Origin of the sequence: Thalassovita mangrovi (genome assembly GCF_009857745.1) — a bacterium.
GTDB classification, from domain to species: Bacteria; Pseudomonadota; Alphaproteobacteria; order Rhodobacterales; family Rhodobacteraceae; genus Thalassobius; species Thalassobius mangrovi.
In genome coordinates, this window is sequence record NZ_WWEN01000002.1 from 283193 (window position 1) to 396734 (window position 113542).

General features: G+C 64.7%; 106 protein-coding genes and 2 tRNA genes (2 of these 108 cut by a window edge). 46 read left to right on the forward strand and 62 right to left on the reverse strand.

Annotated features, from left to right (window positions below; translation table 11 throughout):
- Positions 1-905, reverse strand: partial view of an ABC transporter substrate-binding protein gene (locus GR167_RS03135; RefSeq protein ID WP_160971993.1) — the 5' portion only. 70 nt of this gene lie to the left of the window's left edge; only the first 905 of its 975 coding nucleotides appear in the window; its start codon is at positions 903-905; its stop codon lies off the left edge, out of view.
- 42 nt (positions 906-947) lie between these two features.
- The gene (locus GR167_RS03140) at positions 948-1685 is read right to left on the reverse strand and encodes a 5-formyltetrahydrofolate cyclo-ligase (RefSeq protein WP_160971994.1); all 738 of its coding nucleotides are present in this window, start codon (positions 1683-1685) and stop codon (positions 948-950) included.
- 75 nt (positions 1686-1760) lie between these two features.
- Between GR167_RS03140 and GR167_RS03145 the strand changes: the two genes are divergently transcribed.
- Positions 1761-2609, forward strand: coding sequence for a MurR/RpiR family transcriptional regulator (locus tag GR167_RS03145; protein WP_160971995.1), 849 nt, complete (start codon positions 1761-1763; stop codon positions 2607-2609).
- A gap of 81 nt (positions 2610-2690) precedes the next feature.
- On the opposite strand, the gene GR167_RS03150 is transcribed toward GR167_RS03145, so the two are convergent.
- The 6 genes from GR167_RS03150 to GR167_RS03175 form a co-directional block, all read right to left on the reverse strand.
- Positions 2691-3998, reverse strand: a complete 1308-nt coding sequence (locus GR167_RS03150) for a TRAP transporter large permease (protein ID WP_160971996.1) — start codon at positions 3996-3998, stop codon at positions 2691-2693.
- Positions 3998-4504, reverse strand: coding sequence for a TRAP transporter small permease (locus GR167_RS03155; RefSeq protein ID WP_160971997.1), 507 nt, complete (start codon positions 4502-4504; stop codon positions 3998-4000). The genes GR167_RS03150 and GR167_RS03155 overlap by 1 nt, the downstream gene beginning before the upstream one ends.
- A gap of 52 nt (positions 4505-4556) precedes the next feature.
- On the reverse strand, positions 4557-5570 hold the full coding sequence (dctP, locus tag GR167_RS03160; protein WP_160971998.1) for a TRAP transporter substrate-binding protein DctP: 1014 nt from the start codon (positions 5568-5570) through the stop codon (positions 4557-4559).
- Between the two features lie 102 nt (positions 5571-5672).
- On the reverse strand, positions 5673-6275 hold the full coding sequence (gene leuD, locus GR167_RS03165) for a 3-isopropylmalate dehydratase small subunit (RefSeq protein WP_160971999.1): 603 nt from the start codon (positions 6273-6275) through the stop codon (positions 5673-5675).
- Positions 6275-7678 carry a 3-isopropylmalate dehydratase large subunit gene (leuC, locus tag GR167_RS03170; protein WP_160972000.1) on the reverse strand — a complete coding sequence of 468 codons (1404 nt, stop codon included), beginning with the start codon at positions 7676-7678 and terminating at the stop codon, positions 6275-6277. Before leuC ends, leuD begins: the two co-directional genes overlap by 1 nt.
- Positions 7675-8433, reverse strand: a complete 759-nt coding sequence (locus GR167_RS03175; RefSeq protein WP_370741237.1) for a GntR family transcriptional regulator — start codon at positions 8431-8433, stop codon at positions 7675-7677. Before GR167_RS03175 ends, leuC begins: the two co-directional genes overlap by 4 nt.
- A 207-nt stretch (positions 8434-8640) precedes the next feature.
- On the opposite strand from GR167_RS03175, the gene GR167_RS03180 reads away from it, so the two are divergent.
- From GR167_RS03180 to GR167_RS03205, 6 genes are read left to right on the forward strand one after another with little or no spacing between them, the layout of a single operon-like run.
- Entirely contained in the window at positions 8641-9204 is a 564-nt protein-coding gene (locus GR167_RS03180; RefSeq protein ID WP_160972002.1) for a tautomerase family protein, read from the forward strand.
- Positions 9201-10895, forward strand: coding sequence for a hydantoinase B/oxoprolinase family protein (locus GR167_RS03185; RefSeq protein ID WP_160972003.1), 1695 nt, complete (start codon positions 9201-9203; stop codon positions 10893-10895). Before GR167_RS03180 ends, GR167_RS03185 begins: the two co-directional genes overlap by 4 nt.
- Entirely contained in the window at positions 10892-12955 is a 2064-nt protein-coding gene (locus GR167_RS03190) for a hydantoinase/oxoprolinase family protein (protein WP_160972004.1), read from the forward strand. Before GR167_RS03185 ends, GR167_RS03190 begins: the two co-directional genes overlap by 4 nt.
- A gap of 1 nt (position 12956) precedes the next feature.
- Complete coding sequence (locus tag GR167_RS03195) at positions 12957-13577, forward strand: cysteine hydrolase family protein (protein WP_212769816.1); 621 nt, start codon at positions 12957-12959, stop codon at positions 13575-13577.
- The gene (locus GR167_RS03200; RefSeq protein WP_160972005.1) at positions 13574-14440 is read left to right on the forward strand and encodes an isocitrate lyase/PEP mutase family protein; all 867 of its coding nucleotides are present in this window, start codon (positions 13574-13576) and stop codon (positions 14438-14440) included. The genes GR167_RS03195 and GR167_RS03200 overlap by 4 nt, the downstream gene beginning before the upstream one ends.
- Complete coding sequence (locus tag GR167_RS03205) at positions 14437-15813, forward strand: FAD-dependent oxidoreductase (RefSeq protein WP_160972006.1); 1377 nt, start codon at positions 14437-14439, stop codon at positions 15811-15813. Before GR167_RS03200 ends, GR167_RS03205 begins: the two co-directional genes overlap by 4 nt.
- Before the next feature lie 20 nt (positions 15814-15833).
- Here GR167_RS03205 and ftsH read toward each other — a convergent pair whose 3' ends face one another.
- The 4 genes from ftsH to GR167_RS03225 form a co-directional block, all read right to left on the reverse strand.
- Positions 15834-17711, reverse strand: a complete 1878-nt coding sequence (gene ftsH, locus GR167_RS03210; RefSeq protein WP_235915829.1) for an ATP-dependent zinc metalloprotease FtsH — start codon at positions 17709-17711, stop codon at positions 15834-15836.
- A gap of 83 nt (positions 17712-17794) precedes the next feature.
- Positions 17795-18190: a DUF3775 domain-containing protein gene (locus tag GR167_RS03215; RefSeq protein ID WP_212769817.1), complete on the reverse strand. Its 396-nt coding sequence runs from the start codon at positions 18188-18190 to the stop codon at positions 17795-17797.
- 201 nt (positions 18191-18391) lie between these two features.
- A complete protein-coding gene (locus GR167_RS03220) occupies positions 18392-19726 on the reverse strand; it encodes an MmgE/PrpD family protein (protein ID WP_160972008.1) in 1335 nt (444 codons plus the stop codon).
- Between the two features lie 244 nt (positions 19727-19970).
- A complete protein-coding gene (locus tag GR167_RS03225; protein WP_160972009.1) occupies positions 19971-21944 on the reverse strand; it encodes an acetoacetate--CoA ligase in 1974 nt (657 codons plus the stop codon).
- A gap of 317 nt (positions 21945-22261) precedes the next feature.
- On the opposite strand from GR167_RS03225, the gene GR167_RS03230 reads away from it, so the two are divergent.
- Entirely contained in the window at positions 22262-23062 is an 801-nt protein-coding gene (locus GR167_RS03230) for a substrate-binding domain-containing protein (RefSeq protein ID WP_160972010.1), read from the forward strand.
- A gap of 87 nt (positions 23063-23149) precedes the next feature.
- On the opposite strand, the gene GR167_RS03235 is transcribed toward GR167_RS03230, so the two are convergent.
- Entirely contained in the window at positions 23150-25003 is a 1854-nt protein-coding gene (locus GR167_RS03235) for a calcium-binding protein (protein WP_370741238.1), read from the reverse strand.
- 321 nt (positions 25004-25324) lie between these two features.
- Between GR167_RS03235 and GR167_RS03240 the strand changes: the two genes are divergently transcribed.
- The 9 genes from GR167_RS03240 (at position 25325) to GR167_RS03280 (ending at position 33764) form a co-directional block, all read left to right on the forward strand.
- On the forward strand, positions 25325-27007 hold the full coding sequence (locus GR167_RS03240; RefSeq protein ID WP_160972011.1) for a sulfatase-like hydrolase/transferase: 1683 nt from the start codon (positions 25325-25327) through the stop codon (positions 27005-27007).
- Positions 27008-27252: 245 nt separating this feature from the next.
- Positions 27253-28455, forward strand: a complete 1203-nt coding sequence (gene pcaF / locus GR167_RS03245) for a 3-oxoadipyl-CoA thiolase (RefSeq protein ID WP_160972012.1) — start codon at positions 27253-27255, stop codon at positions 28453-28455.
- A gap of 19 nt (positions 28456-28474) precedes the next feature.
- Positions 28475-29467: a 1,2-phenylacetyl-CoA epoxidase subunit PaaA gene (gene paaA / locus GR167_RS03250; protein ID WP_160972013.1), complete on the forward strand. Its 993-nt coding sequence runs from the start codon at positions 28475-28477 to the stop codon at positions 29465-29467.
- 16 nt (positions 29468-29483) lie between these two features.
- Positions 29484-29768, forward strand: coding sequence for a 1,2-phenylacetyl-CoA epoxidase subunit PaaB (gene paaB / locus GR167_RS03255; RefSeq protein WP_160972014.1), 285 nt, complete (start codon positions 29484-29486; stop codon positions 29766-29768).
- On the forward strand, positions 29768-30535 hold the full coding sequence (paaC, locus tag GR167_RS03260) for a 1,2-phenylacetyl-CoA epoxidase subunit PaaC (protein ID WP_160972015.1): 768 nt from the start codon (positions 29768-29770) through the stop codon (positions 30533-30535). The genes paaB and paaC overlap by 1 nt, the downstream gene beginning before the upstream one ends.
- 65 nt (positions 30536-30600) lie before the next feature.
- Positions 30601-31062 (forward strand): 1,2-phenylacetyl-CoA epoxidase subunit PaaD, encoded by a 462-nt coding sequence (gene paaD, locus GR167_RS03265; RefSeq protein WP_160972016.1) that lies wholly within the window; start codon positions 30601-30603, stop codon positions 31060-31062.
- A gap of 11 nt (positions 31063-31073) precedes the next feature.
- Positions 31074-32150 carry a 2Fe-2S iron-sulfur cluster-binding protein gene (locus tag GR167_RS03270; RefSeq protein WP_160972017.1) on the forward strand — a complete coding sequence of 359 codons (1077 nt, stop codon included), beginning with the start codon at positions 31074-31076 and terminating at the stop codon, positions 32148-32150.
- 18 nt (positions 32151-32168) lie between these two features.
- Entirely contained in the window at positions 32169-32930 is a 762-nt protein-coding gene (locus GR167_RS03275) for a Phenylacetic acid catabolic protein (protein WP_160972018.1), read from the forward strand.
- 33 nt (positions 32931-32963) lie between these two features.
- Positions 32964-33764, forward strand: coding sequence for a PaaX family transcriptional regulator C-terminal domain-containing protein (locus GR167_RS03280; protein WP_160972019.1), 801 nt, complete (start codon positions 32964-32966; stop codon positions 33762-33764).
- A 252-nt stretch (positions 33765-34016) separates the two neighbouring features.
- Here GR167_RS03280 and GR167_RS03285 read toward each other — a convergent pair whose 3' ends face one another.
- The 3 genes from GR167_RS03285 to GR167_RS03295 all read right to left on the reverse strand — a co-directional run bounded on the left by GR167_RS03285 (position 34017) and on the right by GR167_RS03295 (position 40074).
- Positions 34017-36239: an NADP-dependent isocitrate dehydrogenase gene (locus GR167_RS03285; protein ID WP_160972020.1), complete on the reverse strand. Its 2223-nt coding sequence runs from the start codon at positions 36237-36239 to the stop codon at positions 34017-34019.
- 248 nt (positions 36240-36487) lie between these two features.
- The gene (locus tag GR167_RS03290; RefSeq protein ID WP_160972021.1) at positions 36488-38446 is read right to left on the reverse strand and encodes an acetyl/propionyl/methylcrotonyl-CoA carboxylase subunit alpha; all 1959 of its coding nucleotides are present in this window, start codon (positions 38444-38446) and stop codon (positions 36488-36490) included.
- A gap of 14 nt (positions 38447-38460) precedes the next feature.
- Complete coding sequence (locus GR167_RS03295) at positions 38461-40074, reverse strand: acyl-CoA carboxylase subunit beta (RefSeq protein WP_160972022.1); 1614 nt, start codon at positions 40072-40074, stop codon at positions 38461-38463.
- Between the two features lie 147 nt (positions 40075-40221).
- On the opposite strand from GR167_RS03295, the gene GR167_RS03300 reads away from it, so the two are divergent.
- The 4 genes from GR167_RS03300 to GR167_RS03315 all read left to right on the forward strand — a co-directional run bounded on the left by GR167_RS03300 (position 40222) and on the right by GR167_RS03315 (position 45624).
- A complete protein-coding gene (locus tag GR167_RS03300; RefSeq protein WP_160972023.1) occupies positions 40222-40878 on the forward strand; it encodes a glutathione S-transferase family protein in 657 nt (218 codons plus the stop codon).
- A gap of 10 nt (positions 40879-40888) precedes the next feature.
- A complete protein-coding gene (locus tag GR167_RS03305; RefSeq protein ID WP_160972024.1) occupies positions 40889-41746 on the forward strand; it encodes a beta-keto acid cleavage family enzyme in 858 nt (285 codons plus the stop codon).
- A 317-nt stretch (positions 41747-42063) separates the two neighbouring features.
- Entirely contained in the window at positions 42064-43692 is a 1629-nt protein-coding gene (locus GR167_RS03310) for a methyl-accepting chemotaxis protein (RefSeq protein WP_160972025.1), read from the forward strand.
- A 333-nt stretch (positions 43693-44025) separates the two neighbouring features.
- Positions 44026-45624 (forward strand): methyl-accepting chemotaxis protein, encoded by a 1599-nt coding sequence (locus GR167_RS03315; RefSeq protein ID WP_235915830.1) that lies wholly within the window; start codon positions 44026-44028, stop codon positions 45622-45624.
- A gap of 88 nt (positions 45625-45712) precedes the next feature.
- Here the strand turns inward: GR167_RS03315 and GR167_RS03320 are convergent.
- Positions 45713-45788 (reverse strand) — tRNA-Ile (locus GR167_RS03320).
- Positions 45789-46054: 266 nt separating this feature from the next.
- On the opposite strand from GR167_RS03320, the gene GR167_RS20345 reads away from it, so the two are divergent.
- Both GR167_RS20345 and GR167_RS03325 read left to right on the forward strand, forming a co-directional pair.
- Positions 46055-46177 carry a hypothetical protein gene (locus tag GR167_RS20345; RefSeq protein ID WP_268894211.1) on the forward strand — a complete coding sequence of 41 codons (123 nt, stop codon included), beginning with the start codon at positions 46055-46057 and terminating at the stop codon, positions 46175-46177.
- A 35-nt stretch (positions 46178-46212) separates the two neighbouring features.
- Positions 46213-46548, forward strand: coding sequence for a TfoX/Sxy family DNA transformation protein (locus tag GR167_RS03325; RefSeq protein ID WP_160972026.1), 336 nt, complete (start codon positions 46213-46215; stop codon positions 46546-46548).
- Positions 46549-46551: 3 nt separating this feature from the next.
- Here GR167_RS03325 and GR167_RS03330 read toward each other — a convergent pair whose 3' ends face one another.
- The 4 genes from GR167_RS03330 to GR167_RS03345 all read right to left on the reverse strand — a co-directional run bounded on the left by GR167_RS03330 (position 46552) and on the right by GR167_RS03345 (position 50472).
- Entirely contained in the window at positions 46552-47304 is a 753-nt protein-coding gene (locus GR167_RS03330) for an SDR family NAD(P)-dependent oxidoreductase (protein ID WP_212769819.1), read from the reverse strand.
- A gap of 108 nt (positions 47305-47412) precedes the next feature.
- Complete coding sequence (locus GR167_RS03335; RefSeq protein WP_160972027.1) at positions 47413-48537, reverse strand: leishmanolysin-related zinc metalloendopeptidase; 1125 nt, start codon at positions 48535-48537, stop codon at positions 47413-47415.
- A 221-nt stretch (positions 48538-48758) separates the two neighbouring features.
- On the reverse strand, positions 48759-49181 hold the full coding sequence (gene ndk, locus GR167_RS03340) for a nucleoside-diphosphate kinase (RefSeq protein ID WP_160972028.1): 423 nt from the start codon (positions 49179-49181) through the stop codon (positions 48759-48761).
- A 97-nt stretch (positions 49182-49278) separates the two neighbouring features.
- Positions 49279-50472, reverse strand: a complete 1194-nt coding sequence (locus tag GR167_RS03345) for a multidrug effflux MFS transporter (RefSeq protein ID WP_160972029.1) — start codon at positions 50470-50472, stop codon at positions 49279-49281.
- 140 nt (positions 50473-50612) lie between these two features.
- Here GR167_RS03345 and GR167_RS03350 point away from each other — a divergent pair, with 140 nt between their 5' ends.
- Positions 50613-52463, forward strand: a complete 1851-nt coding sequence (locus GR167_RS03350; protein WP_160972030.1) for an ABC-F family ATP-binding cassette domain-containing protein — start codon at positions 50613-50615, stop codon at positions 52461-52463.
- A gap of 234 nt (positions 52464-52697) precedes the next feature.
- Positions 52698-53129, forward strand: coding sequence for a DUF302 domain-containing protein (locus GR167_RS03355; protein ID WP_160972031.1), 432 nt, complete (start codon positions 52698-52700; stop codon positions 53127-53129).
- 34 nt (positions 53130-53163) lie between these two features.
- Here the strand turns inward: GR167_RS03355 and GR167_RS03360 are convergent, their stop codons facing one another.
- Complete coding sequence (locus GR167_RS03360) at positions 53164-54522, reverse strand: MFS transporter (RefSeq protein WP_160972032.1); 1359 nt, start codon at positions 54520-54522, stop codon at positions 53164-53166.
- Between the two features lie 138 nt (positions 54523-54660).
- Here GR167_RS03360 and GR167_RS03365 point away from each other — a divergent pair, with 138 nt between their 5' ends.
- Positions 54661-55119 (forward strand): DUF2267 domain-containing protein, encoded by a 459-nt coding sequence (locus GR167_RS03365; RefSeq protein ID WP_160972033.1) that lies wholly within the window; start codon positions 54661-54663, stop codon positions 55117-55119.
- 40 nt (positions 55120-55159) lie between these two features.
- Complete coding sequence (locus tag GR167_RS03370; RefSeq protein WP_212769820.1) at positions 55160-55780, forward strand: MarC family protein; 621 nt, start codon at positions 55160-55162, stop codon at positions 55778-55780.
- A gap of 41 nt (positions 55781-55821) precedes the next feature.
- Here GR167_RS03370 and GR167_RS03375 read toward each other — a convergent pair whose 3' ends face one another.
- Positions 55822-56091: an usg protein gene (locus GR167_RS03375; protein ID WP_160972034.1), complete on the reverse strand. Its 270-nt coding sequence runs from the start codon at positions 56089-56091 to the stop codon at positions 55822-55824.
- Positions 56092-56283: 192 nt separating this feature from the next.
- Here GR167_RS03375 and gyrA point away from each other — a divergent pair, with 192 nt between their 5' ends.
- Both gyrA and GR167_RS03385 read left to right on the forward strand, forming a co-directional pair.
- Positions 56284-59016 (forward strand): DNA gyrase subunit A, encoded by a 2733-nt coding sequence (gene gyrA, locus GR167_RS03380; protein ID WP_160972035.1) that lies wholly within the window; start codon positions 56284-56286, stop codon positions 59014-59016.
- A gap of 3 nt (positions 59017-59019) precedes the next feature.
- Complete coding sequence (locus tag GR167_RS03385; RefSeq protein ID WP_160972036.1) at positions 59020-59424, forward strand: DoxX family protein; 405 nt, start codon at positions 59020-59022, stop codon at positions 59422-59424.
- Positions 59425-59432: 8 nt separating this feature from the next.
- Here the strand turns inward: GR167_RS03385 and GR167_RS03390 are convergent, their stop codons facing one another.
- The 4 genes from GR167_RS03390 to GR167_RS03405 all read right to left on the reverse strand — a co-directional run bounded on the left by GR167_RS03390 (position 59433) and on the right by GR167_RS03405 (position 63401).
- Positions 59433-59900 (reverse strand): MAPEG family protein, encoded by a 468-nt coding sequence (locus GR167_RS03390; protein WP_160972037.1) that lies wholly within the window; start codon positions 59898-59900, stop codon positions 59433-59435.
- Between the two features lie 58 nt (positions 59901-59958).
- Positions 59959-61434, reverse strand: a complete 1476-nt coding sequence (locus GR167_RS03395; RefSeq protein ID WP_160972038.1) for a carboxypeptidase M32 — start codon at positions 61432-61434, stop codon at positions 59959-59961.
- Between the two features lies 1 nt (position 61435).
- Positions 61436-62578, reverse strand: coding sequence for a heme A synthase (gene ctaA / locus GR167_RS03400; RefSeq protein WP_160972039.1), 1143 nt, complete (start codon positions 62576-62578; stop codon positions 61436-61438).
- 76 nt (positions 62579-62654) lie between these two features.
- Positions 62655-63401: an RNA methyltransferase gene (locus GR167_RS03405; protein ID WP_160972629.1), complete on the reverse strand. Its 747-nt coding sequence runs from the start codon at positions 63399-63401 to the stop codon at positions 62655-62657.
- A gap of 191 nt (positions 63402-63592) precedes the next feature.
- Here GR167_RS03405 and GR167_RS03410 point away from each other — a divergent pair, with 191 nt between their 5' ends.
- The gene (locus GR167_RS03410) at positions 63593-64213 is read left to right on the forward strand and encodes a thiamine phosphate synthase (RefSeq protein ID WP_160972040.1); all 621 of its coding nucleotides are present in this window, start codon (positions 63593-63595) and stop codon (positions 64211-64213) included.
- A 37-nt stretch (positions 64214-64250) separates the two neighbouring features.
- On the opposite strand, the gene lpxB is transcribed toward GR167_RS03410, so the two are convergent.
- The 13 genes from lpxB to pyrH all read right to left on the reverse strand — a co-directional run bounded on the left by lpxB (position 64251) and on the right by pyrH (position 76337).
- Complete coding sequence (gene lpxB, locus GR167_RS03415; RefSeq protein ID WP_160972630.1) at positions 64251-65405, reverse strand: lipid-A-disaccharide synthase; 1155 nt, start codon at positions 65403-65405, stop codon at positions 64251-64253.
- The gene (locus GR167_RS20235) at positions 65405-66211 is read right to left on the reverse strand and encodes an LpxI family protein (protein WP_160972041.1); all 807 of its coding nucleotides are present in this window, start codon (positions 66209-66211) and stop codon (positions 65405-65407) included. Before GR167_RS20235 ends, lpxB begins: the two co-directional genes overlap by 1 nt.
- 3 nt (positions 66212-66214) lie before the next feature.
- On the reverse strand, positions 66215-67000 hold the full coding sequence (gene lpxA / locus GR167_RS03425; RefSeq protein WP_160972042.1) for an acyl-ACP--UDP-N-acetylglucosamine O-acyltransferase: 786 nt from the start codon (positions 66998-67000) through the stop codon (positions 66215-66217).
- 4 nt (positions 67001-67004) lie between these two features.
- A complete protein-coding gene (gene fabZ / locus GR167_RS03430; RefSeq protein ID WP_160972043.1) occupies positions 67005-67475 on the reverse strand; it encodes a 3-hydroxyacyl-ACP dehydratase FabZ in 471 nt (156 codons plus the stop codon).
- Between the two features lie 77 nt (positions 67476-67552).
- The gene (locus tag GR167_RS03435) at positions 67553-68125 is read right to left on the reverse strand and encodes an OmpH/Skp family outer membrane protein (RefSeq protein ID WP_160972044.1); all 573 of its coding nucleotides are present in this window, start codon (positions 68123-68125) and stop codon (positions 67553-67555) included.
- A complete protein-coding gene (gene bamA, locus GR167_RS03440; protein ID WP_235915831.1) occupies positions 68125-70431 on the reverse strand; it encodes an outer membrane protein assembly factor BamA in 2307 nt (768 codons plus the stop codon). Before bamA ends, GR167_RS03435 begins: the two co-directional genes overlap by 1 nt.
- A gap of 186 nt (positions 70432-70617) precedes the next feature.
- Positions 70618-70743, reverse strand: coding sequence for a hypothetical protein (locus GR167_RS20350; RefSeq protein ID WP_268894212.1), 126 nt, complete (start codon positions 70741-70743; stop codon positions 70618-70620).
- A 144-nt stretch (positions 70744-70887) separates the two neighbouring features.
- Positions 70888-72237, reverse strand: a complete 1350-nt coding sequence (gene rseP / locus GR167_RS03445) for an RIP metalloprotease RseP (RefSeq protein ID WP_160972046.1) — start codon at positions 72235-72237, stop codon at positions 70888-70890.
- A 20-nt stretch (positions 72238-72257) separates the two neighbouring features.
- Positions 72258-73427: a 1-deoxy-D-xylulose-5-phosphate reductoisomerase gene (gene dxr / locus GR167_RS03450; protein ID WP_160972047.1), complete on the reverse strand. Its 1170-nt coding sequence runs from the start codon at positions 73425-73427 to the stop codon at positions 72258-72260.
- The gene (locus tag GR167_RS03455; RefSeq protein WP_160972048.1) at positions 73424-74212 is read right to left on the reverse strand and encodes a phosphatidate cytidylyltransferase; all 789 of its coding nucleotides are present in this window, start codon (positions 74210-74212) and stop codon (positions 73424-73426) included. The genes dxr and GR167_RS03455 overlap by 4 nt, the downstream gene beginning before the upstream one ends.
- Entirely contained in the window at positions 74209-74946 is a 738-nt protein-coding gene (uppS, locus tag GR167_RS03460; protein WP_160972049.1) for an undecaprenyl pyrophosphate synthase, read from the reverse strand. The genes GR167_RS03455 and uppS overlap by 4 nt, the downstream gene beginning before the upstream one ends.
- A 14-nt stretch (positions 74947-74960) precedes the next feature.
- Positions 74961-75524 carry a ribosome recycling factor gene (gene frr / locus GR167_RS03465; RefSeq protein ID WP_160972050.1) on the reverse strand — a complete coding sequence of 188 codons (564 nt, stop codon included), beginning with the start codon at positions 75522-75524 and terminating at the stop codon, positions 74961-74963.
- 63 nt (positions 75525-75587) lie between these two features.
- Positions 75588-76337: a UMP kinase gene (gene pyrH, locus GR167_RS03470; RefSeq protein WP_160972051.1), complete on the reverse strand. Its 750-nt coding sequence runs from the start codon at positions 76335-76337 to the stop codon at positions 75588-75590.
- 206 nt (positions 76338-76543) lie between these two features.
- Between pyrH and miaA the strand changes: the two genes are divergently transcribed.
- Both miaA and GR167_RS03480 read left to right on the forward strand, forming a co-directional pair.
- Complete coding sequence (miaA, locus tag GR167_RS03475; protein ID WP_160972052.1) at positions 76544-77425, forward strand: tRNA (adenosine(37)-N6)-dimethylallyltransferase MiaA; 882 nt, start codon at positions 76544-76546, stop codon at positions 77423-77425.
- Between the two features lie 82 nt (positions 77426-77507).
- Positions 77508-78332, forward strand: a complete 825-nt coding sequence (locus GR167_RS03480) for a helix-turn-helix domain-containing protein (RefSeq protein ID WP_160972053.1) — start codon at positions 77508-77510, stop codon at positions 78330-78332.
- A gap of 185 nt (positions 78333-78517) precedes the next feature.
- On the opposite strand, the gene GR167_RS03485 is transcribed toward GR167_RS03480, so the two are convergent.
- From GR167_RS03485 to GR167_RS03505, 5 genes are all read right to left on the reverse strand, one after another.
- A complete protein-coding gene (locus GR167_RS03485) occupies positions 78518-79612 on the reverse strand; it encodes a cytochrome-c peroxidase (protein WP_212769855.1) in 1095 nt (364 codons plus the stop codon).
- 199 nt (positions 79613-79811) lie between these two features.
- Positions 79812-80396: a lytic transglycosylase domain-containing protein gene (locus tag GR167_RS03490; RefSeq protein WP_160972055.1), complete on the reverse strand. Its 585-nt coding sequence runs from the start codon at positions 80394-80396 to the stop codon at positions 79812-79814.
- Between the two features lie 31 nt (positions 80397-80427).
- Complete coding sequence (locus GR167_RS03495; RefSeq protein ID WP_235915832.1) at positions 80428-81009, reverse strand: helix-turn-helix transcriptional regulator; 582 nt, start codon at positions 81007-81009, stop codon at positions 80428-80430.
- Positions 81006-81545, reverse strand: coding sequence for a cytochrome b/b6 domain-containing protein (locus tag GR167_RS03500; protein ID WP_160972056.1), 540 nt, complete (start codon positions 81543-81545; stop codon positions 81006-81008). Before GR167_RS03500 ends, GR167_RS03495 begins: the two co-directional genes overlap by 4 nt.
- Before the next feature lie 62 nt (positions 81546-81607).
- Positions 81608-81871 (reverse strand): PepSY domain-containing protein, encoded by a 264-nt coding sequence (locus tag GR167_RS03505; protein WP_160972057.1) that lies wholly within the window; start codon positions 81869-81871, stop codon positions 81608-81610.
- 207 nt (positions 81872-82078) lie between these two features.
- Here GR167_RS03505 and ssb point away from each other — a divergent pair, with 207 nt between their 5' ends.
- From ssb to GR167_RS03525, 4 genes are all read left to right on the forward strand, one after another.
- Positions 82079-82591 (forward strand): single-stranded DNA-binding protein, encoded by a 513-nt coding sequence (gene ssb / locus GR167_RS03510; protein ID WP_160972058.1) that lies wholly within the window; start codon positions 82079-82081, stop codon positions 82589-82591.
- A gap of 190 nt (positions 82592-82781) precedes the next feature.
- A complete protein-coding gene (gene typA, locus GR167_RS03515; RefSeq protein ID WP_160972059.1) occupies positions 82782-84602 on the forward strand; it encodes a translational GTPase TypA in 1821 nt (606 codons plus the stop codon).
- Between the two features lie 52 nt (positions 84603-84654).
- A complete protein-coding gene (locus GR167_RS03520) occupies positions 84655-85350 on the forward strand; it encodes a DUF6639 family protein (protein ID WP_160972060.1) in 696 nt (231 codons plus the stop codon).
- A gap of 85 nt (positions 85351-85435) precedes the next feature.
- Positions 85436-85996: a VOC family protein gene (locus tag GR167_RS03525; protein WP_160972061.1), complete on the forward strand. Its 561-nt coding sequence runs from the start codon at positions 85436-85438 to the stop codon at positions 85994-85996.
- Positions 85997-86128: 132 nt separating this feature from the next.
- Here GR167_RS03525 and GR167_RS03530 read toward each other — a convergent pair whose 3' ends face one another.
- The 3 genes from GR167_RS03530 to recA all read right to left on the reverse strand — a co-directional run bounded on the left by GR167_RS03530 (position 86129) and on the right by recA (position 90562).
- A complete protein-coding gene (locus GR167_RS03530; RefSeq protein WP_160972062.1) occupies positions 86129-86416 on the reverse strand; it encodes a DUF1330 domain-containing protein in 288 nt (95 codons plus the stop codon).
- A gap of 91 nt (positions 86417-86507) precedes the next feature.
- Positions 86508-89159 carry an alanine--tRNA ligase gene (alaS, locus tag GR167_RS03535; protein ID WP_160972063.1) on the reverse strand — a complete coding sequence of 884 codons (2652 nt, stop codon included), beginning with the start codon at positions 89157-89159 and terminating at the stop codon, positions 86508-86510.
- 332 nt (positions 89160-89491) lie between these two features.
- The gene (recA, locus tag GR167_RS03540; RefSeq protein ID WP_160972064.1) at positions 89492-90562 is read right to left on the reverse strand and encodes a recombinase RecA; all 1071 of its coding nucleotides are present in this window, start codon (positions 90560-90562) and stop codon (positions 89492-89494) included.
- Positions 90563-90781: 219 nt separating this feature from the next.
- Here recA and GR167_RS03545 point away from each other — a divergent pair, with 219 nt between their 5' ends.
- On the forward strand, positions 90782-91378 hold the full coding sequence (locus tag GR167_RS03545; protein WP_160972065.1) for a gamma-glutamyl kinase: 597 nt from the start codon (positions 90782-90784) through the stop codon (positions 91376-91378).
- A 38-nt stretch (positions 91379-91416) separates the two neighbouring features.
- Here the strand turns inward: GR167_RS03545 and GR167_RS03550 are convergent, their stop codons facing one another.
- Positions 91417-91998: a hypothetical protein gene (locus GR167_RS03550; protein ID WP_160972066.1), complete on the reverse strand. Its 582-nt coding sequence runs from the start codon at positions 91996-91998 to the stop codon at positions 91417-91419.
- Between the two features lie 170 nt (positions 91999-92168).
- Between GR167_RS03550 and GR167_RS03555 the strand changes: the two genes are divergently transcribed.
- On the forward strand, positions 92169-92384 hold the full coding sequence (locus tag GR167_RS03555) for a hypothetical protein (RefSeq protein ID WP_160972067.1): 216 nt from the start codon (positions 92169-92171) through the stop codon (positions 92382-92384).
- A gap of 11 nt (positions 92385-92395) precedes the next feature.
- Here the strand turns inward: GR167_RS03555 and GR167_RS03560 are convergent, their stop codons facing one another.
- From GR167_RS03560 to guaB, 4 genes are all read right to left on the reverse strand, one after another.
- On the reverse strand, positions 92396-94696 hold the full coding sequence (locus tag GR167_RS03560) for a hybrid sensor histidine kinase/response regulator (protein ID WP_160972068.1): 2301 nt from the start codon (positions 94694-94696) through the stop codon (positions 92396-92398).
- Between the two features lie 96 nt (positions 94697-94792).
- Positions 94793-95950: an RsmB/NOP family class I SAM-dependent RNA methyltransferase gene (locus GR167_RS03565; protein WP_160972069.1), complete on the reverse strand. Its 1158-nt coding sequence runs from the start codon at positions 95948-95950 to the stop codon at positions 94793-94795.
- Positions 95947-96732 (reverse strand): MBL fold metallo-hydrolase, encoded by a 786-nt coding sequence (locus GR167_RS03570; protein WP_160972070.1) that lies wholly within the window; start codon positions 96730-96732, stop codon positions 95947-95949. Before GR167_RS03570 ends, GR167_RS03565 begins: the two co-directional genes overlap by 4 nt.
- Positions 96732-98180 (reverse strand): IMP dehydrogenase, encoded by a 1449-nt coding sequence (gene guaB / locus GR167_RS03575; RefSeq protein ID WP_160972071.1) that lies wholly within the window; start codon positions 98178-98180, stop codon positions 96732-96734. Before guaB ends, GR167_RS03570 begins: the two co-directional genes overlap by 1 nt.
- Positions 98181-98347: 167 nt before the next feature.
- On the opposite strand from guaB, the gene GR167_RS03580 reads away from it, so the two are divergent.
- The 7 genes from GR167_RS03580 (at position 98348) to GR167_RS03610 (ending at position 105103) form a co-directional block, all read left to right on the forward strand.
- Positions 98348-99205, forward strand: coding sequence for a crotonase/enoyl-CoA hydratase family protein (locus tag GR167_RS03580; protein WP_160972072.1), 858 nt, complete (start codon positions 98348-98350; stop codon positions 99203-99205).
- Between the two features lie 81 nt (positions 99206-99286).
- A complete protein-coding gene (locus GR167_RS03585) occupies positions 99287-100243 on the forward strand; it encodes an agmatinase (RefSeq protein WP_160972073.1) in 957 nt (318 codons plus the stop codon).
- A 222-nt stretch (positions 100244-100465) separates the two neighbouring features.
- The gene (locus GR167_RS03590) at positions 100466-102505 is read left to right on the forward strand and encodes an ASKHA domain-containing protein (RefSeq protein WP_160972074.1); all 2040 of its coding nucleotides are present in this window, start codon (positions 100466-100468) and stop codon (positions 102503-102505) included.
- Between the two features lie 60 nt (positions 102506-102565).
- Positions 102566-102639, forward strand: a tRNA-Gly gene (locus GR167_RS03595).
- A gap of 129 nt (positions 102640-102768) precedes the next feature.
- A complete protein-coding gene (locus tag GR167_RS03600; protein WP_160972075.1) occupies positions 102769-103116 on the forward strand; it encodes a hypothetical protein in 348 nt (115 codons plus the stop codon).
- A gap of 108 nt (positions 103117-103224) precedes the next feature.
- Positions 103225-104286 (forward strand): AbrB family transcriptional regulator, encoded by a 1062-nt coding sequence (locus GR167_RS03605; RefSeq protein WP_160972076.1) that lies wholly within the window; start codon positions 103225-103227, stop codon positions 104284-104286.
- A gap of 61 nt (positions 104287-104347) precedes the next feature.
- Positions 104348-105103: a 3-hydroxyacyl-CoA dehydrogenase gene (locus GR167_RS03610; protein WP_160972077.1), complete on the forward strand. Its 756-nt coding sequence runs from the start codon at positions 104348-104350 to the stop codon at positions 105101-105103.
- A 455-nt stretch (positions 105104-105558) separates the two neighbouring features.
- Here the strand turns inward: GR167_RS03610 and GR167_RS03615 are convergent, their stop codons facing one another.
- Positions 105559-106173: a hypothetical protein gene (locus GR167_RS03615; protein WP_160972078.1), complete on the reverse strand. Its 615-nt coding sequence runs from the start codon at positions 106171-106173 to the stop codon at positions 105559-105561.
- 518 nt (positions 106174-106691) lie between these two features.
- Entirely contained in the window at positions 106692-107081 is a 390-nt protein-coding gene (locus tag GR167_RS03620; RefSeq protein WP_160972079.1) for a c-type cytochrome domain-containing protein, read from the reverse strand.
- 252 nt (positions 107082-107333) lie between these two features.
- On the opposite strand from GR167_RS03620, the gene GR167_RS03625 reads away from it, so the two are divergent.
- Positions 107334-107867, forward strand: coding sequence for a hypothetical protein (locus GR167_RS03625; RefSeq protein ID WP_160972080.1), 534 nt, complete (start codon positions 107334-107336; stop codon positions 107865-107867).
- A gap of 81 nt (positions 107868-107948) precedes the next feature.
- On the opposite strand, the gene GR167_RS03630 is transcribed toward GR167_RS03625, so the two are convergent.
- The 7 genes from GR167_RS03630 to GR167_RS03660 form a co-directional block, all read right to left on the reverse strand.
- On the reverse strand, positions 107949-108182 hold the full coding sequence (locus tag GR167_RS03630; protein WP_160972081.1) for a hypothetical protein: 234 nt from the start codon (positions 108180-108182) through the stop codon (positions 107949-107951).
- A gap of 208 nt (positions 108183-108390) precedes the next feature.
- The gene (locus GR167_RS03635; RefSeq protein WP_160972082.1) at positions 108391-108879 is read right to left on the reverse strand and encodes a DoxX family protein; all 489 of its coding nucleotides are present in this window, start codon (positions 108877-108879) and stop codon (positions 108391-108393) included.
- A complete protein-coding gene (locus tag GR167_RS03640; protein WP_160972083.1) occupies positions 108876-109487 on the reverse strand; it encodes a TetR/AcrR family transcriptional regulator in 612 nt (203 codons plus the stop codon). The genes GR167_RS03635 and GR167_RS03640 overlap by 4 nt, the downstream gene beginning before the upstream one ends.
- Before the next feature lie 285 nt (positions 109488-109772).
- The gene (locus GR167_RS03645) at positions 109773-110543 is read right to left on the reverse strand and encodes a TIGR01458 family HAD-type hydrolase (protein ID WP_160972084.1); all 771 of its coding nucleotides are present in this window, start codon (positions 110541-110543) and stop codon (positions 109773-109775) included.
- Between the two features lie 116 nt (positions 110544-110659).
- Positions 110660-112480: an ABC-F family ATP-binding cassette domain-containing protein gene (locus GR167_RS03650; protein WP_160972085.1), complete on the reverse strand. Its 1821-nt coding sequence runs from the start codon at positions 112478-112480 to the stop codon at positions 110660-110662.
- 109 nt (positions 112481-112589) lie between these two features.
- Positions 112590-113321, reverse strand: coding sequence for a GNAT family N-acetyltransferase (locus tag GR167_RS03655; protein WP_160972086.1), 732 nt, complete (start codon positions 113319-113321; stop codon positions 112590-112592).
- 109 nt (positions 113322-113430) lie between these two features.
- On the reverse strand, positions 113431-113542 hold the final stretch of the coding sequence (locus GR167_RS03660; protein WP_370741240.1) for an outer membrane protein assembly factor BamE. The gene runs 344 nt beyond the window's last position; the window shows 112 of its 456 coding nt (coding positions 345-456); its start codon lies off the right edge, out of view; its stop codon occupies positions 113431-113433.

A 113542-nucleotide genomic window follows, 5' to 3' on the forward strand; every position in this document is an offset into this window, starting at 1 on the left:
CTCAGGCATTTTTCGATGCCGTCGCCGGTCAGGGCGAAATAGCCTTCCGCGCTTTCCATCAGCGGTTTCTGTGCCGCATTGAAATAGAGCTCGTTCTCGATCGACCGGCCGGTGCCCGCGAAATGGGTTTCGGCGAATTTCGGCGGCCAGACGGACGGGTCGGCCAGGTTTTCCGCCCAGGCCTTGCGCGACGCGGCCAGCCAGGCCACCAGCAGATCGCGTTTTTCCGCCAGCACCTGTTCGGTCACCACGACGGTATCGTTGTAGATCGTATAGCCGAAATCATAGAGCAGGAAGGACGTCGCATCCTCGCCCGCCTGCTTGATCGTGAACGGCACGTTGGTGGTGAAGTCGAGGCTGGCGTCGATTTCGCCCTTGACCAGCGGCGTCGGGTCATAGGCGTAGGGCACGATATTGACCTGCGACGGATCGATGCCGTTCATCTTCAGCATCGCTTCGACCGAGATCACGTTGACCGGCGGCACCGCCAGGGTCTTGCCGATCAGGTCCTTGGGTTCGTTGATCGGGTTCTTCGCCAGCGATACGATGCCGATCGGGTTCTTCTGGTATTGCGCCCCGATGATCTTGAACGGCGCGCCTTGTTCGGTGATCGCCTTGATCGTGGTGTCGGGGGTGGTCAGGGCCAGATCGGCACGCCCCGCGATGATGGTGCTTTCGGGGATCACGTCGGGGCCGCCCGACAGGTATTCCAGATCAAGGCCAGCGTCAGTGAAATAGCCCCGATCCAGGCCCAGGAAATAACCGGCGAATTCCGCATCGTTGATCCAGGCGGCCTGCATGGTCAGCGGGCTGGTCGCGGCATGGGCGCGATATGGCAGGGCGGAGGCGGCAAGCCCCGCGGCGGCGGTGCTCAGGAACTGACGGCGGTTGAGCGAAGCAATCATAGGAGGTTTCCTTCGTGTTGGACTGGTTTCAGGAAAAGGGGGTCAGGCAAGGCCCTGCAGGCGCTGAAGTTCCTGCAAGGGCGGGGTGTTTTCGATCTGCTTGGGATCGAGCAGCGGCCATTTCACACCGCTGGGGCGCTTGGCGCGGCGCTCAACGACATGGGTGCCGCCGGGGGTGAAAATCTTGTCGACCAGGATATCGGTTTCCGACGGCTGCAGCTGTTCCTCGACCAGCTGCACGTCATGCACGACAGCATGGACCGGGGTGGTTTCGTCGACAAAGCCCAGATCGGTGAACATGCCCCATTCGAGATCGAAGAACCCGTGCCCTTTGCCGAAACGCACGCCGTTCATCGACACCGCCGAGGCGCCGGTGACGAGGTAATCGAACCGCCCCAGTTTCGAGATTTCCTCCAGCGTGACCGGCTGTCCGAAATATTCCATCCCGTCGAGCCAGGACGCATAAAGCGCGGCCCCTTGCGGGATCTTGGCCGGGTCGAGATAGAGAAACCCGCGATAGATGCCATAGGTCGACATCACGAAGGGTTTGCCCGCCTCGATCATCCGGCGGCGCAGGTCCTGCAAGCAGTTGTCCGGCGTGATGAACGCAAAGCTGCTGCTGAGATAGGCAGGGTCGCGCACCAACTGGTCGGTGGCCACGTCGGAGCCCTCGAAATCCGGGATAACTTCGGCGAAGTTCATGTGGAACCGGGTATCCGGTCTCGCCACATCATAAAGCTTCGTCCATATTCTTTCGCGGATCAGCTTGGAGGAAGTCATCGTGTTGCCCTTATCGTTTCAGTGTTTCATAGTTGTGAAACGCGGGTTTCATTCGTCAAGGAAAAATCGTTAAACATGGCCTCACGACTGATCCTCAGAATTCAGGAAAAATTCACGCGCCTGACCTCCAGCGAACAAAAGATCGCGAATGTTCTGATGGAAAATCAGGGACTTGTCGAAACGCACACGGCGACGGAACTGGCTTCGCTTGCTGGCGTCTCCAAGGCGACGACTGCCCGTTTTTTCCGCAGCCTGGGCTATTCCGATTTCGAAGAAGTCCGCATTCAGGCCCGCGAGGAACGCAACAGCCGGGCGCCCTACGGCCGATTCGAGCCGCGAAAGGAAACCGCGTCGCTGGGCCGGACCCTGTCGGAACACCTGGAACTGGAGCAGCGCAACCTGTCGCGCACCTTCGAGGAAATGCGCTCCGACCTGCTGCCCGAAATCACCGCCGTTCTGCAAAGCGCCCCGCGCATCTGGTTCCTGGGGTTCGGCGATGAATACGGCATCGCGCGGTTGGGGCGGACGCTGTTCACCCGGCTGCGCCACGGGGTTCACCAGATCGAAGGCTCGGGCCAGGACTGGGCGGCGGAACTGTCGATGACCGGCCCCCGCGACGTGCTGATCCTGCTCAGTTTCGAACCGCGCCCGCGCCTTCTGCCGACGCTGCTGGCCCATGCCCGCACCACGCGGATGCGGATCATCACGATCAGCGACCACGCCTATGCGGCGCAGGCGCAGCGGTTTTCGGATTTCGTGCTGCCCTGCCATATCGCCAGCTACGGCATCCTGCCGACCCATGCGACAATGATGTCGATGCTGCGACTGCTGGCGCTGTCCTACCTCGGCCAGAACCCCGAGGCGGTCAGCCAGAGGATCGCGACGCTGGACGCCATCAATGACGAATTGGACCTGTCGGAATAATCGTTTCAGGCGGACGGACCGACGACCGCCATTGCCTTCACCGGTCTAGTCAGGCAGGGGCCCCAAGGCCCCTGCCCCGCATCACAATCCCGGCAGCCACAGCGCCAGTTGCGGGAAGATCACCAGCAGGATCACCAGCAGCAGCGCGCAACCCATATAGGGGAAGGCGGCGGTGTAGATGTCGCGCATGGTGGTGCCCGGCGGGGCCACCCCCTTCATCACGAAGAGCAGCAGGCCGAAGGGCGGCGTGGTGAAGCTGATTTCCAGCGACAGCAGCATGATCAGCCCGAACCAGATCGGATCGAACCCGAGGTTGATCGCCAGCGGAAAGAACACCGGCACGGTCAGCAGCATCATGCTGATCTGTTCCATGAACATGCCCAGCAGCAGCAGCACCCCGAACATCACCATCAGCATCAGGATCGGGTCCAGGTCGAACCCGGTGGCCCAGCGGATCAGCCCGCGCGATGCCCCCGAGAAGGCCAGCAACTGGCTGAACGTGGCCGACCCGAAGACGATCAGATAGGCCATCAGGGTCACCTTCAGCGCGCCGACGATGGATTTCTTCATCGCTTCCCAGGTCAGGCAGCGGAAGATGATGGCGAGGATGATCACCCCCAACGCGCCGAAGGCCGCGGCCTCGGACGGGGTGACGATACCGCCGACCATCATCGCCACGATGATCACCATCACCGACAGCATCGGCACCACGTCGCGCAGCAGCAGCTTCATCTTCTCGCCGAATTCCATTGGCTCGACCTCATAGGCCGGGGCCGCGTCCGGATCGATCCGGGTCTGCAGCCAGATCAGCCCGATATAGAACCCCGCCAGGATCAGCCCGGGGATGATCCCCGCGATCAGCAGCGCACCGACATCGATCTGCGCCAACGTCGCCAGCAGCACTGCCAAGGCCGAAGGCGGGATGATGATCGCCAAGCCGCCGGTGCCCAGGATCGGACCGATCGACATGTGTTTCTTGTAGCCGCGGTTGATCATTTCGGGGACCATCAGGCTGCCCAGCAGCGCGGTCGATCCCATCGAACTGCCCGACAGGGTGGAAAACCCGGTGCCGCCCAGAACGGTGACATAGCTCAGCCGCCCCGGCAGCTTGCCCAGCAGCCGGTCGATGGCATTGAACATCCGCGCCCCAAGCCCGGTATAGAAGAACACCTCGCCCATCAGCAGAAACAGCGGGATCGGCACCAGGGCGAATTTCGTCAGCGATCCGAACCCGTTATTGAGCAGGGCCGACACGCCCCGTTCGCCGCCCATGAACACCCAGGCGCCGATGATATTGGCGGCGAGGAAGGCCAGGGCCACCGGCATGCCGATTGCCATGAGCACAAGAATAGAGCCCAGAAGAAGGGCCAGCGCTTCGTACCATTCCATTATTCGTGTATCCCCGCCTCGCCCGAATGCATCAATTCCTCGCCGAAGACGAAGCGTGCGAATTCAACCGCCATCAGCGTGAAGCTGATGGGAAAGCTGATCGTCAGTATCCAGCGCGGGAAATAGTAAGCCCGCACGTCGTAATCGTGCCGCTCGATATTGGTCATCACCAGCTCAAGCCCTTTCCAGGCAAGGATCAGGCTGACCAGAACGCAGCCCGCCGCCACCAGCCGGCTGACCACCACCTGCATCGCGGGCGGCAGCGCGGATGTCACCAGTTCGATGTGAACATGGCCCTTTTCCCGCACCAGCCAGGGCGCACCCAGCATGGTCATGTATAGAAGCGCGTATTCCGACGAGGTGAACAGCCAGGCGAAGGGCTGCAACCCGAGGTTCCGCATGAGCACCGAAACGACCACCGACACCATCAGCCACAGCAGCATCGCACCGGCGATGAAGGCCATGAGGTAAAGGAAGGCCGTGTAAAGACGTGAAATCTGAGCCATGTCCCGATCCGTATAAAGGGCCCCCTCGACACCGAGGGGGCCCGTTTCGCGATTACTGGTCTTTTGCCGGATCGTAGAACTTGGCGATCAGCGTGTCGTAATTGCCGTCACCCATCGGGCTTTCGGCCATCAGGCCCTTCATCCGCGCCCAGGTCTTTTCGCGCGCAGCGGCAAGGTAGTTGGCCTTGGCTTCGCCTTCGAGGCTGACAACCTTCATGCCCGCTTCTTCCAGCTTGGCGAAGTCCTCGTCACGCTTGGCGCCCAGGGCCTCGGCGCTTTCCTTTTCGTGGGCGATGGCCACGTCCTGCAGGATCTTCTGCGATTCCGGGCTCAGGCTGTTCCACTTGTCGAGGTTCACGATCACGCCCAGGTCGGTCGAGAAGAAGCAGGGTTCGATCCGGTAGTTCAGGAATTCGTTCCACTTCAGGTCGATCAGGCCGATCTGGGTCCAGCCGGTGGCGTCCACCACGCCGCGTTCCAGCGCCGAATAGACTTCGGTGGTCGGCAGGTCGATCACCTGCGCGCCCAGGTATTCGGTGAAGAAGGCGTTATAGACGGCGTTGCCGCGCAGTTTCAGACCTTCGACCTTCAGGTTGCCCTTGTCGTCGAATTCCGGTTCGTCCCGGGTCCACAGGTTGTAGCAGACGCCACTGTCCATCCAGCCGAGGTATTTCACGCCCATCTTGGCCTGGTGAATCTGGTCGATCAGTTCGATGCCGCCATTGGCGCGGGCATCGGCCGCGGTCAGGTTCGACGCCACCAGCGCATCCTTTTCAGGCAGCGCGCCGCCATAGAAGGACCCCGGGGTATAGACCATGTCGACGATGCCGTCGCGCACCGCGTCGGGCTGCTGGAACATGCCGATGGCTTCGGGGCCGCCGCGCACTTCGATCTGGACAACGCCCTTGCCCGCTTCGTTCACCTTGTCGACGAAGGACAGGAACGATTTGGTATAGATCAGAGTTTCGGGAAAGGCGTGCACGGCGGTGATGGTATCTTCGGCCTGAGCAGCGCCGGCGATCAGCGTGCAAGACGCAATCAGCCCGCCAAAAAACGTATGTTTCATTTTCGATCTCCTTTACCGGGGCCTGGGGCCCCGCCCTGTTGTTGAGGGATTTTTCCCCGCTTTGTCCCCGCACACCGGTGTGGTCGGTGCCCGGGGTGGTTCTTATCTGGGCCAGGCCCAGCCAAATTCGGCGCGCCGCGCGTCGCGGTAGGCCGAAATCTCTTCCTGACGGTCCAGCGTGAGATCGATGTCGTCCCAGCCGTTCATCAGCTTTTTCCGCCACTTGTCGGGCAATTCGAAACCACGGCATTCGCCGCCGATGCGGACCATGGAGGTTTCAAGATTGATCGTCGCCGTCACGCAGTCGTCGCGCATCCCGGCCAGGATCTCCTCGACCTCCCGGCTGTCGAGCTTCAGCGGCAGCAATCCGTTGTTCACCGCGTTGGAGGCGAAGATGTCCCCGAAACTGGGGGCGATCACCACGCGGATGCCGAAATCGACCAGCGCATAAACGGCCGCCTCGCGGCTCGACCCGCTGCCGAAATTGCGCCGCGTGACCAGGATGGAGGCCTCGCTGTGGCGGTTCAGCGGCATGTCGGCGATCGGGTCGCCATCGCTGTCGCGGCGCATGTCGTGCAGCAGGAAGCGGCCATAGCCCTCGGAACGCGGCGTCGACATGAACCGCGCCGGGATCAGCTGATCGGTGTCGATGTTTTCCAGCGGCAGCGCGACGGCCTGACCGGTATGTTTGCTCCAGCCCGCCATCAGTCGCGCCCCTCCAGCAACGGCCGCACATCGGTCAGCTTTCCGGTCACGGCGGCGGCGGCCACCATGGCCGGGCTCATCAGATGGGTGCGCGCATTGCGCCCTTGCCGGCCGCGGAAATTTCGGTTTGTCGAAGAGGCGCAGCGGTTGCCCGGCGCCACCAGATCTTCGTTCATCCCCACGCACATTGAACAACCTGAATCCACCCATTCCAAACCCGCTTCTTTGAAAATAATATCCAGGCCTTCCTGTTCGGCCTGCTGTTTCACCAGCGACGATCCGGGCGAAACCATGCCCGGCACCTGCGCCTTGCGCCCCTTCAGCACCGCGGCGGCGAGGCGCAAATCCTCGATCCGGCCATTGGTGCAGGAACCGATAAATACCTGATCTACCGGCGTGCCCGCGATCGGGCGGCCCGGCTGCAATCCCATGTAATCCAATGCATCGCGGGCGCGCGGGGCCTTGTCGGCCGGCAGGTCGTGCGGCGCCGGAATGGTGCCGGTGATCGGCAAGGCCTCTTCCGGGCTGGTGCCCCAGGTGACGGTGGGGGCGATTTCGGACCCGTCGATGGTCACTTCGCGGTCGAAAACGGCATCCTCGTCGCTGGGCAGCGTCGCCCAATAGGCCGTAGCCCGGTCCCAATCGTCCCCTTCGGGCGCGAAGGGCCGGCCCTTGACGTATGCAAATGTGGTGGCGTCCGGCGCGATCATCCCCAATCGCCCGCCGCCTTCGATCGACAGGTTGCACAGGGTCATCCGGCCTTCCATCGACAGCGCGCGGACCACCGGCCCGGCATATTCGATGGCGTACCCGCTGGCCCCGTCGGCGCCGAGCTTGGCGATCCAGTTCAGCGCCAGATCCTTGGCCGTCACCGCCGGGCCGAGTTTGCCCGTGACGGTGATCCGCATGGTCTTCGGACGCGCCTGCCAGATCGTTTGCGTGGCCAGCACATGCGCAACCTCGGTCGCGCCGATGCCAAAGGCCAAGGCGCCGAATGCCCCGTGAGTGGAGGTATGACTGTCGCCGCAATTGATGGTCAGCCCCGGCAGGGTAATGCCCTGCTCGGGGCCGATGACATGGACGATCCCCTGCCGGGGGTCGTTCAGCCCGAAGATACGCAGTCCGTGAGTGGCAGCATTGCGTTCGAGCGTTGCGATCATCCGGGCCACATCCCCATGGGCCTTGGACAGATCGCGATTGCGGGTAGGGGCATAGTGATCCACCACCGCAAAAGTCAGATCCGGTTCGGCGACCGGCAGCCCCCGCGCGGCAAGCTTGGCAAAGGCGTGGTGCGACCCCTCATGCACGAGGTGACGGTCGACCCAAAGCAGCGACGCGCCATCCTCCTCTTCGAGGATCACATGCTGCGACCAGAGCTTTTCGAACAGGGTCCGGGCCGTCATATGCCGCCCTCCCCGCCGTTCTGGCCGACGATCACCGGCTGCCAGTGGCGGCTGTCGTCTTCGCCGACGCGGGCCATCGACATTTCCAGCCGGAACAGATCGGACCGGTAGAGCGCCGACAGGTATTCAACGCCGCGCCCCTCGACATCGCGCACCACGCGGCGCAGCGACAGAAGCGGCGATCCGACCGACACGCCAAGCGCCTCGGCCACGTCGGGCGAGGCCAGCGCCGCCGACACCGATTGCTGCGCGTCGGCCACCTGCACGCCGGAGCGTTCCATCAGCTTGAACAGCGGCGTGGTGGCCAGGTCGGCCTCGGTATAATTGGCGGCGATTTCTTCGGGAACATAGGTGGTCAGGTGGGAAAACGGCTGCCCGTCGATCAGCCGGACCCGGACGGCGGTCTGCACCCGCACGCTCTCGGGCAGCTTCATCGCATCGACGACCCGTTGCGGCGCCTCGCCATAGGAAAAGGACAGCAGCCGCGCGGTGGTGCGCTGCCCCATGTCGACCAGCTGCGGCATCAGGGTGGCGAAATCCACGCTCATCCCGGCCGCGGTGCCGTTGCGTTCGCGCACGATGGTGCCCGACCCGGCGCGCCGTTCGATCAACCCGTCGGTGTTCAGCGCGTCCAGCGCCCGACGCACGGTGACCCGGCTGACCCCGAACTGTTCGGCCAGCCGCTGTTCGCCCGGCAAGGTGCTTCCGGGGCGATAGGTGCCGGAGGACATTTCGTCCTTCAGCAACAGATACACCCTGCGCGCCTTGCCGCCTTCCGGCAAACTTGTCTGTCCGTTGACCAACTTCAAAATCCCGAAAATATGCCCCAGATTCGACTAGAACGGTATCATCGGATTTTTCAAAAGCAACAAATCAATCCCATAACCGGCAACTTTTTTGTACTATGCACATCGCAAAACCTGTATTACAAAAAATACAGATAACAAAAACAGGGGGTCCTCATGCCGATTATCGAAACGCATGTGCTCAAAGGCTATTCCGACGAAGTGAAGACGCGACTCGGGCGCGCCCTGACGGATGCGGTACGGATGGTTCTGCCGGCTTCGCCCGACGCGGTGACGGTGATGTTCCACGAAATGGACAGCGCCGATTACATGCGCGGTTACGAACACAAGCAGCCCGCCACCCCCCTGCCCGATCCCTGCGACACGATCCGCGCCTATCTGGGCGCGATGGAAGCGCGCGAGCTGGACAAGGCGCAGGCGATGCTGGGCGACGGCTTCGTGATGAACTTCCCCGGCGCGCAGGGCATGACCACCCTGCAGGAACTGATCGAATGGTCGAAACCGCGCTACAAGTTCGTCAAGAAGACCTATGAGGGCTTCGAGGCGCTGCAATCGGGCGATGCCACAGTGGTCTACTCGGTCGGCACGCTGTACGGCGAATGGCCCGACGGCACCCCGTTCGAAGGCATCCGCTATATCGACCGGTTCGAACTGACCGGCGGCAAGATCACCAAGCAGGACGTCTGGAACGACATCGCCGAAGTGAGGACGCAGGGATGAGCGACATCGACCCGATCACCTTGGCGGTTCTGTCCGGCCGGATGGAACAGATCGCCGACGAAATGGACGCAACGCTGTTCCGCGCCGCCTTCAACCCGATCATCGCCGAGGCGCATGACGCCAGCCACGGGTTGTATCACGCCAGCAGCGGCGACACGCTGGTGCAGGGCAAGTCGGGCCTGCCGATCTTCGTCGGCGTGATGTCCTTTGCCGTCAAGGCGGTGATCGACAAGGCCGCGGCCGAGGGCGATCTGGCCGACGGCGATATCTTCATCTTCAACGACGCCCATATCGGCGGCACCCACCTGTCGGACATGCGGCTGGTGCGGCCCTATTTCCGCGATGGCGAATTGTTCTGTTACCTCGCCTCGGTCGGGCATTGGCACGATCTGGGCGGCGCGGTGCCGGGCAACTACAACCCGGCGGCAACCGATGCCTTTGCCGAGGCGTTCATCCTGCCCCCGGTCCGTCTGGCGCGCGCGGGCGTGGTCAACCAGGACATCATCGACATCCTGATGCGCAACACCCGCCTGCCGCAATCGGCGCAGGGCGACCTGAACGGTCAGCTGGGCGCGCTCGATCTTGGCGTCAAGCGGATGGACGAATTGCTGGACGAATACGGCGCGGACACGGTGAAGGCCGCGCTCGACGCTTTGGGCGGTCGCGCCGAAACGCTGATGCGGTCCGAACTCAGCGATCTGCCCGACGGCCGCTGGGAAGCTGTGGATTACCTCGACAATGACGGCATCACCGATGAGCCGCTGCCGATCAAGGTGTCGCTGGAAATCAAGGGCGACCGGATGGTGATGGATTTCGAAGGCACCGCGCCGCGTTGCGCCGGGCCCGTCAACATCGCCTATCCCACCGCCGTCGCCACCGCCTATGTGGCGATCAAGCATATCTTCCCCGCCCTGCCCGCCAACGCGGGCGTGATGCGCCCGATCGAGGTGAAGATCCCCGAAGGATCGCTGCTGTCGGCGGAATTCCCGGCGCCGGTGGGCGGCTATACCGAAACCATCCTGCGGATGATCGACGTGATCTTTTCGGCGATGGCGCAGGCCGCGCCCGACATGGTGGTCGGCAACGCCTATGGCACGATCAACGCCCTGTCGATCGCCGGGCGGCGCAAGAACGGCCAACCCTGGGTGATGTTTTCCTTCTACGGCGGCGGCCATGGCGGCACGCCCGAAGGCGACGGCCTGAACCACGGCAACGCGCCGATTTCCACCGCCACCATCCCGCCGATGGAAATCCTCGAAGCGGCCTATCCGGTGATGTTCCGGCAATGGGCCCTGCGCCCCGACAGCGCGGGCGCAGGCGCGCAGCGTGGCGGTCTGGGCGCGGTCTATGAAATCGAAGTGCTGGAAGAAAACGGCGCCGAGGCCTTCCTGTTCGGCGAACGCGGCCGTTTCGCGCCGCAGGGCGTGGCGGGCGGCAATCCGTCGGTCACCAACCATTTCAGTTACGAACAGGATGACGGCTGGCACGAACCGCCGATGGCATCGAAGATGCGCGGCATCAGCCTGAAACAGGGCCAGGCGGTGCGCCTGGAAACCCCGGGCGGCGGCGGCTACGGCCCCGCGGAAACCCGCGATCCGGCCAAGGTGGCGCGTGACGTCGAACTGGGCTTTCTCAGCCCCGACACCGCCACCGACCTGTATGGCGCCGCATGGAAAGAGGTGAAGGCATGAGCAATGTAATGATCGGCGTCGATGTCGGCGGCACCTTCACCGACGTTTTCGTGATGGATGAAGCGACCGGCGAGGCGCGCGTCGCCAAGGTCCCCACCTCGCGCCCCGACCAGTCGGGCGGCTTCCTCGACGGGATCGGTAAGCAGGTCAGCGACCTGTCCACCGTCGCCGTCGTGGTGCACGGCACCACCGCGGGCACCAACGCCCTGCTGGAACGCAAGGGCGCGCGGATCGGGGTGATCACCACCGAAGGGCTGCGCGACGTGCTGGAAATGCGCCGCCGCGACCGGCCGCAGACCTGGGGCCTGCGGGGCAATTTCGAACCCGTCGTGCCGCGCGACCTGCGGCTGGAAGTGCCCGAACGGACGCTGGCCGATGGCACCATCCGCACGCCGGTGGATATCGACGCGGTGAAGGCCGCGGCAAAGCAACTGCTGGATCAGGGCTGCTTGGCCGTGGCGATCCTTTTCGCCAACGCCTATGCCAACCCGGAAAACGAAACACGCGCCGTCGAAGCGGTCCGCGCCATGTGGCCCAACCCGCATGTGTCGGCCTCGTCGGAAATCCTGCCGGAAATCCGCGAATACGAACGGTTTTCAACCACCGCGCTGAACGCCTATCTGCAGCCCGAGGTGTCGGGTTACCTGAACCGGCTTGAAAACGCGCTGACCAAGGGCGGGTTCGACGGCGAATTCATGATCGTGCAATCCAATGGCGGCGTGATGGCGGTGGATACCGCCTGCCGCCTGCCGGTGCGCACCGCCCTTTCGGGCCCCGCCGCCGGGGTGATCGCCGCAGGCTACATCGCGCAGACCGCAGGCTACCCGGACGTAATCACCGGCGACATGGGCGGGACCAGCTTCGACGTGTCGCTGATCGCAGGTGGGCAATCGATCCTGTCGCCGCAGACCTCGATCGATTTCGGCATGGTCGTGCGCACGCCGATGATCGAAATCACCACCATCGGTGCCGGTGGCGGATCGATCGCCTGGGTCGACAAGGGCGGGCTCTTGAACATCGGGCCGGAAAGCGCAGGCTCCACCCCCGGGCCCGTTGCCTATGGTCAGGGCAACACCCGCCCCACCGTGACCGACGCCAACGTGGTGCTGGGCCGGATCGATCCGGACAATCCCATCGGCGGCAAGCTCGACCGGCTCGACGTCGACGCCGCCGCGCGCGCCATCGACGAACATGTGGGCGAACCCTTGGGCCTCACAACGCTGGAAGCGGCCGAGGCGATCCTGACCGTCGCCAATTCCCGCATGGCAGGCGCGATCCGTCTGGTGTCGATCGAACGCGGTTTCGATCCCAAGAAATTCGCCTTCATGCCCTTCGGCGGCGGTGGCGCGCTTCATACCGGCGCGATGCTGGACGACGTGGGGATTGGCCGTGCCATCGTGCCGCGCTACCCGGGCGTGACCAGCGCCATGGGTTGCGTCATCGCCGATATGAGGCAGGATTTCGTCCAGACCATCAACGCCTTCGTCGACCAGATCGACGAACAGGCGCTGGCCGGTTACCTGCAGGATCACGTCGACAAGGGCCACGCGATGCTGGACGCCGCGCGCAGCAGCTTCGAGGCGCGCGAGGTGATCGTCGAACTCGACATGGCCTATCTGGGTCAGACCCATACGGTCGCCGTGCCCGTCGCCGTCACCATCGAGGGCGGCAAGGTCACCCCGCCGACCCGCGACCAGATCGCGGCGGCCTTCGACGACGCCTATCGCGCCACCTATGGCCGACTCTTGGACAAGGGTGTGCGGCGGGTGATGAACCTGCGCACCGCCGTGGTCGGCCGTCGCCCCAAGTTCGACCTCGAAACGCTGGCGCCCGAAGGCGGCAGTGTCGAGGCTTCGCTCAAGGGCAGCCGCCAGGTGCATTTCGCATCCCAATGGTACGACACCGCGATCTATGATCGCCTGTCGCTGCCGGTGGGCGCGGTGATCGACGGGCCCGCGATCCTTGTGCAGCCCGACACCACCGTCCTGGTCGACCCGGGGCTGCGCGCCACGGTCGACAAGTATGGCAACACCATCATCACCCGCACGGGGGACGCATGACATGGGCAAGATCACGCATATCGACCCGAAGAAAACCGCGCTGCTGACCATCGACCTGCAGAATGATTTCCTGCACCCCAAGGGCGCCTATGGCCGCGCGGGGCAAGGGGCGGAGGCGATCACCGCCCTGCCCGACCGGATCGTGCCGCTGCGCGACGCGCTGCGGGCCAAGGGCGGCATCTATATCAGCGCCCAGTTCACCCTGGTCCCCGGACCGGGGGGCGAGCCGCTGATCGCGCCGCATCTGAAACAGTTGCGCCCGTTCCTCGGCAAGGGTGATTTCGCCCCCGGTGAATTCGGTCACCAGCTGGTCGATGAATTGCAACCGGCCGATTACACGGTGGAAAAGGTGGCCTATTCGGCCTTCTACCAGACACGGTTGGAATACATCCTCAACGCGCTCGGGATTGAGCTGCTGCTGATCGGCGGCATCGTCACCAATGGCGGCGTCGCCAGCACCCTGCGCGACGCGCATCTGCGCAATTTCGACACCGTCCTGCTGACCGACGGCTGCGCCGCCTTCAAGCAGGAGGTCCACGACGCCACGCTGGTCTCTCTCGGATCGCTTGGCGATCAGATGACCTGCAACGACACCATCGCTTTGCTGGAGGCAAATGAATGACCCTGAAGACCCGCCTGCAACAAAACGAAATCCTGGTCGCGCCCGGCGTCTATGACGGGCTGACCGCCGCGCTGGCCGAACAGGCCGGGTTCGAGGCGCTGTACCTGTCCGGCGCCGCCGTCGCCTATACCAAGCTGGGCCGCCCCGATATCGGGCTCACCTCGGTCAGCGAAATGGCCGATACGATGGCGCTGATCCGCGACCGGGTCGACCTGCCGGTGGTGATCGACGCCGATACCGGCTTCGGCAACGCACTGAACGCGCAACGCACCATGCGGCTTTACGAACGCGCCGGCGCCAACGCCCTGCAGGTCGAGGATCAGACCTATCCCAAACGCTGCGGCCACCTGTCGGACAAGACCTTGATTTCCAAGTCGGAAATGGAAGGCAAGCTGAAGGGCATGGCCGATGCGCGCGCCAGCGACGAGACGCTGATCATCGCCCGAACCGATGCCATCGCCGTCGAAGGGTTCAGTGCCGCCATCGACCGGGCCGAGGCCTATGTCGAAGCGGGCGCCGACGTGTTGTTCATCGAGGCGCCGCGCACCGGCGACGAGCTGGCCCGGGTGGCGGAGCATTTCCGCGGCCGCATCCCGCTGCTGGCCAACATGGTCGAGGGCGGCGCGACGCCGATCACATCGGCAGCCGACCTGGAAAGCCTGGGCTTCGATATCGTGATCTTCCCCGGCGGCATCGTGCGGGCGCTGGCCCGCTGCGCCACCGATTACTATGCCTCGCTGCGCGCCAACGGGTCGAACACGCCGTTCAAGGACCGGATGTTCGATTTCGACGGGCTGAACGAGGTGATCGGCACCCCCGAAATGCTGGCCATCGGCGCCGAGCTGGACGGCAAGGACAAGTGAGCACGGTTTCCGCCCCGCCCGAAAGCTTCGACCTCGAGGTCGGCACGCTGATCATCGGCGCGGGCGCCGGTGGTCTGGTCGCCGCACTTGCCGCCACCGAACGCGGCGAGGACGTTCTGGTGATCGAGGCCGACGCGGTGCCCTCGGGGTCGACCGCGCTCAGCGCCGGGTTGATCCCGGCGGCGGGCACCAGGGCGCAGGCCGAAGCGGAGATCGAGGACAGCCCGGCGATCTTCGCCCGTGACATCCAGCAAAAGGCGCATGGCGAAAACGATCCCCGGCTGGTCGGCGCGATGGCGCGGGTCTCGGGGCGGGTGATCGACTGGCTTTCCGAAACCCACCAGCTGCCCTTTTCCGTGGTCACCGATTTCGACTACCCGGGCCATGCGCGGCGGCGGATGCACGGGCTGCCCAGCCGGTCGGGCCGCGATCTGGTCGATGCGCTGCGCGGCGCGGCGGAAAATGCCGGGATCGACATCATCTGCGAACGCCGCGCGGTGGAACTTTACGCCGAGGGGAAGACGATCCGCGGCGTCCGGGTCGAACGGCCCGATGGCGGATCGGAAACGATTGCCTGCCAGCGGCTGATCCTCGCCTGCAACGGCTTCGGCGGCAATCGCGACATGGTGGCCGGCCTGATCCCCGATATCCGCGACGCGCTGTGGTTCGGCCATGACGGCAACCGCGGCGAAGCGGTGCAATGGGGCGAGGAGCTGGGCGCGCAGACCGGGCACCTGGCGTCTTACCAGGGGCACGGCAACGTGGCGCATCCGCATGGCATCCTGATCACCTGGGCGGTGATCATGGAAGGCGGCGTTCAGGTGAACCTGAAAGGCGAGCGGTTCTGGAACGAAACCCAGGGCTATTCCGAAGCCGCCCGGGTGGTTCTGGCCCAGCCCGAGGGCATGGCCTTCGCGATCTTCGACAAACGCATCGCCAACATCGCGCGCCAGTTCGAGGACTTCAAACAAGCCGAAGCGCAGGGCGCGATCCGCTGGGCCGACAGCCTGCCGGAGCTGGCCGAGGTGACGGGCCTGCCGGAAGAGGCGTTGAGCCGCAGTATCACCGACATCCCCGCAACGGGTGAGGACGCGTTCGGCCGGTCGTGGAATGGCCCGGCGCTGCAACCGCCCTATGCCGCGGTCAAGGTGACCGGGGCGCTGTTCCACACCCAGGGCGGCCTGGTCGTCGATCCCGACAACGCGCGGGTTCTGCAACGGTCCGGCGCGACGTTCGACAACCTCTTTGCCGTCGGCGGCGCCGCTTGTGGCGTGTCAGGATCGGGCGACAGCGGTTACCTGTCCGGCAACGGGTTGCTTTCGGCGGTCACGCTGGGCTGGCTGGCCGGACAGGCGGGCAATCAGCAGGATTGACCCCAGCCCCCGTCACCGGCCTATTGCACCGACGGCACCTTGCCGACCGGCGGCAGGGGCTGCGCGGGCTGTTCCACCACCCGGTCGGGGTCGAGGCTGGCCCGGATCGCGTCGAAATCCAGCGTTTCGTCGGCTTCGAGTTGGGAAACCAGCCGTTCCACCTGCCCCCTGTGCTGCACCAGCGCCTCGGTCGCCGCCGCTTCGGCGGTCTTGAGCAGCTCGATCACCGCCTGATCCACCGCAGCGGCGGTCGCGTCGGAATGGCTTCTGGGCTGCGCCATGCTACGCCCGAGGAACGGATGATCCTCGCTCTGGCGCAGGTCGACCGGGCCCAGGTCCTCGGTCATCCCCCACCGCGCGACCATCGCGCGCGCCTGTTCGGTCGCGCGGCGGATGTCGTCATCGGCGCCGGAGCTGACCGTGCCGAGGAACAGCTTTTCGGCCGCCCGCCCGGCCAGCAGGATGACAAGCTGAGCGCGCAGGTACTCTTCGTCCAGCGTGTGGCGTTCGGCTTCGGGCAAGGTATGGGTCCCGCCCAGGGCCTGGCCGCGCGGGATGATCGTGACCTTGTACAGCGGATCGGCCCCGGGGGTGAAATAGGCCACGGCGGCATGACCGGCCTCGTGCACCGCAAGCCGGTGGCGTTCCTGCGGCCGGATCGCCAGGGTGCGCACCGTGCCCATCATCACCTTGTCGCGCGCCTCGTCCAGGTCGGCGCGGGTGACCAGGCTGGCATTGCGCCGCGCGGTGCCGATCGCCGCCTCGTTGAGCAGGTTCTTCAGGTCCGCGCCGGAAAACCCCGGCGTCCCCGCCGCGATCATGTCCAGGTCCGACGTGTCCTCCAGCGGCAGCTTGCGGGCGTGAATGTCGAGGATCGCGCGCCGCGCCTGCTTGTCGGGCAAGTTCAGCGTCACGTGGCGGTCGAAACGCCCCGGGCGCAGCAGCGCCGGGTCCAACACGTCGGGACGGTTGGTGGCGGCCAGCACGACAACCGCTTCGCGGCCGCCGAAGCCGTCGAGTTCGGCCAGGATCTGGTTCAGCGTCTGTTCGCGTTCGTCATGCCCGCCGCCAAGCCCGGTGCCGCGGGTGCGCCCGATACTGTCGAGCTCGTCGATGAAGATGATCGACGGCGCCGCCTTGCGCGCCTCCTCGAACATCTTGCGCACCCGTCCGGCGCCGACGCCCACGAAAATTTCGATGAATTCCGACCCCGAGGTGGAAAAGAACGGCACGTCGGCCTCGCCCGCCAGCGCCTTGGCCAGCAGCGTCTTGCCGGTGCCCGGCGGCCCGACCAGCAGAACGCCGTGCGGCACCTCGGCGCCGACGCGCTGAAACCGTTCGGGATCGCGCAGGAATTCGACCAGTTCTGCCACTTCCCGCTTGGCCTGATCCTGCCCCGCCACGTCGTCGAAGGTGATCTTGCGCGTCGGTTTGGTCGGCTTGGTGAAGCGGCCGCCCAGGATATTCCCGGCCACCCCGCCCGGCCCGCCGCCCAATCCACCGCCCAGCCCGCCGGTGATATTGGTCATCATCCGCCGCTGCAGCCACAGATAGACACCCAGGATCAGCACCCAGGGCAGCAGATAGGAAAAGATCGAAACGTCATCGGGTTCCGTCGCGGTGATCTCGACCCCCTGCTGTTCGAGCAATGCCAGCAATTCCGGATCGCCCTGCATCGGGATGACCGCGCTGAACTCTTCCGCCTCGGCCGCGTCTACCGCCTTGGTGGTGACCACGATGTCGTGTTCGTGCAATTCGGCCGACTGGATGTCGCCGTCGCGGATCTTCTGTTTGATCTCGCTATAGGACAGCCGCGCCTCGAAGGGCGGCTGTTCGATGAAGAGACTGCCCAGCATCGTCAGCGACAGCACGACCGCCAGCACGACAAGCGCCTGCATCCCGGACCAATTCGGCCCATCAGCGGTGTTTTTTTCAGGATTTGGCGGCATATCCGGTGCTTACATCCACAATGAACGGCCCGTTAATCAAGCAGGCTGCCGTATCCCAACTTATCGAGCCCCTCGGCCCAGTAATCGGCGACCAACGGATGACCGAGAAGATAGTCGATGGTCGGCGTCTCTTCGCGATCGCCGGCAAGCTGCACCAGCTCGTCCCATTCCTCGGTCTCGGAATCGCCGCGGCCCAGCCACATAAGGGCGACCAGTTCGATCAGCTGATCCTCGTTCAGACCTTCGAGTTCCTCGACCAGTTCCTCCCGCGTCAGGTCGCCGGGCACGTCCTGCAACGCGTCGGGCCGTGGATCGTCGACGTCATTGCCGCCGACATCGGGGGTGACCTCGCCCTCTTTCACCATCACGGCGCGGGCCTTCAGGATCAGCATGTGAATATGGGCCGGGGTGATATTGAGATTGTCCATGATAACGATGACCTCTCCCTGCTGTGTCGCGATAGGGGTGGCGTGAATTTTCGCGAAATCCACGCCATTTTTCCAGTTTACCGTGAAAGCCTACGCGCAACGAAACCGTCCCACTTTGCGCTTGATCAAGTGCCGCCCGCGCGGGAGGCAAATTGCATCGCGCACCGGGATGCGCCAGGGGGGCCTTCGCCCCTGCCCCGTTCAGGGTTTGGGAAAAATCTGCGCCTGCAGCGCCTTGAACGATGCCGCGCCGCCATCCAGCCCCATCACCGCCGCCTCGATCGCCGCCAGCCGCGCATGCGGCGCGGCGTCGCCTGCAAGGTCATGGAACTTCGCGATCATCTCGGCGTCGCTATAAGGCGTCTCGGGATCGCCCTTGGCCTGGGTATCCGGCGTGGTCAGGACCTCACCACTGCTCAGCCGCACCGTCAGCCGAGCCCAGCGTTCCGCCGGGAACCGCGCGTTGAACCCATCGTCTTCGCGGAAGGACAACCGCGCGGTCAGCGCGCAAAGCTCCGGGTCGGCAAACGCCGGGGCGGAGATTTCCGCCACCCCGACCCGCCCGCGCAACAGCGCCGCCGCGACCGGGAAACCGATGGCATACTGCGCCTCTTCCGTGCTGGCGGGAACGCCCCGGAACAGCCGCGTGCCCTCGTGAAAGGTTTCGATCTCGACCGATGCGATGTCTGCCGCCCGCAGCGGGCGGTCCCGCGTCAGATCAAGCGCCGCCTGCACCGAGGGCTGGCCCCAGCGGCAGACCGGGAAGCCTTTGACATACTGGTTCATCACCTCCCAGTCGGTGCCAAGCGTCGCCCAGACACCGGCGACTTCCGGCGCCAACACGCTGATCGCCGGGGCCCCGGTGAAGCCCTCGGCGGCCAGCGCGGCGGCCGAAACCCCCGCCAGCGCGCCCCAGCCGGACCCGTCCTTGAGCATGGTCGGATGGTCGATCACCCGCATCATCTGACTGCGCGGGCCGTGATATTCGGCGATACCCAGGGCATGGCCGAACACGCCGGGCCCGAGCCCCATCAGGTGGCCGGACATGGCCGCGGCGCAGACCGCGATCCAGGCCCCGCTGGTGTGATAATCTGGCGCCGTGGCATGCAGCGCGATGCCCGCGCGGGTGCCGATTTCATAACCCGCCGCCAGCAGCGTCAGGAACGCCTCGCCGCTCGGCTCCAGGTCCCGGTCGTCCAGCGCGCTGAGCAGCGAAGGCAGAAGCCCGCAGCCGACATGGCCCTTGGTCAGCTTGTGACCGTCATGGGCATCCACGGAATCGATCGTCATGCCACCGACCAGCGCGGCCCCTTCCGGCGACAGCCGGGTGCCGCAAAACAAGGCGCGCGACCGGCCGCCGGACAGGTTGCGCGCGGCATAGCGCAACACCGCCCCGTGCAGGTCCGTCCCGGTTCCGGCAAGCGCCGTGCCCAGCAGGTCCAGCAGCAGAAGCCGGATACGGTTCTGCACCGGGGCGGGAAGGTCCTGCCAGCGTAAATCGTTCAGAAAGCCATGAAGGTCGGCGCCGGATGTCATCTGTCCACTCCATCAAACCGGGCAAATCGCGCCGTAAAAGCGGCGCCATCACCTTGCAAGATGGCGCGTGGCGTCCCTGTGCCTGTTTGAAAAAGCGACAATTGTTGCGAATTTTTTGCCAGAGCCTTGAGCGCGGGCCAAAGGTTTCACCCCTCCGTCCATGAAGCGGGCCCTCTGTTACGCTGCAGGCGGCTGGCCATGGCGTAAACACGTCACGGCCAGCGCCAGGCGCGGCATGGTCCCGTCAGGCCTTGACCTGCAGCACCTCGTGATCCCGCGCATAGGCGATGAAGACGTCGAAACTGTCCGGATTGGCCATCGAGTCGCGATTGACCACCTTGGCGGGATCGCCGCCCAGCAGCAGCTTTTTCACCGGGACTTCCAGCTTCTTGCCCGACAGGGTGCGCGGCACTTCGGCGATTTCCACGATCTCGTCGGGCAGGAACCGCGCCGAAACGCTGGCCCGGATCGAGGCGCGGATCTTGTCCTTCATCGCGTCGTCCAGCGCCACGCCCGGCGCCATGACGACGAACAGCGGCATGAAACTGTCGCGGCCCAGGAATTCCAGATCGACGATCAGGGAATCCATCACCTCGTCCAGTCCCTCGACCGCGCGGTAAATTTCGGAACTGCCCAGGCGCAGTCCGCGCCGGTTGATCGTCGCGTCGGACCGGCCATAGATCACCGATCCGCCCTCGGGGGTGATTTCGATCCAGTCGCCATGACGCCATACGCCCGGATAGGTGTCGTAATAGCTGTCGATCAGGCGTTCGTTGTTCTTGTCGCCCCAGAAGAACAGCGGCATCGAAGGCAAGGGTTCGGTACAGACCAGTTCCCCGACCTCGCCGATCAGTTCGTTGCCAGCGTCGTCGAAGGCACGCACCGCATTGCCGAGCGCGCGGGCCTGCATTTCCCCGGCCCGCACCGGCAGCATCGGGTTGCCGCAGACGAAGGCCCCGGCGATATCGGTGCCGCCGGAAATCGGCGCCAGCCAGGCGTCGGGCGCCACCTGAGTGTAGACCCAGTCGTAACCCTCGGCGGTCATCGGCGACCCGGTCGCCCCGATCGACACCAGATGCGACAGGTCCAGTTCCGCGCGCGGCTTGATCCCCGCCTTCTGGCAGGCGGTGTAATAGGCCGCGCCCGCCCCGAAATAGCTGAGCTTTTCATGGGCCACGAAGCGCCAGACCTCCATCATGTCGGGATAGTTGGCGGCGCCGTCGAACATGGCGACCGTCGCGCCCTGCGCCAGCGATCCCAGCTGCACGTTCCACATGATCCAGCCCGAGGAGGTCAGCCAGGAAAAACGGTCCTTGTCGGTCACGTTCATATGCAGGCCCTGCTTGGCCCCTTCCAGAAGCGCGCCGCCATGGCCGTGCACGATGGGTTTGGGATTGCCCGTCGTGCCGGAGGAATAGACCACCCAGATCGGATGGGAAAAGCCGACCTGCTGGGTGGACAGCGTGGCGTCGCCCTCCAGCAGGGTATTCCAATGCACGGCGCCGTCGGGCAGATCGCCCACCACCGGCAGGATGACCTGCTGGCGCAGGCTGGGCAGGCCCTCGGCGATTTCCGCGATGATGCCGCGGCGGTCCACCGTCTTGCCCATGTGCATGTAGCCGTCCTGCGCGATCAGGACCTTCGGTTCGATCTGCTTGAACCGGTCGAGGATCGCCACATGGCCCATATCCGGCGCGCAGAGCGACCAGATCGCGCCGATGCTGATCGTCGCCAGGAAGGCGATGACCGACACTTCCGTGTTGGGCAGGATCGCCACCACCCGGTCGCCCTGTTCCACCCCCATGTCACGCAGGTGCCGGGCGACATTGGCCACCGACTGGCGCAGTTCGGCCCAGGTCAGTTCCTTGCGCTCGAAGGTTTGCGACTGCACGATCAGGGCGGGCGCGTCGGGTTTCTGATCGGCCCAGCGGAACACCTGGTCGGCATAGTTCATCTCGGCCCCGACGAACCATTCCGCGCCCGGCTGCTTGCGTTCGCTCAGAACCGTGGTCCAGGGTTTGCTGAAATGCAGGTCGAAATACTCGACGATCGAGGTCCAGAACGCCTCCAGCTCGGTGATGCTCCATTCCCACAGCGCGTTGTAATCGGCAAATTCCAATCCCCGTGACGTTTTCAGCCAGCGGATATAATCCGCCATCAGGGTTGCATCGGCCCGCTCCTGCGTCGGCGTCCAAAGGATCGCGCGTTCTTCGCTCATGTCGTAATTCCTCCCGATATCAAGGCTTTGAATCCCACCCCCGAGGGGTGCGAGCTTGACGGAGATAGTTGTGCAGGCAAAACAACGCGCAAGTCCAGCACTGGATTGGCCCGGAACGCAACGACGCTGGGTCGTTTCAACCGAAAGAGACCATTTCGCCGGGATCGTCCCCCCTGACGTGCGGGGCCCGCTTCACATTCTCTTTACCCCCAATTTACCCCGGTCCGTGGATTAAAGCCCCGCGCCATTCGTCTTTTCCCACGCAACGGGCGCCACAGTGCCCCTGCGTTTCATACTGCTGAAAATGGAGATATCGAATGCGTTACCCGGCACTCATCGCCACGGCCCTTGTCGGCCTCGCCTCTGCCGCCTTCGCCGAGGGCTCGGAGCTCTACAACCCCGCAATCAAGCACATGCCCAAGGATGGCGTGGTGAAACTCTATGGCGCCGGCGGGCCGCATACCGCGTTCCAGAAGGTCGCCGACGCCTGGTCGCAGAAGACCGGCGAGATGATCGAAATCATCGCCGGGCCCGAAAGCAAATGGTCGGCAGATGCCCAGGCCGATGCCGACATCCTCTGGGGCACCTCGGAACAATCGATGACGGCTTTCCTTGAAACCTACCTGACGTTTTCGTCGCAACAGGTGGAACCGATCTATATCCGCCCGGCCGTCATCGCCGTGCAAAAGGGCAACCCCAAGAACATCGACGGGTTCGAGGACCTGCTGGCGGAGGGCATCAAAATCGTCGTCACCGAGGGCGCGGGCGTCTACAACACCTCGGGCACCGGCACCTGGGAAGACGTGGCCGGGCGGCTGGGGAAACTGGACGACGTGACCGGGTTCCGGCGCAATATCGTGGCCTTTGCCAAGGGCTCCGGCGCAAGCTTCCGCGCCTTCAAGGACATGGATGCCGACGCCTGGATCACCTGGCCCAACTGGCCGGCCACCCACGGCGATGTGCTGGAAATGGTGACGCTGCCCCCCGAACGGCAGGTCTGGCGCGATGTGAACGTCGCGCTGTCGCCCGACGCGGATGACGCCGCGCAGGATTTCCTCGATTTCCTCGTGACCGAAGAGGCGCAGGCGCTGATGCGCACCGAGGGCTGGGTGCGCTGAAGCCTCTGCCGCGGGGGCGCCGTCAGGGCGCCCCCGCATCACGATCCTGCACCCGGGCCGACAGCGCCCGCCAGCTCTGAGACCCGCTCAGGCCAGCAGATCGTATTGGGTGCCGTCGATCATCAGGTTGATACTGTCCTGCCCCGCGCCATCGACCAGCGCCCACAGGATCTGCCCCGTGGGGCGATAGATCACGAAGGCCTCCATGATCGCGGCATCGCCGGCATGTCCGGTGGTGGCGAAATTCACCTGGAACTGGTCCACGCTGCCCGTCCCGCCGAATTCCAGCACATCGCCCTCGGCGGCGCTGTAATCCTGAATCCAGTCCGATCCGTGCCCCCGATCGCCCAGGTGGAAGAACCGGTCGGCGCCATCGCCGCCGTTCAACCGGTCGAACCCGAAGCCCCCATTGAGGTAATCGTCGCCGTCGCCGCCGAACATCAGGTCGCTCAACGCGCTGCCGGTCAAAATGTCGTCGCCCTCGCCGCCGATGACCGTATCCGACCCGAAACCGCCGCGCAGCGTGTCATTGCCCGCGTCGCCGCGCAATTCGTCGTTGCCATAGCCGCCGCTCAGCCGGTCATTGCCATCGCCGCCATAGAGCCGGTCGCGCCGGTCGGTCACCGACAGGCCGCCATCGAGCACATCATCCCCGGCGCCACCGACCAGGGTGTCTTCGCCATTGCCGCCGTTGCAATAATCATTGCCGGCCAAGCCGGACATGAAGTCATTGCCCGGGTTCCCGGTGAGGATATCGTTTTCGGCGCTGCCTTCGAGATTGTCATTCCCCGCGGTGCCCTCCAGCACCCGGAAGATATTGAGATACTGCTGACCGCTATCGCGCAGCAGGAATTCATCGACATGATCCGCCTGGTCCGGATAGAGGCTGCTGTTGAGCACCGCTTGGCCGTTCAGCAGGCTGAAACCGCCGGCATGATTGGCATTGCCGAAAACGCCCAGCGCGTAATCGACCTGCGTCGGGGTGCCGTCGGCGGCAAAACTGCGCAGGTGATACACCGTCTCATCGCCCTCTTCCTGCTGCCAAAGCAGCGCGAAACCGCCCTCCGGCAGGGTGAAGACCTGGCTCAGGCTTTCCGATCCTTCGGTATCGAGCGCCACATCGGACCAGTCCCACACCACCGTGGTGCCATCCTGGCCTAGAACCCGGTAGCTCAGATCGACGTCATCGCCGCCGGTGATCTCCGCCTGCACCTCCAGTATGCGGCCCGATGTCAGTTCCGTGGTAAAGGGCTCGGTCTGCGGCGTGTCGCCCTGCAGGACATATTCGTCGTCATAGCCGACGGAATATTGCTGACTGTCCTCGATCCACGCCACCGTGAAGCCGCCATCGTCACCGGCGCTCAGAGCCAGCGAAGTCTGCACCCCTTCCCCCGGCTGCGGCACATCCGGCGCGCCCGGCACCTCGCCTTCGAACAAAAGCTGCTGCAGCGATCCGTCGAACACGGTCACCTGCACCGGGCCAAAGGGATCCGCATCGCTTCCGTCCCAGTCCGCCCACAGGATGGCGATTGATCCGTCATCCAGCACGCACGTATCGAGAAGGAACGCATAGGCACCGTCGGCGATGTTCACCTCGCCCAGCAGTGCGGTGGCGTCGCCGGTCGCCGCGCCCGAGGCGTCGAAACTGCGGCCATAGACCTGCCCGACGCTCCGGTAAGGATCGAGATCCCCCGACGCCGTCCAGATCACGGTGAAACCGCCATCCTCCGCCGCCAGCGTTTCATAGGCCCAGGTATAGTGCGATACATCCGGATCGACCGGCACGCGGCTGGACACCGGGTCCATATCGGCGTCGAACACCTGTACGTAAAGCACCATTTCCTGATCGGGCAGGTCGAACAGCTCTTCCGGGGAGAGCATATGCCAGGTCGCCACGTAACCGCCGCCGGCAAGCGGCGTCACCTCGGCAGAGGATGGCACCAGATTGCTGTGAAGGCCGGTGCCCCCGGGGGTAAGAGAAACAGACAGGCCATGGGAAGCCATCGCATTATTAGAGCGCGCTTGTGCAAACATATTGGGTCTCCGGCTCAGGGAAAATTTGATAAAAGTTTTATGCTGTGCAAATCGTTTGAGGGTTGCTTCAATGGCACCCCAAATGGGCTCATCCGGGAGCCACCTTGACGAGAACAGACAATGAACCCCAATCGTTAAAGATGGATGTACGGGGCTAAGGCCGGGCTAGAGGAGGCGCGGGGTTTCCATCCCCACGCGTGGCGCGGGACGGAACGGCGGGAGAGAGAGATGGCGAAGGCAAAGAACATACTTTTCATCATGTTCGACCAACTGCGGTGGGATTACCTCAGCTGTTACGGGCACGAACATCTGCACACGCCCCATATCGACCGGCTGGCCGCGATGGGTGTGCGGTTCACCCGCGCCTATATCCAGTCGCCGATCTGCGGCTCGTCGCGGATGTCGACCTATACAGGGCGCTATGTGCATTCGCATGGCGCGTCCTGGAACGGCATCCCTCTGAAGGTGGGCGAGATCACGATGGGCGATCACCTGCGCGCCGCCGGGATGGGGTGTCACCTGGTCGGCAAGACCCATATGCGCGCCGATGCCGAAGGCATGGCGCGGCTGGGGCTGGAACCCGACAGCCTGATCGGGGCGCGGGTGGCCGAATGCGGCTTCGACGTGTTCGAACGCGATGACGGGATGAAACCCGAGGGGCCGGACGGGTCCTACGACCCCGACGGCGCCAAGCAGTACAACAAGTACCTGCAGGCACGCGGCTATGACAGCGACAACCCCTGGCACGACTTCGCCAATTCCGGCGTGGATGCGGCGGGTAATGTGCTGTCTGGCTGGTTCCTGAAGAATTCATCTGAGGCCGCCAATATCGAGGAGGAAGACAGCGAAACCCCCTACCTGACCCGGCGCGGCATGGACTTCATCACCCAGGCCCAAGGCCCGTGGTGCTGTCACCTCAGCTACATCAAGCCTCACTGGCCCTATATCGTGCCCGAACCCTATCACGACATGTACGGCCCCGAACATGTCCCCGCCCCGATCCGCAGCCAAGACGAATACGACAACGCCCACCCGGTGCTGAAGGCCTTCATGGAGGCCCCGGTGGGCAAGGCGTTTTCCCGCGACGAGGTGCGCAATGCCGTGATCCCCGCTTACATGGGGCTGATCAAGCAATGCGACGACCAGATGGGCGTGTTGTTCAAATGGCTCGAAGAAACGGGTCGGATGGGGGACACGATGATCGTGCTGACCTCCGACCACGGCGATTTCCTCGGCGATCACTGGATGGGGGAAAAGACGTTTTTCCACGACACATCGACCAAGGTGCCGCTGATCATCTACGATCCCAGTCCCGAGGCCGACGCGACGCGCGGCACGGTTTGCGACGCGCTGGTCGAATCCATCGACCTCGCCCCCACCTTCGTCGAGGTGGCGGGCGGCAAGGTGGCCGGTCACATCCTTGAAGGCCATTCGCTGCTGCCGATCCTGCACGGTCAGGCAACCGATACCCCGCGCGATTTCGTCATTTGCGAATACGATTACTCGGGATCCCCCATCGCCAACAAACTGGGGGCCAGCGTCCGCGACGGGGTCATGTTCATGGTCGGCGACAAGGACTGGAAATTGGTCCATTGCGAAGGCGGCTACCGCCCGATCCTGTTCGACCTGCAGAATGACCCGCAGGAGCTGACCGATCTGGGCGACAGCCCGGATCATGCCGAGGTGATCGAGCGGATGTATGACAAGCTGTTCCGCTGGGCCCGGCGCCCATCGCAGCGCACCACCCGCAGCGAGGAACAGTTGCTGGCGATGCGCAACAACAGCGGGCGGCGCGGCGTGATGATCGGCATCTACGACGAAAACGACACCCCGCTGGAGCTGACCGTCAAATACCGGGGCCGCAAGGCCGCCAACCACAAGCCCAGCCACGGCAAGCGCGCGGAGGAATAGGCCCCCTTCCCCGCAGCAGCGTACCGGATCGCAAGCGGTCCGGGGACCTGCTGCGCCCTTCCCTCCCGCAACTGCTGAAATCACACCGCGCAAGGCGCCTCGGCAATTCGCCGCCCAATTTACGTTACCGAATATCAATCACACCAATTATAACGTAACATTTTCCTTGCCCCGAATCGCGCCGCGAAGTATCCCGACCACACGGTCGGCTTTGATCCGCGACCGGAGGAGGAGAAAGGAACCCCATGAACGCCTATATCTGCGATGCCACCCGGACCCCGATCGGCCGTTACGGCGGTGCTCTTTCGTCTGTCCGGACCGACGATCTGGCCGCCGCGCCCATCGCCGCGCTGATGGCCCGCAACCCGCAGGTGGACTGGGCCAGCCTTGACGACGTGATCTATGGCAGCGCCAACCAGGCGGGCGAAGACAACCGCAACGTGGCGCGCATGGCCGCCCTTCTGGCCGGGCTGCCGGTCGATGTGCCGGGCACCACGGTGAACCGTCTTTGCGCCAGCGGAATGGACGCCGTGGGCATGGCCGCGCGGGGCATCCGGGCGGGCGATTACGACATGGCAATCGCAGGCGGGGTCGAAAGCATGAGCCGCGCGCCCTTCGTGATGCCCAAGGCGGAAGCCGCCTTCACCCGCGCCAATGCCGTTTACGACACCACCATCGGCTGGCGTTTCGTGAACCCGAAGATGAAGGCGACCTACGGCATCGATTCCATGCCGCAGACCGCAGATAACGTCGCCGCCGATTACAATATCAGCCGCGAAGACCAAGATGAATTCGCCGCCCGTTCGCAGGCCCGCTGGGACGCGGCGCACAAGGCTGGGCTGTTCGACGCCGAAATCACCCCGGTTTCGGTGCCGCAGCGCAAGGGCGATCCGATCATCGTCGACACCGACGAACACCCCCGCCCCGGCACCGATGCCGCGAAACTGGCCAAGCTGCGCGGCGTCAACGGCCCCGACCTCAGCGTCACCGCAGGCAACGCCTCGGGCGTCAATGACGGCGCGGCGGCGATCCTGCTGGCCAGCGAAGCGGCGGCGGAAAAGAACGGCCTGACCCCGATGGCCCGTGTTGTGGCGATGTCGGCGGCGGGCGTCGAACCCCGCATCATGGGCATCGGCCCGGTGCCCGCCACCCGCAAGGTGCTGGCGCGCGCGGGCCTGACCATCGACCAGATGGATGTGATCGAACTGAACGAAGCCTTCGCCGCACAGGGCCTTGCCACCCTGCGCGAACTGGGCGTCGCCGACGACGCGCCCCATGTGAACCCCAATGGCGGCGCCATCGCCCTGGGGCACCCCTTGGGCATGTCGGGCGCACGTCTGGTTCTGACGGCGGCTTACCAATTGCAACGCACCGGCGGGCGCTACGCGCTTTGCACCATGTGCGTCGGCGTCGGTCAGGGCGCGGCCCTGATCATTGAGCGCGTCTGAGTTAACGGGAGGACCCAACATGTATGCACAGATGGTCAAATCCACCGGCGAAGGGGTGAAGGATCGCGACGCGATGTCCCCCGAGGAAGCCGCGTTTCAGGACAAGGTCGATGCGGATATCAAGATCGAACCGCGCGACTGGATGCCCGAGGGCTATCGCAAGACGCTGATCCGCCAGATCGGCCAGCACGCCCATTCCGAAATCGTCGGGCAATTGCCCGAAGGCAACTGGATCACCCGCGCCCCCACGCTGGAACGCAAGATGATCCTCTTGGCCAAGGTGCAGGACGAGGCGGGCCACGGGCTTTACCTCTATTCCGCCGCCGAAACGCTGGGCGTCACCCGCGACGAGCTGACCGAGGCGCTGCTGTCGGGCAAGATGAAATACAGCTCGATCTTCAACTACCCGACCCTGACCTGGGCCGATATCGGCGCGGTCGGTTGGCTGGTCGATGGCGCGGCGATCATGAACCAGGTGCCGCTGCAGCGGACCTCCTACGGCCCCTACAGCCGCGCGATGATCCGCATCTGCAAGGAAGAAAGCTTCCACCAGCGCCAGGGCTACGACATCATGATGAAGATGGCCCAGGGCAGCGAGGCGCAGAAGAAGATGGCGCAGGATGCGCTGAACCGCTTCTGGTATCCGTCGCTGATGATGTTCGGCCCCTCGGATGCCGAAAGCGTCCATTCGGCCCAGTCGATGGCGTGGAAGATCAAGATCAACACCAATGACGAGCTGCGGCAGAAATTCGTCGACCAGACCGTGCCGCAGGCCGAATATCTGGGCCTGACCGTTCCCGACGAGAACCTCAAGTGGAACGAGGAAAAGGGCGGTTACGATTTCAGCGAACCGGACTGGAGCGAATTTTTCGACGTGCTGAAGGGCAACGGCCCGTGCAACCACGACCGGCTGAACGACCGGGTCAAGGCCTGGGAAGACGGTCAATGGGTACGCGACGGGCTGCTGGCCCATGCCGAAAAGAAGGCCGCGCGCAAGGTCGCAGCGGAATAAGGGTAGGAGAAGACAGATGAAACACGAATGGCCCCTTTGGGAAATCTTCATCCGCGGTCAGCACGGCATGAGCCACCGCCATGTCGGCAGCCTGCACGCGCCGGATGCCGAAATGGCGATCAAGAACGCCCGCGACGTCTATACCCGCCGCAACGAAGGCGTATCGATCTGGGTGGTCGAGGCGCGCCACATCACCGCCACCGCTCCGGGCGAAAAGGGCCCGATGTTCGAACCGTCGGAAAGCAAGGTCTACCGCCACCCGACCTTCTTCGACATCCCCGACGAAGTGGGGCACATGTGATGGCCGGCGTGGACAAGGATATGCTGGCCCAGTTCCTGCTGCGGATGGGCGACAACACGCTGATCCTCGGCCACCGGGTGTCGGAATGGTGCGGCCATTCCCCGGTGCTGGAGGAAGACATCGCGCTGGCCAACACCGCTTTGGACCTCTTGGGCCAGACCCAGCTCTGGCTGGGCTACGCGGCGGAGGTGATGGGAGACGGCAAGACCGCCGACGATCTGGCCTTCCTGCGCGACGCCTGGGATTTCCGCAACTTGCTCTTGGTCGAACTGCCCAACGGCGATTTCGGCCAGACCCTGATGCGCCAGTTCCTGTTCGACGCCTTCCATTCGGTGCTGCTGGGCCGCCTGCTGCAGTCGAGCGACCAATCGGTGCGCGAGATCGCCGAGAAGGCCAGCAAGGAAGTCGCCTATCACGTCGAACGCTCCGCCGATACGGTTGTGGGCCTTGGCGACGGCACCGAGGAAAGCCATGCACGGATGCAGGCGGCGCTCGATCTGCTGTGGCCCTATGTGGGCGAAATGTTCGCCAGCGACGATATCGACCGCGCGATGGCGGCGGCGGGCGTGGCGCCCGACCCGGCCGGGCTTCGCGACGAATACGACGCGCTGGTGGGCAAGGTGATGGCCGAGGCGACGCTCAGCATCCCCGACAGCAGCTTCGCCCATAAGGGCGGGCGCACCGGTGCGACGCATACCGAGCATCTGGGCCATCTTCTGTGCCACATGCAATGGCTGCAACGCGCCTATCCCGGGGCAAACTGGTAAGGGGTCCGGGGGCGTTTTCCGACCCGGCAAACGCCCCCGCCCTCACCGATTGACGGTATGAACCGATGACACATCCAACCACTGAACAGGTTTGGGACTGGCTGCACCAGGTGCCCGATCCCGAGATCCCGGTGATTTCGCTCACCGATCTGGGCATCATCCGCGATGTCGCCTGGCAGGGCGACACCTGCGTCGTCACCGTCACGCCGACCTATTCCGGCTGCCCCGCCACCAGCATCATCAACCTCGATATCGAAACCGCCCTGCGCGGCCACGGCATCGACAAGATCGAGCTGCGCCGCCAGCTTTCCCCGGCCTGGACCACCGACTGGATGTCGGAACAGGGCCGCAAGAAGCTGGAAGACTATGGCATCGCCCCGCCGCAACCGGCGGGCGGCCCCACCCGCTGCCCGCATTGCGGCGGCACTCATCTGGAAAAGCTCAGCCAGTTCGGCTCGACCCCGTGCAAGGCGCAGTGGCGCTGCAAGGACTGCCTGGAGCCTTTCGAATATTTCAAGTGCATCTGAGGAGGACGCAGATGGCGCGCTTTCACGATCTGGAAGTCACCGATATCCGCAAGACCATCCGCGACGCGGTGGTCGTCACCCTGAGCCCGGTCAACGGCGCGGCGGGCGAATTCGATTTCACCCAAGGCCAGTACCTGACCTTCCGCCACGATTTCGACGGCGAGGAATTGCGCCGGTCCTATTCGATCTGCGCCGGCAAGGATGACGGCGTGCTGCAGGTCGGCATCAAGCGGGTCGACGGCGGCGCCTTTTCGACCTGGGCCAATTCCGAACTGAAGGTCGGCGACCTGCTGCAGGCGATGCCGCCGATGGGCGGGTTCCACACCCCGATCGATCCCTCTGCCGCCAAGCACTACCTGGGCTTCGCCGGCGGGTCGGGCATCACCCCGGTGCTGTCGATCATCAAGACCACGCTGGGGCGCGAACCGCAGTCCAGCTTCACCTTGGTCTATGCCAACAAGGCGGTGAACACGATCATGTTCCGCGAGGAGCTGGAGGACCTGAAGAACACCTATCTGGGCCGGTTCAACGTCATTCACGTTCTGGAAACCGACGCGCAGGACATCGACTTGTTCACCGGTCTGGTGACGGAAGAAAAATGCGCCCAGCTGTTCGATACCGGCTGGATCGATATCGAAAACGTCGACACCGCCTTCATCTGCGGTCCCGAGCCGATGATGCTGGGCATCGCCAAGGCGCTGCGCGAACACGGGCTGGACGATAGCCAGATCAAGTTCGAACTCTTCGCCTCCGCGCAGCCCGGCCGGGCCAAGCGCAAGGCCGTGGCGACGGGCGATGCCGCTTCGACGGACACCATCACTGCTGCGATCACGCTGGACGGGGCGACCCGGACCATCACCATGGGCAAGGATCAGTCGCTGCTCGACGCGGCGCTGGAAAACGACATCCAGGCCCCCTATGCTTGCAAGGCGGGGGTCTGCTCGACCTGCCGTTGCAAGGTGCTGAAGGGCGAGGTGGAAATGATGACCAACCACGCGCTGGAAGACTACGAGGTGGAAAAGGGTTATGTTCTGTCGTGTCAGTCCTACCCCGTGACCGCCACGGTGGAGGTCGATTACGACCAGTAAACCAGTAAGGGGGCGACCATGCCGTCCGAAATGAACATCGATGACTACCTTGCCCAAGGCGGTGTTCTGACCAGCCCGGACAATGTGCCGCCCCGTTACCGCGCCGAATTGCTGCGCATCCTGACCAGCTATGTCGATTCCGTGCTGGCCGGGGCGGCGGGGCTGACCGAGCTGATCAATTTCGCCCCCGGTATCCGCGAACGCGTCGCCTCGGCGCGGGTGGTGATGGAAATGAACCAGAGCGCCGAAAAGGTGCTGAAGGTCATGGGTGAATTCGGCGCCGATACCGACCGCTATGTCGGTCGCCACCCCTGGGCCAACCGGCTGGCCCGCACCGCCGAAATCGGCGGTGCGCGGATCGAGAAGGATTTCCGCCTCGCGGTCTACAACTACCCGCTGCGCGGCTGGTGCGACGGGGTGATCCACAACCTGCTGATGAGCCGCGCCGCCTTGTGCCAGGTCAGCGACCTGTGCCGCATGTCCTATCAGCCCGGCGCCGACGCCTTCCGCGACATAGCCCCGGTGATCGAGGGCCATATCGCGCTGGCCGATGCCGGGGTGCCGATCTGCCAGGCCACCGGCGACGCCGGGGCTCTGCAGGGATATGTCGATTACTGGTGGCCGCGCATCGCGCTGATCTTCGGCAGCGAGGAAACCGAGCGCGAACAGAACAGTTTCAGCATGGGCTTGAAACACACCAGGAACCTCGCGCTGCGGCAGCAATGGGCCGAGGAGTGCGAAACCGCGCTGGCCGATTTCGGCCTGACTCCGCCGCAATAACCGCCCCACTGTCCTGCCTTGAACCGAGCCTCCATGCCCCTCCCCGATTTCCAGAAAAACCTCGACCGGCTGCTTGATTGCGGCCAGCTGAAAGTGTGGTCGATGGTGGTCACCGTCCTCGGTGATTTCAGCGAAAACCGACCTGTGCGGATCAGCGGCCGGGTGCTGGACCTGCTGGTCGGGCGACTGGGCATCACCAACCAGGCGCTGCGCGTGGCGCTGCACCGGCTGCGCCGCGATGGCTGGATCGAGGCGGAAAAGGAAGGCCGGACCTCGAATTATTTCCTAACCGAACGGGGCTGGTCGATGACCAGGGCGGTGCGTCCGATCATCTATGGCGATGCGGTGGACCGCTCGGCACCGGTCTGGATGGCGATCGCGCCGCCGCAGCTGAGCGCCGCCGAGATTTCCGATGCCCTGCCCGGCGATGCCGTCACCGTGTCGAACCGCACCGCGATCCTGGCCGGATCGCCCGACCCGCTGGGGCCCGATTGGCTGATCACCGATTTCAGCGCCACCGGATTGCCCGGCTGGGTGCAGAGCCAGCTTTGCGGTGACGAGTTGCGTGCCGCCTACACGCTGCTGGCGCGCCAGGCCCGGGCGCTGACCCTGCCGCCCGAGGCCGATCTGCTGGACCGCACCGTGCTGCGGCTGCTGACGCTGCACCAGTGGCGCCGCCTGCGGCTGCGCCACGGGCCGCTGCCCGACCTGCTGCTGCCGCCCGACTGGGCGGGCGCGCAGGCGCGGCAGGCGGTGCTGGAGGTGCTGAGCGCCCTGCCCCGCCCGTCGCTGGCCGATCTGCAGGCGGCGTATGAGCGGGAAAACGGCGGCTAGCCCTTTCAGGCGAGAAGCCGGGCCAGCGCCAGTCCGCGGGGTGGCGCTGCCAACCTCTGAACATGGCAGTTTATGCCAGCCAGACCCGTGCGTCCCATCAGCGGCAGAACGAACCCCTCGTAAGCGCCAGCCCGTCCGAGCGGACTGGCGCTGGCCCGGCGGCCTGCGGCCTTGTCCCGGGCCGGGCCTTCCCAAACGAAAAAGGCGCCGGGTTTCCCCGACGCCTTTCCAAGCTCTTATAACCGATCAGCCTCAGCCGATGATCGCGTTCAGCGTCGCGCTCGGGCGCATCACCTTGGCCTTCAGCTCGGCCGACGGGTGGTAGTAGCCGCCGATATCGGCAGGCTTGCCCTGTGCGCTCGCCAGCTCGGCCAGGATCGCCTCTTCCTTCTCGGCCAGCTCTTTCGCGATGGGGGCGAAATGCGCTGCCAGGTCGGCATCGTCCGACTGCGCGGCCAATGCTTCGGCCCAGTAGCGGGCGAACCAGTAGTGGCTGTCGCGGTTGTCCGGCTCACCGACCTTGCGCGAGGGCGACCGGTCGTTGTCCAGGATGCCCTGGGTCGCCGCTTCGGCCGCCGCGCCCAGCACGCCCGCCTTGGCGTTGCCCTTCACGTCGGCCAGGAAGTTCAGCGATTCCGACAGGGCGCAGAATTCGCCCATCGAATCCCACCGCAGGTGGCTTTCCTCGATCAGCTGCTGCACGTGTTTCGGGGCCGAACCGCCAGCACCGGTTTCGAACATGCCGCCGCCGTTCATCAGCTTGACGATCGACAGCATCTTGGCCGAGGTGCCCAGTTCCAGGATCGGGAACAGGTCGGTCAGGTAATCGCGCAGCACGTTGCCGGTGATGGCGATGCTGTCCTTGCCCGCGGTGATGGTTTCCAGCGACGCGCGGGTGGCTTCGCGCGGGGCCATGATGACGAACTTGTCGGCCACGCCTGCCGCGTCCAGCGCCGGCTTGACATATTTGATCAGCTCGGCGTCATGGGCGCGGTTTTCGTCCAGCCAGAAGATCGCCTGGAACCCGGTCAGGCGCTGACGGTCGATGGCCAGCTGGATCCAGTTCTCGATCGGCGCCTTCTTGGCGGTGCAGGCGCGCCAGATGTCGCCCGCTTCCACGTCGAGGCTGTGCAGGACCTCGCCATTGGCCAGAACGATGCGGATGGCGCCGTCTGCCGGGGCCTCGAAGGTGGTCGGGTGTGAGCCGTATTCTTCCGCCTTCTGCGCCATCAAGCCGACGTTCTGCACGGTGCCTGCGGTGGCCGGGTTCAGCGCGCCGTTCTGCTTGAAGAATTCGACCGCCTCGTCATAGACCGGGGCATAGCAGTTGTCGGGGATGACGCAGTTGGTGTCGCCCTCGTTGCCGTCCGGGCCCCAGCCCTTGCCGCCTGCGCGGATCAGCGCGGGCATCGAGGCGTCGATGATCACGTCCGACGGCACGTGCAGGTTGGTGATGCCCTTGTCGGAATTCACCATGTACATCGCCGGGCGGTCTGCGTTCAGCGCGTCGATATCGGCCTGGATTTCGGCAGCGTTATCCATGCCCGCGATGCGGGCCAGGACGTCGCCCATGCCGGAATTCGGGTTCACGCCCGCAGCCGCCAGCGCATCGCCGTACTTGTCGAAGATCGGCGCCAGCCACGCCTTGACCGCGTGACCGAAGATGATCGGGTCCGACACCTTCATCATCGTGGCTTTCAGGTGGATCGAGAACAGGATGCCGTCCTTCTTGGTGGCTTCGATCTGTTCGGCCAGGAAGGCGTCCAGCGCCTTCGCGCTCAGGAAGGTGGCGTCGACCACTTCACCTTCGATCAGCGGCCACTTGTCCTTCAACACGGTGACCGCGCCGTCCTTGGCCACGAATTCGATCTTGGCGTCGCCCGCCTGTTCGGCGCTCAGGGTGGCGGCGACTTCGTTGGCATAGAAATCGTTGCCCGCCATCGACGACACGTGGGTCTTGCTGTCCGACGCCCATTTACCCATCCGGTGCGGGTTGCTCTGGGCGTAGTTCTTGACCGCTTTCGCCGCGCGGCGGTCCGAGTTGCCTTCGCGCAGGACCGGGTTCACCGCCGAGCCCTTGATCGCGTCGTAACGCGCGCGCACGGCCTTTTCTTCGTCGGTCTTGGGTTCCTCGGGGTAATCGGGAATGTCATAGCCCTTACCCTGCAGTTCCTTCACTGCGGCGACCAACTGCGGCACCGAGGCGGAAATGTTGGGCAGCTTGATCACGTTGGCGTCGGGCGTTTTCACCAGCTGGCCCAGTTCGGCCAGGTCGTCGCTCTGACGCTGGTCCGCGGTCAGGTTTTCCGGGAAGGTGGCGAGGATACGACCGGCCAGCGAAATGTCCTTGGTGCCGACGGTCACACCGGCGGCCGAGGCAAAGCTGCGGATGATCGGCAGGAACGAAGCCGAGGCCAGCTCGGGGGCTTCGTCTACAATGGTATACAATACATCGGGGTTCGAGTTTTCAGCCATTTGTTCTACCTTTCTTTTTTGTCAGGGTAGCATGATTGACGAAGGGCAGCGGCGCTGCATTTCGGAATAGCGGGTTTTGACCAGCCAACTGGGATCGCTCCGGCAGACAGGCATTGCGGTTCACGCAACCCAATAGAGGACGCGCCGCAAAAGATCAATTCGCCAGACGCGGAATCTTTGCGGTCACAATGCCACGGCCCGGAATTCGGCCTGAAATCCGGGCAAAACGCGGCACTTAGCCCTGTTCGCTATGGGGTTTCGGCCGCCCCGGCATCGGGCGCCAGTTCGATCAGCAAAGCCTGCGCCGCGACCTGCGCGCCGGGAACGGCGTGGATCGCGCGCACCGTGCCGTCGATATCGGCGATATGGGCGTGTTCCATCTTCATCGCCTCCAGCACCGCCAGCACCTGGCCCTTCACCACCCGGTCGCCCACCGCGACCGCGACGCTCAGCACCCGCGCGCCCATCGAGGCCAGGATGCGGCCGCTGCCCGCCTCCTCCACCGCGCGCTGCGGGGCGAAGCGCAGGTCGGTGAAGCCCCAGCCGCGCCCGTCATAGTGCAGCCAAAGCGTATCCTCGCCCGCCACCAGCCGCGCCGGTTCCGTCACCGCCCCGCGCGTGACCTGCACGCTGCCGCCCGCCCCGGGCGTCAGCCGCAACGCCATATGCGCTGTGCCCAGTTCCACCTCGCAGTTCCCTTCCCGCGCCACCCGGACCCGCAGGTCGAACACCGACCCGCCGCGCCCCAGCCGCACCGGCACCGCGTAGCCATGCGGCAGTTGAGTGCCCTGCCCCACCGCCAGCACGGCGGCCAGCACCATCGCCGCATCGGCTTCACCGCGCGGCGTGTCGGGCAGCAGATCGCACCGGTTCTGGTCGACAAACCCGGTGGTCGCCGCGCCTTCGGCAAATACCGGATGCGCCAGGCAATCGGCCAGGAATCCCTGATTGCTCCGCAGCCCCAGCACGGCACTGCCGCGCAGCCCCCGGATCAGCTGCCGCCGGGCGTCGTCGCGGCTGGGGCCGTGGGCGATCAGCTTGGCGATCATCGAATCGTATTGCGGCGGCACCTCGGCGCCGGGTTCCAGCGCGTGATCCACCCGCAGGCTGGAATCGGGATCCCAGCCCAGAACCTGCCCCGTTTGCGGCAGGAATTCACTTTCCGGGTCCTCGGCGCACAGCCGCACCTCGATCGCGTGCCCATCGAGCCGGATGTCCTGCTGCGCCCAGGGCAGCGCCTGCCCCATCGCGATGCGCAACTGCCATTCCACCAGATCCAGACCGGTCAGGGCCTCGGTCACCGGATGTTCGACCTGCAGCCGCGTGTTCATTTCCATGAAATAGAACCGCCCCTGCTCGTCGAGCAGATATTCGAACGTCCCCGCGCCCTCATACCCGATCGCCTGCGCCGCTTTGACCGACGCACGCCCCATCCGCGCGCGCAATTCCTCGTCCACCGCCGGACATGGGCTTTCCTCGATCAGCTTTTGATGCCGGCGCTGCACCGAACAGTCGCGTTCGCCGAGGTGCAGGACGGTGCCGTGGCGATCCGCCAGCACCTGAACCTCCACATGGCGCGGGTTCTCGATCACCTTTTCCAGCATCATCGTGTCGTCGCCGAAGGCGCTCATCGCCTCCGACCGAGCACTGCGGATCGCGTCGTCGAAATCCTCGTAGCGGGTGATCTGCCGCATGCCGCGCCCGCCGCCGCCCGCTGTGGCCTTGATCATCACCGGGAAGCCCATCTTTTCGGCCTCGCGCCGCAGCGCGATGGCCGATGTTTCCTCGCCCAGATAGCCGGGGATGCTGGGCACGCCCGCCTCGATCATCGCCGCCTTGGCCGCCGATTTGTCGCCCATCCGGCGGATCGTTTCGGGCGCGGACCCGACGAAGACCAGCCCCGCCGCCGCGCAGCTTGCGGCGAATTCCGCGTTTTCCGCCAGGAAGCCGTATCCCGGATGCACAGCATCGGCGCCGGTGTCCTTGGCCGCGCGCAGGATCGCGTCGATGTTCAGGTAACTTTCTGCCGGGGCCGCGCCGCCGATATGCACCGCCTGATCGGCGGCCCGCACATGCGACGCACCCGCGTCGGCATCGGAATAGACCGCCACCGTGGCCAGCCCCATCCGCCGCGCCGTGCGGATGACCCGCAAAGCGATTTCGCCGCGATTGGCGATCAGCAATTTATCGAACGGTGTTTCCGTCATCGTCATTCCCCCGCTCACGGCCGCGCCACGGCGAATTGCATCGTGTTGGGCCGGCGCGCGTCACCTTCGCGGGCGATGCGCATCAACTCGATCATCACCGGCCTTGTGTCGCGCGGGTCGATCACCCCGTCGTCCAAGAGCCGCGCCGAGGTGTGAAAGGCGCTCATCTGACCGTCGAAGGTCGCAACGATCTTGTCCTTCATCGCCTGCAACTGCGCCTCGTCCAGCGGCTTGCCCGACCTTTCGGCGCGGGCGCGCTGCACCTCCTCCATCGTTCCGGCGGCCTGTTCGCCGCCCATGACGGCGGTTTTCGCATTGGGCCAGGACAGGCAGAACCGGGGCGTGAAACCGCGCCCGCACATGCCGTAATTGCCCGCCCCGAAGGACGCCCCGCAATAGATGGTGAACTGCGGCACGGTGGCGTTGGTGACCGCCTGGATCATCTTCGATCCGTGCTTGATCATCCCCGCTTCTTCGTATTCGCGCCCGACCATGAAGCCGGTGGTGTTGTTGAGGTAGAGGATCGGCGTCCCGGCTTGGCAACAGGCCTGGATGAAATGGGTCGCCTTGTTGGCCCCCGCCGGATCGAGCGGCGCGTTGTTGCTGATGATCCCGATCGGCCAGCCGGCGATGCGCGCGGTGCCGCAAAGCGTGCCGGGGCCGTAGCGCCCGCCGAATTCGGTGAACTCCGACCCGTCGACGATCCGCGCGATCACCTCGCGCATGTCGACCGGCTGTCGGTAATCGGCGGGCATGATGCCCAGCAGGTCATCGGCCGCATAGGCCGGATCGTCGAAGTCCCGCGCGTCTCCGTCGCAGGGCCAGTCGATCCCCGCCATCACCTCGCGCGCCAGCCCGATGGCGTGGCGATCGTCCTCGGCCAGGTAATCGCCCAGCCCCGACACGGCGGTGTGCATCTCGGCCCCGCCCAGTTCTTCCTCGCTGGCGATCTCGCCGGTCGCGGCCTTCAACAAAGGCGGCCCGGCGAGGAACGCCCGGGTGCGCCCGCGCACCATGATGATGTAATCCGACAGCCCGGTCTGATAGGCGCCGCCCGCGGTGGAACTGCCATGCGTCACCGTCACCACCGGCAATCCGGCCGCCGACAGCCGGGCAAAATTGCGGAAGAACCCGCCGCCCTTCACGAAATCCTCAACCTTGTAGGCCATCAGGTTGGCGCCTGCGCTTTCCACCAGCTGCACATAGGGCAGCTTGTTTTCCAGCGCGATTTCCTGCGCCCGCATCTGCTTTTCCAGCCCCATCGGCTGCAACGCGCCCGCCGCGATCCCCGCATCCGACGCCGCCACCATGCAACGTATGCCCGACACGTATCCGATCCCGGCGATCACCCCGCCGCCTGCGACGGATTTGTCCAAGTCCCGGGTATCGAGCCCGTATCCCGCCAGCTTCGACAGCTCGACAAAGGGCCGCCCCGCATCCAGCAGCAGCGCCACCCGGTCGCGCGGCAGCAATTGCAGCCGCTGTTCGAACCGATCCCGCGACCGTTCCGACGCCGCCACCGTGCGGACCTCAATCGCGCGCATTTCGTCGAGCAGGCCGATCATATGCTCCCGGTTGTTCCGGAAGCCTTCGGAAACGGCGGACACCGTGCTGTTCAGTTTTGCCATCGACGCAACCTCGTGCTTGGGACAATGCCTGTCTCAGCCTATCCTAGCGAAAACCGGGCCAACTTGCGCCGGTTGGCTGAGATTTCAGCCGATCGGCGCAAGTTCGCCAACCGGAACCACCCATATTGGGCACAAGGAGGACCCTGAATGCTGACACTGTGGCATTGCGAAGACGCACGCAGCTTCCGCCCGCTTTGGGCGCTGGAAGAACTTGGGCTGGACTATGAGCTGAAAATGCTGCCCTTCCCGCCGCGCTTTTCCCGCAAGGATTATTTCGCCGAAAACCCGCTGGGCACGATCCCGCTGCTGGTCGATGGCGACACGCGGATGACCGAAAGCTGCGCCATGCTGGAATACCTGTCGCTGCGCCACGCTCAGGGCCGTCTGGCGGTTGCCCCCGATCACGCCGAATTCGGCGCCTACCTGAACTGGCTGCACCATGGCGAGGCGACGCTGACATTTCCGCAGACGATCTACCTGCGCTATTCCCGGATGGAACCCGAAGAGCGCCGCCAGCCGCAGGTGGCTGAGGATTACCGGCTGTGGTTCCTGGCCCGGCTGAAGCTGCTGGAACCCACCCTGTCGGACGGGCGCGAAACGCTGCTGCACACGGGCTTCACCATGGCCGATATCGCGGTTGGCTACGCGATCGAGCTGGCGCTGCATCTGGGGCTGCGCGACGACCTGCCGCCCGAAACCCTGCGCTGGTTCGACGGGCTGACCGCGCGGCCCGCCTACCAGCGCGCCAAGGCCCGGCAAAGCGCCGGGGCCGAGGCCGAAAACCTGCCCCCGATGCCGTTCTGAAAGGCCCGACATGTCAAAGGCGATCCTGACCTGCGCGCTCAACGGCGTGCTGACCGACCCCGCCCAGCACCATATCCCGGTCACCCCCGAAGAAATGGCGGCCGAAGCGAAACGCGCCTATGACGCCGGCGCCAGCGTCATGCATATCCACCTGCGCCAGCAGGGTGCGGGCAAGGGCCACCTGCCCAGCTGGGATATCGACCTGTCGCGCGAGGTGCAGCAAGCGATCCGCGATGCCTGCCCCGGCGTGATCATCAATCACACCACCGGCGTGGTCGGCCCCGACTACCAACCCGCCTTGGACGTGGTGACGGCCACGCGGCCGGAAATGGCCGCCTGCAATGCCGGGTCGCTGAACTATCTGAAGATCAAGGCAAACGGCGATTGGGCCTGGCCGCCGATGCTGTTCGACAACCCGGTCGAGAAGGTGCAGGATTTCATCGACGCGATCGAGGCCGCGGGCGCGATCCCCGAATTCGAATGTTTCGATACCGGCATCGTGCGCAGCGTCGGCATGTACCGCGCGGCGGGGATGTTTTCGGGCACCGCGCAGATGAATTTCGTGATGGGCGTGGCCTCGGGCCAACCAGCGCGGGCCGACCTGCTGCCGATCCTCGCCGATCTGGCCCCCGAGGACAGCCGCTGGCAGGTCACCGCCATCGGCCGCGCCGAAATCTGGCCACTGCACCGCAAGACGGCCGAACTGGGCGGCCATCTGCGCACCGGGCTGGAAGACACGTTCTACCTGCCCGACGAGGCCAAGGTGAGCTCGAACGGCGCGCTGATCGAGGCGCTGGCCGCCACCGCGCGCGACGCGGGACGCGACGTTGCCAGCCCCGACGAGGCGCGCGCGATCCTCGGGATCTGACCCGCACGCCCCCGGCCCGGGCCTAAAAATCGCGACATCATAACCAGATAGCTTGCATTCTTTGAGCAAGCCCCGCCGAAATGCGGATATTTTTTAAGCGATTTCAAAAGCCACCTGAAAAAAACACCTTTCGGTTACAACCCTAACCTTCCCCGCCGTTTTGAGAATCGTGCCACAGCGTTTGGAACGAAACATCATGACATCACGGACAAACCGCCCCCCATTCCGTGCAGCGCATTTTCGAGTGTCCAGACGCCATTTTGAGCCCGCCAAATTCATTTGAAACCCCACCCCAACCCGATCGGACGACAGACCCCATGCGTTTCACAATCAAATCCCGCCTGATCCTGACCTTCCTGTTGCTGACCGCCTTCCTGGTCGGCACCGGGGGGCTGGCGCTTTACGACATGCGCCACATGAAGCAAAGCAGCGAAACCATCGTGAACGAAAACTTCGCGACGCTGCGCGAGATCGACAACCTCGCCAAGCTGCAGGGCGCCATCCAGATGCGCATCCGCACCTATATGCAGGTGCAGGACAAGGACCAGCGCAAGGCGCTGGAACAGGAAATGAAGGACATCCAGTCCAGGCAAAGCAAGCTGGTGGTCAGCGCCTTGAAGGACGCGAGCCCGGAAAAGAAAAAGACCCTGCTGAAATATTTCGAGGTGAAGGGCGAAATCGAAGGCGTCAACAAGAAGGTGATGGAGGCGCTTTTGTTCAACAAGACCGCCGACGCCACCGCCCTGCTGATCGAAAAGGGCGCGCCGCTCGAAGCGCGGATGGATGAGATGATCGCATCGGTGCTGGACAGCGAAACCGCCAAGATGAACGCGGCGGTGGCGGCGTCGGAAAAGATGTACCAGCAGGCCCTGACCATCCTGGCGGGCAGCATCGCGGCGGCGATCCTGTTCTCGCTGATCTCGGCGGTGCTGATCCTGCGGGTCATCGGGCGCGGGCTGACCCAGGCCATCGCGCTCAGCCGCGACGTGGCGGCGGGCGATCTGACCCGCACCGCGGACCACGCCCAGAAAAACGAAATGGGCGACCTGCTGGACAACCTCAACGCCATGGTGCTGACCCTGCGCGGCACCGTGTCGGACGTGTCCACAAGCGCCGACAACGTCGCCGCTGGCGCCGGGCAGATGGCCGATACCTCGGTGGCGCTCAGCGAAGCGGCACTGAAACAGGCCGAAGCGACCGAGGAAGCATCGAGCGCCGTCGAACAGATGAGCGCCAATGTGGAACAGACCGCGCAAAACGCGCTTGAAACCAGGGACATGGCGTTGAAATCCGCCACCGGCGCGCGCGATAGCGGGGCGGCGGTGAAGGACGCGATGGCCAGCATGTCGACCATCATCGAACGTATCCAGGTGGTGCAGGAAATCGCCCGCCAGACCGACCTCTTGGCGCTGAACGCGGCGGTCGAAGCGGCCCGCGCGGGCGAACATGGCCGCGGCTTCGCCGTGGTGGCGTCCGAAGTGCGCAAACTGGCCGAACGCAGCCAGGAAGCGGCGACCGAGATCGGCCAGCTGTCCGGCGGCACGGTGAAGGCGGCCGACCGGGCGATGCAGATGCTCGACGCGCTGGTCCCCGACATCGAACGCACCGCCGAGCTGGTCACCGGCATAACCGCCGCCAATGGCGAGATTTCCATCGGCATGACCCAGATCAGCCAGTCGATCGGCCAGCTCGACGCGGTCACCCAGGAAAGCAACGCGTCCTCCGAGGAACTGTCTGCCACCGCCGAGGAACTGTCGGCCCAGGCCGGCGCGCTGAAGGACACCATCGGCACCTTCATCCTCGAGGAAGGGGCGCGACCGGCCAACACCGACGCCGATCCCGAAGCGGCGCAGGACGTGCTGGCCGATCTGGACCTGAGCGCGGGAGAAGACAGCGAAGAGGCCGATTTCACCCCGCTGAAACGCGCGGGCGCCGACGCCGCCTGATCCCTAGATCATCATCAAAATGCAGCGCGGCGGCCCCTCCGGGCCGCCGCTTTGCGTTCCGGCCGGAAGCGGGCCGGAAGCGGTTGAAGTCGGGCCGATGCAAACGGCCTGTGAAACTTTGATGAAATGACTTCCCCCGCGCTACAAAGCGCCCGGTCGGGGACGTTCAGGGGATCAGGTCACAACCCCTCGGAGCGGCCCAGCCATGCCCTCTCATCCAAACTGCCAGCCCGGCCTCCCGCTGCACGGTTCGCCCTGCGGCGCCAAACGCTGTGACCCTTCCCTCGGAACCCTGTTCCACTCCTCCCCGAGACCGACAACGCGAGAAACCCCATGCGTTTTACCATCAAATTCCGCCTGATCCTGACCTTCCTGCTGCTGACCGCCTTCCTGGTCGGCACCGGGGGCTTGGCGCTTTATGAACTGCGCTACATGAAGCAAAGCAGCGAAACCATCGTGAACGAAAACTTCGCCACCCTGCGCAGCATCGACCAGCTGTCCAAGCTGCAGGCCGGCATCCAATCGCGGGTCCGCAATTACCTGCTGATCATCGACACCGGCCAGCGCAGCGCCCTGAAGTCCGAAATCAAGGCGATGCAGGCCGAACAGGACGATCTGATCCAGCACGAACTGGAAACCGCCACCCCGGCCAAGACCGAGATCCTGAACGAATATATCGGGCTGAAGACCGAAATCGACGCGCTGAACAAGAAGGTGATGCAGATGCTGATGTTCGGCAGCACCGCGAAAGCGGCAAATCTGCTGATCGAAAAAGGCGCGCCACTGGATGCGCGGATGGAAACCCTGATCGACACCGTTCAGGGCAACGAGAGCGCCAAGATGAACGCCGCTCTTGCCGCGTCCGAAAAGATGTATCGGCAGGCCTGGAGCGTTCTGGCCGGGGTGATCGCCGCGGCGATGCTGACCGCGCTGGTGTCGGCCACCGGCATGCTGCGGCTGATCGGGCGCGGGCTGACCCAGGCCATCGCGCTCAGCCGCGACGTGGCCGCGGGCGATCTGACCCGCACGGCGGACCACGCGCAGAAAAACGAAATGGGCGACCTGCTGGACAACCTCAACGCCATGGTCGTGACCCTGCGCGGCACCGTGTCGGACGTGACAACCAGCGCCGATAACGTCGCCACCGGCGCCGGGCAGATGGCCGATACCTCCGTGGCGCTGAGCGCTGCCGCGCTGAAACAGGCCGAAGCGACCGAGGAAGCCTCAACCACCATCGAACAGATGAGCGCCAATATCGGCCAGACCGCGCAAAACGCCGAGGACACCAAGGAAGCGGCCCTGACATCCGCCGCCCGCGCCCGCGACAGCGGCGATGCGGTGCGCCAGGCGATGGACAGCATGTCCACCATCATCGAGCGCATCCAGGTGGTGCAGGAAATCGCCCGGCAAACCGACCTTCTGGCGCTGAACGCGGCGGTCGAGGCCGCCCGCGCGGGCGAACATGGCCGCGGCTTCGCGGTGGTGGCCTCCGAAGTGCGCAAGCTGGCCGAACGCAGCCAGGAAGCGGCGCGGGAGATCGGCCAGCTGTCGGGCGGCACGGTTCAGGCCGCCGAAAAGGCGCGCCACATGCTCGACGAACTGGTGCCCGAGATCGAACGTACCGCCGACCTGGTCAGCGGCATTTCCAGCGCCAATGCCGAAATTTCCGCCGGCATGGGCCAGATCAACCAGTCGATCAACGCGCTCGACGCGGTGACGCAGGAAACCAACGCCTCGTCCGAGGAACTGTCCGCCACCGCCGAGGAACTGTCGGCCCAGGCCGGGGCGCTGAAGGACACGATCGGCAGCTTCACCATCAAGGCCGAGGCGAAGGCATCGCAAGCGGCAGCGGCAGAAGACGCGGCGCCGGAATTCCCCCTGAACGCGGAAACGGAAGACGCCCCCGATTTCACCCCGGCCAGGGCCGCCTGATCAAGCACATACCGGCGCGGCGGCCCCGTCGCCGCGTCCGCCCTGCGGGCGCTGCGCTTGCGGTTCAAAAAGGATCTGGCGGAAGGATTGGTAGGCCCGGCAGGATTTGAACCCGCAACCAAAGCGTTATGAGCGCTCTGCTCTAACCGTTGAGCTACAGGCCCACCTTGCAACCTGATTAGGCGCAGCGTTCCGAACCGTCAAGCCGCTTCGCCACCGGCGCGCGGGCAAGGCCCGCCGCCCTGCCCGGAACCAAGCTGCGGGGGGCCGTTCGAAAGGCTGCCCCGCCATCCTTTCCGGCATGGAAATGCCCGAATTTGATCCCTTTTCCCCCATAGGCAGGCCGAAAATTCTTCCTAAACCGGGCGTAGGATTCTGTAAGGCCCGGGTTTTCCTTCGCCCCGGGCCAGACATCGAAAGGAGTACCAGTATGGCAAGTTCCAAACCGCCGAACCAACCCAAGGACACCCCGGCCCAGCCGCCGCAACCCGCGCCGCAGGGCGCCGCCCCCGACAAGGATCACCCGGTGTTCCCCGATTACGCCAGCATCTGAGTGACCAACGCCGCGATCCGGGCTAGGCTGGGTGCATGACGCCCGTGAGTTCGATCCGCAATCTCGGCCCCGCCGTGCAAGAGGCCTGCGCCCGCGCCGGTATCCGCTCGGCCGAGGATCTGCGCGCGCTCGGGCCCGATACCGCCTATGCCCGCCTGATCGCCGCCGGCACCCGCCCCCATTTCATCGGTTATTACGCCATGGTCATGGGGCTGCAGGGACGGCCCTGGAACGATTGCCAGGGCAAGGAAAAGGACGACCTGCGCGCCCGGTTCGACGCGATCAAGGCCGCCGCTGCGCCCGGTAAATCCCCGCAATCCGAGATCGAGAGAGTTCTCGACGAAATCGGCGTCATCGAGAAGCGGCGCTAGCCCCTAGACCCGCAGCGCGGGCAGCCCTACCCCGGTGCTGTCGAACCCGCCATCGGCGGCGATCACCTGCCCCGTCACATAGCTCGCCTTGTCCGAACACAGGAACACGATCACGTTGGCGATCTCCTCCTCGCTGCCATAGCGATTGAGCGGGATCGCGTCGTGATAGGCGTCGATGATTTCCTGGCTGTGCACCGCCATCGCCAGCTTGGTGCGCACCGGGCCAGGGCAGACGCAATTGGCGCGGATGCCGTATTCGCCCAGCTCCGCCGCCTGCTGCTTGGTCAGCTGGATCACCGCCGCCTTGGAGGTGCCGTAAGCCACCCGCAGGGTCGAGGCGCGCAGGCCGGAAATCGACCCGATATTGACGATCGCCCCCTTGGTTTGCCGCAAAGCCGGTGTCGCCGCCTGGCTGCACAGGAAGGTGCCGTCGAGATTGGTCGCCATCACCCGCCGCCACATGGCGAAGTCGCAGTCCTCGATAGGCCCGAATTCGGCCACGCCCGCGTTGTTGACCAGCGCGTCGATCCGCCCGAACGCATCCAGCGTGTCGGCGATGATCTGCGCCACCTGGTCGGGGTCGGAAATGTCATAGGGCAGCGCCTTGGCCCGGTCCCCCAGCGGGGCCATCGCCCGGTCCAGTTCTTCCCTATCACGGTCGACAAGCGCGACCTGCCAGCCCATGCCCAGAAACTGCTTTGCCGTCGCCAGCCCGATCCCCCGGGCCGCGCCGGTCACGATGGCGCATCTTTCCATGATATTCCTCCCTCTTTCCGGCGCAGGCTACTGGCTTGGTTTTCCGCAGGAAAGGAAAAAGGCCGCGCCCCGGGGCACGGCCTTCGATAAATCACCCTGCCCGCCGGATCAGGCGAACAGCGTCCCGTTGATCGCCGACAAAGGATCGCTGCCGGTCAGGTCGCCCGCCGCGAAGGGATTGTCGAGATAGGTGTCGTATCCCATGTCCTCCAGCGCGGCGACCGTCATCTCGGACAGGTAGTTCGATGCGTTGATGTACCCGGTCATGATTTCCGACCCAAAAGCCGCCTCGTCCCAATGGCCGCCCGCGGTGCCCGGGCCGCCATCCATCTCGACCGGAACGCCGCTGGCGGTGCCGCCCGAAAGCGCCACGAAATCGGTGTTGTAGACCTCGGTCGCCATCGCCCCTGTGAACGACAAATCCTGGGTCGCGATCGACCCCGAGGTCAGCCCCATCAGGTCCCACATCGTGCCGAAGCCGATCGTGTGCAGCATCTCGTGGAACACGATGTCGTCGAAAAGGCCCAGCCCATCGAAATCTTCGGCATCGGCCACGTCGAATTGCATGATCCCCGCCACCGGCAGGTAATCGGCGGTGCGGTACACCGTCGGCCCGGCCTGGCCCAGGATGCCGCCCGACCCGTCGATATCGGACAGTTCGGCGGTGATGGTGATGTCATCGGTCGCGTAAGCCCCGCCGATGATGTCGGCCACGTCGCCCAGGATGATCGAGCTGATGGCATCGGCCGCGGTGACGAAAGCGTTCTGCAGCGCGGCTGTCCAGCTGCCGTTGAACACGATCTCGATATTGTAATCCGACCCGTCGGCGCTGCTGACATAGCTGTCGAGCAATCCGGTATCGCCGCCGCCGGAATTCCCGCCGCCCTTGCCACCGCCATTGCCGCCGCCGCCCTTGCCGCCGCCATCGGACCCGCCGCCTTTGCCACCGCCGACGCCGTCGGGCTTGGCCCAGGCTTCGGTATCGATCCGGTCGATCTCGGCGGGTCTCAGGCCGGCCGAATAGCTCGGCCCCTGCCAGCCCTGCCAGTCGTCGCGCAGTGCGCGGACGACTTCGAATGCGTCGCCGCCCGGCTCTGCGGGATCGTCCAGCCATGAAAACGTATCGCTGAACAGATCGGCCAGATCGAAGGCGTCGACCGGGCTGCCGCCGTCAGGGGCGTCGTTGCGTCCAAGTTGGTATTGCGAGTGGAATAGGTCTGGTTCGAAGGCCATGCGTTGTCTCCTCTGTCATCCCCACGTCACCCAGGATGTCCGAGAATACCGCCTTTGTCGCCCCGCCCAAAGGGATGCGCGCCCGATCGAAGGTTCGGGCGGGTTTTGCGAAGGAATATGTCGCCGCAGCGCGAACAATAGCCGCCTTAACCCCTTATTAATGAAAAAGCCGCCGCAGGGTGTCCCTGCGGCGGCCTTTGGAAATCGGTTCGGAAGGTGGCTTAGCCGACCAGTTCCAGACCCGAGAAGAAGTAAGCGATTTCGACCGCTGCGGTTTCTTCTGCGTCCGAACCGTGGACCGAGTTTTCGCCGATCGACAGGGCGAATTCCTTGCGGATGGTGCCTTCGTCGGCTTCGGCCGGGTTGGTGGCGCCCATCACTTCGCGGTTCTTGGCGATGGCGTTTTCACCTTCCAGAACCTGCACGACGATCGGCTCGGATGCCATGAATTCGCACAGTTCGTCGTAGAAGGGACGCTCGGCATGGACGGCATAGAACACGCCGGCCTGCGCCTTGGTCAGGTGGATCCGCTTCTGCGCGATGATGCGCAGGCCTGCGGCTTCCAGCTTGGCGTTGATGGCGCCGGTCAGGTTGCGCTTGGTGGCGTCGGGCTTGATGATCGAGAAAGTGCGTTGAATGGCCATGGTCATGTCCTCGGTTACCTGGCGCCGGACGCGCGGGCCCGGCGGTATGAAAATCGCCGCCCCACTAACACGCGTCACACGGTTTGAAAAGAAGCAATCACGCCGTTTGCGGGCGTCTTTCCAGCCCGCGCACCGCATAGGCCGCGATCACCCCGGCCAGGCTGGAGGCCGCCATCGCGCCGAGCAGCACATAGACCCCAAGCGGCCCCACCACCAGCGCGCTGACCAGCGGCGTCAGCGCCGCCCCCACCGCCAGCGTCAGCGTGCCCGACAGGCCCGAGGCGCTGCCCGCCAGCCTTGGCGCCACCGACATCACGCCGACATTCGCCCCCGGCAGGGTCAGCCCGTTGCCAAAGCCCAGCATGACCGCGCCACCGAACAGCACCGCCGGGTGGAACAGCCCCACAGCCAGCAGCGCCATCGCTCCCACGGTGCCCGCCAGCGACGCCCAGCGGCCCGCCAGGATCATCGCCATGGTGCCCAGCCGCGGCCCCAGCCGGGTCGACACCAGGTTGCCGACCATGAACCCCACCGCCGTCGCGCCCATCATCAGGCCCAAGGCGCTCGGGCTCAGCCCGAAGGCTTTTTCGCCCACCTGCGGCGCGCCCGCCAGATAGGCGTAGAAGCCGCCGATGGAAAAGATCAGGCAGCCGCAATAGGCCCAGAACAGGCCGGAACGCAGCAGCTCCGGATAGCTGCGGAACTGGGCGCGGAAACTGTTCTGCGGTGTCAGGTTGGTTTCGCCCAGGTCGACCCAGCTCAGCACCAGCAGCGCCGCGCCGGAGACCGCGAAGACCCAGAAATTCGACCGCCAGCCGAACAGGTCGCCCAGGGCCCCGCCCAGCACCGGCGCCAGCAGCGGCGCCAGCGCCATCGCCGATCCGACCACCGCCAGAAGCCGCGTCGCCTCGGCCGGTTCGGCCACGTCGCGGATCACCGCGCGCGACAGCACCATGCCCGACACGACGCCCGCCTGCAGCATGCGAAAGCCCAGGAAGACCCAGATATCGCCCGCCAAGGCGCAGCCGACCGAGGCCAGGGTGAACACCGCCAGCCCGGCCAGGATCACCGGGCGCCGCCCCACCATATCCGACACCGGCCCCATCACCAGCTGCAGCACCGCCGACACCGCCAGGTAGCCGCCGATCGACAGCGACACGACCGAATAGGGCGCGCCGAAATCGGCCGCGATCCGGCTCAGCGAGGGCAGGAACATGTTCAGCGACATCACCGAAAGCGATGTCAGCAGGATCAGCGTCAGCAGACGCGGTTTCGACCGGGGGGCGTGCATGGGAATTCCGTTAACAGGTTAACGTAATCAGGATACGCCTCTGCGCCGCAGCATGCAAGGCGATGCGCGCAGCGACACTGCGCCATTCTAAATTGCCGCGCCCGATTGACAGCCCCCCCCCCCTCTGGCACTCCGCCATCATGTTGCGCATCCAAGACCTCTCCTATTCCATCGAAGGCCGCCCCCTGTTCGAGGGCGCCTCGGCCACGATTCCCACCGGCCACAAGGTGGGCCTGATCGGCCGCAACGGCGCCGGCAAGACGACGCTGTTCAAGCTGATCAAGGGCGACCTGCATGCCGATGGCGGATCGATCTCGATACCCGCCCGCGCCCGCATCGGCGGCGTGGCGCAGGAAGTGCCGGGCAACGAGGTGTCGCTGTTGGACACGGTGCTGGCCGCCGATACCGAACGCGCCGCGCTGATGGCGGAATCCGAAACCGCCACCGACCCGGGCCGCATCGCCGACATCCAGACCCGTCTGGCCGATATCGACGCCTGGAGCGCCGAAGGCCGCGCCTCGTCGATCCTGCGCGGGCTGGGATTTGACGCTGAGGAACAGCGGCAGCCCTGTTCGGCCTTTTCGGGCGGCTGGCGGATGCGGGTCGCGCTGGCCTCGGTGCTGTTCGCGCAGCCCGATTTCCTTCTCTTGGACGAACCGACCAACTATCTCGACCTCGAAGGGGCGCTGTGGCTGGAAAGCTACCTGGCGAAATACCCGCATACGGTGATCATCATCAGCCACGACCGCGATCTGCTGAACCGCGCGGTGGGCTCGATCCTGCATCTCGAAAACCGCCAGCTGACCTATTACACCGGCCCTTACGATCAATTCGCCCGCCAGCGCGCCGAACAGCGCGCGGTGCAAGCGGCGCAGGCCAAGAAACAAGAAGCCCGCCGCGCCCACCTGCAAAGCTTCGTCGACCGGTTCAAGGCCAAGGCGTCGAAGGCCAAGCAGGCGCAGTCGCGCGTCAAGATGCTGGAAAAGATGGACACGATCCGCGCGCCCGAGGATGCCGCGCGCACCGTCTTCACCTTCCCTGAACCCGAGGAACTGTCGCCGCCGATCATTTCCACCGAGGACGTGTCGGTCGGTTACGACGGGCACGTGGTGCTGAGCAGGCTGAACCTGCGCATCGACCAGGACGACCGGATCGCGCTTCTTGGCAAGAACGGCCAGGGCAAATCCACCCTGGCGAAACTGCTGTCGGACCGGCTGGACCCGATGCAGGGCAGGATCGCGCGCTCGTCGAAACTGCGCATCGGCTTCTTCGCCCAGCACCAGGTCGACGAACTTTATGTCGACGAAACCCCGATCCAGCACCTGCAGCGCGAATTGCCCGGCGAACATCCCAGCAAGCTGCGCGCGCGGCTGGCGGGCTTCGGGCTGATGGCGGAACAGGCGGAAACCGAGGTCGGGCGTCTTTCTGGCGGGCAGAAGGCGCGCTTGTCGCTGCTCTTGGCCACCCTGCCCGCGCCGCACCTGCTGATCCTTGATGAGCCGACCAACCACCTGGACATCGAAAGCCGCGAAGCGCTGGTCGAGGCGCTGACCGCCTATTCCGGCGCGGTGATCCTGGTCAGCCACGACATGCACCTGCTGTCGATGGTGGCCGACCGGCTGTGGCTGGTCAAAGGCGGCGCGGTGACGCCCTATGAGGACGATCTCGACGCCTATCGCAAGATGCTGCTGCAGGCCGACCAGCCGCCGAAAGTCGAAAAGCCCAAAGCCGCGCCGCCGCCCAAACGGGCCAGCCGCGACGAAATCCTCGCCCTGCGCGCCGAGGTGCGCAAATGCGAAGAGCGCATGGGCAAGCTGACCGAGATGGACAAGAAGCTGCAGACCCGGCTGGCCGACCCGACGCTGTTTTCCGAACGCAAGGGCGAAGCGGTGGTGCTGCAGAAGAAATACGCCGAGCTGCGCGAAGCGATGGACCGCGCCGAGGCGCTGTGGATGGACGCGCTGGAAAAGCTGGAAGCGGCGGAAAGCTGACCCCCTTTCCAATGCGGGGGCGGCCCGACGCGGCCCTCCCCGCCAAACACGGCAAAAGACCGTTTCGATCCGCCGTTTGCCGAAACGCAACGGCGGACTATTTCATTGGGTGAGCATCAAAACACGTGACATGCCCCGAACCGCCCGCGCTGCGGCGGTACGGGCCGAAATGGGTCATGCGGCTTGCGGGGCGTCGGTGGCGTTGAAGCTCGTTCACTTACCAGGGAGGATACGATGAAACGCTTTGCTGTAACCCTCGCCGCCCTGACGATGGCGGCGCCTGCATTCGCCGAGGGCGTAACGACCTACCCCACCGACGCCAGTTTCGAGGATGCCGCCTTCGCGGTCGAAAGCGCCATCGTCGGGCGCGGGCTGGTCGTCGACTATGTCAGCCATGTCGGCGCGATGCTGGAACGCACCGGGGCCGATGTGGGCAGCGACGTGAAGCTGTTCGATGCGGCGGATGTGTTCCTGTTCTGCTCGGCGGTCACGTCGCGCAACGTGATGGAAGCCGACCTGATGAACATCGCCTATTGCCCCTATGGCATCTTCGTGGCCGACAAGGACGGCGAAGTGATGGTGGGTTATCGCAACTACCCCGAGGGCGCCATGCAGGAGGTCCAGACCCTGCTCGACGAGATCGCCAAGGAAGCTGTCGGGAACTGAACCTGCCGCTGCGGTCGTCTGGCCGCCAACCGGTCTAGTCTTCGCGTCCGGGGACCTTTTCCCGGGGCTCCCGCTCTGCCGCGGCGTCATGATCCGCGCTTGCTTCGGCCGCCTCCGGTTCGGAGCCGGCAGGCGTTTCCCCTGCTTCGAGCGGCTGATCCTCGTCCTCGCCGCCCGCAAGTGCCGCCGTTTCCGGCGTGGCAAGGCGCCCCGGCACAGTGATCTGGAACGCGGATTTATCCGTGGCGGGCACGGCGGCGCTGCGCCCGATCCGCCAGATCGTGTAAACGATCATCAGGACATGCGCGGCAATCGTCGTCAGGAACAGCCCGCGCGGGCCGATCCCGGACATCATGACGCCTGCGATCAACGGCCCGATGATCGACCCGAAGCCGAAGATCATCAGCAGCCCGCCGGAAACCTGGATCGACGATCCGGGCGGCGCATGGTCGTTCGCATGGGCGACGATAATCGGATACATCGCGAAAATCGCGGCACCGAAAACGCCCACCAGAACGAGGTTTTCCATGCGTCCCTCGGGCGCGAGGAGGACAAAGGCCAGGTCGGCCGCAAGCGCGACGATGGCTGTCGCAACCAGCACCTTGCGCCGGTCGAGCCGGTCGCTGGCAAACCCGATCGGCATCTGCGCCAAGGCCCCGGCCAGCACCGGGATACTCGCGAAAAGCGCGATCGCCGTCAGCGTAAGCCCCACCCGGTCGGCGTACACAGCCGCGAGCGTTCCGAAGGACGCGTTTGAAATGCCAACCAGAAAGACCGCGACCACCGCCACCGGCGAATTGCGCCACAGCGCGCGCGGTTCCAGCTTGACGGAAACCAGAGGCGTCGGCGAGGCGGATGTCGACAGCGCCGTGGGCACCAGCGCCAGGCAATAGACGATCGCGGCAATGGCGAAGAACATGAACCCGGAGGTGTCGCCAAGCGAAATGGACATCTGCCCGGCGGTCACCGCCGACAGGTTGACCATGGTATAGACGCCCATGACCGTCCCGCGCGTGTTCGGCTGAACCCGGTCGTTCAGCCAGGATTCGACGATCATCGCGGCCCCGGCAAAACAGAAACCGGACACCGCGCGCACCACGATCCATGCCCAAGGTTCGACGATCAGGGCCTGCAGCAGGATGGAAACGGCGGCAAAGGCGCTCATCACGCCGAAGGTCCGGATATGCCCGACGGCGCCCACCAAACGCGGCGCGATCAGGCATCCGGCGACATAACCGATCGCCCAGCCGGTTCCGAGCAGGCCCAGAGAGCTTGCCGAAAACCCTTCGGCAGATCCGCGCACCGGCAGGATCAGACCATGAATACCACCGGCAAAGAGCAACAGCCCAGAGCCCAGTAGCAGTGCAGAAATCGGAACGAGTTGCTTCATCATGCCGGCAGGTTAGCAAGTTCGCCTGAAATGAGAAGTTCCCTAATCAGAATAATGCACTAACCAGGCACCGATGCCTCTCTCTTGCGCTCCTGGCCGCGTTGCCGCCAAATACCGGCACCGGACGCAAGGAGCCCGCCGATGCCGATGCCCTGGACCTATCGCCATGCCAGCCGCGAATGGCGCGCGTTCCTCGACGATGCGCGCGATGCGATGGGGCTGGAAACCGACAACCTGGCCTATACCGCGATCCAGGGCGTATTGCAGGCGTTCCGCCGCCGGCTGACGCCGCAACAGGCCGTCGATTTCGCCCAGGTCCTGCCCACCGTGCCGCGTGCGATCTTCGTCGCCGATTGGGAGTTCAGCGACACCCCCGCCGCCCCCCGCACCCGCGCCGACTGGACCGCCGAGGCCAAGGCGCTGCGCCCCGATCACAACCTGACGCCCGACAATTGCGTCGAGGCCACCGCCATCGCCCTGCGCAAATCGGTGCGCCGCGACGACCTGGAACGGGTGCTGGCCGCCCTGCCCGCATTCGCCCGCGATTTCTGGGACACGCCGTCGGTCGATCCGGCCACGCTGGGGCCGCGGATCGTCTAACCCCTTGCGTGTGCGGGGTGTTCCGCGATACCGAAACATCATGGATACCGCATTTCTCATCACCGGCTTCGTCACGCTTTTCGTGATCATGGACCCGATCGGGCTGACCCCGGTCTTCGTTGCCCTGACCCAGGGCATGCCGCCCGCCAAGCGCCGCAGCATCGCGCTGCGCGGCTGCCTGATCGCCGGTCTGCTGCTCAGCCTGTTCGCGCTCGGCGGCGAGGCGGTGCTGGGTTTCGTCGGCATTTCAATGCCCGCCTTCCGCATCGCAGGCGGCATCCTGCTGTTCCTGACCGCTTTGGACATGCTGTTCCAGCGCCGCACCAAGCGGCGCGAGGACCAGGCCGAGGAAGAAGACCACCACGACGACCCGTCGGTGTTCCCGCTGGCGATGCCGCTGATCGCGGGGCCGGGATCGATCGCCACGATGATCCTGCTGGCCGGTCAGCATCCGGGCGTTGCCGGTTTCGCCATGGTGGTGGGCATCATGCTGGCGGTTCTGGCGATCGCGTTGCTGCTGTTCCTGTCGGCCGGGCTGCTGGAACGCGCGCTTGGCAAGACCGGGATCAACGTGGTGACCCGGTTGCTGGGGATGCTGCTGGCCGCGCTGTCGGTGCAGTTCGTGCTCGACGGGCTGAAAGCCTTCGGCTTCGCCTCCTGAGGCTTTGGAACGCCGCGAAATCCGCCCCGGGGTTCCGCCCCTCAGTGCAGGGTGAATTCCCCCACCACGTTGCGCCACTCGCCCGGTTCAATCATCTTGCGGTGATTGAACCGCACCGAATGCAGCGGCCCGTCGATTTCGCGCTGCCAGAACTCGATGAATTCGAACAGCCGCGGATGATCCGGGGCAAGGTCGTAATCCTGCCAGACGAAGCTGTTGAGCACATGCACGTGATCGGGCATGTGATAGAAGAATTCGGCCGTGGTCAGCCCGTAGCCTTTCAGCATCAGTTCGGTTTCGGATAGCTCCATTTTGCACCTCTTCTTGAACGCTCGTAAGAAGAGGCTAGCACGGTCATTTTAATTCCCAAAGAAAACAATATGTTAGCAGGTATCGGCGACTGCTGCCAACCGCAGGGGCAACCACCCATTGCACCCCATATCATGGCTCTGATATAAGTCGTGTCACAAAATATAGACAAACAGACAGAGCGGTTTACCCCAGTGAGCGATACGCCAGAAACCCCTGAAAACGAAGACAAAAACACGCCCGAGCGCGCGGTCTACGAAGGCCCCAGCGTTTCCATCACGGACGAGATGAAATCTTCCTATCTCGACTACGCGATGAGCGTGATCGTTTCCCGCGCGATCCCCGATCTGCGCGACGGGTTGAAACCGGTGCACCGGCGCATCCTCTATGCCATGCACGAAACCAACAACGGCCACGACAAGCCGTATCGCAAATCGGCCCGTCCGGTCGGCGACGTGATGGGTAAATACCACCCCCACGGCGACTCTGCGATCTACGACGCGCTGGTGCGGATGGCGCAGGATTTCTCGATGTCGCTGCCGCTTCTGGACGGTCAGGGCAACTTCGGTTCGATGGACGGCGACAGCCCCGCCGCCATGCGTTACACCGAGGTGCGCATGGACAAGCCGGCGGCCTACCTGCTGAACGATATCGACAAGGAAACCGTCGATTTCCAGGACAACTACGACGGCAAGGACCGCGAACCCACCGTCCTTCCGGCGCGCTTCCCCAACATGCTGGTCAACGGCGCGGGCGGTATCGCGGTCGGCATGGCCACCAATATCCCGCCGCATAACCTGGGCGAAGTGATCGACGCCTGCCAGGCGCTGATCGTCAATCCCGATCTCAGCTCGGAAGAACTGATCGACTATATTCCCGGCCCCGATTTCCCCACCGGCGGCACCATGCTGGGCCGGTCCGGCGCGCGCAAAGCCTACCTTGAAGGCCGCGGCAGCGTCATCATCCGCGCCAAGACCCGGGTCGAGGAAATCCGCCGCGACCGCTACGCCATCATCATCGATGAAATCCCCTACCAGGTGAACAAGTCCTCGATGATCGAAAAGATCGCCGAACAGGTGCGCGACAAGAAGATCGAAGGCGTCGCCCACGTGCAGGACGAATCCGACCGCAACGGCGTGCGGGTGGTGGTCGAACTGAAACGCGACGCGACCCCCGAAGTGGTGCTGAACCAGCTGTACCGCTTCACCCCGATGCAGACCTCGTTCGGCTGCAACATGCTGGCGCTGAACGGCGGCCGTCCGGAAACGCTGACCCTGCGCCGGTTCCTGACCTGCTTCCTCGACTTCCGCGAAGACGTGGTGGCACGGCGCACTGCCTATGAACTGCGCAAGGCGCGCGAACGCAGCCACATCCTGTGCGGTCTGGCCGTCGCGGTCACCAACGTGGACGAAGTGGTCGCCACCATCCGTTCCTCGGCAGACGCGGCGGAAGCGCGCGAAAAGCTGATGACGCGCCGCTGGCCCGCCGCCAGCATCGCCGAATACATTCAGCTGATCGACGATCCGACCCACAAGATGAACGACGACGGGACCTATAACCTGTCGGAAACCCAGGCCCGCGCGATCCTCGAACTGCGGCTGCAGCGCCTGACCCAGATCGGGGTCAAGGAAGTCACCGACGAGCTGCAGGAACTGGCCGCCAAGATCCGCGAATGCCTGGAAATCCTGGCTTCGCGCGAACGGATCATGGGCATCATCTCGGACGAACTGGCCGAGGTTAAGGATCAATTCGCCGTGCCGCGCCGGACCGAAATCGTCGACTGGTCGGGCGACATGGACGACGAGGACCTGATCGAACGCGAAGACATGGTCGTGACGGTCACCTCCGGCGGCTACATCAAGCGCACGCCGCTGGCCGATTTCCGCGCCCAGCGTCGTGGCGGCAAGGGGCTGTCGGGGATGCAGACCAAGGAAGAGGACGTGGTCACCACCCTCTTCGTGGCCAATACCCACACGCAGCTTTTGTTCTTCACCACCGACGGCATGGCCTACAAGCTCAAGACCTGGCGCCTGCCGCAGGGCGGCCGCACCTCGAAGGGCAAGGCGATCGTCAACATCCTGCCGATCCCGACCGGCGTGTCGATCGCGGCGATCATGCCCGTCGACCGGCCCGAGGACGAATGGGCCGACCTGCAGATCGTGTTTGCCACCAGCGCCGGCGACGTGCGCCGCAACGCTTTGTCCGACTTCACCAACGTGATGCGCAACGGCAAGATCGCGATGGACCTGCCCGAAGGGGTGGAACTGGTCAACGCGCGCATCGCGTCGGAAGACGACGACGTCATGCTAGTGACCAATTCGGGCCGCGCGATCCGCTTCCCCACCACCGATGTGCGTGTCTTCAAGGGCCGCAAATCCACCGGGGTACGCGGCATCCGTCTGGGCGACGAGGACCGCGTCGTGTCGATGTCGATCATCCGCCATTTCGAAGCCACCCCGGAAGAACGCGCCGCATACCTCAAGATGCGCCGTGCGGTGGCCGGTCTGGCCGACGATGCCGAGACGGACGAGGAACAGATCGAAGGCTCGATCACCCAGGAACGCTATGCCGAAATGTCGGCGGTGGAAAACCTGATCTTGACCATCACCGAAGGCGGCTCGGGCAAGCTTTCCAGCTCGCACGACTACCCGGTGCGCGGCCGCGGCGGCATGGGCGTCACCGCGATGGACAAGGCAATGCGCGGCGGCGAACTTGTCGCCTCCTTCCCGGTCGAGATGGACAACCAGATCATGCTGGCCACCTCCAAGGGGCAATCGATCCGGGTGCCGGTGGATGGCATTTCCTTCCGCTCGCGCTCGGCCGGCGGGGTCAAGGTGTTCAACACCGGCAAGGGTGAAGTCGTCGTATCGGTCGCCCGTATCGTCGAACAGGACGAAGACGAGGGCGAGGAACAACAGGAAAGCTGATTCATGGAAAACCTGGCCGCCCGGTTCGACGCCCCCCTGACGCTGCTCGCACGCGTGCTGATGTCGGTGTTGTTCCTGATGGCCGGGTTGGCCCAGATCGGTGATGTGCGCGGCTTTGCCGAAGGCTTGGCGCAGGACGGCGTGCCGATTGTTCTGGGCGGGCTGGTGTTCTGGTTCCTGATCATCAGCGGCTTTCTGATGCTGATCGGCGCGGCGACCCGCTGGGTCGCCCTGGCCCAGGCCGGGTTCTGCATGTTGTCGGGGCTGCTGGCCTATAGCGATCTGGCCCAGCCCACCGACATGACCATGCTGCTGAAAAACATCTCGCTGACCGGCGGATACCTGGTGATGGCCCTGCACGGGCCGGGCCGCTATTCGGTCGATGCCTGGCTGGCGAAACGCGGCTGAGGCGCCTTTCAGCCCAGCAGAACCACCAGCGCATGCAGCGCCATGTAGATCACGATCAGCGACCCGACGGTGTAGAATGTCGCCCGCACCTCGTGGTTTTGCTTGCTCAGATAGGCCCAGGCGTGCAGCGCGCGGGCCAGAACGAACCCGTACATCGTCACCTGCGCCAGCCATAGCGGCGGCGCGGCAAAGACGAACAAAAGCCCCGCCATCCAGAACCCGGGAATGTTTTCCAGATCGTTGCGATGCATCCGCCGCGACCGGTCGACGTAATCGCTGACCTCGAGTTGATCGTCATGCGGATGGGGGTTCAGCGCGCTCTGGCGCAGATCCTCGGGATTCACCATTCCCCCCCAACCGCTTTTCATCATCCGGTAAACGGTCAACCACCCCTGCCCCATCAGCTTCAGAACCATCAGGGCGGCGGCAATCGCGTAAGTGACGAAAACCGGGTTGTCAGGCGTCAGGTATTGCATGTGCTATCCTCCGTTCGCCGCAGGATAGCACAGATGCGTTCAGCCCCCTAAGCCCGTGTTACAGCCGGTAAATCCCGGCGAACTTGGCTTCCAGATAGTCCAGCAAAGGCTCCGGCCCCGGCGCGATGCCGCTGGCGCGTTCCACCACCTCGGCAGGCTCGTAAAGCCCGCCGTGGGTCTGCAGGTTGTCGCGCAGCCACCCGGTGGCCGGTGCCAGATCGCCCGCCGCCAATTGGCCGTCCAGCCCCGGCACCGCCCCGCGCAGCGCCTGGTACAGGCAGCCGGCATAGACATTGCCCAGGGAATAGGTCGGGAAGTAACCGAACAGCCCCACCGACCAATGCACATCCTGCAGACAGCCGTTCGACGGCTTGTCGACCGCATAGCCGAAATCGGCCGCGAACCGGTCGTTCCACGCCGCTTCCAGGTCGTAGACATCCAGATCGCCCTGCATCAGTGCGCGCTCCAGATCGAAGCGCAGCATGATATGCAGGTTATACTGCACCTCATCCGCCTCGGTGCGGATGTATCCCTCATGCACCCGGTTGACGGAGCGGTAGAATTCCTCAGCCTCCGCAATGCCGAAATCGCCGAATGCATCCTTCATCTGACCGAAAAGCCAGCCGGTGAAGGCCTGGCTGCGGCCCAGCTGGTTCTCGTAAATCCGGCTCTGGCTTTCATGCACGCCCATCGACACGCCGCCGCCCAGGGGCGTCAACAGATAGGCGTCGTCGATATTCTGCTCGTAACAGGCGTGACCGACCTCGTGGATGGTCGAATAGATGCAGTTGAACGGATCGAGCTCGCTTGTGCGGGTGGTGATCCGCACGTCATGACCCGACCCGGAACTGAACGGATGCACCGCCTTGTCGATCCGCCCGTGATGCAGGTCATATCCGAAGGTGGTGGCCAGCTTCGCGGTCAGCGCCATCTGCTTGTCGGCCGGGAAATGCCCCTCGACCGCCTTGGGCGCTTCCGCCGCCAGCACCGCCTCACGCAAAGCCACCAGCCGCGGGCGCATCGCGCCGAACATCGCGCCCAGTTCGGCGGCGGTCATTTCCGGCTCGTAATCGTCGATCATGGCGTCATAGACATCGCCGCCATCGGCCAGCGCCTCGCCCTCGCGGCGCTTCAGGCCCACGACCTTTTCCAGCACCGGCAGGAAGGCGGCAACGTCTTCGTCCGCCCGCGCCTGTGCCCATTGGCCCTGCGCCTTGCTGGTCACCTTGGCGATTTCCACCGCCAGGTCGGCGGGCACCTTCATCGCCCGGGCGTAGGATTTGCGGATATGGCGCATCTGCGCCTGCCCGACCGCATCCAGCCCCTTGTCGTCGATCGCCGCCAGCCACTCGGCCATGCGCGGATCGGTGCGCCGCGCATGCAGCACCTTTTCCATCGCCGCCATTTCGTCCGACCGCTGGTCGGCCGCGCCGCGCGGCATCATGGTTTCCTGGTCCCAGCCCAAGCGGCCGGCCACCTGCGCCAGCGCCATCGTGTCGCGCTGGAATACCATCAGATCGTCAAATGCACTCATCTCATGCCCCCCGGATCGACGTGACTTTGGGATAACCGCTCATGAACCGCGCCCGCAGCACCAGCACCCAGACCATGACGGCCACCACCTGATGAGTGATCGCCACATGCGCCTGCACCCCCGAAAACAGCACATAGATGCCAAGGCTCACCTGCCCCATCACCGCGATGAAGGCGGCGGTGAAGGCCGCCCGCGTCGCCGCATGGGCCGATTTGCGCCCCTTCAGGAAGGCCATCACCGAATAGGCCAGCAGCAGGTAGGCCACACAGCGGTGAATGAACTGCACCAGACCGGGATTTTCAAAGAAATTGCGCCAGATCGGCGTGATGTCGAAGGCGCCCGGCGGCACCACCTGATCGCCCATCAGCGGCCAGTCGGTGAAGCTTTGCCCGGCATCGATCCCCGCCACCAAGGCACCCAGCAGGATCTGGATAAAGGCCAGGTGCAGCCAGCCGGTGGAAATCCCCCACAGCTTGCGTTCGCTAGAGCGGCGCGCCTGCATCAGATCGCGTTCCTCGCGGCTCAGCTGGAACACGTACCACGCGATGAAGCCCAGGATCACGAAGGCCAGCCCCAGGTGGGTGGCCAAACGGTAGCTGGCAACGTCCAGCATCGACCCCTTCAGGCCAGAACTCACCATCCACCAGCCCACGGCGCCCTGCGCACCGCCCAGGGCGCCGATCAGCAGCAACCGCTGGGTCCAGCCCGCCGGAATCTGCTTTGCCACCAGGAAGCCGAAGAAACCAAGCGCCCAGATCAGACCGATCACCCGGCCCAGCTGCCGATGGCCCCATTCCCACCAGTAGATCTGTTTGAAATCGGACAGTTCCATCCAGCTGTTCTGCAGCTGGAATTCCGGGATCGCCTTGTACTTGTCGAATTCTTCCTGCCAGGCGGCCTCGGTCATCGGCGGCAGCGCGCCGGTAATCGGCTTCCATTCGGTGATCGAAAGCCCGCTATCGGTCAGCCGGGTCAGCCCGCCCACCGCGATCATCGTGACCACAAGCGCGAACAGTACGATCAGCCAGGCGCGAATGCCCTTGCGCGCGCCGCGCTTTGTGGCGTCGATCATGCCGCCCTTCGGTTCCACCCTGGCCGCGGATTCGCTGCCAACCTCTTCGAAAATATTGCGTTTCTGGCTCATGCTGCCCTCCGGTTCCGGCGCAGAATATGGCGCGGTCGGGCCCGGGCGCAAGTGCGTCGCCCTGCCCTTTTCGATCTTAGTCCTGACGGTCTTTCCAGCGCACCATCTGGCGCAGCATGCCGTGGAACATCTGCACATCGGCGCGGGTCAGCGGCATCCGGCTCCACAGGTTGCGCAGGTTGACCTTCATCCCCTCCGCCTTGGCCTCGGGGAAGAAGAACCCGGCTTCGTCCAGCCGTTCCTCGTAATGCTGCGACAGCTTTTCCACCTCGATGGCGCTGGCCCAGTCGGTCTTCGCCATCTCGACACGCTCGTGTTCGATCTCGACCGATTGACGGCGCCATTCGTAAGCGGTCAGCAACACGCATTGCGCCAGGTTCAGGCTGAAGAATTCCGGGTTCACCGGCACGGTGATGATCGCATTGGCGCGCGCCACGTCCTCGTTTTCCAGCCCGGCGCGTTCGGGGCCGAACATCACGGCCACCTTTTCACCGGCGGCGATCTTTTCGCGCGCCAGCTCCATCGCCTTTTCCGGGCTGTAGACCGGCTTGGTCAGCCCCCGCCCCCGCGCGGTGGTGGCGAAGACGAAAGTGCAGTCGTCCAGCGCCTCGGCCACCGACCCGTAATGCCCCGCCTCGTCCAGCAGGCGCCCGGCGCCGCTGGCCATCGCGACGGCCTTCTGGTTCGGCCAGCCGTCGCGCGGTTCCACCACCCGCATCCGGTCGAGCCCGAAATTCCACATCGCGCGGGCGGCGCCGCCGATATTTTCGCCCATCTGCGGGCGCACCAGAACGATTGCAGGCTGCGGCACGGCGCTTGGCATGGTCATCTCCGAAAAATCCACCGCCCGCTGATAATCCAGCCCCGGCACCAATCCAACCCCCCGCCGCTTCATCTTGGCAAAAATACCCATATTCCAACGCCGCAGATCGCACTGCCGGTGCCGTCTGAGAAGTAGCCAAGCGGAACAAACCCCTGTATAGCGTCGCGGAAGACCGCAAAAGGAGCCGGATCATGGCCGAGATCGAGCAGCCGCAAATCTATCTGATCACCCCGTCGGAGTTCGAATTGTCGGACTTCCCGAACCGGCTTGCCGCGGTGCTGGACGCGCATGAAATCGCCTGCGTGCGCCTGGCGCTGGCCAGCCATGACGAAGACCGCATCTCGCGCGCCGGCGACGCGCTGCGCGAAGTCACCCATGCCCGCGACGTGGCGCTGGTGATCGAAAACCATATCCTGATGGTGGAACGGCTGGGGCTCGACGGCGTACACCTGGCCGACGGGTCGCGGCTGGTGCGCAAGACGCGCAAGGCGCTTGGTGCCGACGCCATCGTCGGCGCCTTCTGCGGCGCCTCGCGCCATGACGGGATGAACGCGGGCGAAGCGGGCGCCGATTACGTCAGCTTCGGACCCGTCGGCGCCACCGATCTGGGCGACGGCACCGTAGCGGAAACCGAGCTGTTCCAGTGGTGGTCGGAAATGATCGAGGTGCCGGTGGTGGCCGAGGGCGCGCTGAACGCCGACACCATCCGAACCCTGTCGCCCTTCACCGATTTCTTCGGCATCGGCGACGAGATCTGGAGCCAGGACGACGCCGCCAAGGCGCTCACCGATCTGAAAACGCATTTCGCTTGAGACTGACGGCGCGTTTCCCGGCCCGGGAAACGCCCTCTCAGCCCGGCAACCGCTTCAGAACCGCCTTTGCCGCGCGCAGCCCCGGCGCCTCGCCGCCCTTGCCGAGCCGTTCCATCGTCAAGGCCATCGCCGCGCGCTGATCGCCGGGATCGTCAAGCACCTGCAACACTGCCTCGGCGATCGGCCCGGGCTGGCAATCTCGGCCCACGAATTCCGGCACCGTGCGGGTATCGCTGACCAGGTTGACCAAGGTCACCGTGTCCACCTTCAGCATCCGGCTGATGATGATCCGGCTGATCAGGCTCATGTCATAGGCGATCACCATCGGGGTATCGCTTGCCGCCAGTTCCAGCGACACCGTACCCGAGGCCGCCAGCGCCGCGTCGGCCGCCGCAAACGCCGCCGCCTTGAGCCGCTTGTAGTCTTCCGGCGCCATCCCGCGCGGGTCCAGCACCAGCGGCGCGACCGGCCAGTCGGCCACCGCGGCGCGCACCAGGTCGGTCACGTTGCCGGTGGTCGGGATCACCGGTCGGATATCGGGCCGCTCGGCCACGATGCGCTTCAACGCCTCGCCGAAGACCGGCGCAAGCCTCGACACCTCGCCCCGTCTGCTGCCCGGCAGCACCAGCAGCACCGGCGCATCGCCCAAGCCCTGTTCGGAGCGGAACGCCGCCGCCTCGTCCGCCGTCGCCACCCGTTCGGCCACCACCGGGTGGCCGACGAAATCGCAGTCCATTCCGGCCGCTTCCATATAAGGCGGCTCGAACGGGAACAGCGCCAGCACATGGTCGATCACACGCGCCATCTTTTCCGCCCGCCCGGCGCGCCAGGCCCAGACGGTGGGAGCGACGTAATGCACCGTGCGGATGTCGGACACGGCCTTCACCCGCCGCGCCACGCGCAGGGAAAAATCGGGGCTGTCGATGGTGATCAACACGTCGGGCTGCGCCGCGACCACGGCCTCGGCCGTCTGGTTGATCCGGCGCATCAGGTGGCGGTATTTCGGCAGGATCTCGGCGATCCCCATCACCGACAGCTCATCCATCGGGAACAGGCTTTCCAGCCCTTCTTCCTGCATCAGCGGCCCGCCGATGCCCTGAAACTCGACCTCTGCCAGCTCCTTCAGCCCCGCCATCAAAGCCGCGCCCAGCTTGTCGCCCGACGCCTCGCCCGCGATCACGAAGACCCGGATCACAGCACCCGGCCCATGATGAAGATACCGGCCTGTTCCGCCGCCGCGACGGTTTCGGCGCGTTCCAGGATCAGCACCTGTCCGGCCTGCAACACGATCCCCGCCAGCCCGGCCTTTTCGGCCCGCGCCACCGTGTCGGGGCCGATGGCGGGCATATCGACGCGCAGGTCCTGACCGCGTTTCGCCGCCTTGACGAAGACGCCCCGCGCGCCCCGTCGCAGCGCGGCGGGCGTTTCGGCCACGGTACCCAGCATGAAATCGGTGCCCTGCACGGTTTCCACGCCCAGGCACAGCCCGCCCGCCACGACGCAGCCCTGCCCGACATCCACCGGCGCCAGGGCGTTCAGGATATCGGCGCCGCGATCGGCGTCGGCCATTTGTTCGTCGGTGGGTTCCGGCCCGGCCAGCAGCCCTTCTTCGGCGGTCAGGCCCGCGACCAGGTCATGCGCGCCAACGACCTCGAAGCCTTGTTCCTCGATGATCGCGATGATCACCCGCAAAAGCGCATCGTCGCCGCCGTGCATCGCCGACAGCAGGCGCGGCGCCAGCGAAATCATCAGCGGATCGAAGGCCGAGGCATCCAGCGGCGGACGCGACATCGACCCGGCCATCACCACCCGGGTGACGCCCATTTCTTTCAGCGCGTCGAACAGCCCGCCCAGTTTCTCGAACGCATGGACATGCAGATCGCCGCTCATCCGGTGCGGCACGCCGTCGAAAACGACCTTGACCGCATCCGGGTGCGCGGCGGCGATTTCCACCGGCAGGCCGCCATTGCCCGCAAGGATGGCCAGACGCCCCGGCATGGATCAGCGCGGGGTCAGGAACGAACGGTCGCTCGCCCCGGTGATGAAATCGACGATCTGGCGCACGTAATCGCTTTCGGCCTCTTCGCCCAAAGCCTTGGCGCGCTCCTGGAACGCGCCCTCGCCCTCGGCCAGCCGCTTCAGCGCGGCGCGCAGCGCCGAGATGTCGGAACGCGCCACGCCGCGACGTTTCAGCCCGACAAGGTTCAGCCCGTCCAACTCGCCGCGCGACGCCTGCACCAGCCCATAGGGGATCACGTCGGCGGTCACCATGGTGACCGCGCCGATGATCGCGCCCTGGCCGATCCGCACCCATTGGTGCACGCCCGACAGACCGCCGATGATCACGTCGTCGCCGATCTGGCAATGGCCCGCGACGGCCGACTGGTTCACCACGATCACCCGGTCGCCGACGATCACGTCATGGGCGATGTGACATCCGGCCATGAACAGCCCGTCATCGCCGACCTTCGTCAGACCGCCACCGCCCTCGGTGCCGCTGTTCATGGTGACATGTTCGCGGATGCGATTGCGCTTGCCGATTTCCAGACGGGTGTTTTCGCCCTTGAATTTCAGGTCCTGCGGGATCTCGCCAATACAGGCGAAGGGGAAAATCACCGTGTCTTCGCCGACCTTGGTCTGGCCGGTCACCACCACGTGGCTTTTCAGCGTCACGCGGTCTTCCAGCACCACGTCGGCACCGACGATGCAGAACGGGCCGATCTCGCAGCCCTCGCCGATCACGGCGCCGTCCTCGATGATCGCCGAAGGGTGAATCTGCGCAGCCATGCGGTTACTCCTGCCCTGCGCTCAGATCCATCATCGCGGTGAATTCGCATTCGCAGGCCATTTCACCCTCGACCGTCGCCACGCCGGCAAATTTCCACACCTTGCCGCCCGGCTTGCCGCGCGTCGTGGTCACGTTCATTTCCAAAACGTCGCCCGGCACCACCATGCGGCGGAACTTGGCCTTGTCGATGGCCATGAAGTAAACCAGCATGTTCTTGTCGGCCATGTCCAAGGCGGTGCCCACCATGATCGCGGCGGTCTGCGCCATCGCCTCGACGATGGTGACGCCGGGCATGATCGGCTTGCCGGGGAAATGGCCCTGGAAATGCGGTTCGTTCATCGTCACGTTCTTGATGCCGCGGCCCGACTGGTAGCCGTCGATATCGACCACCTTGTCGACCAGCAGGAAAGGATAGCGATGCGGGATGATCCGCTGGATCAGTGCGATATCCGCGGTCAGAAGCTGCTCGGTCATTGTTTTTTCCTTTCTGGCAAACGCGTCGCTTTTGCCGAATTCCCTAACAATATGCCGGGGATTGGGCAAGCGTGCTGCTACTTCTCGGGCTGTTCCAGATCGCTGCCATCGCCGATCTCGGCGTCGATCCGCGCCACCGCGTCGCTTGTCACGTCGATGATGCGCGCGCTCAGGAACACGCTGCGGCTTTCCACGATCACCGCCGCACCGGCTTCGGTCATGATTTCTTCCAGCACCGAGGTGACAGATTGCAGGAACAACCGCTGCGCCTGTTCCCGCCGCTGCGCCAGTTCATGCAGCTTGCCGGCGCGCTCGACGCGGATGCGCTGGACCTTGGCGTCGAATTCGTCGGCTAGCACGCGGAACTCCTCCGCCGTCATGGTCGGGCGCTTTTCGGTCAGCTGCTGTTCTTCCTCGATCAGCTGCGCCTCGATTTCGCGGTTTTCCGCCTCCAGCACTGCCACGGCGGCCTCGATTTCGTTCTGCACCCGCTTGCCGAACAGGGAATCGGAATACAGCCGGTCGGAATCGATGGTCAGAACAGGGCTGCGCAGGACCGCCGCTTCCTGTGCGACAACCGGCCCGGCCCCGCCCAGCACGCCAAGCGCCAGGCAGACCGCCGCGATCCGGTTGCGCCAGTTGCCGCGCATCAGAATTCGGTCGAAACCGTCAGGTTGAAGGTCTGCTCGATGTCTTCGTCCTCTTTCTGGAGCGCCTTGGACCAGTTGAAGCGCAGCGGTCCCACCGGCGTGTTCCAGAACAGCGACACACCGACAACATGGCGCAGCGAGAAGTCTTCGTAGAACACCGAGCCGGTGGCGGCGCTGGCATCGGTCAGGCCCCAGACAGAGCCGACATCGTAGAACAAGCCGCCGCGGATGCCGTATTCCTCGGGCAGGCCCAGCGGGAATTCGGCTTCGAACCGGGCGACCGCGAACATGTCGCCGCCAAGCGCATCGTTCGACACCTCGTCGCCATTGCTGTCATAGACGATTTCGCGCGGCCCGATGCCGTCCGGCGAGAAGCCCCGCATCAGCCCGCTGCCGATTTGGTAGCGGTCCACCGAGCGGCTGACCCCGGAGGTGTAATCCAGCAGCCCGCCTTCGAGCGAGGCGCGCAGCGTCACTTCTTCGTTCAGGATCTTGGTCTGGGCAATTGCCTTGGCCGTGGTCTTGGAGAAGGTCACGTCGCCGCCGACGCCCGCGAATTCCTGTCCGAATTCGAACAGAACACCGGCATTGGGGTTCAGCCCGGTGCGGCGGGTGTCGTAGCTGTAGCTGTAGCCGAGGCTGCTGGACCAGACATTGCCCTGCGCGATTTCGTTGCCCACGATGCCGCCAAAGACCGCAGATCCGTCATCGATCATCTCGATAGACTCGGCATTGTAATACAGCTTCAGCCGGCCGTTATCGCTGACCGGGAAGGTGATGCCCGGCCGGAACTGGATCGAGGTCGTGTCGTAGTTGGCATAAGATGTCTGCGTTTCGCGGTAGCCGATATCCAGATCGAAGCGCAGATTGCGCCCCAGCAGCGCCGGTTCCGAGAACCCAAGCGCATAGACCTGGTTGTCCTCAGCGCCCGACAGCGACAGGTTCAGCCGCTGGCCACGGCCCAGGAAGTTGTCTTCCTTCATCGTGACAAGCAGGCCGAAACCGGTATTGGTCGAATAGGTGCCGCCGAAGGACAGCGACCCGGTGGGCTGTTCCTCGACATTCACGTCGACGATAACCTGATCCGGGTTCGACCCTTCCCGCGCCTTCACATCGGCGTTGGAAAAGAACCCGAGCGCGCGAATGCGTTCGGCGCTTTCGCGAATTTCACGCGGGTTGAACGGATCGCCCTCGACGATCTTGAACTGCTGCCGGATCACCCGGTCCATCGTGGTGGTGTTGCCTTCGATATCGATCCGCTCGACGAAGACGCGCGGCCCGCGCGACAGCACGAATTCCACATCCAGCGTCAGGTCGCGGTCGTTGCGGGTGATCCGCGGTTCGACCCGAACGAAGTTCAGCCCCTTGCGGTTGGCCAGCCGTTCCATCCGGGCGATGGAATTTTCCACGACGGTCGGCGAATAGATCATCCCGGAGCGCATTTTCAGCGCCTTCTGGAATTCGTCGGCATCGACATCGGCCAAGTCGCTGCTGGTGGTGATTTTACCGACCCGGAACTGCTGGCCTTCCTCGATGTTAAAGGTGATGAAATATCCGTCGCGTTCGCGGGTCAATTCCGCGTTCACCCCGGTGGTGCGGAAATCGACATAGCCGCGCGACAGGTAGAAATCGCTCAACACCTGCTTGTCGAAGGAAATCCGGTCCTCGACGAAAGTGTCGCGCTTGATCAGCGCCCGCAGCAGGCCGGCCTGCTTGGTCTGCAGCACCGAGCGCAGGCGGCGGTCGGAATAGGCCTTGTTGCCGACGAAGCTGATCCGCTCGATCTCGGTGATGCCGCCTTCGAACACTTCAAAGATCAGGTCGACGCGGTTGTCGGACCGGCGGATGATCTTGGGCGACACGGTCGCAGACAGCCGGCCCTGCTGGTTATAGACCTCGGCGATGATGGCCGCGTCGCGTTCGGCGACCTTGGGGTTGAAGACCAGCCGCGATTTCGATTGCAGCAGCGGCTGCAGATCTTCGTCCTTGACCCGCCGGTTGCCCTCGATGCTGATCTGGTTGATCGTGGGGTATTCCTTGACGTCGATCACCAGGGTGCCGCCGCGCGGCGTGATCTCGACCGTCTCGAACAATCCGCTGGCGAGGATGCGCTGATAGGCGGCGTTCAGTTCGCCGGCCGATACCGCCTTGCCGCGTTCGATTCCCGCATAGGTCAGGATGGTGCCCGCCTCGATCCGCTGGTTCCCCTGGATCACGACCGACCCGAACGTGTAATCCTGCGCCGCAGATACATCGGGCAGCGCGATCAAAGCCGTTGAAATAGAAAGAAAAAACGCCGTCCCCATGCGGCTAAGGCCATTTGCAGTCGAGGCACGTACACCGCGCCGACCCTTGATAAAGTCGGTCATTCAATCAACCCAGTCAGACATCCCATTCTCAATCTGAGTATCGGGATTGCGGGCCGTTGTCAAAAGTAAGAAACACCCGCGCGGGGGACCGGCGGGTGTTCGCATTGAATTCGCTGAATTTCCTCAGAAGCCACGCAGGAAGGCGTTGATCCCCAACGCGGCGATGATCGCCAGCAGGACCAGGATACGGTCCCAGTTCAGCAGCAGAAGAAGGCTCAGCCCCCGATATCCGTTATGAAGTGTCTGCATCGCTCTATCCGTCCCGTTTGCGGGGCAGCCGCCCCTTTCGCAGGATTTCCACCACCTTCGGCGGCCTTACCTGCACTTTCTGACTAGTGAGAAAATGCGGCAGCAATGGGGCGGATTCGGGTCAGAGCGATGGAAACCCCACGGTTACGGGCAGAAAATATCGTTGAACAGCGCGAACAGCATCATGCCCAGGATCAGCGTCAGCCCGACCCGCATCAGGATATTCATCGCCTTTTCGCTGGGCGGCCGGCCGCTGACCGCCTCGTAGCCGAAGAACACCAGGTGCCCGCCATCGAGGACCGGGATCGGGAACAGGTTCAACAGCCCCACCGCGGTCGACAGCACGCCGATGAAATAGACGAAGCTCTGGGTGCCCTGGCTGGCCATCGCGCCGGACACTTCGGCGATGCCCAGGGGCCCCGACATGTTGCAGGTGCTGATCGCGCCGATCACCATGTGATACAGCCCCGACAGCGAACTGACGACGATTTCCCAGGTCACCATGACGCCATTGGACAGCGCGCTGCCAATGCTCGGCAATTCGGTCGCCGGTTCCACCAGCAGCGCGCCGACGATGCCGATGCGCCAGTTGGTTTCGAACCCGCCGCCGGGTTTCGGTTCATCCACCCGGCGCGGCGCCAGCACGAATTCAAGCGGCGCTTCCACGCCCTCGCGCCACACGGTCAGGCTCAGCGGCTTGCCGTTGGCGGCCTCGACGGCATCCTTGAGCTGCCCGAAGGCGAAAACCGGCTGGCCGTCGACGCCGGTGATCACGTCGCCCACCTTGAGATCGATATCATAGGCCGCAGACTGCGGCGCCAGTTGCCGGATCGCGGCGGGCATCGGGTAAGGTGCCCGCAGATCGACCATCCCGCCATCGCGGCGCACCACGTAATCCAGTTCCCGCTCAAGCGGCAGATTGTCGAGGAAATCGCCGAAATCCGGATCGTCGAAGGACGGCACATCCTGCCCGCCGATCGACACGATTTCGTCGCCCGGCAGCAAGGCCACCGCCTGCGGCATCGGCTGCAAGGCGCCCACGGTCAGCGGCTCCTTGACCACCCCGTTGGTGAACCCGATCACGGTGAACAGGGTGATCGACAGCAGGAAATTGAACACCGGCCCGGCCGCCACCGTCGCGGTCCGCGCCCACAACGGCGCGCCCAGCATGGTGTGGCGCAGCTCTTCGGGGGTGATCGCCTTGATCGCCTCGCCGTCGCTGCCGACCGAAGCCGCGTTGGAATCGCCCAGGAACTTGACGTAGCCGCCGAAGGGCAAGGCGGCCAATTGCCAGCGGGTGCCGCGCTTGTCGACGCGCGAAAACAGCACCGGCCCGAAGCCGAGGGAAAACACTTCAGCATGGATGCCCGACCAGCGGCCGACGATGTAATGGCCGTATTCGTGCACCGCCACGATCACCGACAGGGCGACGACAAAGGCCAACAGGGTCGAAAGCATGCCGCCAAATGCGGGAATCTGCGAAATGAAATCCAAGCTCTTGCCTCTTCTATCTTTTAAACCCGCGCACCGATCAGCCGGTCGGCCTGTTCTCTGGCCATTTGGTCAATCCGCGCAACATTATCAAGTGTGACCGCGGCCCCGATCAGGCCCGCTTCCTTCGACATAGCATCCAGAACGTCTTCCACAATCCGTGCCATGTCCAGAAAGCCGATGCGCCCGGCGATGAAATAATCCAAAGCGCGTTCTTTCGCGGCGTTAAAGGCGGCACCGGACAGCCCGCCCGCCTCCATCACCTCATAGGCCAGCCGCAGCGCCGGATAGCGCGCCGGATCGGGGGCGCGGAAATTCAGCTGGCCGATCTTGGCCAGGTCCAGCCGTTCCACCGGCAGCGGTTTGCGCTCCGGCCAGTGCAGCGCGTACCCGATGGCGTGGCGCATATCGGGTGCGCCCAGATGCGCCATCAGCGCCCCGTCGTTGAAACCGACCAGCGCATGCACCATGGATTCGGGATGCACCAGCACCTCGATCTGGTCCGGGCGCACGCCGAAATATTCCTTCACCTCAATGACTTCCAGCGCCTTGTTGAACATCGAGGCGCTGTCGATGGTGATCCGCTGCCCCATGTCCCAATTGGGATGGCTGGATGCTTCGGCCAGCGTCGCGGTGGCCAGCTTTTCCAGCGGCCAGTCGCGGAACGCGCCGCCGCTGGCGGTGATGATGATGCGTTCGACCGCGTCGATCTCTTCGCCGACCAGCCCCTGGAAGATCGCCGAATGTTCGCTGTCCACCGGCAGCACGCGGGCCTGGTGCTTGCGTGCGGTGTCCATCAGCAGCGGCCCGGCAGCGACCAGCGATTCCTTGTTGGCGAGCGCCAGCGTCGCCCCCTGTTCCAACGCCTTCAAACCGGGCGCCAGACCGGCCGAACCGACAATGGCCGACATCACCCAATCGGCGGGCCGCTGCGCCGCTTCCAGCAACGCGCCCTGCCCCGCCGCCGCCTCGATCCCCGATCCGGCCAGTGCCTCGCGCAGGTCGGGCAGCATTTCGGGATAGGCCGTCACCGCCACCTCGGCGCGCAGGTCCTGCGCGTCGCGGGCCAGCTGCACGATATTGCGCCCGCCCGACAGGGCGACCACGTCGTAGGCGTCCGGATCGCGCGCGATCAGGTCGATGGTGTTCTGTCCGATGGACCCCGTTGCGCCGAAAATCGAAACCCGTCTCATCCGGCCCCCGGCAGGAAATCGGTCACCATGCGCACGATCAGCACCAGCAGAAGCGCGCCCAGCATGGCGTCGAACCGGTCCAGGAACCCGCCATGGCCCGGGATCAGGTTGGAGGCATCCTTGACCCCCACCTTGCGCTTCACCGCGCTTTCGGCGACATCGCCCAGCTGCCCGGCGAAGGCCATGATCACGCTGACCACCACGATCGCCGCCCCGGCGGCGCCGTAGGTCATGAAGCCAAAACCCACCAGCCCGGCGGCGATCCATCCCGCCACGGTGCCCGACCAGGTCTTTTTCGGGCTGACGCGGGGCCAGAATTTCGGCCCGCCCAGCATCCGGCCCGCGAAATACCCGGCGATGTCGCTCGCAGCGACCACCGCCACCAGCCAGATCACCCAGGTCAGCCCGGTCGCGCGCAGGCTCAGAGCGCCGAAGGCGCCCAGCAGGATCACCGGCGCATAGGCCAGCCAGATCGCCTTGTGATCCTTGACCGAAGACATTCCCGCCAGCACCGGCGCCAGCAGCACCGGCAGCAGCGCCTGCCCCGGCAGGTAAGCCGTCATCGCCATCACCCCGGCGCACAAAAGCCCCATCCAGATCCGCGCGGCGCCGTTTTCCGGCGCCAGCATCCGCATCAGTTCCCAGATCATCAGCCCGGTCAGCGCCGCGATCATCGCCAGGAACACCGTGCCGCCCATCCAGGCCGCCCAGCCGCCCACCGCGACCAGCACCACCGCAGACCCGACGCGCGGCGCCAGGTCCTGCCATTTGGATGACCCGCTCATGCCTTGACCGCGCCGAACCGACGCTCGCGCGTGCCGTAATTCTGCACCAGCCCGGCCAGGATATCGCGGGTGAAATCCGGCCACAGCGTGTCGATGAATTCGTACTCGGCATAGGCCGACTGCCACAGCAGGAAATTGGAAATCCGCGCCTCGCCGCTGGTGCGGATCACCAGGTCGGGATCGGGCAGCACGCAGGTATCGAGGTATTTCGGCAGCGTTTCCTCGTCCACCTGATCGGGGTCGAGCCTGCCTGCCGCCACGTCCTGCGCCAGCCGCTTGGTGGCGCGCGCCACCTCGTCGCGGCCGCCATAGTTCAACGCGATGGTCAGATGCACTCGGTCGTTATTCGCGGTAAGCTGTTCCAGCTCGTCCATCATGTCGACCAGCTTCTTGTCCAGCTTCACCCGGTCGCCGATGAACCGCACCCGCACGCCTTCGTCATGCAGCGCCCTGGCTTCCTTGGTGATATAGCGGCGGAACAGGCTCATCAGCCCGGCGACCTCGACCTGGGTGCGTTTCCAGTTCTCGGTCGAAAACGCGAAGATGGTGATGTACTTGACCCCCAGATCGGGGCAGGCCTCGACGATCTCGCGCACCCGGCGGGCGCCTGCGTGGTGGCCGAACAGCCGCGGCCGCCCCCGTGCCTGGGCCCAGCGGCCATTGCCATCCATGATGATGGCCACGTGGCGCGGACCAGACCCAGTACCGGTTTCGGGGGCGGTTTTCTTGAGCATCGGGGTAATCCGGCTCAAACCTGCATGATCTCGGCTTGCTTGGTCTCAAGCGCCTTGTCGACATTGCCGATGAACTTGTTGGTCAGGTCCTGCACCTCGTTTTCCCAGAATTTCTGGTCGTCTTCCGACATGCCGTCGGCCTTGGCCTTCTTGACCTGGTCCATGCCGTCGCGGCGCACGTTGCGGATCGCCACCCGGGCGCTTTCGGCATATTGCGCGGCCACCCGGCCCAGTTCGCGGCGGCGTTCCTCGTTCAGTTCGGGGATCGGCAGCATGACGATGGTGCCGTTGGTCTGGGGGTTGATGCCCAGGCCGCTGTTCATGATCGCCTTTTCCACCGCGTTGACCATCGACTTGTCCCAGACATTGACCGTCACCATCCGCGGTTCGGGCACGTTGATCGTGCCGACCTGGTTGATCGGGGTCTTCTGGCCGTAGGCTTCGACCATCACCGGTTCCAGCATCGAGGCCGAGGCCCGGCCGGTCCGCAGCGACGCGAATTCGGTTTTCAGCGCTGCCATCGCGCCTTCCATCCGGCGCTGCAGGTCGTCGGTGTCAATCATGAAATCTTCAGACATCTTGTTCTTCCTTGCTTGTCGGCCCGTCAGGGCCGGTGCTGACCGCTCAACGGCAGGTTAGCCTTATCCGTTTACCGTTGTATAGGTGCCTTGCCCGGCAAGAATGCCGCGGAACCCACCCGGCTCATCGAGGCTGAAGACGATGATCGGCAGGTTGTTGTCGCGCGCTAGCGCGATGGCCGAGGCGTCCATCACGCCCAGATGCTGCGCCAGCACCTCGTCATAGGTGACCTTCTCGTACCGCTTGGCGTCGTCGAACTTCACCGGGTCCTTGTCGTAAACGCCGTCCACCTTGGTGCCCTTGAAGATCGCTTCGCAGGCCATCTCGTTTGCCCGCAGCGTCGCGGCCGTGTCGGTGGTGAAATAGGGGTTGCCGGTGCCCGCGGCGAAGATGCAGACCCGTTTCTTTTCCAGGTGGCGCACCGCGCGGCGGCGAATATAGGGCTCGCAAACCTGGTCCATCGGGATCGCGCTGATCACCCGGGTGAAGACGCCCAGCGATTCCAGCGCCGCCTGCATCGCCAGCGCGTTCATCACCGTGGCCAGCATCCCCATGTAATCGGCGGTGGTGCGTTCCATCCCCTGCGCCGATCCCTGCAGCCCGCGGAAGATGTTGCCGCCGCCGATCACCATGCAGATTTCCACGCCCATGTCGTGCACCGATTTGACCTCGCGCGCGACCCGTTCGACGGTCGGCGGGTGCAGGCCGAATCCCTGCGGGCCCATCAGCGCCTCGCCAGATATTTTCAGCATCACCCGTTTGAACTTGGTGTCGGGTAGCGGGGTCGAGGGGGTCTCGGCGTCAGCGGCCATGCGATGCTCCATCTGGCAGTCTTGGAATTGGCCGCAAAATGTCGGAAATCGCCGCGAGGTTCAATCAAAGATCGGCGCATTGGGGCGATTATCGCCGAAACCGGCCCTGCCCGGCCCAGCAGACTGACGACCTTGTTCCGGGCTATTCACGAAATTTCCCCTTACCCGGCTTCCCCCACGGCGTTTGAGCCATTATCTCCCCCCCCATGTTCGACCTGACCGATATCCCTGCCGACCGCCCCGTCCTAATCGCCGGGCCCACCGCCTCGGGCAAATCCGCCCTGGCGCTGGACATCGCGCGCCGACAGGGCGGCGTGGTGATCAATGCCGACGCGATCCAGGTCTATGGCAACTGGCGCGTGCTGACCGCCCGGCCGAGCGTGGAGGAAGAGGCCGAGGCGCCGCACCTTCTCTACGGCCACATCCCGGGCGATGCGGATTACTCGGTCGGCCACTGGCTGCGCGAGATCGCGCCGCTTTTGCGGAGCGGCGAGCGCCCGATCATCACCGGCGGCACCGGGCTTTATTTCACCGCGCTGACCGAAGGATTGGCCGATATCCCCGCCACCCCGCCAGACATCCGCGCCGAGGCCGATACCCGCATGGCTGAAGACGGCCGCGAGGCATTGCTGGCCGAACTCGACGAAGAAAGCCGCGCTCGGATCGACCAGCTGAACCCGATGCGGGTGCAGCGCGCCTGGGAAGTGCTGCGCGCCACCGGGCGCGGCATCGCCGCCTGGCAGGACGACACGCCGCCGCCGCTCTTGCCGCTCGATCGGACCGTGCCGATCCTGTTCGATGTCGACAAGGATTGGCTCAACGCCCGCATCGCGCGGCGGTTTGATATGATGCTGGATCAGGGCGCGCTGGAGGAAGCCCGCGCCAACCTGCCCCACTGGGCCCCCGCTAAACTGTCGGCCAAGGCGATCGGCGCGCCCGAGCTGATCGCGCATCTGCAAGGCGAATTGACGCTGGATCAGGCCCGCGACGCGGCCACCATCGCCACTCGCCAATTCGCCAAACGTCAACGCACATGGTTCCGCTCGAAAATGCGCAACTGGCGCAAGCTCAACCCAGAGCAGAGCTGACCCGAAGGAAATCCCTTTACATATTCCGTCAGTCTGACAAAGTGTTAGCCCATGAACCGGCCCTGACCACTCGGACCCGCCGATGACGCATGACAGACAAGACGACCGGATTTCACTGGAAACCACGGCCCAGTTCACCCATGGGGCGCCGTGGCGGCTGTCGCTGCCGCATGACCTGCCCGATTACCTGCTGATCTGGACCACCAAGGGACAGGCGGTGGCGTCGCTGAACGGCTGCCGCCGCGGCGTCGGCGCCCATTGCGCCATCATCGTGCCGCCGGGCACGTTGTTTTCGCTCGACCTGGGGCGCACCGGCGGCGGGCTGGTGCTGTCGCTCAGTCCCGAACTGGCCGATCAATCCCACCTGCCCGACCAGCCGCGGCTGCTGCAACTTCGCGAGGTGCAGGCGCAGGCCGAAATCACCGCCGCGCTGGACGCGATCCACAAAGAGGCGCGCTCGGATCAGCCTTTCCGCATGGATGCCTGCCGCGCCCATACCGCGCTGTTGTCGGTCAGCCTGCGCCGGCGCATCGCCGCACTGCCCGCAACCGAGAAAACCACCGGCGCGCAGCGGCTGGTCAACGCCTTCTCGGCACTGATTGGCAAGCACCATGCCGAGGGTCTGGCGCTGGCCGATTACGCCCGCATGCTGGGCGTCACGCCGACCCACCTGACCCGCGCCTGCAAGGATTGCAGCGGCAACACCGCCGGCGACCTGCTGGCCCAGTGCAGCCTCTACGCCGCCCGCGACCTGATCGAAACCACCGCCACGCCGCTGCAGGATATCGCTGGCCAGCTGGGCTTCGGCAGCGCCGCCTATTTTTCCCGTTTCGTGCAGAACCAGACCGGCCAGTCGCCCAGCGACCTGCGCCGCGCCGCCCGCGCCCGCGGCATGGCCGCGCGCTGAGCCGTCCAACAGGCACGAAGCCGGGCCAGCGCCAGTCCGCGGGATGGCGCTGCTAAGCTTGGAGCATGGCAGTTTATCCAGCCAAGCCCATGTACGTTATCGGCATTGGAGCGCGCCCTCGAAAGCGCCAGCCCGTCCGGGCGGACTGGCGCTGGCCCGGCGGCCTACGGCCTTGTTCCTGGCCCCTACTCTTCCAGCAAATCCTCATAGCGCGCATCGGTCAGCGTCTTCAGGAACGCCACCAGCGCATCGATCCGCTCGTCTTCCAGCGCCGGGCCATGGGTCAGCTGTTCCATCGACAGGGTGCCGTCCACCTCCGGCACCGCCCATTGCTGACCGGTTTCGGGGTTGATCTGCCGCTTGGCCGATTTGGAATTGTACTTGTTGTAGAACAGAACCACCGTGCGCAGGTCCGCGAACACGCCGTTATGCATGTAGGGTCCGGTCACCGCGACATTGCGCAGGGTCGGCACCTTGAACTTGCCCGCCTGCGCCGGATCGTCGACGGCCGGATTTTCCAGCAGCCCGTTATCGACGTAATCCGGCCCCTTCCCGTTGGCCTCGCGCACCGCCGTGTTCACCGGCACGCCGATATTGTGATATTCGTAGTTGCTGAAGGTTTCCTGCTGCGACACCGGGCTGGTCTGCAACTGGTGGCACAGGTTGCAATTGGTGAACTGCTCGGAAAAGAACAGCAGCCGGCCCAGGTCTTCTTCCGGCGTCAGCTCGACCTCGCCGCGCAGGTAGCGGTCGTATTTGGAATCGAAGGGCGCGAAATAGTCGGTCTTCTCGAAGGCCGCGATACTGTCGGTCATCGCCTCGAAGGCGCGGTCGCTGTCGGCAAAGACATCCGCGCCGTAAAGCGCCTGCATCGACACCACGTAATCGCCGTTTTCGCGCAGCCGTTCCACCACGCTGGCCCGGTCGGGCATCGCCATTTCCACCGGGTTCAGCGGCGGGCCACCCGCCTGTTCGGCCAGGGTCGCCGCCCGCCCGTCGAGGAACTGACCGCCGATCCACGCGCCATCCTCGCGCTGGTGAAAGCGCGGCGAAAACGCGGCATAGCTCGCGGTCGGCGCATTGCGGTCGCCCAGCGAGGTGCCGTCGTCGCCGATCGACACCGCGCCGCGCGGATCGGCGAAACCGTATTCCGGCTGGTGGCAGCTGGCGCAGGCCTGGCTGCGGGTCTGCGACAGGTCCATGTCGAAAAACAGCGCCTCGCCCAAAGCTTCCTTGCTGCCGAAGATCAGGTCCTCGGCCCAGGCCCCGCCGCCCCCCATCGCCGCGATGAGAACGGAGGCGAAGGTCAAAGTCCTGGCTGCGGGCATGGTCGGTCCTTTCATGCAATCACGGGACCCCGCATAGCGAAGCCCCGCGCGTTGCGACTTGACATAAGACAATTTTCCGAGGGTTTCTATCGGATATTGAAGGCCAGGGCGGAACCCGGCCCACGGCGCAGTCCGAAAATCAAAGCGGCGCTCAGCTGCCCCAGATCACCTTCACGTAATTGCGGGTTTCCTTGTAGGGCGGCACGCCGCCGTGCTTTTCCACCGCCTCGGGCCCGGCATTATAGGCCGCCAGCGCCAGCCGCCAGGACCCGAAGCGCTGATATTGCTGCGCCAGGTAACGCGCCCCGCCGTCGAGGTTTTCGTAAGGATCATGCGGATCGACGCCCAACACGCGGGCGGTCTGCGGCATCAGCTGCGCCAAACCCAACGCGCCCTTGGGCGACTTGGCCCGCGCATTGAAGCCCGATTCCTGCTGCACCAGCCGAAGAAACAGGTCCTCGGGCACCCCGTGACGGGTCGCGGCGGATCGCGCCATGTCCAGGTAAGGCCCATCATATTTTCCGTTGAACCCGGGCGTGCCCCATTTCGTGGGCGTGTGCACCGTGGCCGGTTTCAGCCGCACCGAATTGTTGTATTGGCTCGCCGCGCGGTTATCCAGAACGCGGGTCTGCGACTTGAACAGCTTCACCCGCGATTTCGACGACAGAACATCGGCCTGAACGCCCGTCGCGGCGCACAAAGCAAGCGCCAGTCCCAATGCAAAACCCGTCCGCATAGCAATCACTCACATCAATGTCCCGGGCGCACTATACCGATCGCGGTGGGTATTTCCAGCCTCGGCCGCCCCACTCGGCGGCGGACCGCTGCGTTTCCGCCTCGTCCAACAGGGGCGTGGCCATCAGGTCCTCGATCAGCAGGCTCAGCAATTCGCCGCGCCCGGTCACGCCCGACTTGCGATAGATCGCGTTGAGATGCGCCTTGACCGTGCCCGGCGCGGTGCCGCGCAGATCGGCGATCTCGGCGATCGACAGCCCCTTGATCACGAACCCGGCCACGTCCTGTTCCGACGGCGTCAGCCCCCAGCTATCGTAATAGGCCTGCATCAGGTCGTGCAGCGCCCCCGACGCGATCTGCAACCCACGGACCAGTTGGTCCTGCCGTCGCAGCAGCCGGACCAGGGTGCGGATTTCGACCCCGACCGACAAGATCAGCGTCAGCGCGGCCAGCAATTCGATGATCAGGTGCCGATTGACGAAACTGGCCCCGACGCCGAATTCGACCATATCCATGAACATGTCCGCCAGGAAAAACACGACTGCAAAGCTCTGGGCCAGGATCAGCAATCCCAGCCCCAGCCCTTTGCGCAAGAACGGTTTGTCTTGTTTCAAGCAGACGTCGCCTTCTCTTCCGGCAGGGTCTTGACCCCCGTCACCATCGCACGCGGCAAGTTAACCCCGGTCCGGCGGCTTTCCAATATCACTGCGGCGACATGTAGCACAGCGGAAAAGAACACCCAGTTGGCGAACAACTCGTGGACCTCCTCGACCCATTCGACGCCCCAGAAGGTGTTGGTGGTCATCATGTATCCCGACAGGCAGATCATCAGAATAGACGCCCACAGGTTATAGATCATCAGCGCGCCAAGCGGCGTGTGCCCCAAGTGTATTCGCTTGCGCCCGCCGATCATGTCCGACAGCTGCTCCATCGCCGCGCCCGGATCGAGCGGGAAATCCCTGAACCGCGCGTGCCGGGTACCGATCAGACCCCAGATCAACCGCAGCCCGACCAGTGCCAGCACGGTATAGCCGACGGTTTCGTGCAGATTGCTGTCCTTGTCGACGATCGCGCCGTTCAGAATGATGCCAAGCGCCACGCCCCAATGGGTCATCCGCACCAGCGGGTCCCAGACATTGCTTTGTGTCATGTTCGTTTCCTCTTCACCCCGGAACGGGCACGGCCCTTAGGCCGCGCCCCGCGACAACCGGTTTAGTCGTCGCCCTTGGTCCGCACAGGGTTCAGGTCGGCGTCGAGATAGATTTCCAGCTTCTTGCCGTCCTTCAGCGCATAGACTTCGTAATACCCGTCCTCGGTCTTGACCTTGCGCACCTCGTAGCCTTCGCCGGTCATCTTCTCGACGATCTTGGCGCGGGTTTCCTGGTTCAGCATCACTCCCTCGCCCGAAGCCAGCGCGGGCATCCCCGCCAACGCCAGCACCAAACCGAATCCAACCGCTTTAATCGAACCTGTCATATTTTTTCTCCTGTCAGGGCGTGATTGCCCTGCCCCGGAATTGGCCCACGACAGCGGCGAAACCTATTGAACCACAGTGCAAATCGCCGCTCGAACCGGGGTCTATAACTCCGGTTTAGGCGCGATCCAGGCAGGTTTCTGAAAACTTTACCTTTCCTTCAGGGCGTGGTGTAACCATTGCCCAAACGACTCGACGGGGAGATGATAATGGCCGGTTCGATTAACAAAGTAATACTGGTGGGCAATCTGGGCCGCGACCCCGAGGTCCGCACCTTCCAGAATGGCGGCAAGGTCTGCAACCTGCGCATCGCGACTTCGGAAACCTGGAAGGACCGCAATACCGGCGAACGCCGCGAACGCACCGAATGGCATTCGGTGGCGATCTTCCAGGAAGGGCTGGTGCGCGTCTGCGAACAGTATCTTCGCAAGGGCTCCAAGGTCTATCTCGAGGGCAAGCTGCAAACCCGCAAATGGCAGGACCAGTCCGGCCAGGACCGCTATACGACCGAAATCGTGCTGCAGGGTTTTGACGGCACGCTGGTGATGCTGGACGGCCGCGGCGAAGGCGGCGGCGGTGGCGGCTATGGCGGCGGCGACCAGGGCGGTTATGGCGGCGGCTACGGCGGCGGCGATCAGGGCGGCTATGGCGGCGGCCCGCAGGGCGGCAGCCAGGGCGGCGGCGCTCCGTCGCGCGATCTGGACGACGAAATCCCGTTCTGATCCGGCCCCAACGCCCGGAATTGAAAGCCGCCCCTTTCGGGCGGCTTTTTTCGTCCGCCCCTGCCCCACACGCCCCAAACACGGGCAATCGGGGCCTTGCCGCGCCGCAAGTGTCGCAACCGCGCCTTTAACGCTGGCCTTTTCGGCCAATCCGGTATAGCGGGACCGCGAACAACCCAAGGACATCCCCATGGATCTGCGCAACATCGCCATCATCGCCCACGTTGACCACGGCAAAACCACCCTCGTGGACGAGCTGTTGAAGCAATCGGGCGCCTTCCGTGAAAACCAGGCCGTCGCCGAGCGCGCGATGGACAGCAACGACCTCGAACGCGAACGCGGCATCACCATTTTCGCCAAGCCGACCTCGGTGGAATGGAAAGACACCCGCATCAACATCGTCGACACCCCCGGCCACGCCGATTTCGGCGGCGAGGTGGAACGCATCCTGTCGATGGTCGACGGCGTGGTGCTGCTGGTCGACGCCGCCGAAGGCCCGATGCCGCAAACCAAGTTCGTGACCTCCAAGGCGCTGGCCCTGGGCCTGCGTCCGATCGTGGTGCTGAACAAGGTCGACAAACCCGACGCCGAACCCGACCGCGCGCTGGACGAATGTTTCGACCTCTTCGCCAGCCTCGGCGCCGACGAAGACCAACTCGACTTCCCGCATCTCTACGCCTCGGGCCGCAACGGCTGGGCCGATGCGGAACTGGACGGGCCGCGCAAGGACCTGCACGCGCTGTTCAACCTGATCGTCAACCACGTCCCGGCGCCGCGGCAGATCGCCCACCAGGGCGAAGATTTCCGCATGCTGGCCACCACGCTGGGCTCCGACCCGTTCGTCGGCCGCATCCTGACCGGCCGGGTCGAAACCGGCAAGGTCAAGGTCGGCGCCACCGTGCAGGCGCTGTCGCGCATCGGCCAGAAGATCGAACAGTTCCGCGTCACCAAGATCCAGGCCTTCCGCGGCCTGCAGATGCAGGACATCGACGAAGCGGTCGCAGGCGACATCGTGTCCATCGCGGGCATGGCCAAGGCCACCGTGGCCGACACGATCTGCGCCCTGGCGGTCGATGAACCGCTCGACGCGCAACCGATCGACCCGCCGACCATCACCGTCACCTTCGGCATCAACGACAGCCCGCTGGCGGGCCGCGACGGCAAGAAGGTGCAATCGCGCGTGATCCGCGAACGCCTGATGAAGGAAGCCGAATCCAACGTCGCGATCAAGATTGCCGACACCCCCGGCGGCGAAGCCTTCGAAGTGTCGGGCCGCGGCGAATTGCAGATGGGCGTGCTGATCGAAAACATGCGCCGCGAAGGGTTCGAACTGTCGATCTCACGCCCGCAGGTGATCATGCGCGAAGAAGACGGCCAGCGGATGGAACCGGTCGAGGAAGTCACCATCGACGTGGATGACGAATACTCGGGCGCGGTGATCGAGAAGCTCACCGGCGCGCGCAAGGGCGACCTGGTCGAAATGCGCCAGGCCGGCGCCGGCAAGACCCGGATCATCGCCCATGTGCCGTCGCGCGGTCTGATCGGCTATCACGGCGAATTCCTGACCGACACCCGCGGCACCGGCGTGCTGAACCGCGTGTTCCACGGCTGGACCCCGTTCAAGGGCCCGATCCCGGGCCGCCGCGCGGGCGTTCTGATTTCGATGGAAGACGGCGAGGCAGTGGCCTATGCGCTGTGGAACCTCGAAGAGCGCGGCCGTCTGTTCATCGGGGCGCAGGCCAAGGTCTACCAGGGCATGATCATCGGCGAACATAGCCGCGACAACGACCTGGAAGTGAACCCGCTGAAGGGCAAGAAGCTGACCAACGTGCGGGCCTCGGGCACCGACGAAGCGGTCCGCCTGACCACGCCGATCACCCTGTCGCTGGAAGAGGCCATCGCCTATATCAACGACGACGAACTGGTCGAGGTCACACCGAACGCGATCCGTCTGCGCAAGCGCTATCTTGACCCGCATGAGCGCAAGCGGATGGCCAAGGCCAACGGCTGACGCTAGGTAAAATCGGTCATGCCGGGTATACTGCCCCGGCATGACCAGGTTTTTGTTTTCACGATTTCTGCCTTCCCTCGCGCGAAGTGCCCTTTGCGCGGCCCTGTTTTTTCCGGCCGCCGCCCTCTCGGACCCCATCGCCTGCCCCAACCCCGCCATCCGGGTCGACGCCCCCGACGGCGAAACCGCCGATCTGGTCTGCACCAGTTCCGAAAAAGCCCTGCAAAATCTGGCTGCCTGCCACCTGCCGCAGCGTGAACCGGTGCTGATTTCGGTGGTGGAACAGGTCCGCCATCCGCTGGGCAACGATTGCGTCGCCTTCGCCGATTGCACCACCCAAGCGATCCAGGTGACCGCGCCCGATTTCATCCCCCGAAATATCGAGGACGGCGATGTTTTCACCCGAATCCCCGCCCGCGAAATGTTCGCAAGCCTGATCGCCCACGAACTGACCCACCTGCTCGCCCACCAGTCCCACCCGGACAGGCTGAGCGAAATGGATCACGAGTACATGGCCTACGCGATGCAGATTCAAAGCCTCGCACCGCAAAGCCGCCGGATTTTCCTTGATCAGACCGCAGGCACCGACCCGCGGGACACCTCGCGGATCAATGCGTTTTTCATGACCTCGAACCCGTCGCTGTTCGCCGCCCATGTCTGGGCGCATTTTTCCGCCCCCGGCAACGGCTGCGATCATTTCAAGCGCATCCTGGACGGCGAAGCGAGCTTCCGGAACTGGACCTACTGAGCCGCCCACGCAGCCGTGAACGGCACCCCTTTGCCATTCGCCGCCGCCACGCTACCCTCTGCCCCCGGAACAGGAGGAAGACACCATGCGCAAGCTGCAGGCCCAGGGCATTCACCACATCACGCTGACCGGCGCCGACCGGCAGACCTCGATCGATTTCTGGGAAGGACTGCTGGGCATGCCCTTCGTCTTCGAGCAGCCCAACCTGGACAATCCCGACGAGGGGCACCTGTATTTCGATCCCGGCGACGGGCGGCTGATCACCGTCTTCACCAACGAGACCCGCAAACCCGATCCCAAGCGCACGCCCACCGATCCGGGCTGCGTGCATCACCTGGCGATCAACCTGTCCAGGGCGACCTTTTCACAGGCCGTCACCCGGCTGGAAGAACGCGGCATCGGCCATTCCGGGGTGAAGGACCGGGGCTTCATGGATTCGATCTATTTCAAGGATCCGATGGGCTTCCTGATCGAGCTGGCCTGCTACCGGTTCGAACCGCCCTTCGGCTGCTCGCATGCCGACGTGATGATCGAGGCGCACCGGATCCGGGTCGCCCGCGGCGATTACAACATCGCCGAGGAACACCTGGCCGACGCCATCCAATTGCTGGTCGAACGGCGGCAGCAAACGCTGTCGAGGGATTGACCCGCGAAAGTTGCCCGTGGAGGGGGACGCGCGCTACCGCGCGCGTGAGGGGGCGCTGCCCCCGACGTTGAAAATCTTTGGATTTTCAACGCCTCCCCCGGGATATTTATGAACAGAAGAAGATGGGTGAGATCACTCGGAGGTTTCGACCACCATCAGTTCGCGTTCCGAGGCGCCGCGCGCGTGGCTCAGCGCTTCCTGGTATTCGGGGCTGTGATAGCAGGCGACGGCGGTGTCCACGTCGGGAAACCGCGCCACCACGTTGCGCGGGCGTTCGCGGCCTTCAAGCTGCACGAAACGGCCGCCGCGGGCGATGAATTCGCCGCCATGCTTGGCGATGGCGGGGCCGGCCAGTTCGGCGTATTTGCCGTAGGCTTCGGCGTCGGTGACGGTCACATGTGCAATCCAGAGCGCGCCCATGTCAGTTCTCCCTTGGGTCAGATCGGTCATTGCCGCAAAGCATACGCATTTCGGCAATGACGTCGATCCATTTTTGACCATCCGGTCGAAATCACAGGGTCGCTTCGGCCGCCTTGATCGCCGCGTCGGCATTTGCGACATCCTTGCCGCCGCCCTGCGCCATGTCGGGGCGGCCGCCGCCGCCCTTGCCGCCCAGTTCCGGCACCGCCGCCTTGACCAGATCGACCGCCGACACCTTGTCGGTCAGGTCCTTGGTCACGCCCGCGGCCACCGCCACCTTGTCGCCGGTATCCGCGATCAGCAGCACCGCGCCCGATCCCAGCCGCGCCTTGTGTTCGTCGATCAGCGCCGGCAAGTCCTTGCCCGACACGCCGGTCAACACCTGGGCCAGGAACTTGACGCCGTTGATGTCCTTCGCCTCGGGGCCCGCGCCCTGCCCGGCGCCGCCGGCCATGGCCAGTTCGCGGCGCAGCTGCGCCACTTCGTTGGCCAGCGCCTTGCGTTCCGACAGCAGCGCATCGACACGCTCGGCCACTTCCGAAGGCTGCGCCTTCAGCGCCGCGGTCACCGTCGCCAGCGTCCCGGCCTGGTCGTGCAGGTAATCCAGCGCCGCCTGCCCGGTCAGCGCCTCGATCCGGCGCACGCCGGCGCTCGACGCGCTGTCGCCCAGGATCACGCACATGCCGATATCGCCGGTCTGTTTCACATGGGTGCCGCCGCACAGTTCGAGCGAATAGGTATCGCCGCCCTGGCCCTTGCCGGTATCGGCCCGCCCCATCGACACGACCCGCACCTCGTCGCCGTATTTTTCGCCGAACAGCGCCTGCGCGCCGATGGCGCGGGCATCGTCCGGCGTCATGATCCGCGTCTCCACCGGCGTGTTCTGCCGGATGAAGGCGTTGACGTCCGCCGTCACCTTGCTCAGCTCGGCATCAGACAGCGCCTTGGCATGGCTGAAATCGAACCGCAGCCGGTCCGGCGCGTTGAGCGAGCCGCGCTGCGCCACGTGATCACCCAGCGTTTCGCGCAAAGCCTCGTGCAGCAGGTGGGTGGCCGAGTGGTTGGCGCGGATGGCAGAGCGGCGCGCGTGATCCACTTCCAGCACCGCACCTTCGCCGCTGGCGATCTCGCCCTCGGTCACTTCGGCGAAATGGATGAAGACGCCGGCGGCCTTTTTCGTGTCGGTGATCCGGGCCGCACCGTTTTCGGTTTTCAGCAGGCCGGTATCGCCGACCTGGCCGCCGCTTTCGCCGTAAAACGGCGTCTGGTTGACGGCGATCTGCACGCTGTCGCCCTTCGCGGCCTTGTCGACCTGTGCGCCGTCCTTGATCAGCGCCACGATCTGGCCCTCGGCCGTTTCGGTGTCGTAGCCCAGGAATTCGGTCACGCCCTTATGTTCGGCGATATCGAACCAGATGGTGGCGTCGGCCGCTTCGCCCGACCCGGCCCAGGCGGCGCGCGCCTTGGCCTTCTGTTCTTCCATCGCGGCATCGAACCCGTCGGTATCGACGCCCAGACCCTTTTCGCGCAGCGCATCCTGCGTCAGGTCGAGCGGGAAACCGTAAGTGTCGTAAAGCTTGAACGCCGCCTCGCCCGGCAGCGCATCGCCTTCTTTCAGCCCAGCGACCTCGTCGTCCAGCAGCTTCAGACCACGATCCAGCGTCTGCTTGAACCGGGTTTCCTCCAGCTGCAGCGTTTCCTCGATCAGCGCCTGGGCGCGGCGCAGTTCCGGATAGGCGTCGCCCATCTGGGTGACCAGCGCGGGCACCAGCCGGTGCATGACCGGGTCCTTGGCGCCCAGCAGGTGCGCGTGGCGCATCGCCCGGCGCATGATCCGGCGCAGCACGTAACCACGGCCATCGTTGCTGGGCATCACCCCGTCGGCGATCAGGAACGACGTCGAGCGCAGGTGATCCGCGATCACCCGGTGATGCACGTTCTGATCGCCATACGGGTCGACGTTGGTGGCGTTGGCGCTGGCCTCGATCAGGTATTTGAACAGGTCGGTGTCGTAATTGTCATGGCTGCCCTGCAGCAGCGCGCCGATCCGTTCCAGCCCCATGCCGGTGTCGATCGACTGCATGTCCAGCTCGCGCATGGTGCCGTCTTCGAACTGTTCGTTCTGCATGAAAACGACGTTCCAGATTTCGATGAAACGATCGCCGTCTTCCTCGGGCGAACCCGGAGGGCCGCCCCAGATGTGGTCGCCGTGGTCATAGAAAATCTCGGTGCACGGGCCGCAGGGGCCGGTCGGGCCCATCTGCCAGAAATTGTCCGAGGTGGCGATGCGGATGATCCGGTCTTCCGGCACGCCGACCTTTTTCCAGATCTCGAAGGCCTCGTCATCGGTGTGATAGACGGTGGTCAGAAGCCGGCTCTTGTCGATGCCGAATTCGCGGGTCACCAGTTCCCAGGCGAACGGGATCGCTTCCTTCTTGAAGTAATCGCCGAAGCTGAAATTCCCCAGCATCTCGAAGAAGGTATGGTGACGCGCGGTGTAGCCCACATTGTCGAGGTCATTGTGCTTGCCGCCCGCCCGCACGCATTTCTGCGCCGTGGTGGCACGTTTGTAATCGCGGTGTTCGACCCCGGTGAACAGGTTCTTGAACTGAACCATGCCGGAATTGACGAACATCAGCGTCGGGTCGTTGCGCGGGACAAGCGGGCTCGAAGGCACGACTTCATGTCCCTGTTTTTCGAAATAGTTCAGAAAGGTCGAACGGACTTCGTTAAGGCTGGGCATCGGTGGGTCTTTCCGGGCAAGACAATGGTCAGGGTGATTTATCCCCCTGATCCGCCCATGTCCACAGCAAGTGAAGGGCCGCGCGCCCGGATCGCACCCGGTCCGGGGTCTTTTGGCCCGATGCAGCGGTCCCTCATCGGCGCGCCCCCGAAGCGGCAGGCCCCTGCCCGGCAAGCGGCGCCGCCGCGCCGCCGGGCAGCGCCCGAGCGCGCGCTCGGGCGCGCCCCGCCCAGCCGGACGCGGCCGCCACATTCAAGCCCCCGAAACGAAAACCGCGCCCCGGGGCATCCCCGGGGCGCGGCTTCATAAAACAGACAGGTCGGTGACCCGGATCAGGCTTCGAGGATATCGTCGCCCTCGTCGCGGGTCATTTCGAATTCCAGCCCGTGGGCGGCGCGGATCTTGTCCTCGATCTCCAGTGCCACGTCGGTGTTTTCCTTCAGGAACTGCTTGGCGTTCTCGCGCCCCTGGCCCAGCCGTTCGTCGTTATAGCTGAACCAGGCGCCGGATTTTTCCACCACCCCAGCCTTGACGCCCAGGTCCAGAAGCTCGCCGGTCTTGGAAATGCCTTCGCCATACATGATGTCGAATTCGACCTGCTTGAACGGCGGCGCCACCTTGTTCTTGACCACCTTGACGCGGGTGGCGTTGCCGACCACTTCGTCGCGGTCCTTGATCGCGCCGATGCGGCGGATGTCCAGCCGCACCGAGCTGTAGAATTTCAGAGCGTTGCCGCCGGTGGTGGTTTCCGGGCTGCCGAACATCACGCCGATCTTCATCCGGATCTGGTTGATGAAGATCACCATGCAGTTCGAGCGGCTGATCGACCCGGTCAGCTTGCGCATCGCCTGGCTCATCAGGCGGGCCTGCACGCCGACATTGCTGTCGCCCATGTCGCCTTCGAGTTCCGATTTCGGGGTCAGCGCGGCGACCGAATCGACCACCACCATGCTGACCGCGCCCGAGCGCACCAGCGTGTCGACGATTTCCAGCGCCTGTTCGCCGGTATCGGGCTGCGAAATCAGCAGTTCGTCCAGGTTGACGCCCAGCTTCTTGGCATATTGCGGGTCCAGCGCGTGTTCGGCGTCGACGAAGGCGCAGATGCCGCCCTTCTTCTGTTCCTCGGCGACGCAATGCAGCGTCAGCGTGGTCTTGCCCGAACTTTCCGGGCCGTAGATTTCGATGATCCGGCCCTTGGGCAGGCCGCCGATGCCAAGCGCGATATCCAGGCCCAGCGACCCGGTCGAGGTCGCCTCGATCTCCTGCACGGCGTTTTCGCCGCCCAGTTTCATGATCGACCCCTTGCCGAACTGCCGTTCGATCTGGGCCAGGGCGCTGTCCAGCGCCTTCTGCTTGTCCGCGTTGCGTTTGTTGTCCATCGAAAGAAGATCTGCCATTGCCATTTTTCCGGTCCCTTATCCCACACCCGCAACGGGGCGGCAATCACCTTGAACTCGGCCTGAGATCGGCCCGAATGTTCCGCCCTTGTTCTCATTTCCGTTTATGAGATCAAAACAAGAACATTGCAATCAAAAATTTTACATATCCAGATTTGACCGTTTAGGTTAAGGAATGGTTTAATCGGGCGGCATGGTCCGAACCCAACAGGCGGAGAACACGTTATGCTGATGTTCTGGAAGGAAAAACTTGTTTTTCTTTCGGTCCCGAAAACCGGCACCACCGCCTATGAAAAGGCGCTTGCGCCGGTGGCGGCGATGGTAATTTCCGACCCGCCAGAGCTGAAACACGCGCCGCTTTACCGCTATAACCGGTTCTTCCGGCCGATGTTCGAAAAGGCCTGCAAGGCGGACATGGAAACCCTCGCGGTGATGCGCGAACCGGTCGATTGGCTGGGCAGCTGGTACCGCTATCGCCGCCGCCCCTTCATGGAGGGCAAGCCCAATTCGACCCACGCGGTCAGCTTCGACGATTTCGTGCTGGCCTATTGCCAGGACAAGCCGCCCAGCTTCGCCAATGTCGGCAGCCAGTATAAATTCCTCGAACCGCGCCCCAACGGCACCGCGATCGACCACCTGTTCCGCTACGAAGACCAGGCCGGGCTGATCGCGTTCCTGGAAAACCGGCTGTCGCTGAAACTCGACCTGCCGCGCGAAAACGTGTCGCCGCGGATGGAGCTGTCGCTGTCGCCGCAGGCCGAAAAGACCCTGCGCCAGGCCAGGGCCGAGGAATTCGCCCTCTGGGACAGTATCGGCGGCTGAGCGGCGCGTGGCCCGAGCGCGCGCTCGGGCCCTCTCTTCTATTCGCTCCAGTCGTGCACGTGCACGTCGCGGCCCGAATGGCCCTGCATGATCTTCACCGCCAGCGCCTCGCGGTCCTTGTCGCGGGTGCGCACCCACATCAGGATGCCGCCATGCTGGATCTGGTTGCTGTAATAATCCTGATGCGCCTTGGCCGCGCGGCGCGCCAGCAGCGTGCCGATCACCGCCGCCGGGCCGCCGCCGATGGCAATCGCCGCGATCGATGCGGCCAGCGTGCTCACCGGGGTCAGCATCGCCGCCATCGCGATATACGATCCGACAAAGAAAAACCCGCCTGCGATGGCGCCTTCCAGCTCGCCCATCGCTTCCTCGGATACGAAGATGGCGCGCGGCGCGTGCGGATCGTCTTCCAGCTCGGGCGCCTGCCAGTAGGATTTGCCCAGCTTGTCCTCCAGCACCTCCTGCTTGGCCAACAGGCTGATGTCGGAATGGTGAAACCCGACGCTGCGCAGGTCGTAAAACGCCGCTTGGAGGCTTTCGAACGTGTCGAACACGCCGACCGCCTCGGGCACATTGATGACCATCACCTTTTCTTCCGTACCGGTCGCTTCCGCTGTCATGTCGATCTCCCTTCCCTGTCCGACCCTGTTCAACTTCCGGTTCTGGCTATCATGCGGGGCGCAACGGCGCATTGACCTGCATCAACGGCGCCGCGCCCGGCGCGGCGTAACAATGCGCCGCAGATGTCCCCCGGATTCGACCCGCAAACCCCGCAAAAACGGAGCCCGCAATGCCCGCCATATCGCGCGAAAGCCTCGAGAAAATCCTCGGACCGATCGACGACAACAGCCTTGCCGCCATTCAGGACAGCGGCGCCAGCCTGCGCGACGTGAGCGAGGCCAAGGCCATCGCCGACGGCAAAAGCGATATCGTCGGCCAGGGCGAACAGGCGATCCCGGGACCGGTGAAACAGGTGCTGACCATCCTGTCCGGCGCGCGGCGCTAGCGCCCCCGCGCTTACTGCAACTGCATCTGCACCGTGTCGATCAGCTCATTGAGCGAAAACGGCTTCGGCAGGTATACCGATCCCGCGATGGCCCCCTTGTGGTCGTCCAGCGCATCCTCGGCATAGCCCGACACGAAGACCACCCGCGCCTCGGGCCGCGTCTTCAGAGCCTCGCGCACCCAGGTCGGCCCGTTCAGCCCCGGCATGATCACATCGGTGACGAACAGATGCACCGGCAGTTCCGCATCCTGCAGCAGCTCCAGCGCCTCCTCGGCGCTGCCCGCCTCGATCACCGTGAAGCCGCGCAGCCGCAGCGCCCGGGCGGCGAAGGCGCGCACCGGCGCCTCGTCCTCGACCAGCAGGATCACCCCGTCCCCGGCCGGCACCGGCAGCCGCGCCGCCGCCTCCGGCGCGGGGGCCTCGGCGGGCGCAGCATGGCAGACCGGGAACAGCAGGGTGAAGGTGCTGCCCTCCCCGACCTCGCTGGTGGCGAAGACATAGCCGCCGTTCTGCTTGACGATGCCGTAAACGGTGGACAGGCCCAGCCCGGTGCCTTCCCCCGCCCGCTTGGTGGTGAAGAAGGGGTCGAACACCTTCTGCAGCCGCTCCGGCGGGATGCCGCAGCCGTGATCGGTCACCGTCACCTTCAGGTAATCGGCCGCCGGCACCTCGACCCGCCCGCATAGCTTCGGTTCGGTCAGGCTGCGGTTCGACGTCTCGATCCGGATCTCGCCGCCCTCCGGCATCGCGTCGCGGGCGTTGACCACAAGGTTCATCAGCACCTGTTCCAGCTGCCGCTTGTCGACCCGGATGTTCCACGGATCGGGATCGTGTTCGACCGCCAGCTCGATCTTTTCGCCCACCAGCCGGTTCAGCAGATGCGCCAGGTCGGCCAGCGCGTCGCGGATGTCGATCGCTTCGGGCCGCCGCGTCTGCTTGCGCGAAAACGCCAGCAGCTGCCCCACCAGCGCCGCCGCCCGGTTGGCGTTCTGGCTGATCTGGACCAGGTCGGCATAATCGGGATCGCTGTCTTCGTGGCGCAGCAGCAGAAGGTCGCAATAACCGCTGATCGCGGTCAGCAAGTTGTTGAAATCATGCGCGATCCCGCCCGCCAATTCGCCGATGGCCTGCATTTTCTGGCTTTGCACGAATTGCTCTTCGAGATTCATCATTTCAGTCGCGTCATGCAAAACCGCAATCAGAGCATAGCCATCCGCCTCTTCCACCCGGTTCAGCGAGATCTGCACGAACACCTCGCCCTCGGCCTCCTTCACCCGCAGGAATTCCGAGGTCTTCACGCCCCGGCCCTCCGCCGCCTCGGCCAGCCAATCGGCGATCGGGCGGCCGAGCCCCTCGACCAGCTGCGGCAGCGTCGCCGTGGCCTCCTCGCCGATCGACAACAGCCGCCGCGCCAACCGGTTGGAGCGCAGGATTTGCCCGTCCCGGCCCAGCCGCAGCACCGCCACCGGCAGCGCGTCGAAGGCCGCGTTGGCGGCCTCGACCACCTGTTCCTCCTGCGTCATCGGCAGGAAATAGACCTCGCGCCGCCCGGCCGAGTGTTCGGCCTCGTGGACCAGGCAGTTGCGCGGCCCATCGACCGAAAGCGCCAGGTTGAAGCCGCCGTTCTTCAGCGGCAGTTCGGGGAAGACATTGACCAGGCTGCGCGCCCGTTCGCCGGCGAAATCGCGCGCCGCGTCGTTCATGAACAGGATCGTGTTGCCGCGTCCCACCGTCAGCATCGGCAATCCCGACCCGCTATGCGCCCGCGCCGGGCCCAGGCCGATTTCCTCGATCCGCCACAGGAAGCCCTCGGGGTCCAGCCGGTGCACGCTCAGCCGCACATGGCCCTTGCGGGTGACGATATCCTCGCTGGCATTGTCGGCCTCGCGCGCCCGCGCCTGCAGCCGCGCCACCACCGAGGACGGATTGGCGAACACGTCCTGCAGGATGTCGGCGACCATGACCGGGGCATGGGGATGGAACCGCGCGCGCGCGGTGCGGTTCAGATATGCCACCCGGCCAACATCATCCACCACCAGGCTGGCGGCGACATCGTGTTCCAGAAACCCCGCCATCCGGGCCAGCAGGCCGGACCGCTGCCGCGCCCGGATCACCTGCCAAAGCCCGGTCAACACGAACACCGACAGGATCGTCGCCCCCACCGCCACCAGCGCCAGCCCGGGCACCGACGGCCCCAGCCGCCACGCCCCCAGCAGGCACAGCAGGGCCAGGGCTACCAGCACCAGCCACAGCCCCCGGCGCCGCGTGCCGCCACCGGTCAGCCGGTCCGATGTAAAAACCGATTGGGTCAAAACAGACTCGTTTACCTTTCTTCCCACGCATTAGGCGCGGAAAGGCGTTAATCAGTGATTAATCACTATGGTAATTCAATTCAGGGCTGCGGCCAATCAGCCGTGCGTCAGCACCGACAGGAAGAACCCGTCGCCCTCGGGCCCCGGCAGCCACTGCTTGCGCAGGGTCTCGCGCCACTCGGCATGGCGCGACAGGAAACCGTCGACCTGGGCGCCATTTTCGCAAGACAGCACCGAACAGGTGGCATAGGCCAGCACCCCGCCGGGGGCGACGAAACCGCACGCCTCTTCCAGGATGGACTGCTGTATCCCGTTCAATTCGCTCAGATTTTCCGCGCTCAGCCGCCATTTCCCATCCGGCGCGCGGCGCCAGCTGCCGCTGCCCGAACAGGGCACGTCGCACAGTACCAGGTCGAATTGACCCTCGACCTTGCCCGGCTCCAGCAGCTGCACCTTGACCCCGGCGCGCTTGGCCCGCGCGGGCAGATCGACCAGCCGCCCGGCATTCGCGTCATGAGCGAAAAACCGCCCCTGCGCCCGTCCGGCCATTGCCAAAGTCTTGCCGCCGCCGCCGGCGCAGTAGTCCAGCACCCGCATTCCGTCGGCCAGCGGCAAAGCATCGACCACCGCCTGGCTGGCGCCGTCCTGCAGCTCCACCAGCCCTGATTTGAACGCCGCGCTGTTCGACACCTTGCGCGCGCCCTCGGTGACCAGCAGCGCGGTGTCGGAAATCTCCGCCGGGCGGGTCTCGATGCCTTCCCCGCTCAGGCTCGTTTGAGCCTGCGCGATGTCGGCCTTGCGCCGGTTCACCCGCAGCATCACCGGCGCGCGCGATTGCAGCACCGCCGCCACCGCTTCGGCCTGATCGCCCAGGCTGTCGCGGAAGGTCTGTTCCAGCCAATCGGGAATATCCAGCGCCTCGGCGCCTTCGGGCGCGTGGCCCGCGGCCGCCTCGGCCTCGCTCAGCGGCGCGGGCGCATGGCCCTCGCCGGAAAATAGCGCGTCGGTATCCAGTTCCTGCGCCCGCGCCAGCCCGATCATCAGGCCCCGGCCCGTCATCGCCCCGCCACGCGCGGCAAAGCTCCGCTTGCAGCGGATCGCGTCGAACACGTGATCGCGGATCGCCGCGCGGTCCTTCGACCCGGCAAAGCGCGACCGCCGCGCCCAGCCGGTCAGCGCCTTTTCTGCCGCTTCGCCGTCCAACACCCGGTCAAGGATCTCGATCGCGGCCTGGATACGGGCGGCTGGCGTCATGGTGCGGTCTTCTCGAAACCAGGACCCGCGCGGCGCAAGCGGCCGAATTTCTGCGGCCCCAGCTGGTGGCCGCCGACATAGACCAGGCCGTTATCGGCAATCTCTTCCAGCGCCGCGCGGCGCGTCGCAGCGCCCTGCGCGCCATCGGTGTCATAGATCGGCGACACTTCGGGATGCGGCAATTGCAGCAGCTCGGCATGCAGGATATCGGCCACCACCACCAGGTCATCGCCGATCCGCAGCCCCATATGCCCCGGCGTGTGCCCGGGCAGGTGCCAGGCGCGCACGCCAGGCAGGATGTCATCGCCATCGGACACGGTGCGGATGCGCCCCGCATAGGCGGCGATCAACATGCCGCCGGGCTGATCCGCCTTGCCCTGCCAGAAGTCCTTTTCGATATCCAGCATGACAACCTCGGCATTGGGGAACACCGGCTTGTCACCGTCCAACGCCCCGCCGACATGGTCGCGGTGCAGATGGGTGAAGATGATCGTCCCGACCGCCTCGGGCGCGATGCCCTTATCGGCCAGCAGCCCCGCCAACGCCCCAGCCTTGTCGCCCATCAGGGCGCCGCCGCCGGCATCGATCAGCACCGGCGCCGCGCCAGGCTGTTCCAGCACGAAGCAGTTGAATTCGGTGCGGATTTCCACCTCGCCCGCCGCCGACAGCAAGGCGTTCTGATCCGCCACCGGCAGATCGGCGAAGATCTCCGGCGCGAAGCTCGCCGCGCCGTCGGTCAGGCAGGTCAGCCGCCCCGCCGTGCTGTCATAGAACGCCGTCATCAGCCGATCCGGTAGTTCGGGCTTTCGCGGGTGATCTGCACGTCATGCACGTGGCTTTCCTTCAGACCGGCCCCGGTGATGCGCACGAAATTGCAGTTCTGCCGCATCTCCGCCACCGTGGCGCAGCCGGTATAGCCCATCGCCGCGCGCAGACCGCCGACCAGCTGGTGAATGACAGCACCCGCCGAGCCCTTGTAGGGCACCTGGCCTTCGATCCCTTCCGGCACCAGCTTGTCGCTGGCCGCGTCCTTCTGGAAATAGCGGTCGGCCGAGCCGCGCGCCATCGCGCCAAGGCTGCCCATGCCGCGATAGGACTTGAACGACCGGCCCTGGTACAGGATCACCTCGCCCGGGCTCTCATCGGTGCCCGCGATCATCGAACCGACCATCGCGCAGGACGCACCCGCCGCGATCGCCTTGGCGAAATCGCCGGAAAACTTGATGCCGCCATCGGCGATGACCGGCACGTCGCCCGCCGCCGATGCGCAATCCATGATCGCGGTCAGCTGCGGCACGCCGACGCCCGCCACCATCCGGGTGGTGCAGATCGACCCCGGCCCGATACCGACCTTGACCGCGTCCGCCCCGGCATCGATCAGCGCGCGGGTCGCGTCGCCGGTGGCGACGTTACCGGCGATCACCTGCACCGAATTCGACTGCGCCTTGATCCGCTTGACGGCCTCGATCACGCCCGCCGAATGGCCATGCGCGGTGTCGACCACCACGATATCCACGCCCGCGTCGATCAGAGCCTCGGAGCGGGCGAAACCGGCATCGCCCACCGACGACGCCGCCGCGACCCGCAGCCGGCCCAGGTGGTCCTTGCAGGCGGTCGGGTTCAGCACCGCCATTTCGGTGTCCTTCAGCGTCAGCAGACCGGTCAGCTTGCCCTGGCCGTCATGCACCAGCAGCTTCTCGATCCGGCGTTCCTTCATCAGGTTCTTGGCCTGTTCCAGATCGGCCGGCTCCGCCAGCATCGCCAGGTTTTCCGCCGTCATCATCGCCTTGACCGGCGTCGCGTCGGAGGACGCGAACCGCATGTCGCGGTTGGTCAGGATACCCAGAACCTTGCCCTGGTCGTCCACCACCGGGAAGCCGGTGAAATTGTACCGCTCGACCAAGGCCTTGGCATCGGCCAGCGTCTGATCCGCGCGCAGCGTCACCGGGTTGTAGACGATGCCGGATTCGAACCGCTTGACCCGGCGCACCTGCTGCGCCTGTTCGTCCATCGTCAGGTTCTTGTGAATGACCCCCATGCCGCCGGCCTGCGCCATGGCGATCGCCATGCGCGCCTCGGTCACCGTGTCCATGGCCGAGCTGAGCAGCGGAATGTTCAGATCAATCGACCTGGTCACGCGGGTCCGGGTTTCCGCCGTGGAGGGCAGAACGCTGGACGCACCGGGAACGAGTAGAACATCATCGAAGGTAAGGGCCTCACGAATTTCCATTTGGGGACTCCGGTAAATGGGGATCGGTGTTGGCACGTCCCTATCTCATGCATAAGCACGAAAGGGAAGCCCCAAAGCGCCCAAACCGTTCCCCTGCGTCACCAAATCCCTTCGCGGTTGGAAATCCCGGGCCCCTGCGCCACGCTGAAGGCAGGGAGGACCCAGCCATGACCAAGATATTGTACGAAAAGACCGGGCGCATCGCCCGCATCACCCTCAACCGCCCCGAGGTGATGAACGCCATCGACGACGAACTGCCGCAACTGCTGGCCGCCGCCGTGGCCCAAGCCGATAACGACCCCGACGTGCACCTGATGATCCTGTCCGGCGCGGGCGATGCGTTCTGCGCAGGCTACGACCTGACCTATTACGCCGAAGGCAACGGCAGCGGCGAGGTGACCCAGCCGATGCCCTGGGACCCGATCAAGGATTACCAGTTCATGTGGCGCAACACCCAGGCCTTCATGTCGCTGTTCCACGCGATGAAGCCGGTGGTCTGCAAGGTGCACGGCTTCGCGGTGGCGGGCGGGTCGGACATCGCGCTGTGTTCCGACCTGGTGTTCATGGCCGACGATGCGCAGATCGGCTACATGCCCGCCCGCGTCTGGGGCTGCCCGACCACGGCGATGTGGGTCTACCGGCTGGGGCTGGAAAAGGCCAAGCGGATGCTGTTCACCGGCGACAAGATCAGCGGCAAGGAGGCCGAGGCGATGGGCCTGATCCTGAAATCCGTCCCCGCCGATCAACTGGACGACGCGGTCGAGCAGATGGCGCATCGCATGGCCTCGGTCCCGGTCAACCAGCTGGCGATGCAGAAGATGGTGATCAACCAGGCCGTTGAACAGACCGGCATGATGAACACCCAACGCCTTGCCACGATCTTCGACGGCATCACCCGCCATTCGCCCGAGGGCATCAATTTCAAGACAAGGGCCGAGGAAACGGGCTGGAAACAGGCGGTGCGCGAACGCGACACGGGCACCTTCGACTGGACGCTGAACCGCCCGATCAACGCGCCCAGGTGACGCCCGCGCGGGGGGCTTGCCTCTGCCGCGCAATCGGACCAAGCTCCCTTAAAAAAATCAGGAAAAAACAGGGATACCAGCATGGCACACGGATATGAAAGCGGGCGGCTCGATCTGCCCTTCGTCGGGATTTCCACCTTCGGCAAGCGGCCCTATCAGCCCGATTGGGACGCTCTCGACACCGACGTGGCGATCATCGGCGCGCCGTTCGACGCGGGCACCCAGTGGCGTTCCGGCGCGCGCTTCGGCCCGCGTTCGGTGCGCGAGGCCTCGACGCTGTTCAGCTTCGGCCATGCCGGGGCCTACGATCACGAAGACGATGCCACCTACCTGCCCGGATCGGTGCGGATCACCGATATGGGCGACGCCGATATCGTCCACACGGACACGATGAAAAGCCACGCCAACATCGAAACCGCCGTGCGCGCGGCGCTGAAGGCCAAGGCCCTGCCGGTGGTGATCGGCGGCGATCATTCGGTCAACATCCCCTGCATCAACGCCTTCGACGATCAGGGCACCTTCCACATCCTGCAGATCGACGCCCATCTCGATTTCGTCGACGAACGCCACGGGGTGCGCTTCGGCCACGGCAACCCGATGCGCCGCGCGGCGGAAAAACCCTATGTGACGGGCCTGACCCAGGTCGGTATCCGCAACGTGTCCTCGACCGCCAAGGAAGGCTACGACGACGCCCGCGCGATGGGATCGGACATCCTGTCGGTGCGCCAGGCGCGCAAGCTGGGGGCCGAGGGCGTGGCGACCCGCATCCCGAAAGGCGCGCGGGTCTATGTGACGATCGATATCGACGGCTTCTGCCCCTCGATCGCACCGGGCACCGGCACGCCGAGCCACGGTGGCTTCCTCTATTACGAGGTGCTGGAAATCCTGCAGCAGGTCGCCCGCGACCACGAGGTGATCGGCATCGACCTAGTCGAGGTCGCGCCCGATTACGACCCCACCGGATCGACCGCGATCCTTGCCGCGCAGGTGCTGCTCAACACGCTGGGCTTCATCTTCCACACGCGCGGGTTCCGCTGAGCCGACAAAGGAGCGCCCGATTGCGGTCGGGCGCTGACCGGCGGCGCATACGCCGCTGTTTGGGGCCGGGTAAACGTCCAATCGCACGTCGCGTTTTCTTCCGCCAAATTCCGCCCCCGCCGCGAAAAATGACGCGCCCCGACCCTGAACTGCCGCTCATCGCCACCCGCGCGGATCATCACCGCCTATGCTGAGCGCACGCGAACAAGCCATGGCCCAGCAATGACCACCGATCCCCTCGTCATCTTCACCCCCTCGGGCAAGCGCGGCCGCTTCCCCGTCGGCACCCCCGTTCTGACCGCCGCACGCCAGCTCGGCGTCGATCTCGATTCCGTCTGCGGCGGCCGTGGCATCTGTTCGCGCTGCCAGGTCACCCCCGCCTTCGGCGATTTCCCCAAACACGGTATCACCGCCCGCCCCGGCGCCCTGTCCGACTGGAACGCCGTCGAACAGCGTTACAAGGACAAACGCGGGCTGACAGAAGGCCGCCGCCTCGGCTGTCAGGCCACGATCCAGGGCGATGTGGTCATCGACGTGCCGCCCGAAAGCCAGGTCCACAAACAGGTCATCCGCAAGGCCGCCGACGCCCGCCCGATCACCATGGACCCGGCCACCCGCGCCTGTTTCGTCGAGGTCCCCGAACCCGACATGCACGACCCGACCGGCGATCTGGAACGTCTGAAACAGGCGCTGAAGGACCAATGGCAGGTCGCCGACCTGCGCGCCGGCCTGCCCGTGCTGGCGAAACTGCAAAGCGCCCTGCGCAAGGGCAACTGGCAGGGCACCGTGGCGCTATTCCAGGATCATCGCGGCGGCCCGGCGCAGCTTTTGGACATCTGGCCCGGCTTCCATGACGCCGGGCTTTACGGCCTCGCCATCGATCTCGGCTCCACCACCATCGCGGCCCACCTGTGCGATCTCGCCGACGGCCACGTTCTGGCCTCGTCGGGCGTGATGAACCCGCAGATCCGCTTCGGCGAGGACCTGATGAGCCGGGTCTCCTACGCGATGATGAACCCCGGCGGCGCGGGCGAAATGACCGAGGCCGTGCGCGTGGCGCTCAACGGCCTCATCCAGACCCTGACCGCCGAGGCCAATATCGACCCCGCCCTGATCTTCGAGACCACCTTCGTCTGCAACCCGGTCATGCATCACCTGCTCTTGGGCCTCGACCCGGTGGAGCTGGGCCAGGCGCCCTTCGCTTTGGCCACCTCCGACGCGCTCACCCTGCCCGCTTCCGCGCTCGACCTCACCACCGTGAACCCCAGCGCCCAAACCTATATCCTGCCCTGCATCGCGGGCCATGTGGGCGCCGATGCCGCCGCCGTGGCTCTGGCCGAACAGCCGCATAAATCCAAGGACCTCGTGCTGGTCGTCGATGTGGGCACCAACGCCGAAATCCTGCTGGGCAACGAGAGCCGCGTGCTGGCCTGTTCCTCCCCCACCGGCCCCGCCTTCGAGGGGGCGCAGATCAGCTCCGGCCAGCGCGCCGCCCCCGGCGCCATCGAACGGATCGAAATCGACCCGGCAACCAAGGAGCCGCGCTTCCGCATCATCGGGCTCGACATGTGGTCGGACGAGGACGGCTTCACCGAGGCCGCCGCAAACACCGGCATCACCGGCATCTGCGGCTCGGGCATCATCGAGGCGGTGGCGGAAATGCGCATGGCGGGCCTCCTCGACCCCTCCGGCCTGATCGGGTCGGCCGAGCAGACCGGCACCGAAAGGTGCATCCCCGAGGGCCGCACCCATTCCTACGTGATCTGGGACGGCAGCGCCGAAGGCGGCCCGCTGATCACCGTCACCCAATCCGACATCCGCGCCATCCAGCTGGCCAAATCGGCGCTCTATGCCGGCGCGCGGCTGCTGATGGATGAAATGGGCGTCGATCACGTCGACCGGGTGGTGCTGGCCGGAGCCTTCGGCGCGCATATCAGCCCCAAACACGCGATGGTGCTGGGGATGATCCCCGACGTGCCCTTGGACAAGGTGCAAAGCGCAGGCAACGCGGCGGGCACCGGCGCGCGCATCGCTTTGTGCAACGCGGGTGCGCGGGCCGAGATCGAACAGGTGGTCAGACAGATCACCAAGGTCGAAACCGCGATCGAGCCGCGCTTCCAGGAACATTTCGTCGCCGCCAACGCGATCCCCCACGCCACCGACCCGTTCCCGCAACTGTCCCGCATCGCCCCCCTGCCCGAGGTGAGCTTCAACGCGGGCGGCGACGGCAGCGGCGGTCGGCGCAGGCGGCGGCGCGGCTGAGCATTTTCGCGTTTGCCATCTTGACGTTGCCCCGGCTCTTGGATACCTGATCCGGCACAGGCGGGTATGATGTAATGGTAGCCTGTCAGCTTCCCAAGCTGAACGCGCGGGTTCGATTCCCGCTACCCGCTCCAGATTTCCTGAAAATCCAAATCCCCGCTTGGCATGCCCCCCCGCCCCCGCGTTGACCCCAATCAAAGTCCCCCCCGCGCTTTCCCGCTAAACTCCCCGTCAATCCGAACAACGGACAGGGGGACGGGACGATGAAACTCACGATCAAATACCAGACGCTCGACTGGTGGTTCTGGGCGATCATCTGCGCCGCGATCGGGCTGGGGCTGATCGGCCTGCCCTGGGGCTATACCGCCGCCCTGGCGGTGAGCGTCGCCAACCTGATCTATTTCATCGCCCGCGACCGCAGCCTCACCAGCTTCCCGGTGCAGGTGCGCGAGGTCTGGCTTGCCTTCATGCTGATCGCGATGCTGCCGGGCATGGGCTGGTTCTATCCTCTGCTCTTCCTCGGCATGATCCTGGTCGTATTCTTCGACCGCTGCGGCATCGCCCGCATGCTGGTGCTGATGCCGTGGAACAAGGGCGTTTCGCTGAAATAGGCCCGCGCGCTGCCTGGCAAACGACGCTGCGGCAGACCCCGCAACCCGCCTTGCCCCCGGCAATTGGTTCTGCCATATAACATTCGACGCTCAAACCAAGCCGACAGCATGTTTCTCAAGCTCGCCCTGCAGACGCTGATCCTGACCGCCCTTTGCGGGGCCGGCGGCTTTCTCGCATCGCTGATCCACACGCCGCTGCCCTACATGATCGGCAGCCTGGTCGCCTCGGGCCTGATCGGCATCTTCTTCAGCGACCGGCTGCCCGAAGGCTACCGTTTCCCGATGAAGTTCCGCATGATCTTCATGGCGCTGATCGGCGTGATGATCGGATCGCGGGTGCATGCCGACCTGATCGCGGAAATCCCGTCGCTGATCGCATCCCTGACGGTGCTGACCGGCTTCGTCTTCGCCGCCCACGGGGTCAATTACGTCATCTTCCGCCACCTGGGCGGCTACGACCGGCCCACCGCCTTCTATTCCGGCACCCCCGGCGGGCTGATGGAATCGCTGGCGCTCGGCGAAGAGGCCGGGGCCGACATCCCGATCCTGACCATGCAGCAATTCATGCGCATCATCGCAGTGATCTCAATCGTGCCGCTGGGCCTGTCGCTCTATTACGGCGCCCCGGTGGGCAGCGCCGGGGGCCAGTCGATGGCCGCCCCCGACACCAGCGCGGCGGCGATCCCGCTGGCGCTGGCCATCGGGCTGGCCGGGCTGTTCATCGGCACCGCGATCAAGCTTCCGGCGGCGCAACTCACCGGTCCCCTGCTGGCTGCCGCCATCGTCACCGTCACCGGGCTTGCCGATCTGGCGCTGCCGCAATGGGCGATCAACCTGTCTCAGGTCGTGATCGGCACATCGCTGGGCATGCGCTTCACCGGGCTCAGGGGCCGCACCATGGTGGTGGCGGCGGGTCTGGCAGTGGTTTCCGTGACCGCGATGCTGGGCCTCGGCGCGCTCTGCGCCACCGCGCTGCACAGCGCCACCGGTGCGCCCTTCGATGCGCTGTTGATTTCCTTCGCCCCGGGCGGCGTCACCGAAATGGCGCTGATCGCGCTCAGCCTGCACGCCAACCCCGCCATCGTGACGCTGCATCACGTCTACCGCATCATCCTGACGGTCATCGAGATGTCCGTCATCGGCCGTTTCCGCCGGGCAAAGCAGCTTTGACAAGCGCCCTGCCCGCATATTACTGAACACTTGTTCATTTAGACGAGAGAGGACGTCCAAAATGCTTATGAAAGATACCTGCGCCGTGATCACCGGAGGAGCATCGGGACTGGGCGAGGCCACCGCCCGCCTGTTTGCCGAATCCGGCGCCAAAGTGACCCTGCTGGACCGCAACGCCGAACAGGGCGAAAAGGTCGCCGCGGAAATCGGCGGCACCTTCGTGGAAACCGACGTGACCAGCGAAGCCTCGGTCCAGAACGCCATCGACACCGCCGTCAAGGCGATGGGCAAGATCAACACCGCCGTCAATTGCGCCGGCATTGGCACCGCCGAAAAGACCCTGGGCAAGAATGGGCCGCACAGCCTGGAACATTACCAGCGCATCATCAACATCAACCTGATCGGCAGCTTCAACGTCGCCCGCCTGGCCGCCGCCGAAATGGCCAAGAACGATCCCAGCGACGACAACCAGCGCGGCGTGATCATCAACACCGCCTCGGTCGCCGCCTTTGACGGCCAGAAGGGCCAGGCCGGTTATGCCGCGTCCAAGGGCGGCATCGTCGCCACCTCGCTGCCGATGGCCCGCGACCTGGCGCGCGAAGGCATCCGGGTGATGGCGATCGCACCGGGCATCTTCCTGACGCCGATGCTGATGGGCCTGCCGCAGGAAGTGCAGGATCAGCTCGCCGCCGACGTGACCAACCCGCGCCGCCTTGGCGATCCGCGCGAATACGCCTCGCTGGCGCGCTTCATCTGCGAATGCGGCTACCTGAACGGCGAGGTCATCCGCATCGACGGCGCCCTGCGCATGCAATAAATCCAGCGTGCCCCGGTGCCATCCACCGGGGCGCGTCCGGTCAATCGGTTTGGCCGAGCCGAGCCCGACCGCGGCTGGGCGCTCTTGACGAGTGGCGTTGCCGCTTTATCCATCCGCCATTTCCGCCGTCCCGGTATCCCCAAGCCGCGCCGAAGTGCGAAAAGCGCGGCAAATCCGTCTGCCTCACCCCCACAGACGACACCTGCGGCGCGCTGCGGCGGCTGTATGAGAAGGGGCGGTTGTGAGGGGGGAAGCGGGAGGTCGCTGGGGTATCGCACAAAGGCAGCTAAGCACAGGAAGCGGACTTTTCAAAATTCGGGTAGCCACAACCGCGCCAACCAACGAGACGGCCCCTAGCGGATATTCAATTTACCTGCGGCGAATGGCTGTACCGCGGTTTGGAAAATTCTTCCGACGGTCGCAGGCGGCGCTACGCGGAGTAGCGCCGCCGACATTCATTGCTGCAAATCGACAAAGATGTGCGAATCGACACCTGCTTCAAGCAGGGCCTGCTTGATCTGATCGATCGCACTGGCGTCGGCCGAGCTGACGATGACCACATCATTGACCACCAGCGAATACAGCGGCGCGTCGGGCGCCAGGTCTGCCAGGTATTTCTCGGCGGCCAGCTTGGACCTTGGTCCCCATTTTCCGTCATGGCCGACGCCGATCGTATACTGCACGTCCATGATCATTTCCTTGCTGACCGACTTGCCGTCGTTCAGATCCAGCAAGGTCTGTCGAAGCGTTTCCTCATCCGTGACGCGCTCGGGAATGAAAACGTTCGTGCAGGTTTCGACGTCTTTGTATTTGGTGACGGTCCTTTTGCTCGTTTCATTGGCGACGGCTCCGCCGATGATAGCACCAGCGGCAGCGCCGGCATTTTCCTTTGTCACGACTTTCCCGAGCACCCCGCCGATAATCGCCCCGCCGATAACTTTCTCGGGAGTCCCGCCTTTGACGGTTTCCTGGTACGGCACCTTCGTTGTCTCGCATCTTACCTCGTACGAGCCGGCAAATGCCTGAGATGCAACCAGAACAGTCGTCGCTGCTGCTATCAAAAGTTTCATATTCTTGCTCCTTCTTACCGCAGGTCGCGGTGGTAGTATGGCGCCTGCGCTTCAGGATTGTCGCCGGTTCGCCGTGTTGCCAGACAAACGCGTTACCCGGTCGTTTGTCGTAATCTTGTGGCCAACAAGATATGACCTCACGTGTTAGTCAATAACCCCCATGTGTTATCCAATAACATGGGTAGGATTCCGCCAGTTCCGCCGGGCCGGGCAGGCGTTCGTAGTACCCCGGCAGCGTTCAAACGCCTTTACTCTGAAGCGAGTTGCCGAGGCGTGCCCGTTCGAAGCTTCCAGGCCGCAATGTCAGCAAACTCCGCATGGCCCATGTTCGCAGGGGCGCGGCGAACGACCGCTTCACGCCCGAACCGGTCTTGCGTGCGATTTAACGCGAAGGTCCGCTCTCCGCCCTTCGTGCATATGCTGGATTGACTGAAGGTGTTCTCCGCATGGGTCCGCTTCGGACTGGAACCGGCCATTCCCCGCACACCAAACGAAAAGCCCCCTCTACCCCACCCCACTCAATCCGCCATATCCGCTTCCGCCAGCCCCTTTTCCGGTGCCCCGGCCTCGATCCAACGAACAATCAGATCGATCTCGCCCTTTGGCAGTGGCGTGCTGAGGAACGGCATCCGCGGCGTGCTTTCGCCGCGCAGCCGCCGGATCAGCTCGCTGCCTGCCGGGTCCCCGGGCAGAACCACCGCGCCGTCCGCGCTGCCCGCCAGGACCGCCGCGTAACTGTCCAGCCGCAGCCCCTTCGCGGCGCCCAGCGCGGAATGGCAGTTGATGCAGCGCGCCGCGAAGATGGCGCCGACCTCCTCCCATCCGGGCGGCACCTGCTCCCCGCCCAGCACCGCCCGCATGGAGGCGATCCACAGCGAAAAAGCGATGAGAATGCGACGGCCCGTCATGTCCTGCCCTCCGCCCCCCCCTTGCGCCAAGCTGTCACGACGATAGCACATTCGCCCCCGCAAGGCGCGGCCCCCGCGCCATCGGCCAATTCCCCCCATCAACCGCCCCGAACAGCGATCGTGCCAACGATTTGAGGCAAATTGTGCTATGATGGGATTTTCGGCCCCGGCAAAACCACCGTGGCCGCCCATATGGGAGGAATTATCATGAAACGCCTAATCGCCTGCGCTTTTGCAGCAACCGTATTTCCAATGACCCTGTCCGCCGCGGATGTCGACATCGACCAGATGCGCGAAAACCTGTCGAAATACAAAGACATCAACGTCGCCCTGGCGGATGGCTACATCACCCCCGACAATCACTGCGTCTCGGCCAAGGGCGAAGGCCTGCCGCCGGAACTGGGCGGCATGGGCATCCATTACATCCACCCGGCCCTGCTTGAAATCACCGCCACGGCGCCGCGCGTCGACGGCAATTCCACCTATACCGACTGGTCGCAGCCCTCGATCCTGATCTACGAGCCGCAGGCGGACGGATCGCTCGAATTCGTCGCGGTGGAAAACCTGGTGTTCGAAAAGGCGTGGAACGACGCCGGTATGACCGCGCAGCCGGTGCTGAACGGCCGAAGCTGGGATCACATGGCCGACGACCCGGCAACCCCGGGCGACGAGGCGCATGGCTTCATGCCCCATTACGACCAACACGTCTGGCTGTTCCGCGACAACCCGATGGGCGAGCTGATGCCGTTCAACCCCAACGTCACCTGCGACCACCACAAGATGTGACCGCGCCCGCCAGTTATATTCCAAACCTGCCGCCCGCCTCTGGACGGCAGGCGTGGGAAGGGCGGCGTTTGCCTATCCCTGCTAAAGGCCGGCCAGCACCACCACCAAGAAGTAAACAAGGACGGCGGCAACCGGCCACCACGCGCGGTGCAGCGGGTTCTTCTCCGTGTACCAATACGCCGTGGCAAAGCGTTCGCCCGGGTCCGACCCGGACTTCCAGCGCGTGTAGACGCAGAGAACGTAGAACAGAAATCCCAGCGGCAGGCCAATACAGATGGCCAGCACAACGTCGTGCAAATCGATGCCCCCTGTCACGTCAGCCCCTCGCGCCGGATACTCCCTTGAACAGCCCCGGCTTTCCCCGGGACTGTTTCTTACATATGCCACGCGACCATGGGCTGAAACCCCGCAGATGCATGAAGGCCGGGGAAGACCGGGCTTCTTGAACCTTGGCGTGACAGCAAGGCTCTCCATCTCCGACGTCTCAGCACCGCGTGACGTTCGCCGCGCCGCCCCTCGTGCGTCAGGTTTCGAAACCTAAGTTCAAAGCACGATCTTTGGGTTTCAAAAAGAACCAATAGGTCCAGGAGATCAAAACGATCTGCAGCGGTGCGCGCAGCAACAAGTATTCCGGTCCCCATTGATGCCCGCCCGGTCCAACCTCATTGATGGCCGCATAGACATTGACCGGAAAGAAAAGCACCAGAACGCTCAGGCAGCCGAGCGCCGCAAGCTGTCTGCTCCCGGGAACAAGCAGCCCGATCGCCAGCCCTGCCTCCAGAAAACCAGTGGCATATACCAAGTATTTTCGCGCCGGAACGAAGCCCGGCAGCATATCGACCATCGCGTCGGTCATCGCGAAATGCCCAACCGAAAAAAACGCAAACGCAAACACCAGCCCGATCTGGCCGCCGACGATATAAAGCGCGGGCCGATCCCGGTAAAACCCGACAAGCGCCGCGATAAATGCCGGGACCATGAGAAGCGACATGATAATAAGAGGAGTTGTCATTCGATATTTCCTTCAATTTCTCTAAGAAGATCGAGTTTCCGGACGATCTTCGTAATCGTTGCGTCAAGATTTTCCATTGGCGTGATCAGCCCCAGCCGACCATCAAGGACCAGCACCGCAGCCCCATGAACGAGGCTCCAGGCGGCGGCACATGCGGTGTGGCGCGTCTCCTCGCTCGCCTTGGGCAGGCAGTCGGCGACCGCCGCGTACAGGATGCCGAAATTCTCCTTTCGCAGCTCTGCGAGCTCTTGATCGGTGGTTTCGGCTTGCCGATCCGACCACTGAATGAGCTTGAAAAGCTCGGGGTGATCCCGGGCAAAGGTCACATAAGCGACGCCCAGCCGTTCAAGCCGCTCCTGCGGGGAAAGCGCGGCATCGAAACTCGACGTCAGGTACGCGTTGAATTCCCGCATCGTTGCTGCGGCGACGGCCGCCAGCAATGCGGTCTTGTTCTTGAAGTGATGATAGGGCGCCGCGGTTGAGACGCCCGCTTCATCGGCAAGGCTGCGCAGAGAGAGCTGTGCGGCCCCGCTTTGCTCGACAACGCGTTTCGCGGTGTCGAGTAAAAGGTGGCGCAGATCGCCGTGGTGGTAGGGTTTTTGGGTCATTTCACGAATCTAAGCAGTAGTAAGTTCGCCCGCAACTAAGCGGTGCTAAGATAGAGTGTCAACCCAATAAAGGGGCATGATTGGCAGATTAAACAACGACGAGGCAAACCTCGCCCGGATTGTGAAGTGACCCGAGGGAATCTGACAGTCGGCTCAGGTCTGCCCCGAAGCTTTTGGAAGGATAGGAGATGACGACAGCTTGTAACTTTCCGGTCCATTCAAGGCGGGGCAAAGACCACCAAGACCCGCCCCGGTTTTCTTCTGCCTCAGACCCGGCACCCCACTCTAGTCGCGGCTTTGAAGAACCGTCTCAACCGCCTCGGCAACATCCGCCACCACCGCCGTCGGACACGGCGCAAACCGCGCCTCATCGCCCGCGCGATACTTCCCCGTCCGCACCAGGTACGCGCCCCCCAGCCCGGCCTTGAGCGCCCCGGCGACATCGCTTTCGGCGTCGTCGCCGATCATCGCCACCTCGTCCGGATCGCATCCCATCCGCCGTACGGCGGTGTGGAAAAACTCGGCCGCCGGTTTGCCGAACAGCAGCGCCTCGCTGCCGCTGGAATATTCCAGCGCCCGCACGAAGGCCCCGGCGTCGAGCGACAATGCGCCATCCGCGTCCCGGAACACCCGATTGGTCGCCAGCGCCAGCAACGGCGCACCCTTCACCAGTTCCCGGAACGCCGCGTTCATCCGCTCATAAGTGAAGAAAGGCCCCGCATCGCCGACTACCACAGCGGTCCGTTCGCCGCCGGACAGACCCGCGAAATCCTCCTCCAGGTCGGGATGGACCAGCAGATGCGGCGCATAGCCTTCGCGCTTCAGCCAGTCGCAGGCCGCCTCGGCGGGTGTCAGCACCTCCGCCGGGTCGACCGCGAACCCCATCGCGGCGAGCTTCGCCACGATCTTGCGCTTCGGGCTTCGGGTCGAATTGGTCAGGTATCGGACGGGCAATCCCGCGCCCTTCAGCCGGTCCAGCGCCGCGATGGCGCCCGGCACCGCGTGGTCGCCCTGATACAGCACCCCGGCAATATCCAGCACCACGCCCCTGATCATCCCGGCCCCTTTATGCTGCCTCGCAATGGGCCGAGTATGCACCGGAATCGGCGCCCGGGCCATCCGTAGCGTTTGGCGCTACAAATCCCGCAAATGCCGACAAAGTTCTGCAGCGCCTAGCCGCCGGCCTTTTCCTCCAGCGCCATCCATTCCTCTTCCGCCGCCGCCAGCGCCTGCTGCCGCTCGACCAGCGCGTCGGTGGCCTTCTGGAATTTCACCGGTTCCTTGCTGAAAAGCTCCGGGTCCATCAGGAATTCCTCAAGCTTGCCGATCTCCGCTTCCAGCCGCTCGATGATCCCCGGCAGCGCCTCCAGCCGGTGCTTTTCGGTGAAGGACAGGCCCTCGGCGGGCTTCGCCTCAGCCTTCGCATCAGACTTCACCTTCACCTCGGAAGGCTTTGCTTTTTCTTTCTTTTCCTTCGGCTCAGCCTCGGCCTTCTGGGCCTGATAATCGCTCCAGCCGCCGGCATAGACGGTGGCCTTGCCATCGCCCTCCATCGCGATGGTGGTGGTCGCCACCCGGTCGAGGAAATCGCGGTCGTGGCTGACCAGCAGAACCGTGCCATCGTAATCGTCCAGCAATTCCTGCAGCAGGTCCAGCGTTTCGATATCCAGATCGTTGGTCGGTTCGTCCAGCACCAGAAGGTTGCTTTCCTTCGCCATCAGCTTGGCCAGCAGCAAACGCGCTTTTTCCCCGCCAGACAAGGACTTAACCGCCGCTCTCGCCTGCCGTTCGTCGAACAGGAATTCCTTCAGATAGCCCACCACGTGTTTCGGCTGGCCGCGCACCAGCACCTGGTCCGCCTTGCCCGACACCCGCATGTCCGGATCGCCGGTCAGGCTGTCCCACAGGGTCATTTCCGGGTCCAGCTGCGCCCGCGCCTGGTCGAACACGGCAGGCATCAGGTTGGTGCCGATGCTGATCGTGCCCTCATCGGGATTTTCCTGCCCCATCAGTATCTTGAGCAGCGTCGTCTTGCCCACGCCATTGGGGCCGACAAAGGCCACCCGGTCGCCGCGCTGAATCTTGACCGAGAATTTGCTCAGGATCACCTTTTCGCCGTAAGCCTTTGAAATATCAACAGCCTCAACAACCTTACGGCCGGATTTCGGGCCCGCGGCCAATTCCATCGCCGCCGCGCCCTGGCGCCTGATCTGGCCCGCCCGTTCGGCCCGCATGTCCTGCAGCCGCCGCACCCGTCCCTGGTTGCGCTTGCGCCGCGCCGAAATCCCCTCGACCGCCCAGCGGCCCTCGGACTTGATCTTGCGGTCCAGCTTGTGACGCTGCAGGTCCTCTTCTTCCCAGACCTTATCGCGCCAGGCCTCGAAATCGTCGAAGCCCCGTTCCTGCCGCCGCACACTTCCCCTGTCGATCCAAAGGGTTGCGCGGGTCAGTGCGCGCAGAAAGGCGCGGTCGTGGCTGATCAGAACATATCCCTTGCGGGTCTCGCGCAGCTCGTTTTCCAGCCAGGCGATCGCCTCGATATCCAGGTGGTTGGTGGGTTCGTCCAGCAGCATCAGCTCGGGCGCCTCGGCCATCAGCTTGGCCAGCGCCGCGCGCCGCCGCTCGCCGCCCGAGGCGGTTTCGACCGCGCGCGCGGGGTCGAACTTCAACCCTTCGCCGGCCATTTCCACCCGGTACATCTCGGACGCGTCCAGCCCGCTGGCGGCATAATCGCCCAGCGTGGAAAACCCCGCCATGTCAGGGTCTTGCTCCATATAACCAACGCTGACGCCGGGCGGCACCACGCGGGTTCCGCGGTCGGGTTCGACCAGCCCGGCCATCACCTTCATCAGGGTGGATTTCCCCGACCCGTTGCGGCCGACCAGCGCCACCCGGTCGCCCGGCTGCACCACCAGCGACAGATCGTGAAACACCGGATCGCCGCCGAAGGTCAGCGAGATATCGTTCAGTTGGAGCAAAGGAATACGTGCCATGGCTCGCAGCTAACGACGCCCCTGAACAAGGTCAAGAACCCTTGCTTCTTCTGTTCTAAAATATCCCGGGGGAGTCGTCCGGCACGGGCGACGGGGGCAGCGCCCCCTGCTACCCCGCCACGCCGCGCAACAGCCGCTTGCGCGCCGGCGGGATGGCGCTGATCTCAAGGCCGGTGAACACGTGCAGCGTGTTCATGCTCGGGTCCACCACCGCGTGGTCCGACACCCAGCCGCCCATCAGCAGATAGGTCCGCAACAGGGGCGGCATTCGCAGCATCGCCTTTTTCGCGTCCGGCTTGCGGCGCAGCTTCTGGCCGAACCGGAACACCTGCGGCGCCTTCACCCGCGGCAGCCAGCGCTTGGGCGCCAGGTGGCGTTCCTTCAGCATCGCGAAGGCGTCCAGGTATTCCTGTTCGTCGGTGCCGTGGAAAGACGAACAGCCGAACAGCATCTCGACCCCGTTATCGTCGACATAGCGGGTCATCGCGCCCCAGGCCACGCGCAGGATATCGGGGTCCCTGACCGCGGGATCGATGCAGAACCGGCCCATTTCGACCATCGGCCCCTGGAAGTCCTGCAACCCCGACAATTCGTAATATTGCGCCGAATAGCTGCGGCCGATCTCGCTGCCGCCGGTCAGCGGCAGGATGCGGAAACAGCAGACCAGCCGCCCGGTCCTGCTTTCCTCGACCAGGACATGGGTGCAGATGGCGTCGAACCCGTCCGCGTCCACCCCCTCGGTGCCGTGAAAGCTCAGGTGGCGCAGGCGCTGCGCGGCTGCGATATCTTCGGCAGTTTCGGCCAGGCGCGTGGTATAGCGCCCCTTTTTCAATGACAGCATCAGACGGCTCCGGCTGCGTTGCCCACAGGACAAAAGGTAGTTTCGACCGCCCTAACACACAAGCTGTATCAGGGATGTGACGAAACGGACCGCGCCGCGATGCCCGGTCTTAACTGGCGAAGTCCCCGGCGCGGATCTGCCCGATATTGCCCAGCAGCTGACGCAGGAAGCCCTTGTTGGCGACGTTCGAACTGGTCACCCGGCGGGTCAGCGGCACGACA

Coding starts and splice junctions, on each gene's coding strand:
- GR167_RS03140 (WP_160971994.1), bottom strand. CDS start 1,685: ATGACTTCCTCCAAGCTGATCCGCGAAAGAATATGGACGAAGCTTTAT.
- GR167_RS03145 (WP_160971995.1), top strand. CDS start 1,761: ATGGCCTCACGACTGATCCTCAGAATTCAGGAAAAATTCACGCGCCTG.
- GR167_RS03150 (WP_160971996.1), bottom strand. CDS start 3,998: ATGGAATGGTACGAAGCGCTGGCCCTTCTTCTGGGCTCTATTCTTGTG.
- GR167_RS03155 (WP_160971997.1), bottom strand. CDS start 4,504: ATGGCTCAGATTTCACGTCTTTACACGGCCTTCCTTTACCTCATGGCC.
- dctP (WP_160971998.1), bottom strand. CDS start 5,570: ATGAAACATACGTTTTTTGGCGGGCTGATTGCGTCTTGCACGCTGATC.
- leuD (WP_160971999.1), bottom strand. CDS start 6,275: ATGGCGGGCTGGAGCAAACATACCGGTCAGGCCGTCGCGCTGCCGCTG.
- leuC (WP_160972000.1), bottom strand. CDS start 7,678: ATGACGGCCCGGACCCTGTTCGAAAAGCTCTGGTCGCAGCATGTGATC.
- GR167_RS03180 (WP_160972002.1), top strand. CDS start 8,641: ATGCCGATTATCGAAACGCATGTGCTCAAAGGCTATTCCGACGAAGTG.
- GR167_RS03185 (WP_160972003.1), top strand. CDS start 9,201: ATGAGCGACATCGACCCGATCACCTTGGCGGTTCTGTCCGGCCGGATG.
- GR167_RS03190 (WP_160972004.1), top strand. CDS start 10,892: ATGAGCAATGTAATGATCGGCGTCGATGTCGGCGGCACCTTCACCGAC.
- GR167_RS03195 (WP_212769816.1), top strand. CDS start 12,957: ATGGGCAAGATCACGCATATCGACCCGAAGAAAACCGCGCTGCTGACC.
- GR167_RS03200 (WP_160972005.1), top strand. CDS start 13,574: ATGACCCTGAAGACCCGCCTGCAACAAAACGAAATCCTGGTCGCGCCC.
- ftsH (WP_235915829.1), bottom strand. CDS start 17,711: ATGCAGGCGCTTGTCGTGCTGGCGGTCGTGCTGTCGCTGACGATGCTG.
- GR167_RS03215 (WP_212769817.1), bottom strand. CDS start 18,190: ATGGACAATCTCAATATCACCCCGGCCCATATTCACATGCTGATCCTG.
- GR167_RS03220 (WP_160972008.1), bottom strand. CDS start 19,726: ATGACATCCGGCGCCGACCTTCATGGCTTTCTGAACGATTTACGCTGG.
- GR167_RS03225 (WP_160972009.1), bottom strand. CDS start 21,944: ATGAGCGAAGAACGCGCGATCCTTTGGACGCCGACGCAGGAGCGGGCC.
- GR167_RS03230 (WP_160972010.1), top strand. CDS start 22,262: ATGCGTTACCCGGCACTCATCGCCACGGCCCTTGTCGGCCTCGCCTCT.
- GR167_RS03240 (WP_160972011.1), top strand. CDS start 25,325: ATGGCGAAGGCAAAGAACATACTTTTCATCATGTTCGACCAACTGCGG.
- pcaF (WP_160972012.1), top strand. CDS start 27,253: ATGAACGCCTATATCTGCGATGCCACCCGGACCCCGATCGGCCGTTAC.
- paaA (WP_160972013.1), top strand. CDS start 28,475: ATGTATGCACAGATGGTCAAATCCACCGGCGAAGGGGTGAAGGATCGC.
- paaB (WP_160972014.1), top strand. CDS start 29,484: ATGAAACACGAATGGCCCCTTTGGGAAATCTTCATCCGCGGTCAGCAC.
- paaC (WP_160972015.1), top strand. CDS start 29,768: ATGGCCGGCGTGGACAAGGATATGCTGGCCCAGTTCCTGCTGCGGATG.
- paaD (WP_160972016.1), top strand. CDS start 30,601: ATGACACATCCAACCACTGAACAGGTTTGGGACTGGCTGCACCAGGTG.
- GR167_RS03270 (WP_160972017.1), top strand. CDS start 31,074: ATGGCGCGCTTTCACGATCTGGAAGTCACCGATATCCGCAAGACCATC.
- GR167_RS03275 (WP_160972018.1), top strand. CDS start 32,169: ATGCCGTCCGAAATGAACATCGATGACTACCTTGCCCAAGGCGGTGTT.
- GR167_RS03280 (WP_160972019.1), top strand. CDS start 32,964: ATGCCCCTCCCCGATTTCCAGAAAAACCTCGACCGGCTGCTTGATTGC.
- GR167_RS03285 (WP_160972020.1), bottom strand. CDS start 36,239: ATGGCTGAAAACTCGAACCCCGATGTATTGTATACCATTGTAGACGAA.
- GR167_RS03290 (WP_160972021.1), bottom strand. CDS start 38,446: ATGACGGAAACACCGTTCGATAAATTGCTGATCGCCAATCGCGGCGAA.
- GR167_RS03295 (WP_160972022.1), bottom strand. CDS start 40,074: ATGGCAAAACTGAACAGCACGGTGTCCGCCGTTTCCGAAGGCTTCCGG.
- GR167_RS03300 (WP_160972023.1), top strand. CDS start 40,222: ATGCTGACACTGTGGCATTGCGAAGACGCACGCAGCTTCCGCCCGCTT.
- GR167_RS03305 (WP_160972024.1), top strand. CDS start 40,889: ATGTCAAAGGCGATCCTGACCTGCGCGCTCAACGGCGTGCTGACCGAC.
- GR167_RS03310 (WP_160972025.1), top strand. CDS start 42,064: ATGCGTTTCACAATCAAATCCCGCCTGATCCTGACCTTCCTGTTGCTG.
- GR167_RS03315 (WP_235915830.1), top strand. CDS start 44,026: ATGCGTTTTACCATCAAATTCCGCCTGATCCTGACCTTCCTGCTGCTG.
- GR167_RS20345 (WP_268894211.1), top strand. CDS start 46,055: ATGGCAAGTTCCAAACCGCCGAACCAACCCAAGGACACCCCGGCCCAG.
- GR167_RS03325 (WP_160972026.1), top strand. CDS start 46,213: ATGACGCCCGTGAGTTCGATCCGCAATCTCGGCCCCGCCGTGCAAGAG.
- GR167_RS03330 (WP_212769819.1), bottom strand. CDS start 47,304: ATGGAAAGATGCGCCATCGTGACCGGCGCGGCCCGGGGGATCGGGCTG.
- GR167_RS03335 (WP_160972027.1), bottom strand. CDS start 48,537: ATGGCCTTCGAACCAGACCTATTCCACTCGCAATACCAACTTGGACGC.
- ndk (WP_160972028.1), bottom strand. CDS start 49,181: ATGGCCATTCAACGCACTTTCTCGATCATCAAGCCCGACGCCACCAAG.
- GR167_RS03345 (WP_160972029.1), bottom strand. CDS start 50,472: ATGCACGCCCCCCGGTCGAAACCGCGTCTGCTGACGCTGATCCTGCTG.
- GR167_RS03350 (WP_160972030.1), top strand. CDS start 50,613: ATGTTGCGCATCCAAGACCTCTCCTATTCCATCGAAGGCCGCCCCCTG.
- GR167_RS03355 (WP_160972031.1), top strand. CDS start 52,698: ATGAAACGCTTTGCTGTAACCCTCGCCGCCCTGACGATGGCGGCGCCT.
- GR167_RS03360 (WP_160972032.1), bottom strand. CDS start 54,522: ATGATGAAGCAACTCGTTCCGATTTCTGCACTGCTACTGGGCTCTGGG.
- GR167_RS03365 (WP_160972033.1), top strand. CDS start 54,661: ATGCCGATGCCCTGGACCTATCGCCATGCCAGCCGCGAATGGCGCGCG.
- GR167_RS03370 (WP_212769820.1), top strand. CDS start 55,160: ATGGATACCGCATTTCTCATCACCGGCTTCGTCACGCTTTTCGTGATC.
- GR167_RS03375 (WP_160972034.1), bottom strand. CDS start 56,091: ATGGAGCTATCCGAAACCGAACTGATGCTGAAAGGCTACGGGCTGACC.
- GR167_RS03385 (WP_160972036.1), top strand. CDS start 59,020: ATGGAAAACCTGGCCGCCCGGTTCGACGCCCCCCTGACGCTGCTCGCA.
- GR167_RS03390 (WP_160972037.1), bottom strand. CDS start 59,900: ATGCAATACCTGACGCCTGACAACCCGGTTTTCGTCACTTACGCGATT.
- GR167_RS03395 (WP_160972038.1), bottom strand. CDS start 61,434: ATGAGTGCATTTGACGATCTGATGGTATTCCAGCGCGACACGATGGCG.
- ctaA (WP_160972039.1), bottom strand. CDS start 62,578: ATGAGCCAGAAACGCAATATTTTCGAAGAGGTTGGCAGCGAATCCGCG.
- GR167_RS03405 (WP_160972629.1), bottom strand. CDS start 63,401: ATGCCAAGCGCCGTGCCGCAGCCTGCAATCGTTCTGGTGCGCCCGCAG.
- GR167_RS03410 (WP_160972040.1), top strand. CDS start 63,593: ATGGCCGAGATCGAGCAGCCGCAAATCTATCTGATCACCCCGTCGGAG.
- GR167_RS20235 (WP_160972041.1), bottom strand. CDS start 66,211: ATGCCGGGGCGTCTGGCCATCCTTGCGGGCAATGGCGGCCTGCCGGTG.
- lpxA (WP_160972042.1), bottom strand. CDS start 67,000: ATGGCTGCGCAGATTCACCCTTCGGCGATCATCGAGGACGGCGCCGTG.
- fabZ (WP_160972043.1), bottom strand. CDS start 67,475: ATGACCGAGCAGCTTCTGACCGCGGATATCGCACTGATCCAGCGGATC.
- GR167_RS03435 (WP_160972044.1), bottom strand. CDS start 68,125: ATGCGCGGCAACTGGCGCAACCGGATCGCGGCGGTCTGCCTGGCGCTT.
- bamA (WP_235915831.1), bottom strand. CDS start 70,431: ATGGGGACGGCGTTTTTTCTTTCTATTTCAACGGCTTTGATCGCGCTG.
- GR167_RS20350 (WP_268894212.1), bottom strand. CDS start 70,743: ATGCAGACACTTCATAACGGATATCGGGGGCTGAGCCTTCTTCTGCTG.
- dxr (WP_160972047.1), bottom strand. CDS start 73,427: ATGAGACGGGTTTCGATTTTCGGCGCAACGGGGTCCATCGGACAGAAC.
- GR167_RS03455 (WP_160972048.1), bottom strand. CDS start 74,212: ATGAGCGGGTCATCCAAATGGCAGGACCTGGCGCCGCGCGTCGGGTCT.
- uppS (WP_160972049.1), bottom strand. CDS start 74,946: ATGCTCAAGAAAACCGCCCCCGAAACCGGTACTGGGTCTGGTCCGCGC.
- frr (WP_160972050.1), bottom strand. CDS start 75,524: ATGTCTGAAGATTTCATGATTGACACCGACGACCTGCAGCGCCGGATG.
- pyrH (WP_160972051.1), bottom strand. CDS start 76,337: ATGGCCGCTGACGCCGAGACCCCCTCGACCCCGCTACCCGACACCAAG.
- miaA (WP_160972052.1), top strand. CDS start 76,544: ATGTTCGACCTGACCGATATCCCTGCCGACCGCCCCGTCCTAATCGCC.
- GR167_RS03480 (WP_160972053.1), top strand. CDS start 77,508: ATGACGCATGACAGACAAGACGACCGGATTTCACTGGAAACCACGGCC.
- GR167_RS03485 (WP_212769855.1), bottom strand. CDS start 79,612: ATGGGGGGCGGCGGGGCCTGGGCCGAGGACCTGATCTTCGGCAGCAAG.
- GR167_RS03490 (WP_160972055.1), bottom strand. CDS start 80,396: ATGCGGACGGGTTTTGCATTGGGACTGGCGCTTGCTTTGTGCGCCGCG.
- GR167_RS03500 (WP_160972056.1), bottom strand. CDS start 81,545: ATGACACAAAGCAATGTCTGGGACCCGCTGGTGCGGATGACCCATTGG.
- GR167_RS03505 (WP_160972057.1), bottom strand. CDS start 81,871: ATGACAGGTTCGATTAAAGCGGTTGGATTCGGTTTGGTGCTGGCGTTG.
- ssb (WP_160972058.1), top strand. CDS start 82,079: ATGGCCGGTTCGATTAACAAAGTAATACTGGTGGGCAATCTGGGCCGC.
- typA (WP_160972059.1), top strand. CDS start 82,782: ATGGATCTGCGCAACATCGCCATCATCGCCCACGTTGACCACGGCAAA.
- GR167_RS03525 (WP_160972061.1), top strand. CDS start 85,436: ATGCGCAAGCTGCAGGCCCAGGGCATTCACCACATCACGCTGACCGGC.
- GR167_RS03530 (WP_160972062.1), bottom strand. CDS start 86,416: ATGGGCGCGCTCTGGATTGCACATGTGACCGTCACCGACGCCGAAGCC.
- alaS (WP_160972063.1), bottom strand. CDS start 89,159: ATGCCCAGCCTTAACGAAGTCCGTTCGACCTTTCTGAACTATTTCGAA.
- recA (WP_160972064.1), bottom strand. CDS start 90,562: ATGGCAATGGCAGATCTTCTTTCGATGGACAACAAACGCAACGCGGAC.
- GR167_RS03545 (WP_160972065.1), top strand. CDS start 90,782: ATGCTGATGTTCTGGAAGGAAAAACTTGTTTTTCTTTCGGTCCCGAAA.
- GR167_RS03550 (WP_160972066.1), bottom strand. CDS start 91,998: ATGACAGCGGAAGCGACCGGTACGGAAGAAAAGGTGATGGTCATCAAT.
- GR167_RS03555 (WP_160972067.1), top strand. CDS start 92,169: ATGCCCGCCATATCGCGCGAAAGCCTCGAGAAAATCCTCGGACCGATC.
- GR167_RS03565 (WP_160972069.1), bottom strand. CDS start 95,950: ATGACGCCAGCCGCCCGTATCCAGGCCGCGATCGAGATCCTTGACCGG.
- GR167_RS03570 (WP_160972070.1), bottom strand. CDS start 96,732: ATGACGGCGTTCTATGACAGCACGGCGGGGCGGCTGACCTGCCTGACC.
- guaB (WP_160972071.1), bottom strand. CDS start 98,180: ATGGAAATTCGTGAGGCCCTTACCTTCGATGATGTTCTACTCGTTCCC.
- GR167_RS03580 (WP_160972072.1), top strand. CDS start 98,348: ATGACCAAGATATTGTACGAAAAGACCGGGCGCATCGCCCGCATCACC.
- GR167_RS03585 (WP_160972073.1), top strand. CDS start 99,287: ATGGCACACGGATATGAAAGCGGGCGGCTCGATCTGCCCTTCGTCGGG.
- GR167_RS03590 (WP_160972074.1), top strand. CDS start 100,466: ATGACCACCGATCCCCTCGTCATCTTCACCCCCTCGGGCAAGCGCGGC.
- GR167_RS03600 (WP_160972075.1), top strand. CDS start 102,769: ATGAAACTCACGATCAAATACCAGACGCTCGACTGGTGGTTCTGGGCG.
- GR167_RS03605 (WP_160972076.1), top strand. CDS start 103,225: ATGTTTCTCAAGCTCGCCCTGCAGACGCTGATCCTGACCGCCCTTTGC.
- GR167_RS03610 (WP_160972077.1), top strand. CDS start 104,348: ATGCTTATGAAAGATACCTGCGCCGTGATCACCGGAGGAGCATCGGGA.
- GR167_RS03615 (WP_160972078.1), bottom strand. CDS start 106,173: ATGAAACTTTTGATAGCAGCAGCGACGACTGTTCTGGTTGCATCTCAG.
- GR167_RS03620 (WP_160972079.1), bottom strand. CDS start 107,081: ATGACGGGCCGTCGCATTCTCATCGCTTTTTCGCTGTGGATCGCCTCC.
- GR167_RS03625 (WP_160972080.1), top strand. CDS start 107,334: ATGACCCTGTCCGCCGCGGATGTCGACATCGACCAGATGCGCGAAAAC.
- GR167_RS03635 (WP_160972082.1), bottom strand. CDS start 108,879: ATGACAACTCCTCTTATTATCATGTCGCTTCTCATGGTCCCGGCATTT.
- GR167_RS03640 (WP_160972083.1), bottom strand. CDS start 109,487: ATGACCCAAAAACCCTACCACCACGGCGATCTGCGCCACCTTTTACTC.
- GR167_RS03645 (WP_160972084.1), bottom strand. CDS start 110,543: ATGATCAGGGGCGTGGTGCTGGATATTGCCGGGGTGCTGTATCAGGGC.
- GR167_RS03650 (WP_160972085.1), bottom strand. CDS start 112,480: ATGGCACGTATTCCTTTGCTCCAACTGAACGATATCTCGCTGACCTTC.
- GR167_RS03655 (WP_160972086.1), bottom strand. CDS start 113,321: ATGCTGTCATTGAAAAAGGGGCGCTATACCACGCGCCTGGCCGAAACT.